At 70.1% G+C, this 115,343-nt stretch carries 88 protein-coding genes, 1 tRNA gene and 4 pseudogenes (1 of these 93 running past the window's edge); 59 read left to right on the top strand and 34 right to left on the bottom strand.

What is annotated here, in order from left to right; translation table 11 throughout:
• From AB0924_RS11960 to AB0924_RS11940, 5 genes are all read right to left on the bottom strand, one after another.
• A protein-coding gene (locus AB0924_RS11960) for an OFA family MFS transporter (RefSeq protein WP_358927921.1) crosses the window boundary here: on the bottom strand, positions 1-927 show its 5' portion. The gene continues 492 nt to the left of window position 1, outside the view; the window shows 927 of its 1,419 coding nt (coding positions 1-927); it begins with the start codon at positions 925-927; the stop codon falls past the left edge of the window.
• A 1-nt stretch (position 928) separates the two neighbouring features.
• Complete coding sequence (locus tag AB0924_RS11955) at positions 929-2,299, bottom strand: MFS transporter (protein WP_366911295.1); 1,371 nt, start codon at positions 2,297-2,299, stop codon at positions 929-931.
• Between the two features lie 161 nt (positions 2,300-2,460).
• Complete coding sequence (locus AB0924_RS11950; protein WP_366911293.1) at positions 2,461-4,593, bottom strand: acetate--CoA ligase family protein; 2,133 nt, start codon at positions 4,591-4,593, stop codon at positions 2,461-2,463.
• A gap of 4 nt (positions 4,594-4,597) precedes the next feature.
• The gene (frc, locus tag AB0924_RS11945) at positions 4,598-5,830 is read right to left on the bottom strand and encodes a formyl-CoA transferase (RefSeq protein WP_358927928.1); all 1,233 of its coding nucleotides are present in this window, start codon (positions 5,828-5,830) and stop codon (positions 4,598-4,600) included.
• A 10-nt stretch (positions 5,831-5,840) separates the two neighbouring features.
• Positions 5,841-7,523, bottom strand: coding sequence for a thiamine pyrophosphate-binding protein (locus AB0924_RS11940; protein WP_366911292.1), 1,683 nt, complete (start codon positions 7,521-7,523; stop codon positions 5,841-5,843).
• Between the two features lie 180 nt (positions 7,524-7,703).
• Between AB0924_RS11940 and sucC the strand changes: the two genes are divergently transcribed.
• The 4 genes from sucC (at position 7,704) to AB0924_RS11920 (ending at position 11,789) form a co-directional block, all read left to right on the top strand.
• On the top strand, positions 7,704-8,834 hold the full coding sequence (gene sucC / locus AB0924_RS11935; RefSeq protein WP_358927932.1) for an ADP-forming succinate--CoA ligase subunit beta: 1,131 nt from the start codon (positions 7,704-7,706) through the stop codon (positions 8,832-8,834).
• A gap of 11 nt (positions 8,835-8,845) precedes the next feature.
• Positions 8,846-9,730: a succinate--CoA ligase subunit alpha gene (gene sucD, locus AB0924_RS11930; protein WP_366911291.1), complete on the top strand. Its 885-nt coding sequence runs from the start codon at positions 8,846-8,848 to the stop codon at positions 9,728-9,730.
• Between the two features lie 257 nt (positions 9,731-9,987).
• Positions 9,988-11,529, top strand: a complete 1,542-nt coding sequence (locus AB0924_RS11925) for an aldehyde dehydrogenase family protein (RefSeq protein WP_366911290.1) — start codon at positions 9,988-9,990, stop codon at positions 11,527-11,529.
• A gap of 175 nt (positions 11,530-11,704) precedes the next feature.
• Positions 11,705-11,789: transfer RNA gene (locus AB0924_RS11920), tRNA-Leu, on the top strand.
• Between the two features lie 498 nt (positions 11,790-12,287).
• On the opposite strand, the gene AB0924_RS11915 is transcribed toward AB0924_RS11920, so the two are convergent.
• The gene (locus AB0924_RS11915) at positions 12,288-14,213 is read right to left on the bottom strand and encodes an MFS transporter (RefSeq protein ID WP_366911289.1); all 1,926 of its coding nucleotides are present in this window, start codon (positions 14,211-14,213) and stop codon (positions 12,288-12,290) included.
• An 860-nt stretch (positions 14,214-15,073) separates the two neighbouring features.
• Between AB0924_RS11915 and AB0924_RS11910 the strand changes: the two genes are divergently transcribed.
• Together AB0924_RS11910 and AB0924_RS11905 are read left to right on the top strand one after the other, a co-directional pair.
• Entirely contained in the window at positions 15,074-15,391 is a 318-nt protein-coding gene (locus tag AB0924_RS11910; RefSeq protein ID WP_366911288.1) for a hypothetical protein, read from the top strand.
• Positions 15,392-15,978: 587 nt separating this feature from the next.
• Positions 15,979-16,677, top strand: a complete 699-nt coding sequence (locus AB0924_RS11905) for an HAD family hydrolase (protein ID WP_358927938.1) — start codon at positions 15,979-15,981, stop codon at positions 16,675-16,677.
• Positions 16,678-16,738: 61 nt separating this feature from the next.
• Here AB0924_RS11905 and AB0924_RS11900 read toward each other — a convergent pair whose 3' ends face one another.
• A complete protein-coding gene (locus tag AB0924_RS11900; protein WP_366911287.1) occupies positions 16,739-17,305 on the bottom strand; it encodes a hypothetical protein in 567 nt (188 codons plus the stop codon).
• Positions 17,306-17,726: 421 nt separating this feature from the next.
• Between AB0924_RS11900 and AB0924_RS11895 the strand changes: the two genes are divergently transcribed.
• Together AB0924_RS11895 and AB0924_RS11890 are read left to right on the top strand one after the other, a co-directional pair.
• The gene (locus tag AB0924_RS11895) at positions 17,727-17,948 is read left to right on the top strand and encodes a hypothetical protein (protein ID WP_366911286.1); all 222 of its coding nucleotides are present in this window, start codon (positions 17,727-17,729) and stop codon (positions 17,946-17,948) included.
• Between the two features lie 226 nt (positions 17,949-18,174).
• Entirely contained in the window at positions 18,175-18,765 is a 591-nt protein-coding gene (locus AB0924_RS11890) for a DsbA family protein (RefSeq protein ID WP_358927945.1), read from the top strand.
• Between the two features lie 851 nt (positions 18,766-19,616).
• Here the strand turns inward: AB0924_RS11890 and AB0924_RS11885 are convergent.
• Complete coding sequence (locus AB0924_RS11885) at positions 19,617-20,369, bottom strand: helix-turn-helix domain-containing protein (protein WP_366911285.1); 753 nt, start codon at positions 20,367-20,369, stop codon at positions 19,617-19,619.
• A gap of 244 nt (positions 20,370-20,613) precedes the next feature.
• Here AB0924_RS11885 and AB0924_RS11880 point away from each other — a divergent pair, with 244 nt between their 5' ends.
• The 7 genes from AB0924_RS11880 (at position 20,614) to AB0924_RS11850 (ending at position 28,297) form a co-directional block, all read left to right on the top strand.
• On the top strand, positions 20,614-21,285 hold the full coding sequence (locus tag AB0924_RS11880) for a DUF4097 family beta strand repeat-containing protein (protein ID WP_366911284.1): 672 nt from the start codon (positions 20,614-20,616) through the stop codon (positions 21,283-21,285).
• A 32-nt stretch (positions 21,286-21,317) separates the two neighbouring features.
• Entirely contained in the window at positions 21,318-22,280 is a 963-nt protein-coding gene (locus tag AB0924_RS11875) for an ATP-binding cassette domain-containing protein (RefSeq protein ID WP_366911283.1), read from the top strand.
• Positions 22,277-23,068 (top strand): ABC transporter permease, encoded by a 792-nt coding sequence (locus AB0924_RS11870; protein ID WP_366911282.1) that lies wholly within the window; start codon positions 22,277-22,279, stop codon positions 23,066-23,068. Before AB0924_RS11875 ends, AB0924_RS11870 begins: the two co-directional genes overlap by 4 nt.
• Positions 23,069-23,211: 143 nt before the next feature.
• A complete protein-coding gene (locus tag AB0924_RS11865) occupies positions 23,212-24,042 on the top strand; it encodes an SAM-dependent methyltransferase (RefSeq protein ID WP_366911281.1) in 831 nt (276 codons plus the stop codon).
• Positions 24,043-24,142: 100 nt separating this feature from the next.
• Entirely contained in the window at positions 24,143-24,472 is a 330-nt protein-coding gene (locus tag AB0924_RS11860; protein ID WP_366911280.1) for a deoxyxylulose-5-phosphate synthase, read from the top strand.
• 494 nt (positions 24,473-24,966) lie between these two features.
• Positions 24,967-27,024: an elongation factor G gene (gene fusA / locus AB0924_RS11855; protein WP_366911279.1), complete on the top strand. Its 2,058-nt coding sequence runs from the start codon at positions 24,967-24,969 to the stop codon at positions 27,022-27,024.
• A gap of 439 nt (positions 27,025-27,463) precedes the next feature.
• Positions 27,464-28,297, top strand: coding sequence for a class II glutamine amidotransferase (locus AB0924_RS11850; RefSeq protein WP_358927961.1), 834 nt, complete (start codon positions 27,464-27,466; stop codon positions 28,295-28,297).
• Positions 28,298-28,413: 116 nt separating this feature from the next.
• Here the strand turns inward: AB0924_RS11850 and AB0924_RS11845 are convergent, their stop codons facing one another.
• On the bottom strand, positions 28,414-29,703 hold the full coding sequence (locus AB0924_RS11845) for an ROK family protein (protein WP_358927963.1): 1,290 nt from the start codon (positions 29,701-29,703) through the stop codon (positions 28,414-28,416).
• 195 nt (positions 29,704-29,898) lie between these two features.
• Here AB0924_RS11845 and AB0924_RS11840 point away from each other — a divergent pair, with 195 nt between their 5' ends.
• The 12 genes from AB0924_RS11840 to AB0924_RS11785 all read left to right on the top strand — a co-directional run bounded on the left by AB0924_RS11840 (position 29,899) and on the right by AB0924_RS11785 (position 45,141).
• On the top strand, positions 29,899-31,215 hold the full coding sequence (locus AB0924_RS11840; protein ID WP_358927965.1) for a sugar ABC transporter substrate-binding protein: 1,317 nt from the start codon (positions 29,899-29,901) through the stop codon (positions 31,213-31,215).
• Between the two features lie 6 nt (positions 31,216-31,221).
• Positions 31,222-32,208: a sugar ABC transporter permease gene (locus tag AB0924_RS11835; RefSeq protein ID WP_358927967.1), complete on the top strand. Its 987-nt coding sequence runs from the start codon at positions 31,222-31,224 to the stop codon at positions 32,206-32,208.
• A gap of 28 nt (positions 32,209-32,236) precedes the next feature.
• On the top strand, positions 32,237-33,076 hold the full coding sequence (locus tag AB0924_RS11830; RefSeq protein WP_358927969.1) for a carbohydrate ABC transporter permease: 840 nt from the start codon (positions 32,237-32,239) through the stop codon (positions 33,074-33,076).
• Entirely contained in the window at positions 33,073-34,470 is a 1,398-nt protein-coding gene (locus AB0924_RS11825) for a GH1 family beta-glucosidase (protein WP_366911278.1), read from the top strand. Before AB0924_RS11830 ends, AB0924_RS11825 begins: the two co-directional genes overlap by 4 nt.
• Positions 34,471-34,660: 190 nt before the next feature.
• The gene (locus AB0924_RS11820) at positions 34,661-36,538 is read left to right on the top strand and encodes a discoidin domain-containing protein (RefSeq protein ID WP_366911277.1); all 1,878 of its coding nucleotides are present in this window, start codon (positions 34,661-34,663) and stop codon (positions 36,536-36,538) included.
• A gap of 229 nt (positions 36,539-36,767) precedes the next feature.
• Positions 36,768-38,102: an Ig-like domain-containing protein gene (locus AB0924_RS11815; protein ID WP_366911372.1), complete on the top strand. Its 1,335-nt coding sequence runs from the start codon at positions 36,768-36,770 to the stop codon at positions 38,100-38,102.
• A gap of 473 nt (positions 38,103-38,575) precedes the next feature.
• Complete coding sequence (locus tag AB0924_RS11810) at positions 38,576-38,794, top strand: hypothetical protein (RefSeq protein ID WP_366911276.1); 219 nt, start codon at positions 38,576-38,578, stop codon at positions 38,792-38,794.
• Positions 38,795-39,025: 231 nt separating this feature from the next.
• Complete coding sequence (locus AB0924_RS11805) at positions 39,026-39,484, top strand: hypothetical protein (protein ID WP_358927979.1); 459 nt, start codon at positions 39,026-39,028, stop codon at positions 39,482-39,484.
• 11 nt (positions 39,485-39,495) lie between these two features.
• Positions 39,496-41,805, top strand: a complete 2,310-nt coding sequence (locus AB0924_RS11800; protein WP_366911275.1) for a DUF6571 family protein — start codon at positions 39,496-39,498, stop codon at positions 41,803-41,805.
• Positions 41,802-42,338 (top strand): hypothetical protein, encoded by a 537-nt coding sequence (locus tag AB0924_RS11795; RefSeq protein WP_366911274.1) that lies wholly within the window; start codon positions 41,802-41,804, stop codon positions 42,336-42,338. The genes AB0924_RS11800 and AB0924_RS11795 overlap by 4 nt, the downstream gene beginning before the upstream one ends.
• Positions 42,339-42,430: 92 nt before the next feature.
• Complete coding sequence (locus AB0924_RS11790; protein WP_366911273.1) at positions 42,431-42,982, top strand: hypothetical protein; 552 nt, start codon at positions 42,431-42,433, stop codon at positions 42,980-42,982.
• Positions 42,983-43,254: 272 nt separating this feature from the next.
• On the top strand, positions 43,255-45,141 hold the full coding sequence (locus AB0924_RS11785; protein ID WP_366911272.1) for a DUF2075 domain-containing protein: 1,887 nt from the start codon (positions 43,255-43,257) through the stop codon (positions 45,139-45,141).
• A gap of 37 nt (positions 45,142-45,178) precedes the next feature.
• Here the strand turns inward: AB0924_RS11785 and AB0924_RS11780 are convergent, their stop codons facing one another.
• A complete protein-coding gene (locus tag AB0924_RS11780; RefSeq protein WP_366911271.1) occupies positions 45,179-45,421 on the bottom strand; it encodes a hypothetical protein in 243 nt (80 codons plus the stop codon).
• Positions 45,422-45,442: 21 nt separating this feature from the next.
• Positions 45,443-45,646 (bottom strand): hypothetical protein, encoded by a 204-nt coding sequence (locus AB0924_RS11775; RefSeq protein WP_366911270.1) that lies wholly within the window; start codon positions 45,644-45,646, stop codon positions 45,443-45,445.
• Between the two features lie 306 nt (positions 45,647-45,952).
• On the opposite strand from AB0924_RS11775, the gene AB0924_RS11770 reads away from it, so the two are divergent.
• The 4 genes from AB0924_RS11770 (at position 45,953) to pglX (ending at position 55,960) form a co-directional block, all read left to right on the top strand.
• A complete protein-coding gene (locus AB0924_RS11770) occupies positions 45,953-46,792 on the top strand; it encodes a hypothetical protein (RefSeq protein WP_366911269.1) in 840 nt (279 codons plus the stop codon).
• 63 nt (positions 46,793-46,855) lie between these two features.
• Positions 46,856-47,443, top strand: coding sequence for a hypothetical protein (locus AB0924_RS11765; protein ID WP_366911268.1), 588 nt, complete (start codon positions 46,856-46,858; stop codon positions 47,441-47,443).
• A gap of 226 nt (positions 47,444-47,669) precedes the next feature.
• Complete coding sequence (pglW, locus tag AB0924_RS11760; protein ID WP_366911267.1) at positions 47,670-52,343, top strand: BREX system serine/threonine kinase PglW; 4,674 nt, start codon at positions 47,670-47,672, stop codon at positions 52,341-52,343.
• Positions 52,340-55,960, top strand: coding sequence for a BREX-2 system adenine-specific DNA-methyltransferase PglX (gene pglX / locus AB0924_RS11755; RefSeq protein WP_366911266.1), 3,621 nt, complete (start codon positions 52,340-52,342; stop codon positions 55,958-55,960). Before pglW ends, pglX begins: the two co-directional genes overlap by 4 nt.
• Here the strand turns inward: pglX and AB0924_RS11750 are convergent.
• Positions 55,887-56,477: an ATP-binding protein gene (locus AB0924_RS11750; RefSeq protein ID WP_366911265.1), complete on the bottom strand. Its 591-nt coding sequence runs from the start codon at positions 56,475-56,477 to the stop codon at positions 55,887-55,889. The genes pglX and AB0924_RS11750 overlap by 74 nt on opposite strands.
• A gap of 176 nt (positions 56,478-56,653) precedes the next feature.
• On the opposite strand from AB0924_RS11750, the gene AB0924_RS11745 reads away from it, so the two are divergent.
• From AB0924_RS11745 to AB0924_RS11715, 7 genes and pseudogenes are all read left to right on the top strand, one after another.
• Positions 56,654-57,484 (top strand): helix-turn-helix transcriptional regulator, encoded by an 831-nt coding sequence (locus AB0924_RS11745; protein ID WP_366911264.1) that lies wholly within the window; start codon positions 56,654-56,656, stop codon positions 57,482-57,484.
• Positions 57,481-57,675: a DUF397 domain-containing protein gene (locus AB0924_RS11740; RefSeq protein ID WP_366911263.1), complete on the top strand. Its 195-nt coding sequence runs from the start codon at positions 57,481-57,483 to the stop codon at positions 57,673-57,675. The genes AB0924_RS11745 and AB0924_RS11740 overlap by 4 nt, the downstream gene beginning before the upstream one ends.
• Positions 57,676-57,901: 226 nt before the next feature.
• Positions 57,902-58,777, top strand: a complete 876-nt coding sequence (locus AB0924_RS11735; RefSeq protein WP_366911262.1) for a hypothetical protein — start codon at positions 57,902-57,904, stop codon at positions 58,775-58,777.
• A 75-nt stretch (positions 58,778-58,852) separates the two neighbouring features.
• Positions 58,853-59,032, top strand: a pseudogene (locus AB0924_RS11730) (class I SAM-dependent methyltransferase); the annotation flags it as partial.
• A 125-nt stretch (positions 59,033-59,157) separates the two neighbouring features.
• Positions 59,158-59,520, top strand: a complete 363-nt coding sequence (locus AB0924_RS11725; protein WP_366911261.1) for a hypothetical protein — start codon at positions 59,158-59,160, stop codon at positions 59,518-59,520.
• Positions 59,517-60,809, top strand: a complete 1,293-nt coding sequence (locus tag AB0924_RS11720; RefSeq protein ID WP_366911260.1) for a hypothetical protein — start codon at positions 59,517-59,519, stop codon at positions 60,807-60,809. The genes AB0924_RS11725 and AB0924_RS11720 overlap by 4 nt, the downstream gene beginning before the upstream one ends.
• A 22-nt stretch (positions 60,810-60,831) precedes the next feature.
• A complete protein-coding gene (locus AB0924_RS11715; protein WP_366911258.1) occupies positions 60,832-61,821 on the top strand; it encodes a hypothetical protein in 990 nt (329 codons plus the stop codon).
• A gap of 231 nt (positions 61,822-62,052) precedes the next feature.
• On the opposite strand, the gene AB0924_RS11710 is transcribed toward AB0924_RS11715, so the two are convergent.
• Entirely contained in the window at positions 62,053-62,259 is a 207-nt protein-coding gene (locus AB0924_RS11710; RefSeq protein ID WP_366911257.1) for a hypothetical protein, read from the bottom strand.
• Between the two features lie 591 nt (positions 62,260-62,850).
• Between AB0924_RS11710 and AB0924_RS11705 the strand changes: the two genes are divergently transcribed.
• From AB0924_RS11705 to AB0924_RS11695, 3 genes are all read left to right on the top strand, one after another.
• Positions 62,851-66,738: a phage resistance protein gene (locus AB0924_RS11705; RefSeq protein ID WP_366911256.1), complete on the top strand. Its 3,888-nt coding sequence runs from the start codon at positions 62,851-62,853 to the stop codon at positions 66,736-66,738.
• Complete coding sequence (gene pglZ / locus AB0924_RS11700) at positions 66,735-69,650, top strand: BREX-2 system phosphatase PglZ (RefSeq protein ID WP_366911255.1); 2,916 nt, start codon at positions 66,735-66,737, stop codon at positions 69,648-69,650. The genes AB0924_RS11705 and pglZ overlap by 4 nt, the downstream gene beginning before the upstream one ends.
• 72 nt (positions 69,651-69,722) lie before the next feature.
• Positions 69,723-70,073: an ATP-binding protein gene (locus AB0924_RS11695; protein WP_366911254.1), complete on the top strand. Its 351-nt coding sequence runs from the start codon at positions 69,723-69,725 to the stop codon at positions 70,071-70,073.
• A 27-nt stretch (positions 70,074-70,100) separates the two neighbouring features.
• On the opposite strand, the gene AB0924_RS11690 is transcribed toward AB0924_RS11695, so the two are convergent.
• The 5 genes from AB0924_RS11690 to AB0924_RS11670 form a co-directional block, all read right to left on the bottom strand.
• Positions 70,101-71,144, bottom strand: a complete 1,044-nt coding sequence (locus AB0924_RS11690; protein WP_366911253.1) for a CBS domain-containing protein — start codon at positions 71,142-71,144, stop codon at positions 70,101-70,103.
• Positions 71,141-72,958 carry a DUF262 domain-containing protein gene (locus AB0924_RS11685; protein WP_366911252.1) on the bottom strand — a complete coding sequence of 606 codons (1,818 nt, stop codon included), beginning with the start codon at positions 72,956-72,958 and terminating at the stop codon, positions 71,141-71,143. The genes AB0924_RS11690 and AB0924_RS11685 overlap by 4 nt, the downstream gene beginning before the upstream one ends.
• Before the next feature lie 221 nt (positions 72,959-73,179).
• Positions 73,180-73,395, bottom strand: a complete 216-nt coding sequence (locus AB0924_RS11680; protein WP_366911251.1) for a hypothetical protein — start codon at positions 73,393-73,395, stop codon at positions 73,180-73,182.
• Positions 73,396-74,204: 809 nt separating this feature from the next.
• A complete protein-coding gene (locus AB0924_RS11675; protein ID WP_366911250.1) occupies positions 74,205-74,336 on the bottom strand; it encodes a hypothetical protein in 132 nt (43 codons plus the stop codon).
• Between the two features lie 150 nt (positions 74,337-74,486).
• Positions 74,487-76,604 (bottom strand): RNA-directed DNA polymerase, encoded by a 2,118-nt coding sequence (locus AB0924_RS11670; RefSeq protein WP_366911249.1) that lies wholly within the window; start codon positions 76,602-76,604, stop codon positions 74,487-74,489.
• Between the two features lie 460 nt (positions 76,605-77,064).
• Between AB0924_RS11670 and brxD the strand changes: the two genes are divergently transcribed.
• The 5 genes and pseudogenes from brxD (at position 77,065) to AB0924_RS11645 (ending at position 86,011) form a co-directional block, all read left to right on the top strand.
• Positions 77,065-78,414, top strand: coding sequence for a BREX system ATP-binding protein BrxD (gene brxD, locus AB0924_RS11665; RefSeq protein WP_366911248.1), 1,350 nt, complete (start codon positions 77,065-77,067; stop codon positions 78,412-78,414).
• The gene (locus AB0924_RS11660; protein ID WP_366911247.1) at positions 78,414-80,612 is read left to right on the top strand and encodes a DEAD/DEAH box helicase; all 2,199 of its coding nucleotides are present in this window, start codon (positions 78,414-78,416) and stop codon (positions 80,610-80,612) included. The genes brxD and AB0924_RS11660 overlap by 1 nt, the downstream gene beginning before the upstream one ends.
• A gap of 189 nt (positions 80,613-80,801) precedes the next feature.
• Entirely contained in the window at positions 80,802-83,588 is a 2,787-nt protein-coding gene (locus tag AB0924_RS11655; protein WP_366911246.1) for a competence protein CoiA family protein, read from the top strand.
• A 610-nt stretch (positions 83,589-84,198) separates the two neighbouring features.
• Positions 84,199-85,712, top strand: a pseudogene (locus AB0924_RS11650) (RHS repeat-associated core domain-containing protein); the annotation flags it as partial.
• Between the two features lie 80 nt (positions 85,713-85,792).
• The gene (locus AB0924_RS11645; RefSeq protein WP_366911245.1) at positions 85,793-86,011 is read left to right on the top strand and encodes a hypothetical protein; all 219 of its coding nucleotides are present in this window, start codon (positions 85,793-85,795) and stop codon (positions 86,009-86,011) included.
• Positions 86,012-86,810: 799 nt separating this feature from the next.
• Here AB0924_RS11645 and AB0924_RS11640 read toward each other — a convergent pair.
• Together AB0924_RS11640 and AB0924_RS11635 are read right to left on the bottom strand one after the other, a co-directional pair.
• Positions 86,811-87,188 carry a hypothetical protein gene (locus AB0924_RS11640; RefSeq protein WP_366911244.1) on the bottom strand — a complete coding sequence of 126 codons (378 nt, stop codon included), beginning with the start codon at positions 87,186-87,188 and terminating at the stop codon, positions 86,811-86,813.
• Positions 87,189-87,716: 528 nt separating this feature from the next.
• A complete protein-coding gene (locus AB0924_RS11635; protein ID WP_366911243.1) occupies positions 87,717-88,631 on the bottom strand; it encodes a YceI family protein in 915 nt (304 codons plus the stop codon).
• A gap of 458 nt (positions 88,632-89,089) precedes the next feature.
• Here AB0924_RS11635 and AB0924_RS11630 point away from each other — a divergent pair, with 458 nt between their 5' ends.
• A complete protein-coding gene (locus tag AB0924_RS11630; protein WP_366911371.1) occupies positions 89,090-89,869 on the top strand; it encodes a YcnI family protein in 780 nt (259 codons plus the stop codon).
• An 11-nt stretch (positions 89,870-89,880) separates the two neighbouring features.
• Here AB0924_RS11630 and AB0924_RS11625 read toward each other — a convergent pair whose 3' ends face one another.
• Positions 89,881-90,612: a response regulator transcription factor gene (locus AB0924_RS11625; RefSeq protein WP_358928030.1), complete on the bottom strand. Its 732-nt coding sequence runs from the start codon at positions 90,610-90,612 to the stop codon at positions 89,881-89,883.
• Positions 90,609-91,850, bottom strand: coding sequence for a sensor histidine kinase (locus tag AB0924_RS11620; protein WP_366911242.1), 1,242 nt, complete (start codon positions 91,848-91,850; stop codon positions 90,609-90,611). Before AB0924_RS11620 ends, AB0924_RS11625 begins: the two co-directional genes overlap by 4 nt.
• A gap of 182 nt (positions 91,851-92,032) precedes the next feature.
• On the opposite strand from AB0924_RS11620, the gene AB0924_RS11615 reads away from it, so the two are divergent.
• Positions 92,033-93,121, top strand: coding sequence for an ABC transporter permease (locus AB0924_RS11615; RefSeq protein WP_358928034.1), 1,089 nt, complete (start codon positions 92,033-92,035; stop codon positions 93,119-93,121).
• The gene (locus AB0924_RS11610; RefSeq protein ID WP_358928036.1) at positions 93,118-93,801 is read left to right on the top strand and encodes an ABC transporter ATP-binding protein; all 684 of its coding nucleotides are present in this window, start codon (positions 93,118-93,120) and stop codon (positions 93,799-93,801) included. The genes AB0924_RS11615 and AB0924_RS11610 overlap by 4 nt, the downstream gene beginning before the upstream one ends.
• Positions 93,802-93,844: 43 nt before the next feature.
• Here the strand turns inward: AB0924_RS11610 and AB0924_RS11605 are convergent, their stop codons facing one another.
• A complete protein-coding gene (locus AB0924_RS11605) occupies positions 93,845-94,645 on the bottom strand; it encodes a CDP-alcohol phosphatidyltransferase family protein (RefSeq protein WP_366911241.1) in 801 nt (266 codons plus the stop codon).
• 107 nt (positions 94,646-94,752) lie between these two features.
• Here AB0924_RS11605 and AB0924_RS11600 point away from each other — a divergent pair, with 107 nt between their 5' ends.
• From AB0924_RS11600 to AB0924_RS11580, 5 genes and pseudogenes are all read left to right on the top strand, one after another.
• Positions 94,753-95,766 (top strand): zinc-binding alcohol dehydrogenase, encoded by a 1,014-nt coding sequence (locus tag AB0924_RS11600; protein ID WP_366911240.1) that lies wholly within the window; start codon positions 94,753-94,755, stop codon positions 95,764-95,766.
• Positions 95,767-95,879: 113 nt separating this feature from the next.
• Positions 95,880-96,278: a 6-carboxytetrahydropterin synthase gene (locus tag AB0924_RS11595; RefSeq protein WP_358928042.1), complete on the top strand. Its 399-nt coding sequence runs from the start codon at positions 95,880-95,882 to the stop codon at positions 96,276-96,278.
• Between the two features lie 74 nt (positions 96,279-96,352).
• Positions 96,353-97,549 (top strand): glycosyltransferase family 4 protein, encoded by a 1,197-nt coding sequence (locus tag AB0924_RS11590; protein WP_366911370.1) that lies wholly within the window; start codon positions 96,353-96,355, stop codon positions 97,547-97,549.
• Complete coding sequence (locus AB0924_RS11585; protein WP_366911239.1) at positions 97,546-98,583, top strand: class I SAM-dependent methyltransferase; 1,038 nt, start codon at positions 97,546-97,548, stop codon at positions 98,581-98,583. The genes AB0924_RS11590 and AB0924_RS11585 overlap by 4 nt, the downstream gene beginning before the upstream one ends.
• Positions 98,580-99,653: pseudogene (locus AB0924_RS11580) on the top strand (lysylphosphatidylglycerol synthase transmembrane domain-containing protein); the annotation flags it as partial. The gene AB0924_RS11585 and the pseudogene AB0924_RS11580, both read left to right, overlap by 4 nt.
• Positions 99,654-99,706: 53 nt before the next feature.
• On the opposite strand, the gene AB0924_RS11575 reads toward AB0924_RS11580, so the two are convergent.
• Positions 99,707-100,483 carry a creatininase family protein gene (locus AB0924_RS11575; protein WP_366911238.1) on the bottom strand — a complete coding sequence of 259 codons (777 nt, stop codon included), beginning with the start codon at positions 100,481-100,483 and terminating at the stop codon, positions 99,707-99,709.
• Between the two features lie 37 nt (positions 100,484-100,520).
• Here AB0924_RS11575 and ribA point away from each other — a divergent pair, with 37 nt between their 5' ends.
• Entirely contained in the window at positions 100,521-101,180 is a 660-nt protein-coding gene (gene ribA, locus AB0924_RS11570) for a GTP cyclohydrolase II (RefSeq protein ID WP_358928048.1), read from the top strand.
• A 68-nt stretch (positions 101,181-101,248) separates the two neighbouring features.
• Here the strand turns inward: ribA and AB0924_RS11565 are convergent, their stop codons facing one another.
• The 5 genes from AB0924_RS11565 to AB0924_RS11545 form a co-directional block, all read right to left on the bottom strand.
• Positions 101,249-102,187: a CU044_5270 family protein gene (locus AB0924_RS11565; RefSeq protein WP_366911237.1), complete on the bottom strand. Its 939-nt coding sequence runs from the start codon at positions 102,185-102,187 to the stop codon at positions 101,249-101,251.
• A complete protein-coding gene (locus AB0924_RS11560) occupies positions 102,180-102,821 on the bottom strand; it encodes an RNA polymerase sigma factor (RefSeq protein WP_366911236.1) in 642 nt (213 codons plus the stop codon). Before AB0924_RS11560 ends, AB0924_RS11565 begins: the two co-directional genes overlap by 8 nt.
• Positions 102,822-103,008: 187 nt before the next feature.
• Positions 103,009-104,232 (bottom strand): serine hydrolase domain-containing protein, encoded by a 1,224-nt coding sequence (locus tag AB0924_RS11555; protein WP_366911235.1) that lies wholly within the window; start codon positions 104,230-104,232, stop codon positions 103,009-103,011.
• 68 nt (positions 104,233-104,300) lie between these two features.
• A complete protein-coding gene (locus AB0924_RS11550) occupies positions 104,301-105,662 on the bottom strand; it encodes an MFS transporter (RefSeq protein ID WP_366911234.1) in 1,362 nt (453 codons plus the stop codon).
• Positions 105,659-106,243, bottom strand: a complete 585-nt coding sequence (locus AB0924_RS11545) for a TetR/AcrR family transcriptional regulator (protein ID WP_366911233.1) — start codon at positions 106,241-106,243, stop codon at positions 105,659-105,661. Before AB0924_RS11545 ends, AB0924_RS11550 begins: the two co-directional genes overlap by 4 nt.
• Before the next feature lie 99 nt (positions 106,244-106,342).
• Here AB0924_RS11545 and AB0924_RS11540 point away from each other — a divergent pair, with 99 nt between their 5' ends.
• Positions 106,343-106,783: a PPOX class F420-dependent oxidoreductase gene (locus AB0924_RS11540; RefSeq protein ID WP_358928060.1), complete on the top strand. Its 441-nt coding sequence runs from the start codon at positions 106,343-106,345 to the stop codon at positions 106,781-106,783.
• 1 nt (position 106,784) lies between these two features.
• Here AB0924_RS11540 and AB0924_RS11535 read toward each other — a convergent pair whose 3' ends face one another.
• Positions 106,785-107,720, bottom strand: coding sequence for an NAD(P)-dependent oxidoreductase (locus tag AB0924_RS11535; protein ID WP_358928107.1), 936 nt, complete (start codon positions 107,718-107,720; stop codon positions 106,785-106,787).
• A 79-nt stretch (positions 107,721-107,799) separates the two neighbouring features.
• On the opposite strand from AB0924_RS11535, the gene AB0924_RS11530 reads away from it, so the two are divergent.
• Positions 107,800-108,396 (top strand): TetR/AcrR family transcriptional regulator, encoded by a 597-nt coding sequence (locus AB0924_RS11530; protein WP_366911232.1) that lies wholly within the window; start codon positions 107,800-107,802, stop codon positions 108,394-108,396.
• 463 nt (positions 108,397-108,859) lie between these two features.
• Here AB0924_RS11530 and AB0924_RS11525 read toward each other — a convergent pair whose 3' ends face one another.
• Entirely contained in the window at positions 108,860-110,215 is a 1,356-nt protein-coding gene (locus AB0924_RS11525; protein ID WP_366911231.1) for an MFS transporter, read from the bottom strand.
• 219 nt (positions 110,216-110,434) lie between these two features.
• Positions 110,435-111,100 carry a TetR/AcrR family transcriptional regulator gene (locus AB0924_RS11520; protein WP_358928066.1) on the bottom strand — a complete coding sequence of 222 codons (666 nt, stop codon included), beginning with the start codon at positions 111,098-111,100 and terminating at the stop codon, positions 110,435-110,437.
• 142 nt (positions 111,101-111,242) lie between these two features.
• Here AB0924_RS11520 and AB0924_RS11515 point away from each other — a divergent pair, with 142 nt between their 5' ends.
• Together AB0924_RS11515 and AB0924_RS11510 are read left to right on the top strand one after the other, a co-directional pair.
• A complete protein-coding gene (locus tag AB0924_RS11515) occupies positions 111,243-112,121 on the top strand; it encodes a shikimate dehydrogenase (protein WP_358928068.1) in 879 nt (292 codons plus the stop codon).
• 67 nt (positions 112,122-112,188) lie between these two features.
• A complete protein-coding gene (locus tag AB0924_RS11510; protein ID WP_366911230.1) occupies positions 112,189-113,982 on the top strand; it encodes a TIM barrel protein in 1,794 nt (597 codons plus the stop codon).
• Between the two features lie 73 nt (positions 113,983-114,055).
• On the opposite strand, the gene gnd is transcribed toward AB0924_RS11510, so the two are convergent.
• Together gnd and AB0924_RS11500 are read right to left on the bottom strand one after the other, a co-directional pair.
• Complete coding sequence (gnd, locus tag AB0924_RS11505; protein ID WP_366911229.1) at positions 114,056-114,940, bottom strand: phosphogluconate dehydrogenase (NAD(+)-dependent, decarboxylating); 885 nt, start codon at positions 114,938-114,940, stop codon at positions 114,056-114,058.
• Between the two features lie 7 nt (positions 114,941-114,947).
• Positions 114,948-115,343: pseudogene (locus tag AB0924_RS11500) on the bottom strand (glucose-6-phosphate isomerase); the annotation flags it as partial.

The following is a 115,343-nucleotide window of genomic DNA, read 5'->3' as shown; positions in this document are numbered from 1 at the left end:
CGCGACCAGCGGGCCGAAGCCGATCTCCTTGGCGAAGTCGACCTGGAAGGAGATACCGAAGATCGAGACGCCACCGGTCATCACGATCGTGATCCACATCAGCGGCAGCATGCCGGTCCTGATGGCCTCCTTCGGCGTGAACTGCCGTACCGCCGGCGGATTCTTGGCCAGGCTCGCGGCGCTTCTGCCGTTACCGGAGTGCGACAGCGGGTCGACGTCGGCCGGCCACCAGTTCTTCGGCGGGTCCTTGAAGAAGAACGCGCAGACCGCCACCACGATCAGTACATAGACGCCGATCAGGTCGAGCACCTCGTCGAAGTTCCCGGTGTCGAAGGCGTAGTTGAAGATGAAGATGAACGGCAGCGAGCCGTAGGCGAAGCCGCCGTTGACGAAACCGGTCTTCGCTCCGCGTCGTTCCGGGAACCACTTGCCGACCATGTTGATACAGGTCGCGTAGATCAGCCCCGAGCCGAGACCGCCCACGACGCCGAAGCCGGTGATGGCGAGGGCCACGTCGTCGAAGTGGGAGAGCGCCAGGAAGCCGAGCAGGCACATCGCCGCCCCGGTGTACATCGCCCGGCGCGCGGTGAGGATCCCCCGCTCGCGCAGCCACCCGGCCGGGAACGCGATGCCCGCCTGGAAGAACACCCAGACGCTGAGGATCCAGAACGTGTTGCTCTGCGTCCAGCCGTGCGCCGCGGACAGGGTGTCCTCGGCGGAGCCGTAGGCGTACTCCGAGACGCTGATGGCCATCATCGATATCCACGGCAGGTACACCATCAGCCTGCGCGAGTGGCCGAGTATGTCGCGGTCCGTCTCGCCGACGCGGTAGACCCGCCCCCGGGAGTCGGTGACTTCACGGTACGAGCGGTGCGCCGCGCCGGGATCGGCCGGCGTGTTCCTTGTTGCCATCGGATCAGCCGTCATCTCAGGCCATCTCCTCGCCGAGAGGGTGGGGATTGGGGACGATGCGCCGGGCACTGGGACGGCCCGGAGCCTTGAGGAACAGCGCCAGTACGGCGCAGGCGAGCGCGGTGCAGCCCGCCACGAGGAAGGCCCCTCGGGGGTCCCGGGCGGCGGCCGCGGCGGCACTCGTGCCGAAGCCGGCCAGAACCGGGAGGAGCCAGGAGACGGCGAGCAGTCCATGGACGCCCGCACTGTGGTTCTCACCGAAGTGGTCCGCGGCCAGCGCGGTGACCAGCGCCAGGGCCGCCCCGCCGGCCAGCCCGGTGGCCGCCGCGCAGCCGAGGAGCAGCGGACCGCTGCCCGTCCGGCCCGCGAGCGCCGCCCCGAACTGCGCGAGGCCCAGCAGCAGACAGACCGCGCTCAGGGTGGTGCGCCGTCCCAGACGGTCGGACAGCGCCCCGGCGCCCGCCGACACCACACCGCCGGCGACGACCGCGCACCAGGTCCCGTCGTCCTGCCCCAGCACCCGGCCGTACGACGTGAGCAGGCGCAGGCCGAGCACGGTCACCCCGGCCGCGCCCAGCAGGCACAGCCACATCAGCCACCACACCGGGGTACGGGCGGCCTCTTGGGGCGAGTACTGACGTACGGCGGGCGGGTTCTTCTCCCGTACGCGCCGGGCGACCGGATCGGCGGGCACCGTGAGCGGGTCGGCGTGCGGCGGCCACCAGTCACGCGGCGGGTCCCGGAGGAGCCGGCCGGCCGCCGCCACGACCAGGCACACCGCGGCGCCCGTCAGGGCCGGTACGGCAGGCCGGTCCGCCCCTGCGCCGAGCGCCCCGAGGCCGGGGAGAAGCGGTACGGCGCCGAACGCGAGCCCACTGGCCACGAAGCCGGTCGGACCGCCCCGGCGCTCCGGGTACCACTTGCCCGGCAGCGTCAGACAGGTCGCGTGCACCAGCCCGGCACCGGCGCCGCCGAGCACGGCGGACGCGAGCCGCGCGGCCGTCGGGCCCGGCGCGAGGGCGAGCGTGAGACACCCGGCCGACGCGCCGAACGCTCCCGCCGTCACGGCCGCTCGGGCGGAGAGCCGGCCGCTCTCCCGCAGCCGTCCGGCCGGGAGGGCGACGGCCATCTGGGACAACGCCCACAGGGCCGCCGGCCACAGGAAGCCGGCGTCCCAACGGCGGCTTCCGGCCAGGGAGTTCTGTGCCGCGACGAACACGTACGCGGCGCAGGCGATGCCCGTCGTGCCCACCCAGGGCAGGACGGCCATCCAGATCCGGCCGCGGCCCGTCAGCTCGGCGGCGCTCTCGCCGACCCGGTACACGCGGCCCCTGCGGTCCCTCACCTCCCTGTACAGGAGGGAGGCGGGTGGATCGGTGGTTTCCATGCTGCGGCTGCACCCCTTGCGTCGAAAGTTCTGGCCAGCGCCCCCTGTCCAATGCCTTTCGTGCGCGCACGGGTCCCGGGGCCGGCCGACGCGCACCGCCGGCCGGCCCCACATCACTCACCTCATGAGCCGCCCCCCGACCGCCACTTGGCCCCGCGCTCTCACAGCAGCCCCGCGGCCCGCGCCCACTTGTACTTCGCGCCGAGGACGGCCACCGGGCGCTCGGTGGTGTACGGGTACGCCACCACCCCCCGCTCGTACAGGTACTGGCAGGCCTCCTCGACCTCCACGTCACCCGCGAGGGACGCCACGACCGGCTTCTCGATGCCGCGCTCCCGGGCCTCGGCGACCACGCGCGCGGTCAGCTCGGCGAACACCATCGGCGGGGTGACGATCGTGTGCCAGTAGCCGAGCACCAGCGCGTGGACGCGCGGGTCCTCCAGGCCCAGCCGGATCGTCGCCTCGTACGTGGACGGCGGTTCACCGCCCGTGATGTCGACCGGGTTGCCCGCCGCGCCGAACGGCGGGATGAACCGGCGGAACGCCTCGTCCAGGTCGGGCGGGATCTCCATGAGGGACAGGCCGTTGTCCGTCACCGCGTCCGACAGCAGCACCCCGCTGCCGCCCGCGCCGGTGATGATCACGACGTTGTCGCCCTTGGGGGCGGGCAGGACCGGCAGGGCCCGGGCGTACTCCAGCATGTCGTTCAGGCCGGGCGCCCGGATCACCCCCGCCTGCCGCAGGATGTCGTCGTACACCGCGTCGTCGCCGGCGAGCGCGCCGGTGTGCGAACCGGCCGCCCGGGCGCCCGCCGCCGTACGCCCGGCCTTGAGCACCACCACCGGCTTCCTCGGCACGGTGGCGCGGGCCGCCTCCACGAACGCCCGCCCGTCCTTGAGGTCCTCCAGGTGCATGGCGATGCACTCGGTGTGCGGGTCCTCACCGAACCAGGTGAGCAGGTCGTCCTCGTCCAGGTCGGACTTGTTGCCGAGGCCGACGATCGCCGACACACCCGTCCTGGTGGTGCGGGCGAAGCCCAGGACGGCCATGCCGATGCCCCCGGACTGCGAGGTCAGCGCCACGCCGCCCTTGACGTCGTACGGCGTGCAGAACGTGGCGCACAGGTCCTGCCAGGTGGAGTAGTAGCCGTAGATGTTGGGGCCCAGCAGGCGGACGCCGTGCCGCTCGGCGATCGCCACGATCTCCGCCTGGAGTTCGTGCTCGCCGGTCTCCGCGAATCCGGAGGGGATGAGGACGGCGTTGGGGATCCTCTTCCGTCCCACCTCCTCCAGGGCCGCGGCCACGAACTTGGCGGGAATGGCGAAGACGGCCACATCCACCTCACCGGGAACGTCCGTGACACTCTTGTACGCCTTGCGGCCGAGGATGTCATCGGCCCTGGGGTTCACCGGATGGATCTCCCCGGCGAAGCCGCCGTCCACGAGGTTGCGCATCACCGAATTGCCGATCTTGCCCTGCTCGTTGGAGGCGCCGATGACGGCGACGGAGGAGGGCTGCATCAGCCGGCGCATCGAGGCCAGGATCTCGTCGCGGGTGTACCGCCGGCGCGGCGGCGCCGGTGACTCGGCGAGGATCACCCGGATGTCGGCCGCCGTCGCGCCGTCCGGGGTCGCGATCACCGGGTTGAGGTCGACCTCGGCGATCTCCGGGAAGTCCGCGACCAGTTCGGACACCCGACGGATCTGCTCGGCGACCGCCCACCGGTCCACTGCGGCCCGGCCGCGCACCCCGCGCAGGATCTCCGCCGACCGGATGGAGTCCAGCATCGACAGCGCCTCGCCGGCGTCCACGGGAGCCAGCCGGAAGGTCACGTCCTTCAGCACCTCGACCAGCACCCCGCCGAGCCCGAACGCCACCACCTTCCCGAACGTGGGATCGGTGACCGCGCCGACGATGACCTCCTGCCCCTCGGGCACCAGCTCCTGCACCTGCACGCCGTCGATCCGCGCCCCCGCGTCGTAGGCCCGTGCGTTCTGGATGATCCGGCAGAACGCGGCCCGCACGTCCGCCGCGCCCTCCACCCCGACGACGACACCACCGGCGTCGGTCTTGTGCAGGATGTCCGGCGAGACGATCTTCAGCACCACCGGCCCGCCGAATCGCGCGGCGGCGGCCACCGCCTCGTCCACGTCCGTGGCCAGCGCCTCGCGCGGTACGGCGATCCCGTACGCGTCGGCGACCACCTTGCCCTCGGGCGCCGTCAGCGCCGTACGGCCCTCCGCCCGCACGGAGTCGAGCAGCGACCGCACCCGCAGCTTCCGGTCCTCCGCCATCACGTCAGATCACCCCGTTCGACTTCAGCAGGCGCAACTCCGCGTCACCGAGACCGAGTTCGCCGACGTACACCTCTTCGTTGTGCTCACCGAGCAGCGGTGACGCGCTCACCTCGACGGGGGAGTCGGAGAGCTTCAGCGGGCTGCCGACCGTGACGAACTCGCCGCGCTCGGGGTGCGGGACGCGCACCACCATCTCGTTGGCGGCGAGCGAGTCGTCCTCGATGATCTCCTTGGTGGACAGGATCGGCCCGCACGGGATGTTGTGCGCGTTCAGCCGCTCCAGCACCTCCCACTTGGGCAGCGTCGAGGACCACTCCTCGATGAGCTGGAACATCTTGTTCAGCTTCGGCAGCCGGGCCTCCGGCGTCGCCCACTCGGGGTCGTCGGCCAGTTCCGGCCGGCCGATGAGGGTGCTGAGCGGCTGCCAGCCGACGGGCTGCACGATGACGTACACGTAGTCGTTCGGCCCGCCCGGCGCGCACTTGACCGCCCAGCCGGGCTGGCCGCCGCCGGAGGCGTTGCCCGAGCGGGGCACCTCGTCGCCGAAGTCCTCGTTGGGGTACTCGGCGAGCGGTCCGTGCGCCAGGCGCTGCTGGTCGCGCAGCTTCACCCGGCACAGGTTGAGCACGGCGTGCTGCATGGCCACGTTGACCCGCTGGCCGCGTCCGGTGCTCTCCCGCTGGAACAGCGCCGCGAGTATCCCCGCGACGGCGTGCACACCCGTCCCCGAGTCGCCGATCTGGGCGCCGGTCGCGAGCGGGGGCCCGTCCTCGAAGCCGGTGGTCGACATCGACCCGCCCATCGCCTGCGCGACGACCTCGTACGCCTTGAAGGCGGTGTACGGGCCCTCCCCGAAGCCCTTGATCGAGGCGTAGACGATCCGCGGGTTGATCTCCTGGATGCGGTCCCAGGTGAACCCCATCCGGTCGATCGCGCCCGGCCCGAAGTTCTCGACCATGACGTCCGAGCGGCGGATCAGCTCGGTCAGGATCTCCTTGCCGCGCTCGGACTTGGTGTTGAGGGTGATGCTCCGCTTGTTGCAGTTGAGCATCGTGAAGTAGAGGGAGTCGACGTCCGGCAGGTCCCGCAGCTGCTTGCGGGTGATGTCCCCGGACGGCGCCTCCAGCTTGACGACATCGGCGCCGAGCCAGGCCAGCAACTGCGTGGCGGAGGGACCGGACTGCACATGGGTCATGTCGAGGACGCGGATGCCGGTCAGTGCCTTGGTGGTCACCGCAGTCACCTCACTTGTACATCGTCTGGTTCATGGTTCCGGGGGCGTACGCGTCCGGGTCGACCCAGACGTTGACCAGCGACGGCTTGCCCGACTCGCGGGCCCGGCGCAGGGCGGGGCCGATGTCGGCGGGGTCGCGGACCTCCTCGCCGTGGCCGCCGAGCATCCGCGCGAACTGGTCGTAGGGCACGTCGCCGAGGGTGTTGCCGACCCGCTCGCGCTCCTTGCCGTACTTGGCGGCCTGGCCGTAACGGATCTGGTTCATCGAGGAGTTGTTGCCGACGATGCCGACGAACGGCAGGTCGTAGCGGACCAGCGTCTCGAAGTCCCAGCCGGTGAGCGAGAACGCGCCGTCGCCGAAGAGGGCCACCACCTCCTTGTCGGGCCGGGCCTGCTTGGCGGCGAGCACGAAGGGGACGCCGACGCCGAGGGTGCCGAGCGGGCCCGGATCCATCCAGTGACCGGGCGACTTGGGCTGCACGACCTGGCCGGAGAAGGTGACGATGTCACCGCCGTCGCCGATGTAGACGGAGTCCTCGGTGAGGAAGTCGTTGATCTCGCTGACCAGTCGGTAGGGGTGGATGGGGGAGGCGTCCGAGCGCAGTTGCGGCAGCCGCTTCCCGATCGCCGCCTGCTCGGCCGCCCGCAGCTCGTCCAGCCACTCCTTGCGCCGGGACGCACCGCCGTTGAGACGGCCGGAGGCGGCCTCGGTGACGCACTTCAGCACGAGTCCCGCGTCGCCGACGATGCCGAGGTCGATGTCCCGGTTCTTGCCGACGGTGCGGTAGTCCAGGTCGATCTGCACGACGGTGGCGTCGGGGGAGAGGCGCTTGCCGTAGCCCATGCGGAAGTCGAACGGGGTGCCGACGATCACGATCACATCGGCGTTCGAGAACGCGTACCGGCGCGAGAGCTGGAAGTGGTGCGGGTCGCCGGGCGGCAGCGTGCCGCGGCCTGCGCCGTTCATGTAGGCGGGGATGTCGAGCGCCCGTACGAGATCGACGGCGGCCGCGGTGCCGCGGGTGGTCCACACCTGACTGCCGAGCAGGATCGCCGGCTTCTCCGCGTGCACCAGCAGGTCGGCGAGCTTCTCGACGGCCTCCGGGTCGCCGGCCGACCGGGTCGAGGCGCGGTAGGCGCCGGGCCTCGGCACGCGCGCCTTCGCCGCCGGCACCTTCGCGTCGAGGACGTCCCTCGGGATCTCCAGGAAGGACGGGCCGGGCGCGCCGTGGTAGCACTCGCGGAACGCCATCGACACCATGTCCGCCGCCCGCGCGGTGTCCGGCACCGTGGCCGCGAACTTGGTGATGGGGGTCATCATGTCGACGTGCGGCAGGTCCTGCAATGACCCCATCTTGTGCTGAGTGTGCGCGCCCTGGCCGCCGATCAGCAGCATCGGCGACTCCGCGCGGAAGGCGTTGGCCACTCCAGTGACGGCGTCCGTCGTGCCCGGTCCCGCGGTGACCACCGCGCAGCCGGGTTTGCCGGTGATCCGGGCGTAGCCGTCGGCGGCGTGCGCGGCGACCTGTTCGTGCCGGACGTCGACGACTTCTATGCCCTCGTCGACGCAGCCGTCGTAGATGTCGATGATGTGGCCGCCGCAGAGGGTGTAGATGCGGTCGACCCCTTCCGCCTTCAGCGCCTTGGCAACGAGATGACCACCGGAGATGACGTCCTGGGTGTCGTCGGGCATGGCGAAGTCCTGTCCCTTCGGGAGGGGAGGGGACGCGCGGATGTGGCACGTCCACGTGGCTCGCTGCATACGGTCGACTGTCGATTGCATACAGTCGACGAATACTGTATGAACCTTGTTATCCCGCATCCGATGGGTGGTGTCCAGGGGGCGTGCGGCACTTTCGAGACAGGAGCCGGAATGGACCTGTACGAGCACCAGGCAAGGGAACTCTTCGAGCAACACGGCATCGTGGTGCCGAAGGCGGAGGTCACCGGCTCGCCCAAGCAGGCCCGGGAGATCGCCCGCAGGCTCGGCGGACGGGTCGTCGTCAAGGCGCAGGTGAAGACCGGCGGGCGCGGGAAGGCGGGCGGCGTCAGACTCGCCGCGGACCCCGCAGCCGCGGAACTCACGGCACGCCAGATCCTCGGCATGGACATCAAGGGGCACCGGGTCGGCAAGGTCATGGTGACCGAACCCGTCGACATCGACAGGGAGTTCTACGTCTCCTACGTCCTCGACCGCGCGGCGGGAGGCTTCCTCGCGATCGCCTCCGCGGAGGGCGGCACCGAGATCGAGGAGACCGCCGCGACCAGGCCGCAGGCGGTGGCCCGTATCCCCGTCGATCCCGCACGGGGCGTCACCTCCGCGAAGGCGGCCGAGATCGCCGACGCGGCCGGCCTGCCCCCGCGAACCGCGGACGTACTCGTCCGGCTCTGGCAGGTACTGACCCGCCAGGACGCGCTCCTCGTCGAGGTCAACCCGCTCGTGACGACCACCGACGGCCGTGTCCTCGCCCTCGACGGCAAGGTCACCCTCGACGACAACGCCCGCTTCAGGCAGACCCGTTGGGGAGCCGAGCCGGAGGAGCACCATGACCCGCTGGAGGCGGCGGCCGCCGCCCGCGGCCTCGACTACGTCAGGCTCGACGGCGAGGTCGGCGTCATCGGCAACGGCGCGGGCCTGGTCATGTCGACCCTGGACGTGGTCGCCGGCAGCGGCGCACGTCCCGCGAACTTCCTGGACATCGGCGGCGGCGCCTCCGCCCGCGTCATGGCCGACGGGCTGTCGGTGATCCTCTCCGACCCGGCCGTGAAGTCCGTCCTCGTCAACGTCTTCGGCGGGATCACCGCCTGCGACGCCGTCGCCGAGGGCATCGTCGCCGCCGTGGACGGCATCCGGCTCACCAGGCCGCTGGTGGTCCGGCTCGACGGCAACAACGCGGCCCGGGGCCGGGCGATCCTCGAGGCGCGCGCCCACCCGCTGGTCGAGCAGGCCACCACCATGGACGGCGCCGCCCGCCGGGCCGCCGAACTCGCCCGCACCGCCTGAGGAGAGGGAACATGGCCATCTACCTCACCAAGGAGAGCAAGGTCCTCGTCCAGGGCATGACCGGTGGCGAGGGCATGAAGCACACCCGGCGCATGCTCGCCGCCGGCACGAACGTCGTCGGCGGGGTCAACCCGCGCAAGGCGGGCCGCTCCGCCGACTTCGACGGACAGGTGGTCCCCGTCTTCGGATCGGTCACCGACGGCATCCGGGCCACCGGAGCCGACGTCACCGTCGTCTTCGTCCCACCTGCCTTCGTCAGGGCGGCCGTCACCGAGGCCGCCGACGCCCGCATCCCGCTCGCCGTCGTCATCACCGAGGGCGTCCCGGTCCACGACACCGTCACCTTCACCACCTACGCCGCACAGCGCGGCACCCGCGTCATCGGCCCCAACTGCCCCGGCCTGATCACCCCCGGCCAGTGCGACGCGGGCATCATCCCCGCCGACATCACCAAGCCCGGCCCCATCGGCCTGGTCTCCAAGTCGGGCACCCTCACCTACCAGCTGATGCACGAACTGCGCGACACCGGCTTCTCCACCTGCGTAGGCATCGGCGGCGACCCCGTCGTCGGCACCAGCCACATCGACTGCCTGGCCGCCTTCCAGGACGACCCCGACACCGAACTCGTCGTGCTCATCGGGGAGATCGGCGGCGACGCGGAGGAACGCGCCGCCACGTACATCCGCGACCACGTCACCAAGCCCGTCGTCGGCTACATCGCCGGTTTCACCGCCCCCGAGGGCCGCACCATGGGCCACGCGGGCGCCATCGTCACCGGCTCGGCCGGCACGGCCCAGGCGAAGAAGGCGGCGCTGGAGGCGGCCGGCGTCCGCGTGGCCACCACCCCGACCGAGACGGCCCGGCTCGCCCTCACCCTGCTGCGCGACGGCACGTGAGGTCACTCATAGTGGAGACGCGGTCACTGTCGCACACGTTGCCGCGGCAGTAACTTCCTTGCGGCGCCCCGGCCCGCGCGGTGTTCCGCCGGACGCCCCGGCGCCGTACCACGTCCTGCCCGCACGGCGGCGCGAGCCGTGCGGCCCGACCGTCCGGGCGTCCGCCGGGGCGCGGCCCTCACCGGCCGCGCCCCGGCGGATCCGGACCAGCCACGCACCTCCCGCCCCCGACCGTGCACCGGAAGCGGAGCAACCGAATGGCACCCACCCTCACCCTCAAGAACGGCACCTCCTGGACCGAGGCCTGGCGGCGCTGCCTCACCGGCGCCCCCGAAGCCTTCCGGGACGACCGCGTCCTCAACCTCTGGAACGCCGCCTGGCACGCCGACGGCCGGACGCTGCCCGCCATCAGCCCGGTCGACGGCAGCCCCATCGCCGGCCCGCCCCGGCTGGACCGGGCCACCGCCCGCCAGGCCGTGGCCGCCTCCCTCGACCAGCACCGCGCCTGGCGGCACATCCCCCTGGCCGAACGCCGGGCGCGGGTCGCCGCCACCCTCGACGCGCTCGCCGAGCACCGCGAACTCCTCGCCCTCCTCCTCGTCTGGGAGATCGGCAAGCCCTGGCGGCTCGCCCTGGCGGACGTGGACCGCGCCATCGACGGGGTCCGCTGGTACGTCGACGGCATCGAGCCGATGCTCGCCGGCCGGGCCCCGCTGGACGGCCCGGTCTCCAACATCGCGAGCTGGAACTACCCGATGAGCGTCCTCGTGCACGCCCTGCTCGTCCAGGCGCTCGCGGGCAACGCCGTCATCGCCAAGACCCCCACCGACGGCGGGGTCGCCTGCCTCACCCTGGCCTGCGCGCTCGCCACCCGCGAAGGGCTCCCCGTCACCCTGGTCAGCGGCAGCGGGGGAGAACTCTCCCAGGCCCTCGTCCGGGCGCCCGAGATCGGCTGCGTCTCCTTCGTCGGCGGCCGCGACACCGGAGCCGCCGTCGCCACGGCCGTAGCCGACCTCGGCAAACGGCACATCCTCGAACAGGAGGGCCTGAACACCTGGGGCATCTGGAACTTCTCGGACTGGGACGCGCTCGCGGCCGTCGTCCCGAAACTCTTCGACTACGGCAAACAGCGCTGCACGGCCTACCCGCGCTTCGTGGTCCAGCGCGACTCCTTCGACACCTTCCTCGCGGCGTACCTGCCGGCCGTCCGCAGGGTGCGGGTGGGCCATCCCCTGGCGGTGGAGCGGGAAGACGACGCCTGCCCGGACCTCGACTTCGGCCCGCTGATCAACGCGGCCAAGGCGAAGGAACTGCGCGACCAGGTCGCGGAGGCCGTCGACCGCGGCGCCGTCCCCCTGTACCGCGGCAGCGAGGCCGACGCCCGCCTCCTCCCCGGCCAGGACACCTCGGCCTACGTCCACCCGGTCACCCTGCTCAACCCGCCCCGCTCCTCCCCGCTCCACCACGCCGAACCCTTCGGCCCGGTCGACACGATCGTCTTGGTCGACACCGAGGCGGAGCTGCTGGCCGCGATGAACGCGTCCAACGGCGCCCTCGTCGCCACCCTCGCCACGGACGACAGGGCCACTTTCGAACGGCTGGCCCCGCAGATCCGCGCCTTCAAGACCGGCCACGGCATACCCCGCTCCCGCGGCGACCGCGACGAACTCTTCGGCGGCTTCGGCGCCTCCTGGCGCGGTGCCTTCGTCGGCGGGGAACTATTGGTCCGCGCCGTGACCCAGGGACCCGCGGGTGAGCGGCCGCCCGGCAACTTCCCGGAGTACCAACTCATGCCCTGACGCCGCGGCTCGCGTACCCGTACGGTCACTGTCCGTACGGGGCGGCGGGCGGATCCCGCAAGGCCCCCCGCCCGCCGCCCATCACACGGATACGCAGGTGAAACGCACTCCGAAGTCTTGGTATTGTTGTCCATGTCGCCGCGGGGAACACCCCCGGCCGGGCGGCAGACACCTTGTCCGGGTGGCGGAATGGCAGACGCGCTAGCTTGAGGTGCTAGTGCCCTTTATCGGGCGTGGGGGTTCAAGTCCCCCCTCGGACACTGCTTATAGCGATACGGAATCGAGGGCCTCGACCTAACGGTCGCGGTCCTCGTTGCGTTGTCATACGTGATCGTGATCCCCAGGGCCTCGTAGAGGGGCTCCTTCTTCGGTGTCGGCGGTCTGGAGAGCCGCTCCGGGGCGAAGGCGCGGGCGATCCACGTGTCCAGTGCCCGGCACAGGATGTCTTCGCGCAGGTTGACGGTCCGCGGGTGGTCGAGTCCGGGTGAAGGGCGGCTTCCTGTTCCTTGAGGCGCGGTGCCAGAGCCCGCGACCCCGGACCGAGGGTCAAGGTCGCGTACAGCGTGACCTGCACGACGAGCACGGCCGTCACCGGAGCCGGCAGGGGCTGCGCATTGCCGGACCGCCACAGACCGGCGAGGTGGGCGAGGACCGCGGCGGGCGGTCGACCGCAGCGTCCGGACGCCGACGGGTTCCCTGCGCCGCCTGACCAGGTCCACCACCGGGGCCGGGGAAGTGAGCACCGTACCGGCCAGAGCTCACGCGCTGCGGTTCCGTGGGGAGCCGGATGCTCCGCCCGGCTTGTCCGGCGGAGCGTAACGGTCGTCCGGCAGGTGGCGGGCGCGGGACTCCCCGACGGCCTCCCGCAAGGCGCCTGCGAAGCGGCCGGGTCCCCACGACCGGCCGTGGACGGCCTGCTCGAGCCCTTCGCGGGTGGCGGGCCCGCTCTCTTCGAGGGCCCGGACCAGTTCTTCGATCTCCTCGTCGAGGCGCTGCTCGGCCATGGCGGTGGTGCGGCTCACGGCGCCTGTGGTTCCGGCCATCCCCGGCGAGTAGAAAGAACTGCCCGCGCCGGCACCCGGACGGTACCGCCGCGCCCCGGTGCCTTCTCGCACCCGGCGGCCGGCCGTGCGGTCGGCGATCCGCTGGTCCCGCTCGCGTGCGGCCTGCCGTACGTCCGCGGGGCGGAGGCGGTCCCGTTCGTCCTGGGGCGCCCGCTCACCGCGCCAGGCCGCGTCGGCTTCCTCGGCGGTCAGCGGCCTGGCGATGTTCTCCAGGGACTGCTGTTCGGCCTTCACTCCGAAGGCGACCTCGGCCAGCCCGCCGAGGGCCATGGCCGCCGCTCCGATGAAGAAGCCGGTGGCCACGAGGGTGGTGTTGCCGCTGTGAATGAAGTGTCCGAACAGCAGCGGCCCGGTGATGCCGCCCACGGCGGTGCCGACGGCGAAGAACAGGGAGATGGACAGGGCTCGGGTCTCCATGGGGAAGACCTCGCTGACGGTCAGGTAGGCGGAGCTCGCTCCGGCGGACGCGACGAAGAAGGCCAACGAGACCAGCAGGAAGAACGACCAGGCCGTCAGCGAGCCGTTGACCAGCAGGACGGCGAGGACCACCGCCACGGCGGCCGAGCCGAAGTAGGTGCCCGCGATCATCGGCTTGCGGCCCACGGTGTCGAACAGCCGACCGAGCGACAGCGGGCCGAGGAAGTTGGCGATCGCGAAGATGGTGAGGAAGTACGGCACCGAGCCGGAGCCCACGCCGAAGAACCCGCTCAGGAGCGTGCCCAGGTCGAAGACGATCGCGTTGTACAGGAAGGCCTGGCCGACGAAGAGGGCAAGGCCGAGGAGGGCGCGTCGCGGGTACCGCTGCAGGGCCACTCGGGCGATCTCGGTGAACGGGATCACGTCACGTTGCCGGACGGTGACGGCCTCGGCCGGCTCGGGCAGGTCCTGACCGGTCTCCCGGCGTACCTCGGCCTCGATCTGGTCGACAATGCGTTCGGCCTCGTCCTCGTGACCGTGAATGAACAGCCAGCGCGGGCTCTCCGGTACATGGCGGCGGACCATCATGATGCCGAGACCGAGGATGCCGCCGAGGCCGAAGGCCAGCCGCCAGCCGAGGCCGGCCGGGAGCAGGTTCTCGTCGAGGAGCACCAGGGCGGCCAGGCTGCCGAGGGCGGCTCCCACCCAGTAGCTGCCGTTGATAGCCAGATCCACCTGCCCCCGGTTGCGGGCGGGGATCAGCTCGTCGATGGCCGAGTTGATCGCCGCGTACTCCCCGCCGATGCCCATGCCGGTGAAGAACCGGGCGAGATAGAGGTACCAGGCGTCGTGGGCGAAGGCGGTCGCGACCGTGGCCAGGATGTAGATGCCGAGCGTCAGCATGAACAGCTTCTTGCGCCCGTAGCGGTCGGTGAGCCGGCCGAAGAGCAGGGCACCGACGCATGCGCCCGCCACGTAGATCGCGGCGGCCGTGCCGATGTCGGCGCTGGTGAGGTGGATGCCGCTGTTCGGTTCGGTCATGCGTGAGGCGACCGCGCCGACGATGGTCACTTCGAGCCCGTCGAGAATCCAGACGGTGCCGAGGCCGATGACGATCCGCCAGTGGAACCGGGACCACGGCAGCCGGTCGAGGCGGGCGGGGACCTTCGTGGTGATGACACGGAGCTCGGTAGTGGTGGTCATGCCGCCGCCCCTTCCGCCTCGGGACACGGCCGATCCGCCGTACGGGCGAGGGACCGGGCTCGCGCCCCGTGTCCGGCGTAACGTCCCTCCTTGTGCTGCGCTGCCGTCTTGTCGGACACCGGTTCCGCTTCCAGAGCGAGGGCGCCACCATGCGCTGGCGGTGCGAGCGCGGTTGCGGGGCGCGTGGCAGCAAGCGGTATCCGAGCGCCGAGGACGCGGAGCGTTATGCGCGGGCGTTCGACCACGAGGACGCCGAGGACCTCGGGAGACGGGCACCGCTGGTGGGGCTCTTCCCCTTGCGCCTGTTGCGTGCCGTGCGGCTGGCACGGGCCAGGAGAGCAGGTTCGGCACCCGATGACAGACCCCCGGCGCCTTGAGACGATGGCCTGTGCAACGGTGTTCATGGCGTCACCTCGATCTCTGGTCAAACGGTGCACGGGGTGACGGCATCTTCCATTTTATTGGCATTTTGCGCGGCTCGGTGGACATTCCGCTGCCGGTATCTCCCTTCGTCCGTCCAGTACAAGAGGCGAAGTCGCCATTTGATCCTGCAGGCGGAAGCGTCCGGACGAAATGCTCGACACCGTGAACACACGACACAACACGCGTCCGCCTGTCCGCACGTCGTCGGCACGGTGACGGCGAGCGGTCCGTGCCCTGACGCACGGACCAACCGCTGACGACCGAAGGAATGCGAGCGCCCCCCGCGGCACGGGACCCGAGCCGCGCCACGGCACTCGGCGCCTTTCTGGACAGTGGCGCTGCGCTCGGTCGGTCCGCAGACCGTTCTCATGTGCGGTTGACTCCGGTCGGCCGGAGCGGAGTTCGTGCCGTCCGGCTGTGGCGGTTGGGGAAGGTGGTTGTGGCCCGGGCGCAAGGGCACCCGGCGCAGCCGGACCGTCTCCGCGCGCTCGTCCCGCAACGAGGCGGCGTGGGCCAGCGCGGCACCGGTCTGCCGTGCCACCATCGCGGCCAGGGAGGAGTCCTGCGCCGACGGCAGTACCACCGAGCGGATGGTGCGGTACCCCAGGCAGCAGTCACGGTGGCGCAGCGCGAACGCCCAGGTACTGCCCCCGCCGGGCAGGCTCAGCCTGCCGTCGCGGCCCTGCAGCGCCAGCATCCCGGCGGCCACGGCGCTGTCGTCGGGACGGGCGCCGTGGGCGGGGAACCGCGACTGACCAGGCCTCCGTCGCGCAGCAGATATGCGGCAACGGCCAGGCGGCAGCCCGTTGACAGCAGGCAGGGCGCGCCGAGGGCGACGACGTAGTCCTCCCCGGCCGACTCGAACATCAAAGTGGCGAGCGTCGACAGCTCGAACACCTCACCCAACTGCTCCGGTGCCGTTCTCGCGAGAGGCCGCATTCCTGACCCATGCGCCGTGCATTGCCGACCTGTGAGAACCGCCCACTCGTCCGCGATGTCTCAGCCCGCTGGATCGATTCCGACCGCGCGATTTGGTCACCGTGGACCGATGCCGACTGCATACCCGGCGCGCAGCATGACGGTGGTCCGACCAGCCGCACCGCCGCCATGGCCGGCCGGTCGCACAATGAGGAGATCGACGACGAGGAGGCGGCGGCACTCGAACGATATGGGCCGCTCGGCCGGCAGACGCTTGAACAGGCCGTCAGGGGCGCTCCTGGGGGCCTGGCCGCTTCCGCACCGCCCTGAAGGACGCGGTCGAGGAGTCCCGGGCCCAGCGGCTGTCCTCCAGTGCCTATGCCCCGCCGGCCCGGGCCGGCCGCTGACGGGAGGGGTGTGGAAGATGTCCGGCGGTACGTCCACCCGACCCGCGGCGTTCGTCTTCGACCTGGACGGGACACTCGTCGACAGCGTCTACCAGCACGTCATCGCCTGGCAGCAGGCGTTGAGCGAGATGGGCATCGGCCTGGCGATCTGGCGGATCCACCGGAGGATCGGGATGAGCGGCGGCCTGCTCGTGCACTCCCTGCTGCGCGAGACCGGCGTACGGCTGACGCCGAAGGAGGCCGAGGAACTGCAGAACGCCCATCACCGCCACTTCGAAGGCTGGACGAACGCCATCCGGCCGCTGCCCGGAGCCGCCGAGCTTCTCCGGACGCTGACGGACTGCGGCGTCCCCTGGACGATCGCCACCAGCGCCCGCCGGGACGACGCCGCACCCATGCTCGCCAGACTCGCCGTGCCGTCTGACGTGCCGACGGTCACCCGCGAGGAAGTCAGCCGCGCCAAACCCGACCCGGATCTGTTCCTGGCGGGCGCGGCGCGGCTCGGCATCCCCGCCCGCGACTGTGTCGTCGTCGGAGACAGTGTGTGGGATCTGCTGGCTGCGCGGCGGGCGGAAGCACTCGGAGTGGGGCTGCTGTCCGGAGGGTATGGGCAGGACGAACTGGAGCGGGCCCAGGCGTTCCGGGTGTACGCCGACCCCCTCGACCTGCTGGGGCACATCGACGAACTTGGCGTACGGGACGCGCACGGCGCCTGAGCGCGACATATCCGTCCCCGGGCGGTCCGGCACCCGGGGACGGTGAGGATGGCGGCACTGCTCAGGAGGCCTGTGCGGTTCCGCCGCCGGCCTCGCTGGTCTTGACGCGGACCACCACGTCCGCCGCCTCTTCCAGGCTGTGGTCCAGGTTGTTGAGGAACCGCTCGTCGTCGATGCGGATGCCCCGGAGCATGTCGGCGTCGAGGCTGTCGCCGATCTCATCGGCGAAACGCTCTGCGGCGCGGGCGGCCGCGGCCGCCTTGGCCGCGACGGCGAACTCCTCCTCGATGTCCTTCAGGAGGCGTTGCGGAGTGTGACCGTCGTGCCCGGCCCGCACGGCTGACGGCAGCCCCGACATCATCCGCCACAGCACGCGGCCGGTGCTCACGGCCTGACCGCCCAGGGTGATGAAGGCCTCGGACAACGGTCCTTGGGTGGTCAGCTGCTCCAGGCGGCGATTGAGCTCGTGGATGTGGTCATCGACCTCCTGGATGTGGTCCTCCAGGGTCTGCCGGTGGTCCCTCGCGGGTTCGGCGGCCAGATCCGCCCGCAACTGGCCGGCGACCGCCTCCTCGGCATCGCGGACGTCGCGCAGCAGCGGGATGACCGCTTCAACGGTGACTGCCATCAGAACTCACCTCCACGATTTACACATCCGTATTTTGGACATATCGGTGTACCCGGTGGGAGGTTGCTTACACACCTCCGGCTGGGGCGGTCGGGCGGCGGCGAATGTTTGTTCAATTCACTGTCCGTCGGGCGTTCTGGTGTCCGCATGCCGTGTGGGGCGGATCAGGACTGGTCGAGTTCGTCCTGGACCGGTGGCTTGGGGAGGTCACGCAAGGTGCGGCGACTGGCCGCCGGGGCGGCCGTCCCAGGCCGCCGAGAATGCATGCCGGAGAGGCGCTTCGCGCCATTCGACCAGTTCCTCTTTGCCCGCAGGGAAGTCGAGTCCTGCGGCGCGTCCAGCACGTCCCGTACGCTTGAGGAAGACATGCCTCCTCCTCTCGGCTGTTGTCCCGGGGCACTTCGTACGGGCCGTGCTACCCGTGGCGTTCCCGGCAAAACCGGCTGATGCGGACGTCGAAGCATTCCGGGGAATCCTGTACCCGGCGGCGGAATCCAAGGGAGATCACATGCCCGGCAATATCGATGAGACCGTGGCGCGCAGGGGCGTTGCGGCGGTTTCCATGACTCTGGGAGAGGCCGTCCCCGGCACGGAGTTCCAGGATCTGATGTCGCAACTGCCGAACGAGTTCCAGAACATCTAGCGTCGGACATCCAGGCGCCCGGAACACGGCTGCGCGCACACCATGAGAATCGCTCGCAAGCGCTTGTTTGACATCCACCGGGCCGGTGGGAGGCTGGAAGAAGCGGTGGCGCGGCATGTGCGCCTTTCCGGTGCCGCATTCGAGGTCCCGGCGCACGTGGCCGGCTTGCCACGCCTGTCGCGTGTTATGACGCGAACTCCATCGGCTTCACGACAGGGGACCCGGCATGAGTACTCAGACGCCCCACATCAGCTCGCCCTCCCGGGTTCCGGCCAGTGCCTCGCCGACCGGGGACGGCATCGTCGTCGGAGCCGGCCCGGTACAGGTGGATGCCTTCATCGACTTTCTGTGCCCGTTCTGCAAGCAGTTCGAAGGGAAGAGCGGGCCACTCCTTGACGAGCTGGTGGCCGACGAGGCGATCAGTCTCGTCTACCACCCGATGGGCTTTCTCGACGACTTGTCCACCACCCGGTACTCCTCCCGTGCCTCGGCGGCCTCGGGCTGCGCGTCCGATGGCGGCCACTTCATGGAGTACCTGTACGCGCTGTTCGCCAACCAGCCCCCCGAGGGCGGGCCGGGCCTGTCCGATGACGAACTGGTCGAGCTCGGCCGCGCGGTCGGACTGGCGGACAGCTCGTTCGCCGCGTGCGTCCGGCAGGGCGTCTACCTGGACTGGAGCTCCTACGTGACGGCGATGGCCGTCCAGCGGGGCGTGGGCGGAACGCCGACCGTGGCGGTCCAGGGGGTCCCGGTACCGGCCAACCCCCGGACCATCCTCGCCGCGGTCCGTGCCGCCCTCGCCGGTGTCGGAGGATGAGGCACCCGGTCAGCCGTGGACCGTGTCCTGCGTGAAAACCCTGGTTCGGGCTGCTGATCAGGCCGTTTGTCTGCCTGCCGTCAGGCTGCTCGCTGGTACTCGTGCTGAGGCCGCCGAGTAGTTGAGTGCGGCGGACGCGGCCTCCGAAGGGGATGACAGGTGCCGTCTGGCAGTGGTGCTGAGCCTTGCCGGCCGCGCCGCATTCCTTTTCCTTGGCCTTCTTGGCCGGCGTGATCTTGGCGAAGGGCATGGAGATATCCTTCCTGGCACGTCGTCAACCGACGTTGATCGCCGCTTACTTCTTCCTGCGTTGCATCTGTGGGTACGGATGCGGCTGATGCCGCATTCAAGAAGCAAGGTGAGCGTTGGCCTATGTTTTCTTACTGCGTCCACGCTCGCCAATGCGACCGATGCACTTGCCGGATCGCCTGCCCGTTACCGGGGGAAGTTCGGCCTGTTTCGCAATTCGTCGAGGAAACCGCCGTACTGGTGCTACCGGAGGCGGCGTCCGGGAGCCCGGCCTGCGGTCCCCGCGCCCACCTCACCGGCGGCGCCGCAGCCGCTGTGCCAGGCGCCGGCAGCGGTCCCGCCAGGACGGCCGGGGCGACCTGTAATCCGGTGACGGATGACGAAAGACCAGCAGGATCGGCGCTCGCCAAGAACTGTGACGAAATGACGGGCAAGATTTACGTCTGGATCCCAAGGCTGGGCCGCCCTTGCGTCACCACGACCGTATCGTCAACGGTCAACTCACCCCTCGGACACTCACCGTGAGAACACGGACAAGAGGGCCACGACCTTTACGGTAGAGGCCCTCGTTTTCGTATGCGTACGCGGCCCGCGTCAGCCGCTCAGTGGTCCTTGTCCGGCCTGGCGGTGCCGGCCTCGGGGGTTTCGGGTTGCGCGTACAGGATGTCGCGGGCCTGTTCCGCGGCACGGGCGAGGCTCTCGCCGACGAAGTCGACGAAGCGGGCGATGTTTTCCAGGCGGGCGGCGGCCGGGGTGTCGGGGCCGAGGAGGGCGACGCCCTGCCGTGCGGTCTCGGCGAGCTCGGCGTTGGACCGGGCGGCGGCGATCATTCCCTGGTACCAGACGTCGTTGTCGACTATGTAGCGCTCGCGGCGGCGTTCGTCGCGTTCCCGGCGGATGAGGCCCTGGCTCTCGAGCTGGGTGATGGCCTTGGAGATCGACGCCGGGCTGACCTGGAGGTGGCGGGCGAGTTCCGACGCGGTGAGGCTGCCCGTGTCGTCGGTGTAGAGGCAGGTCAGCACCCGGGACATCATCTTCGGCAGGCCCTGCCGCATCAGGAGGGTGGTGAACGCCTCCTCGTACTCGCGCACGGCCTCGGCGTCGCGGCCGTGGGCCTGCGGGGCTGCCTTCGTGTCGCGGGGCGTGGTCTGTCTGCGGCGGTGGGCGCGCTGTTCGGTCGCGCGGTGGGCGAGGTCGGCGCGGTAGGCGGTGGGGCCGCCGTTGCGCATCACCTCGCGGGTGATGGTCGAGGTCGGACGGTCGAGACGCCTGGCGATCTCCGCGTAGGCGAGGCCGTCGGCCAGTCCCAGCGAGATCTGCTGGCGTTCCTGCTGGGTGAGTCGGCCTCCCGGCATCGCGGTCTCCTTCGTGGTGCGTGGTGGGTCCCACTATAGCGTTCACTCTCACTTCATTGCAACGCACTCTGCTGGGGTTGTTGCGTTACCGCGTCGATCGTTGCAACGAAATATGCGCTTCACCTGCACTTATTCTTCAGCAACGCAACAAGCATGTTGCCGAAGTCGTGAACGCAACGTAGCTTTTCCCTTGTCAGAAACGACGGGCCGCTCGGGCCCGACGACACAGAAGAGGGAGCACACCATGCAGAAGTTCGACACCCCCGCCCCGGTCTCCGTCGTCCTGGACGTCCCGGCGGGGCACATCCGCTTCATCGCCGCCGACCGGGGCGACACCACGGTCGAGGTACTGCCCGCCGACGCCTCCAAGGGCCGCGACGTGGAGGCGGCGGAGAAGACCGAGGTCACCTACGCCGAGGGCGTCCTGCGGATCGAGGCCCCCGCGGCGAAGAACCGGATCCTCGGCTCGTCCGGATCCGTCGAGGTGACCGTCCAGTTGCCCGCCGGCTCCCGGGTCGAGGCGAAGGCGGCCCTCGCCGAACTCCGGGGCGTCGGACGCCTCGGCGACGTCACCTTCGAGGGCGCGCAGGGCTCGGTCAAGCTCGACGAGACCGCCGCCGCCCACCTCACCCTCCAGGCCGGCGACGTCACGGTCGGCCGCCTGGGCGGCCCCGCCGAGATCAGCACCCAGAAGGGCGACATCAGCGTCGCCGAGGCCCAGCGCGGCGAGGTCACCCTGCGCACCCAGCACGGCGAGATCACCGTCGGAGCCGCCCACGGAGTCTCCGCCTCACTGGACGCCGGTACCGGCTACGGCCGGATCCACAACGCGCTGCGGAACACCGACGGTGCCGCCGCCGACCTGACCATCCACGCCACCACCGCCTACGGCGACATCACCGCCCGCAGCCTCTGAATCCGCAGACAGCAAACAAGGGGGCACCTCTCATGACCGACCTGGCCATCGCGGCGAACGGACTGCGCAAGTCCTACGGCGACAAGACCGTCCTGGACGGCGTCGACCTGGCCGTACCGGAGGGAACGATCTTCTCCCTGCTCGGCCCGAACGGCGCCGGCAAGACCACGGCCGTCAACATCCTCTCCACCCTCATCTCGCCCGACCCCGACAGCGGTTCCGTCCGCGTCGACGGTCACGACCTCGGCACCGAAGGGCAGGCCGTGCGCGCCGCGATCGGCGTCACCGGGCAGTTCTCCGCCGTCGACGGCCTGATCACCGGTGAGGAGAACATGCTCCTCATGGCCGACCTCAACCACCTCACCCGGCGCGAGGGACGCCGGGTGACCGCCGAACTGCTGGAGCGCTTCGACCTCACCGACGCCGCGAAGAAGCCGGCGTCCACCTACTCCGGCGGCATGAAACGCCGCCTCGACATCGCCATGACCCTGGTCGGCAGCCCCCGCATCATCTTCCTCGACGAGCCGACCACCGGCCTCGACCCGCGCTCCCGGCACAACATGTGGCAGATCATCCGCGAACTCGTCACCGGCGGCGTCACCGTCTTCCTCACCACCCAGTACCTGGAGGAGGCCGACGAACTCGCCGACCGCATCGCCGTCCTCCACGGCGGGAAGATCGCCGCCCAGGGCACCGTCGACGAGCTCAAGCGCATCGTCCCCGGCGGACACGTCCGCCTCCGCTTCACCGACCCCGCCGCCTACCAGAGCGCCGCCACCGCCCTGCACGAGGTCACCCGGGACGACACGGCCCTCGCCCTGCACATCCCCAGCGACGGCAGCCAGCGCGAACTGCGCCTCATCCTCGACCGGTTGGACACGGCCGGCATCGAGGCCGACGAACTGACCGTGCACACCCCCGACCTCGACGACGTCTTCTTCGCCCTCACCGGCGGGGCCGGCATCCCGAACCAGCCCAAGGAGAACGCCCGATGAGCACCCTCGCCCTCGCCCTGCGCGACTCCTCCACCATGCTGCGCCGCAACCTCCTGCACGCCCGGCGCTACCCCTCCCTCACCCTCAACCTCCTGCTCACCCCGATCATGCTGCTGCTCCTGTTCGTCTACATCTTCGGCGACACCATGAGCGCCGGCATCGGCGGCGGCAGACCGGACCGCGCCGCCTACATCGCCTTCGTCGTCCCCGGCCTGCTGCTGATGACCATCGGCAGCACCGTGGTCGGCACCGCGGTCTCCGTCTGCAACGACATGACCGAGGGCATCATCGCCCGCTTCCGCACCATGGCGATCCACCGCGGCTCGGTGATCATCGGTCACGTCATCGGCAGCGTCCTGCAGTCCGTCATCAGCGTCGTCCTCGTCGGCGCCGTCGCCGTGGCCATCGGCTTCCGCTCCACCGACGCCACCCTCTGGGAGTGGCTCGCGGCGTTCGGGCTGCTCGTGCTCTTCTCCACCGCGCTCACCTGGATCGCCGTCGGCATGGGCCTGATCAGCCCGAACGCCGAGGCCGCCGGCAACAACGCCATGCCCCTGATCCTGCTGCCGCTGCTGTCCAGCACCTTTGTCCCCATCGACGCCATGCCCGGCTGGTTCCAGCCCATCGCCCAGTACCAGCCGTTCACCCCCGCCATCGAAACCCTGCGCGGACTCCTCCTGGGCACCGGGATCGGCAACAACGGCTGGCTCGCCGTCGCCTGGTGCCTGGCCCTCGCCGTCCTCGGCTACCTCTGGTCCGCCTCCAAGTTCAACCAGGACCCCAGGTAACCGCCATGACCACGCGGGCCGTCCCCGCGACCCCTCCCACCCAGGGCGGCGTACACCGACAACCGTCGGGGTACGCCGCCCCGTTCGTCTGCGCCCCGGACACTTCCGCCTTCTCGCACACGCGACTTCGCGGAGGAGGGAGGATGGCCGCCATGACGGATGAAGGCCTCTCCATCGACCGCACAAGGCCGAGCATCGCCCGCGTCTACGACTACCTGCTCGGCGGCACGGACAACTACGCCGTGGACCGGGAGGTCGGTGACGTGTTCAAGCGTGACCTCCCCGGTTCGGTGGCGATCGCCTTCGCCAACCGCGCGGCGCTGATCCGGGCCGTCGCGGAGATCGTGACGACGACCGGCGTGCGGCAGTTCATCGACCTCGGCAGTGGTCTGCCGACCGCCGACAACGTCCACCAGATCGCACAACGGCACGCTCCGGAGTCCCGGGTCGTGTATGCCGACATCGACCCCCAAGTACTGGTTCACGGACGCGCGTTGCTGGAGGAAAACGACCGGACCCGGGTCGTGGCGGGCGATGTACGCAACCCCGAGGACGTCCGCACCCACCCGGAGACCCTGGAACTGATCGACTTCGACCGCCCCGTCGCCGTCATCCTCAGCGCCGTCCTCCACCACGTGAACGACGAGGAGGACCCGGCCGGCATCGTCCGCTACTGGCGCGACCAGGTGCCCCCGGGCAGCTACTTCTTCCTCAGCCACTTCCGTTCCGGCGACAACCCGGAGACCGCGGAGGCCGAACGGGTCCTCCAGCAGACCTTCGGTCGTGGCCGGTGGCGCACCGAGGAGGAGATCGAAGCCCTGCTGGACGGCTTGGAGATCCTCGACCCCGGGATCGTTCCGGCGCCCTTGTGGCGTCCGGAGGCGGCAGGCAGCCCTGGGCAGAGCGGCGGCGAAAAGGAACTCACCGTCTGGGAGCGACTCATCGCCGCCGGGCTGGCGCGGAAGTCCGCTTAGGCGCGGCAGGCTGGACCCCGGGCCTCGGGCGGCCGACCGGTCGACGGGCACGCCAGGAAATGATCGAGACGCCTCTTCGGCGGCCACCTACCCTGGCCGCATGGCCCACGCGAAGACCTCCTACGTCTGCCTGCCCTGCCGAGCCTCCTACAAGCAGTCCTACGGCCCGGACAGGCGGCGGATCTGCCCCCGCTGCGCCCAGCCGCTGATCCACGTCGGCTCCGCCTTCGCCGCACCCCGTCGCCGGGACACCGCCGCCTGGCGGACGCTGTCGGTGCTGCTGCACGCCGGCGTCCGGTTCCACAAGAGCTGCTGCGGCGGCCCTGGTTACCGTCCCCGCAGCCTGAGCGAGGTCCGCGAGCGGATGACCTACGCCCGGCGCAGCGGCGAGCCGTTCGCCAAGGCGCTCGTCCGGTACGAAGTGCTGTGACGTCGACGCGGCTCAAGGCCGGCGGCCGTGGTCGAGGACCGACACGGCCGCCGCTCGGAGCCGCTCAGGCGGGGCAGCCCGGCAAGGTCGTCGGCGTGCCCCACCCGGCGTCGCCCCGCCTCGACCGCGCCCGCCGCACCGCTCCGAATATTCGCTACTCGCCGCCCGGTCTCTTTCCTAGACTCGGCATGCACCGCACGCCCCACCCGAACATCGGCGGCGTGCTCGGTGCGTCCACCGAACCGTTATCACCGAGGGGAGCCCGGCCGTGCGTGACCGTACCGCCGTCGTCGTTCCCCCGTCGCGGTCCGAGGTGATCCTGGTGTCCTCGTCCGTCCGGTGCCCGCTGCGCGGCCGGTACCGGATGCCCGTGACGACCCACTGACCCGGCTCACCAACTCGTAGGCCGGCAAGGCCGTTTCAGAGTTCCCCGTGTCTTCTCGTCCGGGAAATCGCGCTGCCCCTTTTCCTGATCCGCAGAAAGGCCACGGGCCGTGCGCACCAACCTCAGCACCCTCGCCGTCGTCCGCAACCTCGGCATCCTCGCCCACGTCGACGCCGGCAAGACCACCGTCACCGAGCGCGTCCTGTATGCGACGGGCACCACGCACAAGCGTGGCGAGGTGCACGACGGCACCACCGTCACCGACTTCGACCCGCAGGAACGCGACCGTGGCATCACCATCTTCGCCGCCGCCGTGAGCTGTGCCTGGGGCGGTCACCGCATCAACCTCATCGACACCCCGGGCCACGTCGACTTCGCCGACGAGGTCGAGCGTTCGCTGCGCGTCCTCGACGGGGCGATCGCCGTGTTCGACGCCGTCGCCGGGGTCGAGCCGCAGAGCGAGTCGGTGTGGCGGCAGGCCGACCGGCACGGCGTTCCCAGGATCGCCTTCGTCAACAAGCTCGACCGCGCGGGCGCCGACCTCGACCGGGCCGTCGACTCGATCCGGGAACGGCTGCATCCGGCCCCGCTGGTCGTCCAGTTGCCGATCGGTGCCGAGGACGGCTTCACCGGCGTGGTGGACCTGGTGCGGATGCGCTCCCTGGTCTGGGCCGACGGCGAGGGTACGGCCGTGGAAGGGCCGGTGCCGGAAGCGCTGCGCGAGGAGGCGCTGCGACGGCGCCGGGCGCTGGAGGAGGCGGTCGCGGAACTGCACCCCGCCGCCCTGGAGGAGTTCTGCGACCACGAGACCCTCTCCGCCGGCACCCTCGCCGCCACGCTGCGCGACCTCACCCGCACCGGCGACGGCGTGGTCGTCCTGTGCGGCTCCGCCTACCGCAACCGCGGCATCGAACCGCTGCTGGACGCGGTGGTGGCCTACCTGCCGTCGCCGCTGGACGTGCCCGCCGTACGCGGTGTGCACGAGGACACCGAGCAGCGGCGGGCCGCCGACCCCGAAGCGCCGTTCGCCGCCCTCGCGTTCAAGGTGAACGCGGGCAGCACCGGACGCCTCACCTACGTACGCGTCTACTCGGGCGCCGTCGAGAAGGGAGACACCGTGTGGGACCCGGGCACCGGCCGCACCGAGCGGGTGGCACGGATCCTCAGGGTCATGGCGGACCGGCACGCCCAGCTGGACCGGGCGGTCGCCGGTGACATCGTCGCGCTGGCGGGCCTGAAGTCGGCGCGGCCCGGCTCGACCCTGTGCGATCCCGGCGCCCCGCTGCTGCTGGAACCGCCCGTGGCCGCCGAGCCCGTGGTCTCCGTGGCCGTGGAGGCGCGGCGCGCCACGGACACCGGGAAGCTGGCTACGGCGCTGGCGCGGCTGGCGGAGGAGGATCCCTCCCTGGTGGTGCGCACCGACGGCGAGACCGGGCAGACGGTGCTGTCCGGGATGGGGGAACTGCACCTGGAGGTGGCGGTGGAGAAGATCCGGCGTGACGGCGGACCCGAGGTCGCGGTGGGCCGTCCGAGGGTCGCGCACCGGGAGACCGTGGTGCGCGGCGTGAGCGGTCATGTCCACCGGCACGTCAAACAGGACGGCGGCGCGGGCCAGTTCGCCCATGTCGTCCTGGACGTCGAGCCCGTCGGAGCCGAAGTCGGCCCCGCCGGCTTCGAGTTCAGGTCCGTCGTCGTCGGCGGGCGGGTGCCGCAGGAGTACGTGCGCGCGGTGGAGGCCGGCTGCCGGGACGCCCTGACCGAGGGGCCGCTCGGCGGTCACCCGGTGACGGGTCTGCGAGTCACGCTGACCGACGGCTCCACGCATGTGAAGGACTCCTCCGACATGGCGTTCCGCACCGCAGGCCGGCTGGGACTGCGCGCGGCGCTGAGCGTGTGCGCGATGACCCTGCTGGAGCCGGTCGCCGAGGTCACCGTAACCGTGCCGGAGGACGCGGTCGGCGGTGTCCTCGGTGACCTCGCCGCCCGGCGCGGCCGGGTCACCGGCTCCGGGACGCGGGGCGGCGCGGCGGTGCTGACGGCCACCGTGCCGCTGGCCGAGCTGTTCGGCTACGCGACCCGCCTGCGCAGCCGTACCCAGGGGCGGGGCACCTTCACCACGCGGGCGGCCGGTTACGCGCCGGCACCGGTGAAGACCCTGGTCCGGTAGGGGGCCAGGGCGGTCGGGTGCCGAGCCGGACGCGGGCCGCACGCGAACCGTACGCGGGGCGCGCGCGGATCGTACGCGGGGCGCGCGCGGATCGGACGTAGACCACAAGCGGGCCGCATCACGCATGACCTCAAGGCGTGGTGTGGCCCGCACACGTCCGGGGACCCGGAAGACGGCCTGTTCAGGGAGCCGGCGGAACACAAAATCACCCTTGCCGGGCGATGCGGTCGCCCGCCGAGTCGGATGAGGTGGACGACGGACACCCCTGGCCCGGCTGCCCGGAAGGGAAGACGTGAGACGAGGATGACCGAGGACTCGAACCGAGGCACGACACGAGACGCGGCACGACGCACGACACGAAGCACGACACAACGCACGTCACGAGGCCGGACACGAACCATGACGCGTCATGGCCGCGACGCCGTACGGAGGGCGTGACATGTGCCGCTGGCTTGCCTATTCGGGAACGCCCCTGGCCCTCGAAGAGGTCCTGTACCGGCCGAAGCACTCGCTGATCGACCAGAGCCTGCACGCCAAGATGGGTGTCGAGACGACCAACGGCGACGGCTTCGGAATCGGCTGGTACGAGGAGCACGCGCGTACTCCGGCCGTGTTCCACGACGTCGGCCCGGCCTGGAGCAACCGGAACCTGAGGGAGATCGCGGGGCATGTCCGCGCCCCCCTGTTCTTCGCCCACGTCCGGGCCTCCACCGGCACGCCCGTCCAGCAGACCAACTGCCACCCGTTCCGTTACGACCGCTGGATCTGGATGCACAACGGCTCCATCGCCGGCTTCCACCTGCTGCGCCGGGACCTCCTCCTCGCCGTCGACCCGGCGCTCTTCCCGTCGATCGAGGGCAACACGGACTCGGAGGTGATGTTCTACCTGGCCCTCACGTTCGGTCTGGCCGACGACCCGGCCGGTGGTGTCGCCCGTATGGCCGGCTTCGTGGAACAGCTCGCCCGGAAACACGAGCTGGCGCCGCCACTGCAGATGACGATCGCGGTCGCCGACGGAGAACAGCTCCTGGCCTTCAGATACGCCAGCGCCGGCACACCCAGGTCGCTCTACTACAGCAGCAGGGTGGAGGACATCCGGGCGCTGCACCCGGACACCGACTTCCTGCGAGGCGTGTCCGACGAGACCCGTCTGGTGGTGTCGGAGCCCCTGGGCGATCTGCCCGGTGCCTGGAACGAGGTACCGGCGAACAGTTACGGAGTCGTCCAGGAGGGCCACGACCGCCTCCGGGACTTCCAGCCCGCGCCTCCCTGACGGCCGGCCGCGGCGACGACCCCGCACCGCCACCCGCCCGGCCGCGCGCCCCTTTCCTCCTCGCACCAGCGCGCACCCTTCCCCACCTCTCACCAGCGCGTACACCCCTCCTCCCCTCACACCAGCCGCCCGTCCAGCGCCACCCGCCAAGCCGGCGACGGCACAGGCCGGGCGACGGGCCGCGGCCGGTGGCCGCCGCGGGTGAAGAACGCGGCCAGCGGCAGGACCGCGGCGCCCACGGTGACCGCGTCCGGGCCGAGCAGGCCCAGTTCGATGCCGACCCGGCCCGCCGGAAACCGCAGGGCTTGCGCGAGGGCGTGCTCGCGGACCTGGTCCAGGAACGCGCCCCCCAGTTGGAGCCCCGCCCAGCCGCCGATCAGCAGCCGCTCCGGCTGGAAGAGGTTGATCAGATCGGAGAGGCCCGCACCCAGGTACTCGGCGGTCTCGGCGAGCACGGCCGCGGCGACCGGGTCGGGTGCGCGGCCGCCGGCGGGGCGGGCCGCGGCGAGCAGTTCGGTCAGCGCGGTCTCCTCGTCCGCCCCGGCCGAGGGGCGTCCGCCCGCCTCCCGCCACCGCGCCACCAGCGCCTCCGCGCCCGCGTACGCCTCCAGGCAGCCCCGGGCGCCGCACCGGCACCGGCGTCCGCCGACCCGTACCGTCAGATGCCCCCACTCCACCGCCCGTCCCTGGGCCGCCTCCTCCGTGACGACGCACGCGCCGACGCCCGAGCCGAACAGCACCACCACGGCGTTGCGGGCCCCGCGCCCGGCGCCGAACCACATCTCGGCCTGCCCGAGGGTCTTCGCCCCGTTGTCGATGAAGTAGGGCACCTCCGGTGGGAGTTGACCGGCGCCGGACCGCCGGAGCAGCCGCTCCAGCGGGACGGCGTCCCAGCCGATCGTCTGCCCGTGGACGACCGCTCCTTCCGCCTCCTCGATGATGCCGGGCACGCCGATGCCCACGCCGAGCAGATCACCGGCGGGCGGCCGGCCCGCGCCGAGCACCTCGGCGATGCCTTCGTGGACATGGCCGACGACGGCGTCGACGTCGTAGCCGCGTGGTCCCAACGGCCGCTCGGCCCGAGCCAGTTCGCGCAGTGCCAGGTCGAACAGCTCCACCCGTACCCGGGTCTCGCCGACGTCGACCCCGATCAGGCACCCGCTGTCCGGCCGTATCCGCAGCAGCCGGCGCGGCCGGCCCGCGTCGGAGCCGACGCTGCCCGCCTCCTCGACCAGCCCGTCGGCCAGCAGCTCGGCCACGACGTTGCTGACGGAGCCCGAACTCAGTCCGGTCGCCGGGACCAGCGCCTGCCGGCTCGTCGGCCCATCGAAATACAACCGTTGCAGAACGGCACCCCGGCTCTCCCGCCGCAGGTCACGCACCGTACGGCCGCTCAGTCCTGCCACCCGACCTCCCTGGTTCGCGCGCAATTCCGGCCCGCCGGACCGGATATCGCTGCCGGATCCCTTGACGAGCGTTTCTCTTGAGGTTTAACTCACATCCTAAATTAAGCCATGAGGGGCTTCGGAAGCCGAACGGGGTGTCGGCCTTCGCGATCGGCCCCGAGGGGTATCGACTCCCGGAAAGGGACACCAGGAGCCATGCGCAGCATCCGAGCCGCGGCCGTAGGCGCCGTCACCATGTCTCTCGCCCTCGCGGCTACGGCCTGCGGAGGGGGTTCGTCGAGCGGCGGCGGGTCCAACGACTCGCCGAAGACGCTCACTTACTGGGCCTCCAACCAGGGCGCCAGCATCGCGATCGACAAGAAGGTCCTGCAGCCCGAACTCGACAAGTTCCAGAAGCAGACCGGCATCAAGGTGAAGCTGGAGGTCGTGCCCTGGTCCGACCTGCTCAACCGGATCCTCACCGCCACCACCTCCGGCCAGGGCCCGGACGTGCTGAACATCGGCAACACCTGGAGTGCCTCCCTGCAGGCGACCGGCGCGCTGCTGCCGTGGGACGCGGAGAACTTCGACAAGATCGGCGGCAAGGACCGGTTCGTCGACTCCGCGCTCGGCTCGACCGGCGTCCAGGGCAAGGACCCGGCCGCGGTGCCGCTGTACTCGATGGCGTACGCCCTCTACTACAACAAGGAGATATTCGCCGACGCCGGCATCTCCAAGCCGCCGGCCACCTGGGACGAGCTGGTCGCAGACGGTAAGAAGATCAAGGCGAAGGGCAAGTCGCCGCTCGGCGCCGAGGGCGCCAACGTCTCGGAGAACATCCACCACGTCTTCGTCCTCGCCAAGCAGCACGGCGCCGACTTCTTCACCGCCGACGGCAAGCCCGACTTCACCAACCCCAAGGTGGTCGCGGCGGTCAAGCAGTATGTCGACCTGATGGCCAGGGACAAGGTCATCCCCACCGGTGACGCCGAGTACGCGCAGAACCAGTCCGTCAGCGACTTCGCCAAGGGCAAGCAGGCCATGCTGCTGTGGCAGTCCGCCGCCTCGAACCTCAAGTCACAGGGCATGAGCGAGGACGCCTACGGCATCGCCCCGGTCCCCGTCCAGTCCGGCACCCCCGGCACCGGCACGCAGACCAACTCCATGGTCGCCGGCATCAACATGGCCGTCTTCAAGAACAGCCACAACCTCGACGGCGCCACGAAGTTCGTGAAGTTCATGACCAGCGACGCCGAGCAGAAGATCCTCAACACGGCCTACACCACCATCCCGCCGGTCAAGGGCGCCCAGGCGGACGCCGCCTTCAACTCGCCGTCCAACGCGGTGCTCAAGAGCACCCTCGGCACCAGCGCGGCCGCACTGCCGCAGGTCGCCTCGGAGTCGCAGTTCGAGACGGCGGTCGGCACGGCCGTCAAGGACCTGTTCGCCGACGCCGCCGCCGGCCGCGCGGTGACCACCGACTCCGTCAAGGCCAAGCTGGAGAAGGCCCAGCAGCAGATGCCGGCTGCGTGACCCGATATGACCTCCACCGCTCTGAAGGAGCCGGTGCGCCAGACGTCCCCCGGTGCGGCGCGCGGACCCCGCCGCCGCACCGGGCGGATCCGCCGCATCGGACTGCCGTACCTGCTGCTCCTGCCCGCCCTGCTGCTCGAACTCCTCGTCCACCTGGTGCCGATGGTCATCGGCATCGTGATGAGCTTCAAGGAACTCACCCAGTTCTACATCCGCGACTGGGGCAGCGCCCCCTGGTCCGGCCTCGGCAACTACAAGGTGTCGGTCGACTTCGACGCGCCCGTCGGCGAGGCGCTGCTGCACTCGTTCTTCGTCACCCTCGCCTTCACCCTGCTCTCGGTCGGCCTGTGCTGGCTGATCGGCACCGCCGCCGCGGTCTTCATGCAGGACACCTTCCGCGGCCGCGGACTGCTGCGCGCCCTGTTCCTGGTGCCGTACGCGCTGCCCGTCTACGCGGCCGTCATCACCTGGGTGTTCATGTTCCAGCACGACAACGGCCTGGTGAACCACCTGCTGCACGACCAGCTCCACCTCACCGACAAGCCGTCGTTCTGGCTCATCGGCGACAACAGCTTCTACGCCCTGCTCACCGTCTCGGTCTGGAGGGGCTGGCCGTTCGCCTTCCTCATCGTGATGGCCGGCCTGCAGAACATCCCCAAGGAGCTGTACGAGGCGGCCGCGCTGGACGGCGCCGGGATGTGGCAGCAGATCCGCCGCATCACCCTGCCGTCGCTGCGACCGGTCAACCAGGTGCTGGTCCTGGTGCTGTTCCTGTGGACGTTCAACGACTTCAACACGCCGTACGTGCTGTTCGGCAAGGGCGCCCCGGAGGCCGCCGACTTGATCTCCGTCCACATCTACCAGGCCTCGTTCGTCACCTGGAACTTCGGCACCGGCTCCGCCATGTCGGTCCTGCTGCTGCTCTTCCTGCTGGTCGTGACCGGCGCGTACCTGCTGTTCACCTCACGCGGACGGAGGGCCGCCGATGCCTAGCCCCGGCACTGTGATGCCCAACTCGCCGATGGAGCCGCCTCGTTCCTTCCTCTGGGCGCGGCGGATCTTCCTCACCCTGCTCACCGGCTTCGTGCTGGTGCCGGTGTACGTGATGGTCTCCAGCTCGCTGAAGCCGCTCGCCGACGTGACCGGCAAGTTCCGCTGGCTGCCCAGCGGGCTGACCGTCCGCCCGTACATCGACATCTGGTCCACGGTCCCGCTCGCGAAGTACTTCGTGAACTCCCTCATCGTGGCGGGCACGGCGACCGTCTGCTCGGTGGTCATCGCGGTGTTCGCGGCCTACGCGGTCAGCCGCTACGAATTCCGCGGCAAGCGCGTCTTCACGGTCACCGTCCTGTCGACGCAGATGTTCCCCGGCATCCTCTTCCTCCTCCCGCTGTTCCTGATCTACGTCAACATCGGCAACGCCACCGGCATCGCCCTGTTCGGCTCGCGCGGCGGCCTGATCCTGACGTACCTCACCTTCTCCCTGCCGTTCTCCATCTGGATGCTGATCGGGTACTTCGACTCGGTGCCGCGCGACCTGGACGAGGCCGCGCTGGTCGACGGCTGCGGCCCGCTGAAGGCGCTGCTCAGGATCGTGGTGCCGGCCGCCATCCCCGGCATCGTCGCGGTAGCCGTCTACGCGTTCATGACCGCATGGGGAGAGGTCCTCTTCGCCTCCGTCATGACCAACGACACCACCCGCACCCTCGCCGTCGGCCTCCAGGGCTACTCCACCCTCAACGACGTCTACTGGAACCAGATCATGGCCGCCTCGCTGGTCGTCAGCGTGCCCGTGGTGGCCGGCTTCCTCCTCCTGCAGCGCTATCTCGTCACCGGTCTGACGGCGGGCGCCGTCAAATGACCACCTTCCCGTATCACGAAGGGACTTCCGTGTCCGAACGCATCGACCTCGCCGCACTCCCACAGGACTTCCTGTGGGGCACGGCCACTGCGGCGTACCAGATCGAGGGGGCCGTCGACGAGGACGGCCGTTCGCCCTCCATCTGGGACACCTTCTCGCACACCCCCGGGAAGATCGCGAACGACGACAACGGCGACGTCGCCTGCGACCACTACCACCGCTGGCGCGAGGACATCGGCCTGATGCGGCAACTGGGCACCAACGCCTACCGGTTGTCGATCGCCTGGCCACGGGTGATCCCCGACGGGACGGGCGCCGTGAACCCCAAGGGCCTCGCCTTCTACGACGAGTTGGTGGACGCCCTGCTGGAAGCGGGCATCACCCCGGCCGTCACCCTCTACCACTGGGACCTGCCCCAGGCGCTCCAGGACCGCGGCGGCTGGCCGGAGCGCGCGACCGCCCTGGCGTTCGCCGAGTACGCCTCCACCGTCGCCGAGCGCCTCGGCGACCGCGTCAAGCTCTGGGCGACCCTCAACGAGCCCTCCTGCTCGGCCTGGATCGGACACCTGGAGGGCACCATGGCCCCCGGCTGGACCGACCTGACCGCAGCCGTCCGCGCCTCCTACCACCTGCTCCTCGGCCACGGCCTCGCCACCCGCGCGATCCGCGCCGCAGTCCCCGACGCACAGGTCGGCATCGTCAACAACCTCTCCACCGTCTTCCCCGCGACCGACCGCCCCGAGGACCTTGCTGCCGCCCGCCGGCACGACGGCCACGTCAACCGCTGGTGGCTCGACCCGCTGCACGGCCGCGGCTTCCCCGTCGACATGCTCGAGACGTACGGCGTCGAACTCCCCGAGCAGCCGGGCGACATGGAGACCATCGCGGCCCCGCTGGACTGGCTGGGCCTGAACTACTACTTCCCGGCCTACGTCGCCGACGACCCCGACGGCCCGGCGCCGTACGTCCGGTCGGTCCGCCGGCCCGACGTCCCGCGCACCGGCATGGACTGGGAGATCGACGCGAGCGGCATCGAGACCCTGCTGCTGCGCCTCACCGAGGAGTACGGCGCCCGCAAGATCTACGTCACCGAGAACGGCTCGGCCTACCCGGACGTGGTCCGCCCCGACGGCACCGTGGACGATCCGGAGCGCCAGGAGTACCTGGAGCGGCACCTCGCCGCCTGCGCCTCCGCCGCCCGCAAGGGCGCCCCGCTGGCCGGCTACTTCGCCTGGTCGCTGCTGGACAACTTCGAGTGGGCGTACGGCTACGACAAGCGCTTCGGCCTGGTCCACGTCGACTACCGCACCCAGGTGCGCACGATCAAGGGCAGCGGGCACCGGTACGCGGACATCGTCCGCGTACACCGCGGCCAGAACCGCCGGGCCGCCTGAGGCCGCTCGCCGCTCCGGGCCGGCTCGGGGCCCCTTGATGCGCCGGGCCGCCTGAGTCCGGCCCGGACGACCGGTGGGCGCGGGTGCGGGAACCCGCGCCCACCGGATCCGCCCCGCCCGTCCCTCCGGACTGTCATGCACGCGTCATTACTCGCACCGCCGGATCCCCACCCCCACTGAGGAGAGCCGCATGCCATCCCGCGTCCCCCACACCCTGCTCGCCGCCGCCCTGTCCACCATGGCCCTGCTGACCTCCGGCCCGCTCCTGGCCGCCCCAGCGCACGCCGCCCCGGCCGCCGCCGCCTGGGACACCGACCGCGCGGCCGCCGCGTACGCCCTGAACCCCGCCGCGGTCACCGCCTCCGGCAGCGAGAACGCCGGCGCCGCCCCCGGACTCGCCTTCGACGGCAACGGCGCCACCCGCTGGTCCAGCGACTTCGCCGACGACGCCTGGATCCGCGTCGACCTCGGTACCACCATCCGCGTCGACCGCGTGGTCCTGGACTGGGAGGCCGCCTACGGCAAGCGCTACGTCCTGGAGGTCTCCGGGAACGGCACGGACTGGACGCCCTTCTACACGGAGACCGAGGGCACGGGAGGCTCCGTCACGGCCCACACCTACCCGCAGGAGGTCACCGGCCGCTATGTCCGCCTGCGCGGCCTCCAGCGTGCCACGCCCTACGGCTACTCACTCTGGAACTTCAGGATCTACGGCGGCGAACCGGCCCCCGCTTCGACGACCCGTACCAACCTCGCCCTGAATCACCCGGCCTACTCCAACTACTACCAGCACGCGGGCAACTCACCGGCGTTCGTCACGGACGGCGGCTGGCCCGCCGACCTGAAGTCCGACAGCACCCGCTGGTCCAGCGACTGGAACGCGGACCGCTGGGTGTCGGTGGACCTCGGCGCCCAATCGACGATCGACACGGTGGACCTGTACTGGGAGTCCGCGTACGCGGTCGACTACCTGCTCCAGGTCTCCGACGACAACCGCACCTGGCGCACGGTCCACGAGCCGACCGCCGCGGACATCGCCGCCCGCCGGGCCGACGTGAAGTCCCCGTCCGACGCGACGGGCCTGCACGACACGGTGAGACTGCCGTCCCCGGTCACCGGCCGATACGTCCGCATGCTCGGCAAGGAACGCCGCTCCTTCTACAACCCGGCTCCCGCGACGGCGCAGTTCGGCTACTCCCTCTACGAGTTCCAGGTCTGGGGCACCGGCGGCTCCGCATCCGCCGCGTACCCGGCACTCCCGGCCGACCAGCCGGGCAGCTACCGCACCACCTTCTTCGACGACTTCACCGGCGCCGCGCTCGACCGCTCCAAGTGGCGCGTCGTGCGTACGGGCACCGAAATGGGTCCGGTGAACGGAGAGTCCCAGGCCTACGTCGACTCCGCGGACAACATCCAGACCCGCGACGGCAGCCTGATCCTGAAGGCCAAGTACTGCAAGGGCTGCACCAAGGCGGGCGGCGGCACCTACGACTTCACCTCGGGCCGCATCGACACCAACACCCACTTCGACTTCACGTACGGCAAGGTCAGCGCCCGAATGAAGCTGCCGGTCGGCGACGGCTTCTGGCCGGCCTTCTGGCTGCTCGGCAGCAACGTCGACAATCCGTCCGTCTCGTGGCCGGCCTCCGGCGAGACCGACATCATGGAGAACATCGGCTACGGCGACTGGACCAGCTCGGCCCTGCACGGCCCCGGCTACTCGGCGGACGGCAACATCGGCGCCCGCCAGACCTACCCGAACGGCGGCACCGCCGACCAGTGGCACACCTACGCCGTCGAATGGACCCCGACAGCCATGCGCTTCTACGTCGACGACCGCCTGGTCCAGGAAACGACCCGCAACAAGCTGGAGTCGACCCGGGGCCAGTGGGTCTACGACCACAACCAGTACATCATCCTCAACCTCGCCCTGGGCGGCGCCTACCCGGCCGGCTGGAACAAGGTGACCAGCCCCTACTGGGGCCTGCCGCAGTCCAGCGTGGACCGGATCGCGGGCGGGGGAGTGCAGGCCGAGGTGGACTGGGTGCGGGTGGAACAGAAGGGGTGACACGGGCCACCCCCCGGTGCGGCGGCCGGGCACCCCACCGGTTGCCGCCTCGGGCCCGGGTCCCGGGTGCTGTGCCCCCGTCCGACGATGGGTGGCCTTCAGCACAATTTGCCCGATTAGGTCGGGCGAATGTGTATAAGTGGATCGAAGGGCGGTTGTGACCCTTGGGCAACCAGTCCCGGAAAATCCGAGATCAACGGCATGGGAGAAGAGTTTGACCGCGGTACGAATACGACGCACCAGGCTGGTGGCTGCGGCCGGCGTACTCGGCGGTGTGCTCGCAGTCACGGCTCTGGGTGGTATCAGCCACGCCGCCACCGGCGGCAACGGCACCGGTGACCAGCAGCAGACTCAGGCTCCGGCGACCCCGGCGGCCTATGTGACCCAGGCCACCCCGGAGGCTTCGGCGACCCCGGCCGCTCCGGAGGGCTCGGCGACCCCCGCGAGCCCGACGGCATCCGCGCCTTCGGCGGGCCCGGCCACCGCTCAGGACGCCTCTGACGCCCGAATAAAGATCACGCCCGGACAGGGCGCCCACAACGTCGGGGTCGACGACCCCGTAGAGGTGACCGTCAGTGACGGAAAGCTCACGAAGGTCACCATGACCGCCGTGGCGACCGGTGCCGAGGTCCCCGGCACCCTTGCCGCGGACGGCACGTCCTGGCAGCCGGACAGCGCGCTGAAGCCGGCCACGAGGTACCAGATCGCCGCGGAGGCCCAGGACACCCAGGGCCGCTCCGCCGCCGAGAACGCCACGATCGCCACGGTCTCCCCGGCCAACGACTTCATCGGGCATCTCTCCCCCCTGAACGGCTCGACCGTCGGCGTGGGCATGCCGGTGACGGTCACCTTCGACAAGGCGATCACCGACAAGGCCGCCGTGCAGTCGGAGATCCAGGTCCGCTCCAGCAGCGGCCAGCAGGTCGTCGGCCACTGGCTCAACGACGGCCGTCTGGACTTCCGCCCCGAGACGTACTGGAAGCCCGGCTCGACCGTCACCGTCGACATGAACGTCGGCGGCGTCCAGAAGACGGCCACGTTCAAGATCGGCCGGAGCCAGATCAGCACGGTCGACGCCAAGACCAAGCAGATGACCGTCGTGCGGGACGGCAAGAAGATCAAGACCATCCCGATCTCGTCCGGCAGCACCGAGCACCCGACGTACAACGGTCAGATGGTCATCTCCGAGAAGTTCCGGCACATCCGTATGAACGCCGCGAGCGTCAACCTCACGGAGAAGGACGGCAAGCCCTCGTACGACATCGCGGCCGTGCCGCACGCCATGCGCCTGTCCGACTCGGGCACGTTCATCCACGGCAACTACTGGGGTGCCGACTCGGTCTTCGGCAAGGTCAACACCAGCCACGGCTGCGTGGGCCTGAAGGACGTCAAGGGCGGCGGCGACAGCACGAAGCCCGCAGCCTGGTTCTTCGACCACTCGCTGATCGGTGACGTCGTGATCGTCAAGAACTCCGACGACAAGACCACGCTGGCCCCGGACAACGGCCTCAGCGACTGGAACGTGCCGTGGAGCGAGTGGACCGCGGGCAGCGCGACCAACTGACGCCAGACCCGATGCCATGCCCCTGAGCGTGCGTCTCTTCCGCCAAGCGGCGGCCGACACCATGTCGGCCGCCGCTTGGCGCTCGCCATGGCAAGGGTCGATACGGCAATGGTGATCTGCTCGTGCGGCACCACCGCGCGCGTCCGGCCCATGGGGACCTTACGTTTTCGGCCCTTGTGAGCCGGCCGTCGAATGTGCCCTTCGGCGGGCAGAGGTCGACGACAACGACGCGAAATCACCTGACTCACCCTGTTCGCGTCACTGACGCGGAGGGGCCGATTCCCGCCCGCGTGTGAAGGGAATCGACGGGAACGGCGTCGATCTCCGCCGGTTGTCTCTGACAACTTGTGCGGGGCCGGCGGCCGTCGGGGCGGCCGGCGCTTGCCTTCTTGTGGGGCAAAGCCATGCGCACACGTGCCTGCTCGCCCCATGACGGGGCGGGCACAGGCGCTGTCCAGGAACAGGAGGCTTGGATGAGGGTGTTCCTGTCCGTTTTCGCCATTCTCGCCGGGCTGGGTCTCATTCTTTACAGCAAGAGGTTCGCGCGCGCAGCGGTGAGCCAGGACAACCTGTTCGGCAGGGCGAATGCGTCTGCGGGAAAGACTGGCGTGCGAATGGGTCCGGTGATCATCGGAAGCTTCATGATCATCGTCGGTGTCCTCGCAGCCACGGGCCTTGTCGCTGTCGAATGACAGTCGGAGGAGGTTGCCCTCGTGTGGCCAGGCCCGACGCTGTTCACGGTAGAAGTCCCGGCGACTCAGGCGAGCTGAGTTTTGCCGTGTGCCCCTGAGTGCGGCCGCGTCTGCCGGAAATTTTCACAGCCGACATGTGCGGCACAACGGACCTGGCGCAGATCTGCCTCGGTTGGGGTTGCTACTTTGACCGGGCACCGGATCGTCCGCAAGGGGGAAGGGGATCCTGCCATGGCATGGGACGAGTGGGAGCAGCTCAAGGCTCAGTCGGCCGGCCGGGGTCAGACCCACATGCGGCTCAACCACGTGCCGCCGGACGGGGGCGGCGGAGGCGCCGGGGACCTGGTGGTGTACCAGGACGACCTGGGCGCGGTGGGCCACGAGGCCGACATCCTCTACGACGACGTGAAGAGCCAGGCAGACATCGCCGGGACTGGCAACGGCTCGACGGCGCAGGCCGCCGCCACCCTGAAGTCGCACGGGTTCCAGACCGGCGGCGCTCTGGAGACGACCGTCGAGATGTGGACCTCGCAGGTCAAGGCCGTACTGCAGGCTTGCGCGCACATCTCCGACCACTTGGACTACACCAAGAAGCGGCACGCGGAGGACGACGCCAAGATCGGTACCGTGCTGCGCGGCAATGACGGTTCGGCCACGTCCGTGTCCCAGCTCAACGAGTACTTCAAGTAGGGAGACCGCTGATGGCTCTCACCTTCACCGACCTCGTCGAGGTCGACCTCGGCAAGCTCGCGAACGCGGTGACGGACTGGAAGAAGGCCGTCGACGGCCTGAAGAAGTCGGCGGAGAATGCTCGTACGGGGATGCAGGGCAAGTCGGACTCCGCGCGGTGGGCCGGCGTGAACGCCACGGTGACGAGGGAGTTCGTGGCCAAGACGGCCAAGGAGATCTCCGACCTGCACACCGAGGCCAACAGCATCTACCAGGTTCTCGAGGACGGCCACACCGAGCTCGAGTCGCTGCAGAAGCAGATGAAGACCGCCGTCCACGACGACGCCGCGAAGCTCGGGATCCGGGTCGAGGACATCGACGGCGGCAGGGTCCGCTGTTTCTTCCCGCACGTGCGAGGGGACACCGACGAGCGCACCCAGGACCAACTCGACCAGCGGCAGGAACTGGAGGACCGGATCAACCGGATCCTCGCCCATGCCGCCGAGATCGATGCCTCGGTCGCTCGCGCTCTCGCCAGGAGCCACGGCAACGACCCGTACAACGCGGGCCACAGCAAGTACGAGTCCCTCAACGACGCCGAGGTCGAGCGCGCCGTCGAACTGGCCCGCAAGGGCGACAAGATGTCCGACGCGGAACTGCGCGAGCTCAACGAGCTCCTGCGCTTCAACTCCGCGGAGAAGGACGGTGAGTTCGCCACCGAGTTCTACGAGGGACTCGGCGGACCGGAGAAGACCCTCCAGTTCTACGCCGCGATGTCGATCGACGGTACCGGCGGCGACGCGAGCAAGACCCGGCTCGACGCGGTACAGGACCTGCAGAAGGTCATGGGGTACACGCTCGCCAACGCCACGGACCCCGACCACAAGCAACACCTGTCCGGCGACTGGGGCGCGCAGTTCCGGCGCCTGGGCACCCAGCAGATCGCCTGGGAACGCGGCCAGTGGAACAAGCCGTACGGCTACCAGGTCCTCGGCGGCCTGCTGCGCTACGGCAACTACGACTCCCGCTTCATCAACCCCATCGCGGAGCACATCACCCAGCTCCACAAGAAGGACCCGCACTTCTTCCTCTCCAGCAGGCCGACAGGCAGCCCGGACACGTACGGATTCAATCCCTCCGGGAAGCTGGGCTCGGGTAACGACCCGCTGAACAGTGTCCTGGAGTCGCTGGGCCACAGTCCGGAGGCCGCGGAGAAGTTCTTCACCGGAACGCCGACTGCGTACAACGAAGACGGGACGGTGAAGAAGGGCGGCGAACCCGGCTTCACCTCGTACCTGGACCTCTTCACCGACAAGGACTTCGAGTGGACGGTCGATACGAACGCGAGGAACGTCCTGGCCGACGAGGACAAGACCAAGGCGGCCCTGACCTTCGGTCCTGAGGCCCTCGGCCACGCACTGGAGGCGGCGACCACCGGTCGGCCGTACAACAGCGACGCCTCCGCCGCTGCAGTTCAGCACACGGAGGCGCAAGCGCATCTGGTCAGCGACATCGTCAACAAGTTCGGAGGCGACCCGGAACTCATCCGGCACAACGAGAACGGGGATCTGGACGGAGAGGAGACCGGTCCGCTGTACGGGATGCGCGGAAGCCTCGGCGACATCACGGCCGAGTACATGGGCGACTTCCAGCGAGCCATGTACGACGAGGACCCCAGCAGCGATCTCTTCCCCTCGTTCGGTGCCTCGGCCGACCTCGATGCGAACAACGTCGCCCGCTTCCTGGGCGAGGTGGGTCAGGACCCCGACGCCTATTCCGCCATCACCACCGCACAGCAGACGTACACGACCGATGTCGTGGACCACGTCATCAACGACCCCACCCACTCGACAGCGTCGCTGGACGGGCGCGTGGGTGCCGCGGTCGCCCCCGGTTCGGCGATCGCCGGCATCATGAGCGACGCCCGGGCTCATGCGATCTACGAGTATCACACTGCTTCCGACACGGACTTCAACGAGGCTGCGGCCGAGAAGCAGAAGTGGGTGAACCGCATCCTGGGCATGGGTCTGGAAAAGGTCGGTGAGCGCGTCCCCATTGCCGGCGCTCCTCTCGAATGGGCCTCGGAGGACATCCAGGAATCCATCATGAAGAGCATCGAGCAGGACACTTCGAGCGATGCGGAGACGGAGGCCGGCGCGGAGTACACCAACGGCCGTGAGGCAGCTCTGGATTCCGCCCGGTCCGCCGTCGATCACGCTCTGCTGAACAACAACACCATCGACCCCGACACCGCCGACGATCTCAGGAGAGCGGCGCGCACTTCGGCCGGTCACAGCCACTCCGACGGCGCCCAGTGGAAATCGGAGAGTAGCAAGCATTGAGATCCTCATCGCATGTCCCGCTCGGCGGCCTGCTCCTCATCGCCGCGGTCACGGTGGTCGGCTGTGTTTCGGAGGCGCCCGAGCAGGGGTTCGCCGTTCCGGAAACCCTCTGCGGGGTATCGGTCCCGACCCATGCGCTTGCACGGCTCCTGCCCGAGTCGGGTGAGCGGCTCACAGTGGAGCGTCGTGGAAGTCTCGACGACGGCTCGGCGCTGTGCGGTGTCAAGGTCGACGAGGACACGGTGCTGCAAGTGAGCGGAGAACGTATCGACGCTGGTGACTCGGCGCGGCGCATCCTGCGGAGCCGACTCGCGGTCCAGGAACAGAAGTCAGCGGAGGGCAACACGATCGCGTACGCCGATCACGCCGCTGTGTCGCTGATCAAGTGCACTGGCGCGGATGTCCAGGAGGACGTCAGCACCCTCGTCAAGGTGCTGAAGCCCGCCCGCCCGAATGAATCAGCGATGAAGGAGCTGATCCAGGGATACACGGCTTCGCTGAACAAGCAGCAAGTGTGCGAACGGGCCTCTTGAACGGCGACCGCGGCGGCCGGGCGGGAGGTCCGGGAAGGCGGGGCCGCCGGTTCGGATTCCGGACAGCTCTGGCCGTCGTCGGAGTGCTCCTCGTGACCGGGATGGTGGCGTGGCAGGTGTGGCCGTCCGAGAAGCCCGACGTCGCGGTGCCGGCGCGCGTCTGCGACGACGCCCTTCCCGGAGCAGATATCGCGGCCCTGCTGCCGGAAAAGGGTAAGCCGTTTACGCAGTGGCACGCCGGTGTCCTCAACCCGGAGCATCCCTACACCAGGAAGGCGCCCGGTACCTGCAAGGTGTACGGCGGCGGCAAGTCCGTGCGGATCGAACACAGCCTCTACGCCAAGGCGGACTACACCATGAAGGAAGTGGCCCGCGACGCGAGTGCGACAGGCGCCACCCGGATCACACTCGGCGAGGCCGAGGGATTCCACAAGGGGGACACCACCTCCCTCTTCACCGACTGCTCCTCGGACCAGGGCAGGGCCGTGATGGAGGTCGACGTCACGTACCAGATGACGTCCGGCCGGGCGGTGATCCAGAAAATGGCCGCGCTCGCCGCCGACACCTTGCGGCTGGAGGCCCGGAAACTGTGGGCTTGCGACGGGGCAGATCAACTTCCGAACGGCACTCCGCGCATCGGCTGAGTGTCAGGAAGCACCTCCGGCGCGCCCCGTGCACCCTGTCAGAATCGCGTCGGCTTCTACCAGCCTCTCTTGCCGGTTACGGTGACGGTGCAGTCTCACCTGGGCGGTGGACCGCCCGATCGCCCCGGCCCCCCAACATCATTGTCGGCACCAGCGGGTAATCTCTGCTTCGTCGTCATTGCGGCCCGACGGGCTTCCGCTCCACTGAGGTGGAGTCTCGAAGGACATGCCCCCACCCGCACGAGTCATTTCGTGCTGCCTGGGGGAAGCCCTTGCTGTTCCGCGAGTCCGCGCAAACGATCGCCGAGAGGGCACTCGACAGTTCGCTCTACCTCCACCTCACCGAGCAGTTCGCGCACATGCATGGCTACCGGCCCAGCGCCGCTGAGGTCCGCTCCTGGGAGCGGAGCATCCCCGCACTCGCCGCCGCACTCAACGACGCCGGTCTCGGCGAAGTCGAGATCATGCTGGAATACGCCCTTCCGCTGAACAGCAAGCGCGCCGACGCAGTCCTCGCCGGAGTGCATCCCGTTACGGGGGAGTCGTCGTACGTCGTCGTAGAACTGAAGCAGTGGAGTCAGGCGGAACCCGACGAGGACGACCCGGCACTGTGCCGGATAGATGCCTACGCTCACCCCGTCCTCAACCCCATAGAGCAGGTACGCCGCTACTGCGAGTACCTCGTCAACTTCAACGGGGCCGTGGCCGAGCACCCGGACCGAGTCAGTGGTGTGGCGTACCTGCACAACGCCACCGAGTTCGGCGTGGCCGGCCTCCGCGTCATCGAAGTCGACGACCGTGGGCAGTTGTTCACCGGCGAACGACGCGGCGAGTTCATCGACCACCTCCGCGCCAGGCTCAGCGACAAGGTTCCCGGCGCCCGCGCGGCCGACGAACTGCGGGCAGGCAAGACGGTGCCGTCGAAGCAACTGATGTCTGTCGCGGCCCAGGAGGTGCGTGAGCGCGAGCAGTTCGTGCTCTTGGACGAGCAGCAGGTGGCTTACCGCATGGTGCTCAACGCGGTACGCAAGGCCAAGCAGTCCGATCACAAGGAGGTAGTGGTCATCACCGGTGGTCCCGGCACCGGCAAAAGCGTCATCGCGCTCTCCTTGCTCGGCGAGCTGTACAGGCAGGGCGTTCCCGCCCTGCACGCGACCGGTTCCCAGTCCTTCACGAAGACGATGCGCAAGGTCGCCGGCACCCGCAAGCGCGAGGTGCAGGACCTCTTCAAGTACTTCAACAGCTTCATGACCGCCGATAAGAACACTCTCGACGTGCTGATCTGCGACGAAGCCCACCGCATCCGCGAGACCTCCGCCAACCGCTTCACCTCGGCGGCCCACCGTACCGGCAAGCGGCAGATCGACGAACTCATCGACGTCGCCCGTGTCCCCGTCTTCCTTCTCGACGAACACCAGGTGGTGCGCCCCGGTGAGATGGGTACGGTCGAGGACATCAAGGCGGCCGCTGCGGCCAGGGGCGTCGACTGCCATGTCGTGCCGCTGGAGAGCCAGTTTCGCTGTGGCGGCAGCGATGCGTACCTGCGCTGGGTGGTTCGCCTCCTCGGGCTCCAGCCTGGCGGTCCGGTCGTCTGGGAGCCCGACGACCGTATGCAGTTGCTGGTCGCCGACAGCCCCGGAGAACTGGAGGCGTTCCTCGAGAGTCGTAGGGCCCAGGGCTACGGCGCCCGTATGTCCGCGGGTTACTGCTGGCGCTGGTCCCCGGAGCCCAAGCCCGGTGCTCCACTCCCCGCCGACGTCGTCATAGGCGAGTGGGCCAGGCCCTGGAACCTCCGAGGCGACCGTTCCGTCTCCGGTGCGCCGCCGTCCGCGCTCTGGGCCACCGACCCGGCCGGCTTCGGCCAGGTCGGCTGCGTCTACACCGCCCAGGGCTTCGAGTACGACTGGTCCGGCGTGATCATCGGCCCCGACCTGGTCTGGCGCGGCGACCGCTGGATCACGGACCGCACGCAGTCCAAAGACCCGGTCTTCAAAAAGTCGACCTCTGACGCCGACGTCGACCGCCTCATCCGCAATACCTACAAGGTGCTACTGACTCGCGGGATGATCGGCACGATCGTGTACGCGACGGACCCGGAGACCCGAGAGAAGCTGCGGGAGTTGGCGGGCGGGGTGGCGAGGGAATCGGTGTCCGCCTGACGGCCTGACCGTGAGGCGATCAGTGGCCGCGCTAGGGTCAGGCATCACCCAAGCGTTGTATCGCTGCCTTAATCTCGCTGAGTTCGTCCATCAGTCGGTCGATGGCGCTGTCCAGGACGAGTACCGGGTCGTGGAGAGACCAGAAGCTGGCGACACCTTTCAGTTCCTCCTCCCAGTACGTGTCCGGATTGCTCACCGGGAGTCCCAGGTGCCGGGCCAACTCGACGAATCCCGGGCCCGGTACCCGGGTGTCCTGCGCCACCACCAGTGCGGAGAGCATGGGTCTCCCGTGCTGCACTTCCTATTTACTGACGTTCCCGAGTGCCGGGAACAACGTGCGGAAGGGCGGTCGGCTCATTCCCGGGTTCTGTCCCTCCGGGTCGAGCAGCAGCCCCAGTTCCTTGTAGGTCAGACACGCCTCACGCGGCTTCGTCGGATCGGCCTGCCGCGCGCGATTGCTCAGGACACGGTGGATGTCGCGTTCCGCCGGCGTCAGGGTGACCACGTCGAACTCCCAGCATAGGAACGGCCTCTGGAGGCCACGGCTTGGTCTACGGAGGCCCGCAGGCAGCGGCAACTTTAGGGCACCTCGTATGTCTGTGGAAGCGGACCAGGCAAGGAGGCGTTCCCGGACTTGTCAGTGCCTGTTCTCGGTTCGGACGGCGTCGACGTTTGGCCCTCGTGCGGCTCGTGCGCATCCCGGTCGGCCAACGAGCCGATCGGGGCTGCGTACCTGTCGCAATCGACGTGATCCCATGACCAGGCCGCCCCTCAACCGTCAGACTGAACTGAAACGTTGATGGAGGTGCGGGTGACAGGTCGGACATGTGACGGATGGGTTCACAGCCTGAAGGCAGAAACTCTGTGCTTCACCGGCAAGATCGTCGTAGACGGCCAGTGGATGGTTCGCACGGAGTGCGCCCGAAAAGCCAAGCAGCGCGGTGCAACGACCAAAACCGACTTCTCCAGCGGGATCACCCTCGTCGTCCACGGCGATCTCGCAGGCAAGCAGGTCTCCGATACCCGGAGGAACTACAGCGGCACGTTGGTCACGGCCGAGCGTGAGCGTGAACAGGGTCATCATGTGCATGTGGTGGATGGAGACGGCTTTGGCGAGCTCATTCATGGCTTCTCCGCACCGTGCCTGGAGTTGCGGCGCTCCCCGCAGGGCGGCGGCCCCATGGTCGTCCCCGCGCATGCCGCCTACGGCGTACTGGGCGCCCCTCTTCGGGCCCGCAATAGCGGTCGGCACCAGCCGACAGAGCTCACCGTGGATCTCAGTTCGCTGGACGAAGGAACCGCGGCCCACGAGTCCACCGTGGAAGCGCTCATCAGGCACTTGGCCGGCAGGGGCATCGAGGTGCATTCTGACGCCCGCAACAGCCCGAGGTTCGACGCAGGCTGGGCAATCGGGCAGGACATTTTCGTCGCCGAGGTGAAGAGTCTGACCGGTACGAGTCAGGATCAGCAGATTCGCTTGGGCATCGGTCAGGTGCTCGACTACGCGCATCAGCTTCGGCTCACGGTCTCCGGCCGGTCCATGCGGCCAGTCCTCGTACTGGAGAAGGCACCGGCAGACGACAGGTGGATCTCGCTGGCCCAGGAGTTGGGCATCCAGTTGACTTGGGCGCCGGCCTTCCACGGAGTTTGAGCCGCGTCGAGCAGACCAGCGTCCGATTGCCGACAGAGTCGGCGCGACACGTGAGGGGGACCCATGAAGCTCACCTATTTCTGCTTCGAAGGCACGCCGGAGGAACTCGATGCCTCCGAGCTGGTTCACAAGCTCGTTCACCAGCAGTCCGCCCCAGCCCACGCAGCTCGGCAGGCACCCACGGTGGCTGCTCATCCCGACAACGACGAAGAGGTGGACTTCCGGTGGCTCATCGAGGGCGACGTGCCGGGAGTCGCGGAGGAGGGGCAGGAAACCGTGAAGGCGCAGCTCGCTTTCAACCCCGCTGCCCAGCAGTTCATCCACTTCTTGGCGGAGGCCGGCTCCTGGAAGAGCGTCGGGGTCCATGGCATCAAGCGCAAGACATGGCGGGAAGGCGATTCGCTCGACTACTCCGGCTACCTCCGGCTACGCCGGAAGGGAAGCCAGTACGGAGGCTTCGCCTACGCCTTCGCGTCGACAGGTGTGATCAACTTTCGCTTGCGGCACAGTGACGAGATCAAGGAGCTGGCCCCGGACGCCTATGCCCTCACCACCGGCCACCGTCAGTACAGGGTGAGCATTCAGGTCCGCGACGAAGAAACACTGAGACAGGCGCTTGCCTTGGCCGAACTCGCCTACAGCGCTACATGACAGTCGACTGAGCAGCCGTGCTACGGCGGCTCGCTTCAGGGTCAACGTACCGCTTTGTGGCGATATGTTCGCATCGTGTGGCACCTCAGTCCGGTCGTGCAAGGTATGTCCTATAGTCCTGTCCTTCACGAAGTCTTCCCATGTAGCAGGCAACCATTAGGATCTCCGAGAGGTCCGGATCTGGGGATACGGCGGGCTTCAAGGGAACGAACGAGTGGGGACAGGCATGCGGGAAGGCCGGTGGGTCACGGTCACCGAGTCCGAGTTCGATCACGAACGCCGCGGCCTGGAGGCGATCCGGGAGAAGCTGCCGGACTCCGACCCCTGGCGTGCCTGGTCGAACTTCACCTTCACCGCGAACACCGGCCACGTCCGCGAGGTCGACCTGCTGGTCGTCGCCCCCGGCGGCCTCTGCATGATCGAGCTCAAGGACTGGCACGGGTCGGTCACCTCCGAGAACGGCACCTGGGTGCAGACCACGCCCAGTGGTCACCGCCGTACGCACGGCAACCCGCTGCACCTCGTCAACCGCAAGGCCAAGGAGCTGGCCGGCCTGCTCGCCCAGACCGGCGCCAAGCGGGTCTGGGTCGCCGAGGCCGTCTGCTTCACCGACAACAGCCTCCGCGTACGGCTGCCCGCCCACGACCAGAACGGCGTGTACACCGTCGACGAGCTGGTCGACATGCTCAAGCAGCCTCCCGCCGACGAACGGCGCCGCGTCACAGCGATCAGCTCGCGCGAGGTCGCGGCGGCCCTGAAGAGCATCGGCATCCGCAAGAGCGACGCCCAGTACAAGGTCGGCCCGTACGAGCTGGAGCGGAAGTCCTTCGACTCCGGGCCCACCTGGGCGGACTACCTCGCCCGCCACAGTGACCTGCCCGAGGCCGCACGTGTCCGGATCTACCTCAGCGAGCGCGGCTCCGACGCCTCTCTGCGCCAGTCCGTCGAGAACGCCGCCCGGCGCGAGGCCGCGGTGCTCGGCCGGTTCAAGCACCCGGGCGTCGTCCAGCTCAAGCAGTACTTCCCCTCCGGCCACGCCGCCGGACCCGCGCTGATCTTCGACTACCACCCGGACACCCTGAAGCTGGACGAGTACGTGGTCCAGTACGGCGAGAAGCTGGACATCCTCGGCCGGATGGCGCTGGTGCGCCAGCTCGCCGAGACGATGCGCTCCGCGCACGCCAGCCGCATCCACCACCGCGCGCTCGCCGCCCGCTCCGTCCATGTCGTCCCCCGGCCGCGCGGCCGGAAGGGGCAGGCCGTCGGGGAGGAGGCCGCCTGGCTCACCCCGCAGCTCCAGATCTCCGACTGGCAGATCGCCACCCAGCGCAGCGGCGACTCCTCACAGGGCCAGGGCATGACCCGGTTCGCGCCGACCGCCCTGTCGGCCATGCACCTGTCCGACGACGCCGACGCCTACCTCGCGCCGGAACTCACCGCTCTCCACCCCGACCCGGTCTACCTCGATGTGTACGGGCTCGGCGTCCTCACCTACCTGCTGGTCACCGGCAAGGCCCCGGCCGCCAGCCAGGCCGAACTGCTGGCCCGCCTCGAAGCGGGGGAGGGCCTGCGCCCCAGCTCCCTGGTGGACGGCCTATCCGAGGACGTGGACGAGCTGGTGCAGGCCGCCACCGCCTACCGCCCCGGGCAGCGCCTCTCCAGCGTGGACGAGTTCCTGGAGCTGCTGGAGGTCGTCGAGGACTCCCTCACCGCCCCCGCCGCGGCCCTCGACGCGCACGCCGAGGACGAGACCGGTGCGACGGCCGACAAGGACCCGCTGGAGGCCGTCGCCGGTGACGTGCTCGCCGGCCGGTGGGAGGTCCGCCGACGCCTCGGCACCGGCTCCACCAGCCGCGCCTTCCTCGTCCGCGACCTGGAGGCGGAGACCCGCAGGACGCGCCCCCTGGCCGTGCTGAAGGTCGCCCTCTCCGACAGCCGCGGCGAGATCCTCGTCCGCGAGGCCGAGGCCATGCGCCGCCTGCGTCCCCACTCCGGCATCATCCGTCTCGTCGAGCCCGAGCCGCTGCAGATCGGCGGCCGCAGCGTCCTGGCGCTGGAGTACGTCGGCGACGAGCGCGAAGACGGCGGCCAGGGCACGGAGGGCGCGGCCCGCCCGCGCCGCCGCGAGGAGACCGTCGCCCGCCAGCTCCGCGAGCACGGCCGCCTCCAGGTCGACCAGCTCGAGGCGTACGGCGACTACCTCTTCGGCGCCGTCGACTTCCTCGAGGGCGAGGGCGTCTGGCACCGCGACATCAAGCCCGACAACATCGCCGTCCGCATCCGCCCCAACCGCACCCGCGAGCTGGTCCTCATCGACTTCTCGCTGGCCGGCTACCCGGCGAAGAACACCGACGCGGGCACCGACGGCTACCTCGACCCCTTCGTCGACGTCATCACGCGCGGCTCGTACGACTCGCACGCCGAGCGGTACGCCGTCGCCGTCACCCTGCACCAGATGGCCTCCGGCGAGCTGCCCAAGTGGGGCGACGGCAGTGTCCTGCCACGCATGACCGACCAGAAGGAGTGGCCGCACCCGACCATCGCGGCCGAGGCATTCGACCCGGCTGTACGGGACGGCCTCGTCGCTTTTTTCCAGAAGGCTCTGCACCGCGACGCGAGCAAGCGGTTCCCCGAGCTCAAGCCGATGCGGGACGCCTGGCGCAAGGTCTTCCTCGACGCCTCGCAGACCGTCCCCTCCAGCCACCGCACCCGCCCCGCGGCCCCCGCCGAGGGGACCGCACCCGCCGAGGGCGCCGCCGCGGCCATCGCGGACGCCGAGCCGGAGACCGCCGAGCAGCAGCGCGACCGCCTCGCCGCCGAGGTCACGCGCGACACCCCGCTCACCGTCTCCGGCCTCACGCCCGCCGCCCAGTCCTTCCTCTACGGCCTCGGTCTCACAACGGTCGGCGAACTCCTCGACTACAGCCGCCGCAAGCTCGTCAACGCCCCCGGCCTCGGCGCCAAGACCCGCAACGAGGTCCAGCAGCGCCAGCGCGAGTGGGGCGTGAGGCTGAGCGAGGTACCCGTCTCGCCGCTCACGCCCAAGGGCCGTGCGGAGGCGAAGGAGGAGCTGGAGCAGCTCACCGCCGCCGAGTCGGCCCTCGTCGGCCGGCTCGCGACGGGCGAGTCGGCGGGCGCGCTGTCCGCCCGCACCCTGCGCTCCGTCAGCCTCGACACCCTCGCCACCCTCTTCGTACCGGCCGTCAACAACAACGGCTCCAACCGCAGCAAGGCGGAGATGGTGCGCCTGCTGCTGCGCCTGCCCGACGAGCACGGCGTCCTGCCCGGCATCGGCGTCTGGCCGAAGCAGAAGGACGTCGCGGACGCGCTCGGCCTGAGCCACGGCCGCATCCCGCAGATGCTCAAGGACGAGCGCAAGCGCTGGAAGGCGGAGGCCGCCGTCCAGGCACTGCGGGACGAGATCATCGACCTGCTCGTGAGCATGGGGCGCGTCGCCTCCGCCGTGGAGATAGCCGACGCCCTCGCCGTCCGGCGCGGCACGCACCTCGCCGGGCGTGAACAGCGGCGTGCGATGGCCCTGGCGGCGGTACGAGCCGTCGTCGAGGTCGAGCAACTGGTTCCGCAGGAAGCCGAGTTCCAGCACCAGCCGAACCGCAAGGCGACCGACGAGTCGCTGGGCGCCGGCCTGCTCGCCCTCGACGTCCGCGAGAACGACGCCCCGGACACCCCGACCGCGCCCGGCCTGCTCGACTACGCGACCCGGCTCGGCAAGACGGCCGACCGGCTCGCCCGGCTGGACACCCTGCCGACGGCCGCGACCGTCCTGGCCGAACTGGGCGCGCTCACGGTCCCGCCCGGCGCCGTCGACTGGGACGAGCGGCGCATGGTGGAGCTGGCCGCAGCGGCGTCCGTCAACGCCGCCGCCACCCCGCGTCTGGAGATCTACCCGCGCGACCTGCCGCTCGTCCGGGCGCTGCGCCTCACCCAGGCCGGACTCGTCCGCTGGATCCCGGGCCAGTCCGAGGGCCGGCAGCCCGGCCTGACCGGCGAGGACGTGCACGAGCGGGTCCGCGCCCGCTTCCCCGAGTTGGGAGTCCCGGACGGGCGCGGCGGCACGACGCACGAACTTCCGACCGGTGGCCCGCTCACCAAGGCGCTGCGCGACGCCGGCTTCGAGCTGTCGCTGAGTATGCGCGAGGACACGGGCACCCTGCGCTACCTGCCGACGCGGGTGGACGACGCGTCCAGCTACCTCACAACGGGGGCGTGGCGGCAGTCGACGCGTACGGGCGCGGTGACGCGGTACGCGGACGACCCGCAGCTCGCGGGCGCGGTGCGCGCGGAGGAACGGCTGCTCGCCTCGGCCCGGCGGGACGGGTACCGGGTGCTGACCGTACGGCAGCAGCTCGTGCGGGACGCGGTGCGGGAACTGGGCGCCGAACGGCTGGGCGCACAGGCCCTGTCGGTGACCGAGCTGTTCCTGGAGGCCTTGCACGGGCAGGTCACTCCAGGCACCAAGCCGACCTGGGAGACGCTGCTCAAGGCGGACGCCGCCGAGCCGGGCTCGAAGGGCGCGGTGCGGTTCGCGGAGTACGCGCGGACGGCTTGGGGCTCGGTCGAGCCCCGGATCGTGGAGCTGCTGGGCAACGGTGGCGGTGGTGCGGGTCCGGTCCTGCTGACGGAGGCCGGGGTGTTCGCCCGGTACGACGCGATGGGCGTCCTCGATCGGCTGGCGTCGGCGGCCCGGCGGGGCGGGCGGGGGCTGTGGCTCCTAGTCCCGCAGAGCGACCCCTCGCGCGAGCCGAGGCTCGGGCAGGTGGCCGTGCCGTACCAGGCCGGCCTGGGGGAGTGGATCCAGCTTCCGGACACGTGGGTGGGCAACGCCCACCGCGGGTCCGGTCAGGTTGTGGCAAGTGGTGTCGAGGGAGACGCGAAGTGATCGACCGCAAGGCTCTGTTGAACGACCTGAAGCAGCAGGTCAAGGCGGTCGAGGCCGACCTCGGCAAGCAGGTGAAGGCGCTCGGTGAGGTCGGCGCGAGGCTGCGTTCCGAGTACGACCAGGCGCGCAAGCTGGGGCGTACGGCGGCGACGTGGAACTCGTGGCTGGACGAGCGGGTCACGCAGGTCGCGGTGGCGTGGGTGCTGGGGTCCGTCTTGGTGCGGTTCTGCGAGGACAACCGGCTGATCCCGGAGCCGTACCTGACGGGGACGGACGGGGACCGGCGCGAGCTGGCGGAGTCGCGGTACGACGAGTATGTGGAGGAGGACGAGAACCCGACATACCGTGGGTGGCTGCGACGAGCCTTTGCGGAGTTGGGTGACGGGAAGGCCGGGCGGCTGCTGTTCGATAGCGACCATAACCCGCTGTATCAGATTCCACTGTCGCATGACGGTGCGTGTGAGCTGGTCGAGTTCTGGCGGCAGAGGGACGAGGCCGGCCTTCTCGTTCACGACTTCACCGACCCCCTGAACGAGGACGGCACGGAGGGCTGGGACACGCGGTTCCTGGGCGACCTGTACCAGGATCTGAGCGAGGCCGCCCGGAAAACGTACGCGCTGCTCCAGACGCCCGAGTTCGTGGAGGAGTTCATCCTCGACCGGACGATGAATCCAGCGGTGCGGGAGTTCGGGTACGAGAAACTGAAGATGATCGACCCTACGTGTGGGTCGGGACACTTCGTGTTGGGGGCGTTTCGGCGGCTCGTGCGGCTGTGGGCTGAGGGGCAGCCGGGGAAGGACGTGCACGAGCGAGTGGCTGCCGCACTGAAGTCCGTACATGGCGTAGATGTCAATCCGTTCGCGGTGGCCATCGCTCGATTCCGGCTGCTGGTTGCGGCGATGGCAGCGGGCGGTGTGCGGACACTAGCTGAAGCGGCGAAGTATGACTGGCCTGTGTATCTGGCTGTAGGAGACTCGCTGATCAAGTCCCGCCGCTCTCAGCAGGGGAATTTGTTCGGCGGCATGGAACAAAACCTCGTTGATAAGCTGGCCGAGTTTAAGTACGCCACGGAAGACGTGCACGAGTACACGGATATCCTACAGCCGGGTCGGTACCACGTGGTGGTGGGGAATCCGCCGTACATCACGGTCAAAGACAAGACGCTCAACGCTTTGTATCGAGAGCTGTATCCGGCGTGCGCGGGCAAGTACGCACTGTCGGTGCCCTTCGCTCAGAGGTTCTTCGAGTTGGCTAAGCGCGGAGACGCCGAGGGGCGTGGCTATGGCATGGTCGGCCAGATCACCGCCAATTCGTTCATGAAGCGGGAGTTTGGGGCAAAGCTTATCGAGGGGTACTTCGGACACGCCGTGGAATTGACCGAGGTCATCGACACCTCGGGGGCTTACATCCCGGGGCACGGAACACCGACGGTCATTCTGGTAGGCAGGCAGCGAGGAGGGGACAGCCGCTCACCGGTCGTCCGAACCGTCCGCAGTGTGCAGGGAGAGCCTGGCGCGCCGGAGAACCCCGAGGAGGGCTTGGTGTGGCGGGCGATTGTAGAGCAGATTGACAAGCCCGGTTCGATCAGCCAGTGGGTGTCCGTGGATGACCTGGATCGCGAGAAATGCTTCAGTAAACAGCCATGGGTCCTCGCCGATGGTGGCCAGGAGATGCTGGAGCAGATCGATACGGCGCGGCAGGGGATTCTGAAGCGCCATCTGCACCGGATCGGGTTCTACGGGATCATGGGGGCGGACGATGCCATGAGTGCCGCTCCGCGCGTGTTCAAGCGTGTCAGCGCCGAGTCCGCGTACGTCCGGCGCCTTGTCGTGGGGGACGAAGTACGGGACTTCCAATTCGCCGACGGAGATGACGCCTTCCACCCATACGACGACCGCGGTGAGTTGGTTAACCCGGAAACCTTTCCGAACCTCGGCATGTGGCTGTGGCCGTATCGGACCGAACTCGGAAACCGTGCCACGTTCTCAGGGAAAACGTACTTTACGGATGGCCGGTCATGGTGGGAATGGCATCAGCGTCCCAAGGACCAAGGGGCGCACCGGTGGGCCATTCCGTTCGCGGAGGTGGCGACGCACAATCATTTCGTACTGGACCGGCATGGGCACGTTTTCAGGCAGACTGCTCCAGTAATCAAGCTGCGAGAGGGAGCGAGCGAGGAGGAGCACTTGCGACTCTTTGGTCTACTCAACAGCTCCACCGCTGCATTCTGGCTCAAGATGGTCTGCCACAACAAGGGCAGCACGGTCGACTCCAAGGGGGCTCGGCAGTCCACACTACCCTTCGAGGACTTCTATCAGTTCAACGGTACCAACGTGGCGCAGTTCCCCCTTCCCGCTGACTCCCCCATCGAGCTGGCCACCGCGATCGACACCCTCGCTCAGCAGCTTTCCGCCGTCTCGGCCTCGGCTGTGGCCAAAAGTAAAATGCCCACTGCCCTTGTTCTTCGCGAGGTCAAATCCCGCTGGACGTCTCTTCGCGCCCGCATGATCGCTCTGCAGGAGGAACTGGACTGGCAGGTCTACTCTCTCTACGCCCTACACAGCCAAGATCTACGCGCTCCTGAGGACTCCGTCCCTGAACTCGCCCTAGGAGAGCGGGCCTTCGAAATCGTGCTTGCGCGGCGGGTGGCCGCCGAAGAGGCATCCGACGACTGGTTCCGGCGTCATGGAACGACTCTGGTTGAGGAGATCCCCCCCCACTGGCCGACGCCTTACCGGGAGATCGTTCAGAAGCGCATCGACGCTATTGAGTCCTCCCGTGCCATCGGCATGATCGAGCGCCCCGAGTACAAGCGTCGCTGGGCTACCGAGGGCTGGGACGCGATCCAGGAAAGGGCTCTCCGCTCCTGGCTGCTGGACCGTATGGAGAATCGCAACCTGTGGTTCGACGAGAACGGTCAGCCAACCATCCTCACCCTGGCTCGCCTGACTGACGTGCTCTCGCGCGACGAGGACTTTGTCTCCGTGGCCAAGCTGTACGCGCCCCGCAGGGAGCTGGCAAAGGTCGTCGCCGAGCTGATCACCGATGAGCACGTGCCGTTCCTCTCCGCCCTGCGCTACAAGCCGTCCGGCCTGAAGAAGCGTGCCGACTGGGAGGAGGTGTGGGACCTGCAGCGCCAGGAGGACGCCGCGCCCGACGAGCAGGCCAAGCGGAAGATCAGGGACTCCATCCCCGTGCCGCCGAAGTACACCTCGGCCGACTTCCTCCGGTCGTCCTACTGGAAGGCGCGGGGCAAGCTGGACGTGCCGAAGGAGCGGTTCATCTCCTACGGGCAGACCAATGCCGCCACCCCGGAGCTGTATGGGTGGGCCGGCTGGGACCACAAGGAGCAGGCGCAGGCGCTGGCGACCTACTTCACCAACACCGCGCTGACCACCGAGGAGATCACACCGTTCCTCGCTGGCCTGCTGGAACTCCAACCCTGGCTATACCAGTGGCACAACGAGTTCGACATGCTCTACAGCGGCTCCCCGGCCGACTTCTTCGCCGGTTACCGCCAGCAGAAGCAGGGCGAGCACGGACTCACGGACGACGACCTCCGTGGCTGGCGTCCTCCGGCCGCGACCCGAGGTCGTCGCGCAGCAGTGAAGCAGTAACCAGGAGTAGATCGACATCCGTCGGTTCAGGGGCCACCCGGTGCGTGAGCGGGTGGCCCTTTGCCTGCACGTGCAGCTCCGCCCACACCGTCTTGCCCGGGGCTGCTGCTCGAGTGCTGACGCCCCAGTCGTCCGCGAGGGCGGCGACCAGGAGCATGCCCCGGCCGGACTCCGAAAGTGAGTCGGTCACCGGGTTGCTGGCCGGAGGCCGTTTCTCAGTGCGGGTGTCGGTCACCGCGATACGGAAGGTGCCCTCGGCCAGGGTGAGTTGAACGTGGAAGTCCCGGCCGGGGACGTGGCCGTGGCGGACGGCGTTGGCGGTGAGTTCCGACGTGATGAGGGTGAGCGTCTCGTTGACCGGGGTCGAGTAGGGATGACCCCAGTCGTTCAGGCGGTGCGAGACGAGTCGGCGGGCGAGGCGGGCGCCGCGCGGCGTCGAGGTGAAGCGCATGGTGAACTCAGGTTCGGGTGCGGAGTGCTGTGCCATGTGCCCGTTCGGGGGAGTTGCGGACTTCATGCGGTCAACGGTCGCGGACTCTGCGTAGCGTTGACCAGGAGCAACGCGCTGACGGGTACGGGCTGTACCTGCAGGTGATGCGCTTGTCCGTGATGCGAGGCGTGACCGGTTCCCGGGCTGCACGTTGGGCGGGCGGAGGCCGGTGACTGCGAGGGGTGTAGGGGAGGAGCTACGGCGTGGATGACGAGGTTCAGCAGCCGGAGTACGAGGTTGGGGCAGGCATTCTTTGCTTGTTCGGAAGGCAGTTGAAGCTGTTCCGGGAGCGGGCGGGGATGGACCGTGCGGGGTTCGGATCGCTGACCGGATACTCGGCCTCGACGATCGCGTCGTTTGAGCAGGGCAGGCGTGTTCCACCGGCGAGGTTCATCGACCAGGCGGACGAAGCGCTCGGGGCCGGTGGAGTGTTGAACGCGAGCAAGGAAGAGGTGGCTCGGGCTCAGTATCCGGCGTTCTTCCGGGACGCGGCCAAGTTGGAGGCCGAGGCGGTTGAGCTTCACGTGTATGCCAACCAGGCGGTGCCCGGACTGTTGCAGACGGAGGAATACGCGCGGGCGGTGTTCATCAACTGGCGGCCTCTGCTGCATGAGGACGTGGTCGAACAGAGGGTGACGGCGCGCTTGGCTCGGCAGGAGATTTTCTGCCGCACGCAGTTGCCTACCCTCAGCTTCGTCATCGAGGAGTCGGTACTGCGTAGGCCACTGGCCGGGTGGGGGGTCATGCGAGGGCAGTTGGAGCAGATCCTGCTCCAGGGACAACGGCGTAACGTGGAAATCCAGGTGATGCCGACTGAGCGGGACGAGCACGCCGGACTGGCTGGTCCGTTCACCTTGATCGAGACGAAGGAAGGGCGGAGGATCGCGTACGTGGAGGCTCAGCAGGACAGCCGCCTCTACACGGCGCGGAAGCCAGTCCGGGAGATCGAGGAGCAGTACGGACTCCTTCGGGCCCAAGCACTCACTCCGCGCGAGTCGCTGGCCTTCGTCGAGAAGTTGCTTGGAGAGAGATGAACGTCGAACAGCCTGTACCTGAGTCGGCCTGGTTCAAGAGCAGCTACAGCAGCGGGGCTGGCGGCGAATGCGTAGAGGTCGCCGCCGCCCCCAGCAGGGTCCACGTCCGCGACTCGAAGGACACCACCCGTGCCGCACTCGCCGTGGAACCCACGGCCTGGGCCGCCTTCGTACAGTTCGCGGCACGCTGACAGAGGTGGCGCCGACCGCAGGGCCCTTCGGCGGGCATGTGCTTGCCGAGGGTCCTGCGCATGTCCACCCCGGGCGAGCTCGGTTCGCGACGGCGGTCGCCTTCCCAGGAGCGCGGTCGGCATGCTGGCGAACCCGGCCCGCACCACACCGTCACTTGCATAACGAGGTCTCAACGAAGCTGATGCATGCGGCACTTGAAGTACGGAGCGACTGTAAGTTCCTGCCATGAAACAGGGTAAAGAGGTCGAGAATCCCGAGTCGCGCTTCTTCGCGGTGCTCCTGGCGGCGGCCAAGCTCCCCGGTGTGCGTATCCACCGAGAGGCATACCTCCGGACGGCGCTGCGGCGCCACTGCACCGAGGATGAGATCCGCAGAGCGATCGAAGAGTCTCCCGCCGCGGCGGGCATCACCGTCGCCGTTCTGGAGAAAGCGGCGAACGACTCGATCCGCTACGAGACAGCCAAGGTCAGTGCCCTCTCCGCCGCAGCCGGGATACCCGGCATCCTCGCCCTTCCCGCCACGGTGCCCGCCGACGTTGCACAGTACGTCGGCCACATGCTGCGTATCGCGCAGAAGCTCGCCTATCTCTACAGTTGGCCCGAACTGTTCTCCGACGAGGGTGACGACGTCGATGACGCCACCATGGGGGTGCTCACGCTGTTCTTCGGCGTGATGTTCGGCACCCAGTCGGCGAACGCCGCTGTGGGGAAGGTCGCGGGGATGATGTCGGAGCAGGTGGCCAAGAAGCTGCCTCAGAAGGCGCTCACCAAGGGCGTCGTCTATCCCATAGTGAAGAAGGTCGCGGCCTACATCGGCGTCAAGATGACGAAGGACTCGTTCGCGAAGGCCGTCTCGAAGGCGATCCCTCTCGTAGGGGCTGCCGTCTCCGGCGGGTTCACCTTCGCGACCTACCTTCCGATGGCCAAGAGGCTCAAGAAGCACCTCGCCGGCCTGCCGCTGGCGGACCCGTCGCACCGAGTGATGGAGGGGGAAGTCGTGGACGGTGAAGTCGTCGAAGAGTACGAATCCTTCGTCCCGGCACAGGCTGAACCGCACGGCGTCGACTCCGCTGCCGTCAAGCTGGAGGAACCCGGGTCCTGACCCCGCGAGTGGCCTCCTGGCTGCCGAAGGGGCCCGCCTTCCGCCTTCGACGGAGGTGCGGGCCCGGGTTCGCAGCTGTCAGACACCTTCGCCGCCACCGCGTTCAAGGACGACGCGGAGCCGGGCTTCTGCTGGACCCAGTACGCCGGTCACGGGCCCGGCCCAGAGTGGATGGGTGACCCACGCTCCGTGCTGGAGATCGGCTGCGGCACCGGCCGTGCTCTCGTCCACCTTGCTCGGCGAGGCATCACCGCCCTCATCCTTTGCCCACCTTGATCGGAACTTTGCCGCCCCTTTGTCAGGCCCGCGAAAGCAAGCCGGCTCGGTGAACTACCGTCTTCGGGCCGGTCAGCCGACTCAGGGGGAGCAGAAGACACACCATGGGCGACCACAGCGACGGCAAGATACTCGACATCAAGATCGCCGATCTGAAGGCGACGGCCCCGCGTTTCCACACGCACAGCTCCGACCTGGCCAAGGCGCTGACCAAGCTCAAGACCGCTCTGGCGGCGGCCGGTTCGCCGTGGGGTGACGACGAACAGGGACGGAAGTTCCACGAGTCCTACGGCCCGCACGTCAAGAGGATGGAGACCGCCGCCGGGATTCTCGCGCTCGGCCTGGCCAGCATCGAAGCGGCCATGACCGACATGGCCGACAGTCACATCGACAATGAACTGCTGATCCGCTCGATGTTCAGCAAGATCCAGACCGCCCCGCACGACGGCCACGGGAACGCGCGGTGAGCGCGGCCGACAAGGCCAAAGAGATCGTCCAGGACCTGACCGGCATGTGGTGGCCGGATGCCGACGAAGGGGGGCTGCGGGACGCGGCCAAAGCCTGGCGGGACTTCGCCGACGACCTGGAAGACGTGACGGCCGCCGCGAACAAGTCGGCGCACGGCATCATCGAGCACAACAAGGGCGAGGCGATATCCGCCTTCGACGACCCGTTCTGGCGCCGCTACTACCACGACGGCCACGGCTGGCTCCAGGACATGATCGATGGCGCCCGCGACATGGCCAAGGCCCTCGACCAGTACGCCGACGTCGTCCACAAGGCCGTCAAGCATCTGGAACACGAGCTGGAGATCGTCGGCGCCACCATCGTCGCCGGCACCGCCCTCGCGGTCTTCACGCTCGGCATCTCCGAAGGCGCCGCGGCAGCAGCCACCGCCTCGATCCTGGAGCTGTCCGCCACGCTCGGCGTCACCGTGTCCACCGAGATCGCCACCATCGCCGGCACCACCCTGGCCACGGCCGCCATCGGCGGACTCGAGTCGATCACCGTCGACCTCGCCGTCACCCAGCCCGTCGCCATCGCCACCGGTGAGAGCCAGGGCTTCAGCCTCGACGAGGTGAGCGACTCCGCCCGCTACGGCATGGAGTTCGGCGGCGCGTTCGGAGCAGGCGGAAGCACAGCCCGCATCGTCGCCGAGAACGGCGGGACGGTGGGCCTGTTCAACGGCTTCCGGCTGAACAGCGCGGCCCTCGACGAGATGGGCAAGTCCCGTACGTGGAAGCTGATCCAGTCCCCCGACTCGAAGATTCCCGCCGCACCGGCGCGGGCCGGCGACTACGAGCTGGTCTCGGGCGATCCGGTCTACTTCGGCAAGAACACCACCACGGTCGGTTACGACGAGCGCACCCTGAACAACCTGCAACGGGTCGCCCGTGTCCCCGGCGTACACGACGTGGTCGTCCACGGCACGGACGAGGGGGTTTTCGTCCCCGGCCGCATCAACGCCGCGGGGAAGACCCTTACAGACTTCGAAGTGCATCCCAACCACATCGCGGACGCGATCCGCAGCAACCCCAACTACCACGGTGAACCGGTGCGCCTCATCTCCTGCTACTCCGGCGCCGACGCGAGACCGCCCGAGCTGCCCCTCGCGCAGTCCGTCGCCAACGAGCTCGGCGTGCCCGTGACGGCGCCCACGAGCAAGGTGGGAACGTCCCCCCAGCTCGGCCTCAACCAGACCCCCACCATCGGCAACAATGGCTACTGGCGCACCTACCTGCCCATGGCCCACTAGCGGCAGGCTCACAGGAGTGGAAATGATCAAGCGAGCGGGCTTCTACCGGGAGATCGGCGGCCGGGCCACCACGGCAGACGATGCGCCGTCGCTGCGAGATGCCGTACAGGACAGTGGGCCCTGGGACGAGGACCGTATCCTCGCCTACCTGGAATCGGCCCTGGAGATCTACTCCACGATGGGCGCCGAGCGCGACGTCCTCACCGGCGAAGAGTGGATCGTGGGCTCCGGATCCCTGATGACGGATGGCACCTGGCTCTGGCCCGTCGATCTCACGCACTACGTACGTCGTCACCACGCTGCCCTGCCACAGGAGTTCCTGGACCACATCCGGACCAACAACTACACGGTTCCTGTCGTGCCCGACGAACGGGCCAGGCACATTTTCCAGGAGGAGTTCCCGGACCACGCCCCCGCTGCGGCCCGGTCCAAGGCTGCGGGCTTCTTCACCTGGTACGTGCCGAAACTGGACAGCGCGCGCGCCCATCAGCTCCTCACGCATCTGGAGGACGCCGGGCTCTCCGCCGTGCACCCGCTGGCCCATGCTCTCTTCGGGTTCCGTGAGACGCCGGTCGGAAACCGTGAGCCGCTGATGGGTGATGGCGCGGCCCTGGCCGCCGCCTTGGCCGACGATCGATACTCGAAGGCCGAGTTCACCTGCTGGAAGGGCTACGACCAGTCCCTGACCGGCATCGCACGACGCACGGACGAGACGACGCAGAGCATCACGCTGCGCCTCACCGACGTCCCCGTGTCCGACCGCGAGGAGGTGGTCGCGGCACTGGTGCGCACGCTCGATCAGGATGCGGCCGACTGCCGCGGGTTCGTCATCGACCGCGCCGGCGTTTCGGCTTCCCAGGACTGGGACCGCATCCTCGTCGGCGACGGAGGGCACTTCACCGTGTGGCCCGACACCGTCGGCATCCTCCGGGACCGCGTGGGCCACCACCCTGAGCTGGCCGACAGCAAGCCGACTGCTTACGGCCCACTCGACGTCTTCCACCGCGCGTGAACCTTCGGCTGCCCTACCGTCCCCGGCACTGGTCCGACGGTCCTGATCGGGGTTCCGGCCGTTCAGGGTGCGGACGCCGTCGGTTGATCGATCCTTACCGAGGGGGTATACAGCGGAAGGGGCAGCGGGCGCCCGTCCGGCGGCTGGACGTTCCGGGCACGGAAGGCGGCCTGTCGTCGCCGTCCGGAGGCGGTGACCAGGGCAGACAGTGAGAGGGGGGCCGTGTCCGGCTCAGAACACGACGACCACGCCGTCGGCGCACAGCTTGCGCATGCCGGCCTCGTCCGACGTGAACACGGTGATCGGGCCGGGCTGCCGCACGGCGACGGAGGCGAGGGCCGCGTCGATGGCGTACTCGTGCCCGTGCAGGCCCGTCTCCTTGAGAAGGCTGGTCGTCTCCTCGGCGATCTCCTCGGTCACCGGCGCGGTACGGGGCAAGGAGGGCCATCAGTGCCAGGCCGGCGGGCAGCGCGTCGGACGGTATGCCTCGATGAGGGTCATCGGCGCGGTCATGATCCGGGTTGGGGACGCTTTGGCCACCTTGAGGCGCCTCTTCATGTCGGCCTCCCCTCGGACCGTCCGGGAGAGGCCCTCGCTGCCGAGCGGGTATGCCCCCTCGCCCGTCACACAGCCTCGCGAGGCCGCTCAGGCGCGTTCTCGGCGGCGGCCCGGTGGGCGCGGGTGAGCTCGACGTGCTCGCGCTCGATCTCCCGGCGCCCGGCTTCGGCCTGCGCCGGCTACTCCTCGGTGACGGGGCCGTATCCGGCCTCCAGCCAGTCGGCGAGTTCCCCCGGACGATCCTGCTCCCGCCGGCGCTCCATGGCGTGCGGCACGTAACGGCTGAAGCCGCCGGGGCGGCCTCGGCCCGGACGGCCTCGGTGGGCTCCTCGGGAAGCGTCACGGTGTACTTCCTGGTTGCCATACCGTTGACCACCGAGGGGCCGATCGGGCAGTCAAGCGACAACCAGGCACCCGAACGATCAAGTACAGGCGGTGGCGGAGGCCACCAGATGGAGAGCGTGACCGGTAATGGCCCAGCAGCCGCCCCTTCTCCGCGATGTCATCGAGATCAAGGAGTCCATCTCCACCTCGGACTTCGTGCTGTCCCTCGCCGAGGCGACGACACCCGAGGGCGCCGAGCACGCGCTCAAGGACTACGTCGTCACCGAGCGGCTGCTGGAGAACTTCGACGAGGCGCTGAAGCTCATCAAGTCCTCGCTCGACGGGCACCGCTCCAAGGCCGCGTACCTGCACGGCTCGTTCGGTTCCGGTAAGTCGCACTTCATGGCCGTGCTGTACGCGCTGCTCAGCGGCAACCCGGCCGCCCGTGCCCGGACCGAGTTCGACCCGGTGCTGACCAGGCACGAATGGCTGAGCACGGACGGCAAGAAGTTCCTGCTCGTGCCGTACCACATGCTCGGCGCGAAGGCCCTCGAGCAGCGGGTGCTCGGCGGGTACGTCACGCACGTCAAGAAGCTGCACCCGGACGCCCCGACCCCGCAGGTGTACCGGACCGACTCCCTCTTCGCCGACATCCGCGCCATGCGCGCCAACATGGGCGACGAGGCCGTCATCCGCGGCCTGGGCACCACCGGCGCGGACGACGGCGAGGAGGACGAGTGGGGCGAGGGCTTCGCCTGGACCCCGCAGCTCCTCGACACCGCGCTCGCCGCCGAGGAGAACCACGAGGCGGGCGTATCGCTGAATCTCCTCAACCCCTCCACCCCGTCCGAGCTGCGGGCCAAGCTGGTCAACGACGCCGGCACCAACCTCCTCCCCGGCTTCACCAAGAACGCCGCCGAGGACGAGCACGGCTTCGTCTCCCTGGACGCCGGTCTGTCCGTCATCGCCGAGCACGCCAAGTCGCTCGGCTACGACGGCCTGATCCTGTTCATGGACGAGCTGATCCTGTGGCTGGCCACCCTCATCCACGACCAGAAGTTCGTGGCGCGCGAGGCCAGCAAGATCACGAATTTCGTGGAGGGCGGCGACGCCCGCCGCGCCATCCCCGTCGTGTCGTTCATCGCCCGCCAGCGCGACCTGCGCGAGCTGGTCGGCGAGGAGGTGTCCGGCGCCGCGGAGTCGTCCATCCAGGACACCCTGAACCTGGCCTCCGGCCGGTTCGACAAGATCACTCTGGAGGACCGCAACCTCCCGCAGATCGCCCACGCCCGTCTCCTCAAGCCCAAGGACGCCGAGGCGGCCAAGCAGGTCGACGCGGCCTTCGAGCAGACCAAGCGGGTCGGCCCGCAGGTGTGGGACACCCTGCTCGGCTCGGAGAAGGGCACGACCGGCGCGGACGCGGAGTCGTTCCGGCTGACGTACCCGTTCTCGCCGGCGTTCATGGACACCCTCGTCCACATCTCGTCCGCGCTGCAGCGCTCCCGTACCGGTCTGAAGCTGATGGGCCAGCTCCTCGCCGACCACCGCGACGAGCTCCGCCTCGGCCAGCTCGTCCCCGTCGGCGATCTCTACCCGGTGATCACGGCGGGTGGCGACAAGCCGTTCACCGACAGCCTGAAGGTCGTCTTCGAGGCCGCCGACAAGCTCTACAAGACCAAGCTGCGGCCCTACCTGCTCAGCGCGTACGACATCACCGAGGACGACGTCGAGCAGTACCGCAACCGGCCCGAGTCCCTCACCGACCCGAAGCGGCTGGGCGGCTGCCGCATGTTCGTCGGCGACAACCGGCTCGTGTGCACCCTGCTGCTGTCCGCACTCGCGCCTAGCGTGCCCGCGCTGTCCGAGCTGACCATCCGGCGGCTCGGCGCGCTCAACCACGGGTCGGTCCTCGCGCCGATCCCGGGCGCCGAGGTCGGCATCATCAAGAACAAGGTCGCCGAGTGGGCGGCGAGGTTCCCCGAGATCAAGGAGACGGGCACCGACGCCAATCCCGGCGTGCGGCTGGAGCTGTCCGGCGTCGACGTGGACTCCGTCATCGCCAACGCCCAGGTCAACGACAACCCCGGCAACCGCGTCGCGCTCGCCCGCCGCCTGCTGTCCGAGGAACTGGGCGTCGAGCACGGCCAGTTGAACGACCAGCTCAGCTTCACCTGGCGCGGCACCGCCCGCACCGCCGAGATCGTCTTCGGCAACGTCGCCGACGAGGACGAGCTTCCCGACCACGACCTGATGCCGCAGGAGGAGGGCCGCTGGCGCATCGCCATAGACCTCCCCTTCGACGAGGGCGAGTGGGGCCCGGTCGAGGACGTCAACCGCATCCAGCGGCTGCGCGAGCGCCAGCAGGGCGAGCGGTCCCGCACCGTCGCCTGGCTTCCCGCGCACCTGTCCGCGCAGCGCTTCCAGGACTTCCGGCGCCTCGTCGTCATCGACAAGGCCCTCGCCGACGAGCACCGCTTCGACACCCAGTACGCCGGCCACCTCAACGCCGACAACCGAAGCCGCGCCAAGGGCCTCCTCGAAACCCAGCGCGAGGCCCTGCTCAAGCAGGTCAAGGGTGCCTTCAAGCAGGCGTACGGCCTCGCCCAGAAGCAGCCCGCCGACGTCGTGCCCGACTTCGACGACCACCTCGTCGCACTGCCCGACGTCGACAGCCTCACCCTGTCCTTCGGCCAGAGCCTGCACGACGGCATCCGGCACGTCGCGGGCAGGCTGCTCGCCCACCAGTACCCGGCCCACCCCGACCTCGACCCCGACGCCACCGGCACCGCCGTCAAGCCCGCCGACACCAAGAAGGTGTTCACCCACGTCCGGGCCGCCGCCGAGGCCCGTGACGGGCGGGTGGAGGTCCCGGCCGCCGACCGCAAGCTCATGCAGCGGATCGCAGGCCCCCTGCGCCTCGGACAGCAGAAGGAGGCGTACTTCGAGCTGTCCCGCTACTGGGCCGACCACTTCCGGCAGCTCGCCCGCTCCCAGGGTGTCACCGGGGACCTGTCCCTGATCACGCTCACCGACTGGACCGACAAGCCCGACCCGCGCGGCCTGCCCGACTTCCTCGCCCGGCTCGTCGTCGCCGCCTTCGCGGAGATGGACGACCGGGTGTGGGTGCGCGGTGGGACCGTCCTCGACCCCGCGCCCGAACTGACCGCGATCAAGGACCATGACGCCCTGCGCAGCCAGCCGCTGCCCGCCGAGTCCGACTGGGAAACCGCACGACAGCGCTTCGAGACGATTTTCGGGGCGAAGCCGCCCGCGCTGCGGCGCGGCCGTATGGTCAACCAGTTCGCCCGCCAGATCATCGAGGCCGCCCGCGCCCACCGGGACCACGTGGCCGACCTCGTGCACCAGCTGGAGGCCCACGCCTCCTTCCTCGGCCTCGACCAGACCGCCGACACCGGACGGCTCGCCCTCGCCCGCCGCTCCCTGCAACTGCTGGACGCGGTCACGGCGGAGGCCGGCAAGGGCGCTGCCGGAGCGAAGAAGACCGTGGAGGCCCTCGCCTCCTTCGACCTGGGCGAGAGCAGCGCCGACCGGTACGGCACCTCCATCAAGAAGGCCCGCGTGGTCGCGGAGGCCATCGCCTCCGCCCCCTGGTCCACCCTGGATCTCGCCGCCGGACTCGGCCCCGAGGGCGAGGCGCTGCTCGACTCGCTGCGCAACGTGGCCCGCGACGACCAGCGCACCGCCGACCTGCGCGACGCCCTCGCCCGCACCCAACGCGAGGTCGTCGCCCTGATCAAGCGCAGCCAGCCCGCGATCACTCCGCCGCCCGCGTCCGTCACGCCCCGGGACAGGGCCGACGACCACTCCCTGAACACGGTGACGAGCGACCCGCGGATCCCCTACGACCCGCAGGAGATGCCTTCCCCGGCGAGCGGTGGCGGCACCGCGCGGAAGTCCGGACGCCGCAGCACGACCGTGTCCCGGGCCGCGGCCGATCTCCAGGCCGAGCTGGCCGAGCTGGCCGCCCGGCACCCGAACGCAACCATCGAGATCACCTGGCAGGTCATCGAATGACGGACACCGCCACCGCCGCTCCGGGCGCGGTCCGGCTGAACACCGCGACCGTCACCCAGTACCTGTCCTCGCAGTCCTCCCTCGCCGCCTCCCTGACGGGGGACGGCGGGGGCAGGCGCCGGGCCGTCCTGCTGCGGTCCGCACCCCAGTGGGACGGGCCCGCTGAACTTGCCTGGGGCGACGGCCGTACGGCCGGTGTCGCGGTGGCGCCGTCCCCGCTCGCCGTCCACGAACTCGTCCTCGACCACCTGGCGGGCCGCCGCCCCGGCCCCGCCGTCCTGGTCGTCCTCACCGACCGCGAGCAGCACGAACTCGACCCGGCGATCCTCGCCCGCGTGCACAAGCTGCGCATCGACACGGTCGACAGCTGGGACGTCGTCCGCGAGGCTTTCGGCGCCCGGCAGATAGACCCCCGGCTCAAGGACGTCAACTGGGCCGCCGAGGCACTGCTCGACGCCACCCCGCCCGGCGGCTGGTCGGCCGTGCCCGGCGGCTGGCTGTCCCGCCAGTACGCCCTCACCGCGCTCGCCCAGCGCCGCCTGCGCCTGGGCCGCTACGACACCGACAGCGCGGTCGCCCCCGCGCAGCGGCCCGGTGACGAACGGCTCGACGCGCAGGCCCTGCTGGACTGGTCCACGCGCGCGGGCGGCCCCGAACGGCTCCTCGGGCTGCGTGGCCCCGAACGGACCGGGCTCGCCGCCTTCCTCGCCGAGGACGACCAGGCCGGACTCGCCGGGCGCGCCCTGCTCGCACTCGTCGACGCCGAACGCGGAGCCGACGCGGTCGCCTTCGGCCTGGTGTGCGCGGCCCTGTGGGAGCACGCCGAGCCCGCCCCCGAGACATATCAGGCCCGCGGCCGGGCCGAGCGCTACTTCGGAGACCGGCCGCCGGCCATCGGTGACCAGCTCGACACGCTGGTGTCCGTCTTCGGCCGGGCCGCCGAGAAGTACGTCGTCGCCCTGCTCGCCACCGGCCACCGGACCGTCGGCACGACGGATCCGGACCGGGCGCGCGAGGCCCGCCGCCTGACCGGCATCGTCCTCGACCGGGCGGCGGCCCTGGCCCGGCAGTTCGGCGCGGAGAAGGCCGTCGAGTCCAGCCCGGTGATGACCGGTGGGCTGGAGGCGCGGTTCACCGCCGTAGGACATGCTCTCGCCGTTGCCACCGACACGGACACGGGCGTGGTGGCGGACGCCGTGCGGCACCTGGCGAATCATGAACTCGCCGGTGACCCGGGGGAGTCCGCCCGTATCGAACGGGCCCGGATGGGCCAGCGGCTCGCCCGCTGGCTGGCCACCGAACCGCCCGTCGAGTCACGCACCGTGGGCGACGCCATAAAACGGCACGTCGCCGAGACCGGCTGGGTCGACCTGGCCCTCGAACACATCGAGGCCGGCGGCGACCCCGACCTGGTGCTCAAGGCGGCCTACGACGCTCTCGGCACGCGGGTCCGTGAGCGGCGCCGCGCGATCGACGCCTCCTTCGCCCGTGCACTCGCCGTCTGGACCGAGTCCGGCACCCAGCCCGGCTCGATGCTGGCCGTGGAGACCTTCCTCGACCAGGTCGTGAAGCCCGTCGTCCACCACGGCGAGGGACGGCGCGTGCTGCTCCTCGTCCTCGACGGCATGAGCGCCGCCATCGGCAACGAACTCGCCGAGGAACTGCGCCGTACCTGGGCCGAGTTCGACCCGCTGCCCCATGGCGGGCCGCAGCGTCGCGCCATGGCTGCCGCACTGCCCACCCTGACCGCCGTCTCCCGCACCTCCCTGTTCGCGGGTCGGCTGATGAAGGGCACCCAGGCCGACGAGAAGCGGTTGTTCCCCGCACACAAGCTGTGGGGCGGTGCTCCGGCCGCCGTTTTCCACAAGGACGACCTGCGCGCCGAGCAGGCCGGGGACACCTTCGGTCCCGCACTGACTGAGGCGCTCACCGACGGCAAGACGCACGTCGCGGTCGTCCTCAACACCATCGACGACCGGCTCGCCAAGGAGCAGAAGCTCGGCGACGGCGCCTGGCACGTCGATCATGTCGCCGGGCTTCGTGACTTGTTGCGGGTGGCTGCCGCCCAGGGCATGGCGGTCGTCCTCACCAGCGATCACGGGCACGTGGTCGACCGGCATGGCGTGAGGGTGGAGGTGGCGGAACCGCCGTCCGCCCGGCATCGCCTGCCCGGCGGCGGTCCGCTCGCCGAGCAGGAGATCACGCTGTCCGGTCACCGGGTCGTCTGGCCCGAGCCCGGCGCGACGATCGTCGCCCTGTGGGACGCGGACTCCCGCTACACCGCCCTCAAGGCCGGCTACCACGGCGGCGCGTCGCTCGCCGAGTTCACCATTCCGGTGCTCGCGTTCCTGCCGTTCGGTGCGGAACCGCCCGAGGGATGGCGGGAGTTGGGGGAGCAGCGGCCGGAGTGGTGGTCCACCGTCACGCGGACCGCTGATCCTGTCGCGGCCCGTCCGGTGGCCCCGGCCGCTGTCCCGGCGAAGAGGACGGCGGCCAAGCCGAAGAAGGAACAGGCCGAGCTCGCGAAGACCCACGACGCCCTCTTCGACGTGGCCGTCACGGCGGGGGGCGACGACACGCTCGTCACTGCCACGCTGGTCTCCCCGGACGAGACCCTGGTCAACGGCCTCCTCGCCTCGGAGACCTACCAGGCCCAGCTCGGACTCCTGGCCCGCAAGCCGCCGCAGGAACAGATCAGGAAGGCGCTCGCGACCCTCGTCGACACGGGCACCCTCCCGGTCACCGCCCTTGCCCAGCGCGTCGGCCTGCCACCCACACGGGGCGACGGCTTCGCGGCCGTCCTACGGCAACTTCTCAACTACGACGGGGTCCAGGTCCTGGAAACCCTCCCCGACGGCCGCACACTTCGGCTGCACACGGCCCTGCTGAAGGACCAGTTCGAGCTGAGGTAGAGGTGGGGCGGTTCGCTCGCTTATGCCTGCCTGACATAGGCGGCGAAGGCGCTCCACTGCTCTGCGGAGAAGGTGAGTGCGGCACTCGCCGCCCGGGGAATCCCGTACGGCTCGGAGGCATCGCACGCCGCCGTGGCCGTCACGGCGGAACTGGCGGCGAACGCGGTCACGCACGGCCGGCTGCCCGGCCGGGACTTCAGGCTGTCACTGGTACGACTCCCGGACGGCGTTCGTACCGAGGTCACGGACACCCGCCCGGACCGCCTCCCGAAGACGGCAGCCACGCCCACCGCCCCCGACGCACTGAAGTCGGAGACGAGTCGGGGCCTGCTCCTCGTCGCCGCGTACGCCGACACGTGGGGCTGCCAGACGCGAGACGCCCACACGGAAACCGTGTGGGCGGAGATCACGCATTCATCGTGACCGGACGGTCCGGCGGGCACCGCGCGATCAGGAGACGAACGCCCGCAGCAGCGCGGCGAAGGCGGTCAGCTCCTCGATCATCTGCTTCGGGAGCGGCTTCTCGTCGAAGTGGGCGATCCGGTTACGGATGTCCTTCACCCGCTCCAAGCGGCCGATGAACTGCTCCCGGGGCATGTTCGGCCACTTCAGGGCCTCCCAGTTGAGATCGGCCCGCTCGGCGAGCGACTGCTTCGTCTGGTCTCCGTCCAGGAGCCTCAGGTAGTCGCCGAACATCAGGTCCGACACCTGGCCGGTGCGGTGCTCGGGCTTCTTGTTCGTCTGGACGGCTTTGACGGACTCCTCGTCCAGGGCCGCGCCCAGACAGCGGCGCAGCAGGGACTCGATCTCCCCGACGATGAAGAAGGGCCGCGCCGACCCTTCGAAGCGCTCCGTGACGTCCGCGGCGGTGACGATGCCCGACAGACAGCCGTCGTCGCCGCGCACGAGCAGGTAACCGTGCTCCTTGACCACCGGGAGGGCCGCGAAGAGCTCCTGGCGCGCGTCCGCGACCGGCAGGGAGTCCTTCTCCATGGCGTTCTCCAGCGTGGCGGGCTTGCCCGCCTCGTACATCCTGGCCACCGAACCCCAGGTGATCACGCCGTGGATCTGCGCCAGGCCGGTGGTCACCGGCACCTGGGAGAAACTCTCGGTACGCATCAGGAAGGTGGCGTGAGCCAGGGAGTTCCCGAGGGTGACGCCGCGCACGCCCCGCTTGGCCGACGGGATGTCACCGAGCAGCAGCCGCTGGGGAAGCGAGGGGAGCGCCTCGTCCGCCTCATCCCCGGCGTCGCTCCCGACGGGCCCTGCCTGCGCGGGGACGGAGGCGATGGGGACCACGTCGACACTGCTGCGCAGTCCGCAGACCGCGAAGTCCGGCAGTGTCGTCAGTCCCGAGTCCGCCAGCGCCTGCGAGATCAGGTGCACCGTACGGTGGTCGCGGACCCGTACCTGGAACAGGTCGAGGATCCCCTGCACGGGCACGGTGCTGCCCTTGAGCGCTGCGAGTTCCTTCTCGCTGGGCCTGGTGGTCATCGGGCGTCGCCCTCCGAGGAGTCGCGGAGCATGGTGCGCTTGCCCATGGCGGACTGCACCAGGTCCTGCAACTGCCGGGAGCGGTCGGTGTAGAAGCGCTTGTAGTCGCTCTCGCGCAGCGCCTCCGGATCGACCAGGTGGGTGGCGATCACGTCGTCGAACCACTCGGGGCGCATGTCGGAGGCGGCGATCAGAGTGGAGAGGTAGGACGACGGTGCCCCCAGCATGTCCATCGTGGCGCGGTAGGACAGCGGGGTCTTGTTCACGATCGAGCTCGTCGGCAGGCCCTGGCTGTTGCCCCGGCGGAACCAGGCCTTGGGGAAGATCTGCCGGACGTCCACGCTGTACTCGTCGAGCCGACCTGGGCTGAGCGGGGCGTCGGTGTAGTGCCAGTCGACCGCACCCTGTTTGATCAGCAGGGCGTAGATCCCCTTGTAGGCGGCGCTGTTGCGGGTGGTCAGGGTGTCGAGCCGCTCGGTGAAGAAGAAGGCGTCCGTGACCGTGTCGGGTGCGTGGTCCTCCTGCCGGATCCAGCCGACGAGCTGCTCGACGTCCCGGGTGAAGCGCGTCTCGGTCGACCCGCCGTACATCTCACCCAGTACTCCGCACCAGTACCACTGCTCGATCTTCTCCTCCGGGCCCAGGCCCTCCGTTTTGTCGCCGAGAATGGCGCGGACGGCCGCGAGCGGGACAAGCTGCGTCTTGTACGGAAGGTCGTTGTGCCGGACGATGCACTGCCGCTCCAGGAAGTCACCCACCCAGGCGAAGGCCTCGGCCAGTTCGGGCGCCAGGCGGACGAAGTCGGCCAGCGGAAGGTCCAGCAGGTCGCGCCGCTTGCATGAGACCGCGGCCCCGACACCCGCCTCCTTGCGCTCCCAGGTGCGTACCAGGGCGATGGCCTGCAGGAAGTCGATGCTGCTCAGGCCATTCTCGAGCCCGCTCTCCAGCCGGCCGAAGACCGGGTACTTCGACGCCAGCGTCTGCTTGATGTCCCGCCACACCTCGGGAAGTTGGTAGTAATCCCCGGTCCGTTCCACGTACTCGGGGTCGCCCGCGTAGGTGGCGGTGAGCAGTTCGAAGACGTTCAGGGGCACGCCGCCGGTGTTGACGCGCTCGAACACCGCGCAGACGGCGTCCATGGAGGTGGAGGCGCCCAGCCGGATCATCGGGACCTGGAAGGCGCGGACCTGCTGGAGGACCAGCTCGTCGAACTGGCCCCAGCGGTCCCAGTTCCGGTCCTCGTCCGCCTTGATGTAGCCCTTCTTCCACTGGTTGACGCGCTGGGCATCGAAGACGAGGTGCAGCGGGAAGAGGCCCGCCGCGCACTCGGCCTCCTCGGTTCGCAGATCCAGTACCACCGTGCGGTTGAAGTCGGTGCGCAACACCTTGTCCGCCGGGACGGACAGGATCGCCTCGTCGCGGTCGGCGGACGGTCCGACGGCCTTCTCGATGTCGACGTAGTACCAGCGCTCGATGGGCTTGCCGCGGGAGTCGGACGTCTCCACCGGGGCGTCCAGCCACAGTGCCTGGAAGAGGGAGGTGAGGCGCTGCTGTCCGTCCAGCAGCAGGAGATCCGCCTTCGGATCGCCCTCGGGGCGGGCCCCCGTGAGCGTGCGGGAACGGAAGCGGGTGGCACCACCGGTCTGCAGCGTCATCACCACACCGAGCGGGTAGTCCAGCGTCACTGTTGCGATGATCGCCCTGATCCGGTCGTCGTCCCACTTCCAGTTCCGCTGGAAGTCGGGCAGTTGTAACGCCCCGGAGGCGACATCCGCGAGTACGTCCCTGAGCTTTAGATTGTCCAGTGCCGCCATGTGTCTCTCTTCTCACCCTGCCGCACGTACGGAGAGTGATTCCAGCAGCGCTCTGCGGTGACCGTCAACCTGTTCGCCGAAGAACGAGATCATCGCGAGCACCGTCCAGCTGAGGTTTCGAGCTCAGGGCTTCGAAGAGAGCGGCAGCGGGCTCGCTGCAGCCAGTGGCGAATGCTGCGAAGAGGGGCGGCCCGCTTTCCAGCAGGCCGCCCTTGAAGGCGCTACGCGTTGCGCTTCACGTGGTTGAGCACGTTCATCCCCGCGCTGAGGACGGCGATGAACGCACCACCGCTGCTCGTGAGAGTCGCCAACGGGCTGACATCGAACGCCATCGTCGTGACGGCAGTGCCGAGAGAGACCACACCGGAGACGAGAGTGACGATGGTGATGTCACGCGCCGGGTGGTGGCACGCCTGATGGGTCGAGTTGGTCGACACCGTTCCTCCATTGACTTGTTGGCTCGCTTGCGGGAAGAGGGCACGACTCACCGAGGTGAGTGGTCCTTCCCAGCGATGCGCGTACGAGCTCTACGGAGCCCGCAACCAGCAGGTTGCTGATATGTGCGCGCATGAAGAGCGAGTCAATGAGTCCCCCGGGAACGCGGTGTCGGTCTGCGGAGCAATTGTGCCGCCCCCAGTGTTACTGCGCGGACAGTTCCGGAGGTATGGCCGAATACCACCGGTGTGTTGTCCGACTGCGGCCTCCACTTGAGCGGTGACTCGGCCGCGGAAACTCGTAGGTCTGTATCCGGCACCGTACGGCAGCGCTCAAAGCAGAGTGTCGGCGTAGCCCGGCCCTGCCTTTTTGGATCATGCGAGGCAGGGGGGCGGGGGGTTGGCTGTGAGCGGGGCGGCGGCGCCGTGTAGGCAGGCGGCGCTGAAGACTCGGCCGGTCGCCGGAGACGACTGCGCAGGCGCAGATCAGCAGCAAGCCGACCAGGGGTTACCACCGCCCGCGACGCGAACGCGGGTCGGTACGCGCTGGAGGTGGACATGCAGACGGCCGTCATCCTGCTGGTCGGGGGCCAGTTTCACCAGGACGGCAGGGATCCGGGGGATCGGAGTGGTAGGCACGGGACCGCAATGTGACTAGTTGACGTAGACACCCTGGTGATCACTGGGCTCGCGCCTGCGCCTTGCCGCACCAACTCCTACTGAACACAGGCAATCTACGCGGTCCCGAGACTTGCAACCGCCCTGCCGTCGGCCACGGTGCTGACACCACGTGAGTGCGAGCACGCCTGCACCTACGCGGGCAGCGCGGGGAACAAGACCACCGAGCCGTCCTTGTCGCGGGCGATCTCGATCGCCACGTCCGTCGTGGAGCCGTTGGCCATCACGCCGTCGCCCAGCCTGTGGAGCCGGTTCGCCGCGCGCATCAGGCGGTCGACTTCACCGGTCGTGAAGACGGGCCGCAGATCTTGCGTCCGCTCGCGCTCGGCTCACCGGATCATCGGCGGGCGTCGACGAGAATCAGGACGCTGATCGGCCAGTCTTCCCGCGCCGTCGTGCAAGGACGAGGGCCCTGATCACTTCTTGGACTTCTGGAGTCTGGCGGCGGGGATGCGCTTCTTGCCCATCTCGATGATCAAGCCGGCGGCCTTGAACGTGAGGTTGAGGGCGACTGTCTCGGGGACCTGCTGGTCGGGGCCGAGATGTCCGGTGATGTAGTCGCCCATCCGGACATCCGGGTCCAGGCGTTTGAGGACCATGTAGGCGATGGACTCGGCCTCGACCTCGTTGCGTGCACGGACCTTCACGGCATCCTCGTCCAAGAGAGGCCGCACGTACCGGTCGGGCCAGGTTTCCCCGGGGCCTGCGCCGAGGTGTCCGCAGAACAGATGGCCGAGCTCGTGGGCGAGCGTGGCGTAGCGGTCCAGCAGAGGCAGGTTCCGGTTGACCTCGATCTCGAACAACGTCGGGTATGTCTCCGGTCGGTCCCCAGTCCTGCTGCCGGGACGCTCGACGGAACTGCCGGACCTGCTGCGGTACGTGCGTCCGCATGAGGAGGCCCCGTGGTCGACCAGGGTGAGCCGGATCCCCAGGGGTGCGAGGTTCGTCTCGGTGTGGTGCCAGACCTCGGCGACTTCCTTTTCCCCGGCTCTGGAGGACACCGATACCGGGGCGGTGATCCTCTTGGGCAGAGGCAGGGCCCCGGGCAGGGCTTCGGTGTCCCCGACGTCGTACACGAGCACGTAGGGCCCACGGGGCTGGAAGATCAGCAGAGGCTGGGCACCGGGCTTGAGCACCCTCCGGTACTTCGACAACCACTCCGAGGAGGACAGGACGTAGCGTGCCCCCGGCTTCTGGATATGGACCACCATCGCGTTGAACGGCGCGTACCGCTTGAACCGACCGACGAATTCCAGCATCTGCAGGTAGTCCGAGGACGAGCGATAGCGCTGGGCGCCGCGGACGAGGTCGTCGATCGAGGCCTTGGCCAGGTCTGCCTGGAAGACCTCGACCTCCTCGTCCCAGGGCAGATCGAGTCCATGCTGCACACTCACCGGTTCCTCGGGGTCGAGGGGAATCTCGCGCAGCCGCTTCCAGTCCGCGAGTTGTCCATCGGCCCAGCCGGGCTCGACCATGTGCGCGAACGACAGCAGCCCGGTCACATGGGCGTCCAGCTCGGCCAAATCCTTGAACTTCTGGTGACGGCGGTGCTGCTCGATACCGAACGCCGCGGCCCCTCGCACATGCTTGGTGATGCGGCGCTTGTGCTCGCGTGTCAGGCGAGGAGCTGAACCTTCGACGAGGATGCCCAGCACGCTGCGGCGCGCACCGGGACGGGCCACATAGGTCTTCTTCGTGTTGAGCTTCATGCCGAGCGGTTCCAGGGCCTTCTTCACCCCGGCCACGAGACGGTCGACGTCGTCGTGGTGAACGAGCGCACGGCTCGAGAAGTACAGGTCGTCGCTGTATCGGGTGTAGCGGAACCCCAAGGACTCAGCTTGGTGGGTGACGACCTCGTCGACGTCGCGCATGACGATGTTCGACAGGTACCCGCTTGTGGGGGCGCCCTGTGGAAGGAACCCCTCGCGGGTGTGCTTGTGGATTAGGTTGGGCCGGCGGACGGAGAAGTTCTGTCCGGTGGCCTCCAGGCGCACGATGCGATGCCCCGTGCCACGGTTCGTCCAGGTGTGGTTCGGCTCAGGCGGCGACACGGTGACCAGCCGGGCCGTAGTGTACGTGCCCAGGGTGCGGCCGGTACGACGCAGGACGATTTCCCGGTGGCCCTCGTCGTTCTCCGCAAGATCGATCCGGTATCCGCGCTCCGTCGGGTGAGCCCAGGCGTCCTTCAGAGCGGCGTGGACGTGCCGTTCTCGGATACTCGCGAAGAAGTCGGCGATGTCCAGGCGGATCACGGTGTGGGCTCGCAGATGGACGGCGGCGCAGTCCACGACCGAGCGGCCGCGTCGGTAGGCGAACGCTGCAGGGTGCGGCTGAAAGCCGGCTGGCAGAGTCTCCAGGCGGGCCAGGATTTCCTGCTGCATCTCGGACAACCGCGGGACCGGAGCGTGCAGGGTCCGCAGTCCGCCGCGGCGCTTGGGTATTCGGTGCTCGGTGTAGGGGTAGATCGAGCCGCGTACCACCGCCTCAAGGAACTGGTCCGGGGTGAGATCCGCGAAGTCGTCTGTCGTCGTCACCGAACCGTCTCGTCCCTGCCTGTGAGACGCAGTCGGCGAGCCTCACCTTGAGTGTGGTTTTTCCAAGCCCGACAGGCGGGCGGTCCGCTGTATCCCTCCGCCGCCCTGTGCAAGCACAGGGACCGATCCCCAGCACCCGGTGTGATCAGCACCAGGTGCCCCAGACCGGAGGGCCCATCGCAAGGGATGGGTTCCTGAGACCCGCCGACTGCGTTGAGCCGGATCGTAACCTCCCTGCAGGTCGAACTCACAGGCAGGTCGCCTGATGGCACGCCGTACTACGGTGCTCCGCACGCTGCTTGGCAGCACGACACGGCTGCGGCGTCGGCCTGCACGTGATCGTCCCGAACGGTGAGGGTGGCAGCGCGGACGGCAACACACTCTGACTTATGATCATTAACCGGACATCATGATTCCTCGCCGAGGCCCTGATGTGCAGGGAGATGGAACACTGGTCCCCGTGAGCACCACCGGATCAAGGCGCCCCGCCCAGGTCAGCGCCGCCCGCCGCCGTACCGTCATCGACGCCCTGCGCCGTGGCGCCGTACCCGAGAGCGGGCTGGACCTGCTCGCCACCGGGCTGGACCGGTTCGAGACGGCGCTCGACGGGGAACTGGACGCGGTCGCCTCCGGCGGGTCTGTATTCAAGGCAGTGCGCGGTGAGTATGGGTCCGGCAAGACGTTCTTGACCCGGTGGCTGGGGGAGCGGGCCAAGCGGCGCAACTTCGCCGTGGCCGAGATCCAGATCTCCGAGAACGAGACCCCGCTGCACAAGCTGGAGACCGTCTACCGGCGGCTCACCGAGCGGCTCACCACGCCCAGCTTCCCGCCCAGCGCGCTGCGGCCGGTCGTGGACGCCTGGTTCTACGCGCTGGAGGAGGACACCCTCGCCGCCGGCGCGACCGAGGAGGAGCTGCCGGAAGAGGTCGAGAAGCTCCTCGTCGCCCGGCTCGCCGAGGTGTCCCGGCACGCGCCGTCCTTCGCCACCGCGCTGCGCGGCTACCGGGCGGCGCTCGCCGAGGGAGACGAGGCCACCGCCGCCGCCGTGCTCGCCTGGCTGGGCGGCCAGCCGCACGTGGCCGCCGCGGCACGCCGGTCGGCGGGAGTGCGCGGCGACCTCGACCACTTCGGCGCGCTCGGCTTCCTGCAGGGCCTACTCACCGTGCTCCGCGACTCCGGGCACACCGGCCTCTTCGTCGTCCTCGACGAGGTGGAGACCCTCCAGAGGGTCCGCTCCGACGCCCGCGACAAGGCGCTCAACGCGCTGCGGCAACTCATCGACGAGGTTCACTCCGGGCGCTTCCCCGGTCTGTACCTCGTCATCACCGGCACGCCGGCCTTCTACGACGGCCAGCAGGGCGTCCAGCGCCTGGCCCCGCTCGCCCAGCGGCTCGCCACCGACTTCACCACCGACACTCGTTTCGACAACCCCCGCGCGGTACAGATCCGGCTGCCCGGCTTCACTCAGGAGTCCCTGGTCGGCCTCGGCGTCACCATCAGGGACCTGTACACGGACGCCGCATCGTCGTCCGAGCGTGTGCGGACCGTCGTCGACGACTCCTACGTCGCGGACCTCGCGCGGGCCGTCGGGGGAGCGCTGGGCGGGAAGGTCGGAGTGGCGCCCAGGCTGTTCCTGAAGAAGCTCGTCGGGGATGTCCTCGACCGCGTGGACCAGTTCGACGACTTCGACCCCCGAAAGCATTACAAGCTGACCGTCGCGAGCAGCGAGCTCACCGACGTGGAGCGGAACCTGGCCGCCACGGTCACCGGCGGTTCCGCGTCCGCCGATGACATCGATCTGGAGTTGTGATGGCGGACGCCGATAGCTCGACCGGGGCAGACTCGGCCGAAGGAGGGGCCGACGTATTGGACCGGCTCGACCCCGTCGTCCTGCACCACATCGTCAACACCCTCGGCTGGCGCGACCTGCGCCCTCTCCAGCGGGCGGCGATCACTCCGCTCATGGAGGGCGAGGACACTGTTCTCCTGGCACCGACGGCCGGCGGCAAGACCGAGGCGGCCTGCTTCCCGCTGCTGTCCGCGATGGCCGAACAGCGGTGGACCGGCACCTCGGTGCTGTACCTGTGCCCCCTCAAGGCGCTCCTCAACAACCTGGTCGGTCGCGTCGACACCTACGCCCAGTGGCTGGGGCGGCGCGCAGCGCTCTGGCACGGTGACACCAAGGAGTCGCAGCGGCAGCGCATCCGCACTGAGGCGCCGGACATCCTGCTGACCACGCCCGAGTCGCTCGAGGCGATGCTGATCGGCGTCAAGACCGACCACGCACGGCTGCTGGGCAGTGTGCGGGCCGTCGTCGTCGACGAGGTGCACGCCTTCGCCGGCGACGACCGCGGCTGGCATCTGCTGGCCGTACTGGAACGGCTCGAACGGGTCACCGGCCGACCCATCCAGCGCATCGGCCTGTCCGCGACGGTCGGCAACCCGGAGCAGTTGCTGCGCTGGCTGCAGGGAGCCAGCGCGGGAAGCCGAACCGGACGCGTCGTCGCCCCGGGGGTGATGCTGCCCGCTTCAGGTGGGATGGGCGACGCCCAGAAGACCGCTGCTGAGCAGCTTCCCCGTCCCGCGGGCGAGGTGGAGCTGGACTACGTGGGCTCCCTCGACAACGCCGCCAAGCTCATCGCCGCCCTGCACCGGGGCGAGAAACGCCTCGTCTTCTGCGACTCGCGCCGCCAGGTCGAGGAACTGGGCGCTGCGCTGCGGGCCCGCGAGGTGAGCGTCTTCCTGTCCCACGCCTCCCTCTCCGTCGACGAACGCACCCGCTCCGAGCAGGCGTTCGCCGAAGCGCGCGACTGCGTCATCGTCTCCACGTCCACCCTTGAACTCGGCATCGACGTAGGCGACCTGGACCGCGTCATCCAAATCGACTCACCGTCCTCCGTTGCCTCCTTCCTGCAGCGCATCGGGCGCACCGGCAGGCGCGCCGGCACCGTACGCAACTGCCTGTTCCTCACCACCCGCAAGGACACCCTGCTCCAAGCGGCCGGGCTGCTGTTGCTGTGGTCACGCGGTTGGGTCGAACCGGTCGTCCCACCGCCTGAGCCTCGCCACCTCGTGGCGCAGCAGCTCCTCGCCGTCACCCTGCAACAGCACAAGCTCGGCGACCAGATGTGGGACCGGCAGTGGAACGGCCTTCCTCCCTTCGACCGGTCCGCCGCCCCGATACTGCGCTTCCTCACCGAAAAGGGCTTCCTCGACAGCGACGGCGGCCTGCTGTTCGTTGGACCAGAGGCAGAACGCCGTTTCGGTAAGCGGCACTTCATCGAGCTCACGGCGTCGTTCACGGCACCTCCGCAGTTCACCGTGCTATCCGGACGAACCGAGATCGGTCGCACTGACCCGAGCGTGCTGACTGAAGAACGCCCCGGACCGCGGCGCCTACTGCTCGGCGGACGCAGCTGGCAGGTCACCTACATCGACTGGCTGCGCAAACGGGTCTTCGTCGAACCCGCAGACGGCGGCGGCATCGCGAAGTGGATGAACGGTGGCATCGCTGGGCTTACCTACACCCTCACACGCGCCATGCGCGAGGTCCTGCTCGGTGAGGACCCACCCGTGTCGCTCACCCGCCGCGCCGAGACATGCCTCGCCGAACAGCGCGAGAATGACGGACCCGACACCGTGCACCCGGGCGGCACACTGATCACGCGCGTCGGCAGAGACGTGCGCTGGTGGACCTGGGCCGGCTACCGCGCCAACGCCACCCTCGCCGCCACCCTCGAGTCGGTCGTCGACCCGTTGCAGCGCCCCGCCGACTGCTGGCTGCGCCTACGCGAGGACCTCACTCCGGCCGACTGGCGCACGGCCCGCGAGAACGCAGGCGAGAGCCTGGTCCTGCCCGACGTGGACCCTCGGGCGGTACGCGGCCTGAAATTCTCCGCTGCCCTCCCGGAACGCCTCGCCGTCGCAACGGTCGCGGCCCGGCTCGCGGACTTCGCAGGAACCCGCTTGGTGCTCGGCGAACCTGTACGTTTTCAGCACGGCGGCTGAACCGGACGATACCGTGTGAACAGGGGGCAGCGTCGTGCTTCCCTTGTACGCTGCCAATTCACGGACAAGTCGTCCCTGACGGACCATCGACATGATCCCCAGGCAGGTGCGACACCGCGCCTCGAGTGGCCTCAGGCGGCATCGCCGCAGGTGAGAGGCTTCGCGCGCGTAGCAAGGAGACGGTCTTCGATGACCCCGGCCACCTTTGGGTTCGACGAAGAGGACACCCGCAAGGTTCAGACCGCCGTACGGGGCGGTCCTGACAGCGGGATCCCTCAGTTCCTCCCCTACGAGAAACAAGCCGCAAGCCGGCTGCGCGAAGAGTACGGCTCCAACGCCTTCAGCTGCGGTGTCCTCCTCGGAGGGTGCGGCAAACTGCTGACCCTGCGTGCCTGTGACGACAAGAAGTCACACTTCGCGCACCGTCCGCCCGTGCGCTGCAACCGCACCGCGCGGGGCGAGAGCAGCGCCGACCACCTCTATATCGGTGAGGCCATCAGCAGGTGGCTCCGCAAACAGGGCCAGCCGAACGTCAGCGTGCAGTACGTCAAGCAGGGGAACGCCCGCAGCGACGCGATCGAGATCCGCTTCGGATCGAAGAAGAAGCGCCGTCTGATTCATGTCCAGATGGCCCGGCGCGCGTTCAAGGAGTGGCAGAGCGACGGGGAACTGCTCGCCGCTCCGGCCGGTAAACCGCCCACCGTCCGCATGTACGGGCCGGACAGCCAGCTCGCCCCGTACGAACTCGAGGCCACTGGGCATGCCCTGCGCTTCCGGTGCGAGACCGCGAACGGCACCCGCGTCGTGCACATCGGGACGCACCTTCCCGGCCACCGGGTCGAATGGACGACTCTTGACCAGTGCCGGCTCGTCCACGCCGGGATCGTCACTCCGTGGCTGAAGGAGAGCCCGTACGGGGTGCAACCCAAGGACGTGGCGGCGCCGGGCACTGCCACGGGACCCGGCACTGGAGAGCGGAAACCGGTCCCGAGCGTCACAGCAGCCGCCCCGGCCGGTCCGGTTCTTCCTCTCATGCCGGGAAAGGTCGCCTTCACAGGCGCCGCGCTGGTGTCCGAGGAAAACGGCCGCCGTATCTACGACGCGGACGCACAGCCCATCGGATCAGCCATGTTCCGTGCCCGGATCTCTTTGCCGACCTCGGCCATGGCTCCGAGGCCCGACCACGTGTATGCGTTGACCGAACGAGCGGCCGTGCTCAGCGGGCCGCAGGGCACCGGTCCCGCGTCGCCGTGGGCCCTGCGTGCCGAGGGGTTCGTTCGCATCCCCGCCACGAAGGCGGCGGAATGGGAGCTGCTCGATCCATCCAGTCACATCGCCGCACAGGACGCTTCCCCCGCCGGGGCGGCGACCGCTGTCCCGAAGCGGAATGCCGCACCGGCGCCGGAGGCGGCCACCGACGAGGCACCGGCAGCACCCGTTGCCGCACCCATGGCGCCCGTCTCCTCCCCGGACGGCCGTCTCGTCGGCGGGCTGAGCCGCGCCCTGCTGAAGACGGCCCGCGAAGGCTCCACCATCACCTGGCACGAACTGCTCGAGCAGGCCGGGGTGAACGCCCAAAGTGTCAGTCAGGCACGTCAGATGCGCCTCCTCACCGCAGTCGACGCGCCGCACGCCAAAGCGCGCAGGCCGTTGCTGTCCAGTCTGATCACCTTCTCCAGACAGGCACAGCCGAATGATGTGCCGCCTCCCTTCTTCCGCCAGGTACTCCTGGCTCTCGGCTGGCCTCACTGGACCGACGCGGCACGAGCGGCCGACATCTGGAGGGAGCACCGGCAACGTCTTCATCGCGCACACCGCGCGCTCCCCGGACGGCACGCGGCGTCGGAGGGCAGGCCCGAGTCCTCCGGCCTGCCAACGGCACGAGAAGGAGAGAGACCCCAGGCACGTCTCCTCGCCATCCTCCGGCACCTCGACGCGGTAGGCGACGAACTCTCGTTCGTGGACCTCTACCGGCTTCTGGAAGAGGCGGACCGCCTGGTGTCGCGGATCGGGGAGCCCTTCCTGCCGGGCACGAGCAAGGAGCGACTGCACCACTGGCGCACCGTCTTCCGCGGGCGCAGAGGAGCACCGTCCGATCGGAGCCGGGAGAACCAGGAAGGGGCGGAACCGGCCAAGGCTTCCGACATAGCGGCGCGTGTGGTCTTCGATCGGATGGCCGACGAGTTCCGTGCCGCCCGCGAGGCCGGTGATCTCATGCGGGCGAAGCAGGTCCGCAGCGACATGGGACCCGTCTACGCCCTGCGTCTCTCACTCAAAGACCGCGAGGCGGTCACGGGCCTGATGCGTGACTTCAAGCAATGGGTGCGCGACCAGGAGCGGAAGTCTCCGGCTGATCCCTCGCTGCAGGCCATCCGGGCCATCATCCAGGACCTCGGAACGCGCAGACGTGCACTGACCACGGCCGAACTCGCGTCTGCCCTTGAGGAGATTGACCGACTGCGTCGCCGCCGCTCCAAAGACCTGCCGAAGTCGGAAAGGCAAGCGCTGGTTCGCTGGCATAACAACCTCCGGCATCGGCGGCAGGTGGAGGGGAGCGGTGATGCCGGCTTGCCGATCGACAGGGTGACGCACCCCGCCGATGGCGGAGACAGAGCGCCTGGAAAACTACCCATGGACGTCCTTCGTCCTCTCGCCGTCCGGGTACGCGCCGTTCTTCAGGACGTGGCACGTGCCGGAACCACCGTCACTTGGGGAGACTTGCGCCGTCGCCTGGGCGGGGAGCTGCCCCACCTTCATCCGGACGACCAGGGAGAGATCCTCGTGATGGTCGACGGTGACACACCCGCGAACGAGCCGTTGCTGTCCGCGCTGGTCGCCGGCGCCGATCTGTCGCCGCACGGCCTCTACCGGCACCTCCGCCACAGTCTGGGCCGAGAGCGCGTACCGGACGTGTCCCTCGAGATGCACTGGCGCATGGACGTCTTCCGGCTCCACCAGCTCTGGCGCCACCGCTGATCATGTGATGGCCACGCCAGCCGGACCGGTTGCGGCTCAAGGCTTGAGACTCGTAGGCGCGCGTCGGCCCGGACCGTGTGCCGGACGGCTGGCCGCCTTCGGGCTGTGCGGCCGGGGCCAACAGGTGCCACTGAGCTCCTCGTCGCGTCCTGCCCGCTATATGGGCTCTCTCACAAGCTGCGTGCCTCTGGCGAACGGTTCACTGCGTGGATGTGGTCTGCTCGGCGTCACGTACGCGGGAGTAGTCGTTTTCCGCCATTGGTGTCGGGAGCCGAATGCACTGTCGGATTCCACGGGTCACCGGCGTGATGTGGTTCTACCCGGTTCGCCCTATTTGGGTAGCTGAACCGGAGAGGCTAATTCCTGCCCGCATGTGAAGGAAATCGACGGGAACCGTGTCGATCTTTGCCCGCTTGCTCTGACAACTTGTGCGAGCCCCGTGGCCGTTGGGGCTCCCGGCGCTTGTCTTCTTGTGGGGGAAAGCCATGCGCACACGTGCCTTCGGCACGTCTCTTCGCCATGCCGGGAAGAGATCAGGATCGGCTGCCGCGGTGGCGGCGGTGACGGTGGCGGCCCTAGCGGCGGCCGTTCTGCCGGCCGCGACGGCGGGTTCGACCCGCTGCAGCGAGAGACGGTTCGCCACCTCCAGGACGGCTCCCAGACCCTGCTCGCCTACACGGCGGCCGGCAACGTGGACTACTACCAGGACCCGGCAGGGACGATCGACTACACCTGGAACGAGGTCAACAAGCTCACCGAGCTGAAGGACCCGCAGGGCGCGGTGACCAAGTACGGGTACAACAACAACGACGTCCGCACCTCCACCACCTACCCCGGCGGCACGGTGCAGAAGGTCGACGTCGACGACTCCAGCCGCCCGAAGTCCATCAAGGTGACCTCCGACCAGGGCACCCTGGTTGACCTCGGCTACACCTACGGCTACGGCACGAACGCTGCCACCGACGGCGCCAAGGTCCGCACCAGCACGGACGGCGTCACCGGGCTGAAGCGCACCTACTCCTACGACGGCGCGGGCCGCTTTTCCTACGCCAAGGAGGAGAAGAACGGCACGATCGCCGACTCCTGGCAGTACTGCTACGACCTGGCCGGCAACCTCACCTCCCAGGGCACCGACCAGGGCTGCCCGCGCGGCACCACCTACACCTACAACGACGCCCAGGAGCCCACCGCCAAGTCCAGCACGAGTGGCAGTTGGTCCTACGACGCCATCGGCAACGAGACCGCCGGCGCCTCCACCGACGACTACACCCGCACCGGCGAGACCTGGACCGACTACTCCCAGACGTCGTCGATCACGGTGAACGGCAAGACGTACGCCGGGCAGTACGGTTCCACCGACCAGAGCGAACGCATCCGCCTCGGTGCACCTACTTCCACAACGGCCCCCTGGGCCTGTCCGCCAAGTCGACCGCCGGTGTGGACATGGGCTTCAACCGCGAGCCCAGGGGCACCCTGAACTCCATGACCGCCGGGGGCAAGAGCTACTACTACCTCACCGACGCCATCGGTTCGGTGACCGGTCTGGCGGACGTCGACGGCAACAAGGTCGACACCTACACCTACAGCCCCCGCGGCGTGCGCATCCTGGCCCAGTCCTCCGAACCGGTCGCCCAGCCCTACCGGTTCGCCGGCAACTACCAGGACCCCACCGGTCTTTACCACCTGAAGGCCCGCTACTACGACGCCAACGTCGGCCGCTTCACCCAGACCGACCCCTCCGGCCAGGAGCAGAACCCCTACCTCTACGCCGAGGGCGACCCCGTCAACCACATCGACCCCAACGGGCTGTGGAGTTGGTCGGTCGGTGGAGACGTGTGCTTCTGGGTCTGCCTGGGTGGTGGATATTCCAAGGACGACTCAGGAAACAGCGGGCCCTATCTGAAGATCGGAGTGGGACTTCCAGGTGTAGGAGGAGGCTTCGAAGGGTTCACAGGCGGAGCGGACGCCGGGCCGTCCGCCTATGGAGGCTGCGCCGCTGGATACGGGACGGTAGGAGCCCAGATCGGGGGACAGGGTGGATCTCCCACGCTCAGCGGCAGTGGTGGGCTGGGAACGTACGCCTCGACTCCCACATGCAGTGGCGGGTTGCAGATCCAATTCTGACGTCCGGCCCGAGTACCCGCGGCCTGTGCTCGCCCCATGACGGGGCGGGCACAGGCGCTGTCCAGAAACAGGAGGCTTAGATGAGGATGTTCCTGTCCGTTTTCGCTATTCTTGCCGGGCTGGGTCTCATTCTTTACAGCAAGAGGTTTGCGCGCGCAGCGGTGAGCCAGGACAACGTGTTCGGCAGGGCGAATGCGTCTGCGGGAAAGGCGGGCGTGCGAATGGGCCCAATGATCATCGGAGTCTTCATGATCATCGTCGGCGTCCTCGCAGCCACAGGCCTTGTCGCTGTCGAATGACGGTCAGACGAGGAATGCAGTAATGACCTGCGTGCTCTCCGCCGTTCTCCTACTCCTTGGCACCATGATGGTCTTGAGAGGCATCGCAAAAAGGTTGGATCTGCGTAGGGCTGGCTGTGGTGTACACCGCATTCGTTTTCGTGGCGATGCGAATCAAGGCGAGCGGGCAACAGTGGAATGCCGCACGGCATTCGAGGAAGTCGTGATCGCGCGAGTGGAGGCACAAGGTAGGTGTGGACAGAATCCGGCTTGACCGTACCCTCGCTGAATGCGCCTACGGGCGTCATTATCACGGCATTTTTCGTGGCGGTCGCCGTCGTCTGTGCCGTCTACTTCCTTCAGCGGAAGTAGACGGTCACTTACACCAAGTATCTTCCTGGCCGCGCAATCTCGGACCGATAATCTCTCGCACCGCCACGTGAGGATGACGCCAAGATGCTGACGATACTGATCGTGGCCGGCGTCGTAGGGGCCCTGTGCGGCGTGGTCGGCGTGGTCCTCACTCAGCGTAAACGAGGCACCTCCGAACCCCCGTGATCAGCGGCGTGAACGCGGGCCATGACGGGGCCAATTGAGGGAAACAGGAGGCACTCACGTGCAGGAACTTCTCCAACTCGCCAATGACCGGCCCGACGGACCTTCCTGGTCCCCGTATCTGGCCGTTGGCCTTTTCGTCCTGGCCGGAATTGTCATGTTCGGCCTGTACGCTCGCAGTCGGCGACGCGGCAAGTAGACAAGCGGCGCAGGTTAGCCATGGCGCGGGCAGGCACCGACGGGGCGGGGTCCGGGCGTTGGCTTCTCAGCCGGGCAGATCAGCGCAGAGGGCGCTCACCTTGTCATGGGCCGCCCCTGCCCCGGCGCCCTTCACGTCGAAGGTCTGCAGACGCCTGGTGATGTCCTGAAAGGCCTTGTCCAGAGCCTCGTAACGGTGGTCCAGTTGGGCCGCGGACTGGGCCGGAGCGGCAGCACCGCCGGCGCGGGCGAAGTAGGCCCTGGAGGTGTCGTCGTCGCTGTACACCTTGCTCAACGCCGGAACCCGTTCCCACGCCTGGCAGGCGGCCGCCGCATCCGCCGCCGCGCTGTCAACGCCGGTCCCGGACGCCGCGCTGTCCGGGCCGGCCCACACGAGCCAGCCGATGCCGATGCCCGCACCGGCGGCGACGACGGCGGCAGCCAACGGCGCGATCCACTGGGAGGGAGCACGACGGCCTGTGACTGGAGTCGGCGAGGTAGAGGGAGGAGGTGGTATCGGAGCAGAGGCAGTCGTCGAAACAACTTCCGTCGATATACGCAGAGACAACGCCAACTCGGTAACCGGCAGTAAGTGAACCACTTCTTTCGCCGAACCATGCTGCCGCTACGACGGCCACTGATCGTGCGCACGCTCATCTCTTCCCCCGGATCGCGCGAATGATCTCCGCGACGGCGGACAGGGCCGCCGCGCGGTGTTCCGAGGCCGTGCCGTCACGGCGACTCGCGCCACGAGCACTGCGGTGACAGCGACAACGGTCATCCCCCGATGGCGGGGTGCTGCCGTGGGGTGAGGATCGGCTTCGCCGGTGCCGGCTGCCTGACGGCCGTTCGTTCCTGTTGGTCGGCGGCCTCCGAGAGCCTGATCGACTGGGTCCGTGCGTCGTCGCCCGCTGTCATCTCGTCGATGAGGGGCGCACGCCCCGCCCAGCATCGAACGGCGACCCGCGCCTTTCTACTCCGGTGGCGTAGGCGTCTCGGCCGTGCGGTACATCGCCTGGACGTCCAGCTCCAGTTGTACGGTCGGGCCGACGACCGCGATGCCGCGGGCCAGCATGGAGCGCCAGTTGAGGGTGAAGTCCTCGCGGTGCAGCTCCGCCTTCGCCAGGGCCGCGCAGCGCAGCTCCTGCTCGTAACCGCCGTTCACCGTACCGAGGTACGTCGTGTCCAGGCCCACGGAGCGGCTGGTGCCGTGCATGGTGAGCGTGCCGTTCAGCGTCCACCTGGAGCCGCCCCGGTAGACGAACCGGTTGCTGGTGAAGTCGATGTACGGGTAGCGCTCGACGTCCAGGAAGTCGGCGGAGCGCAGGTGGTTGTCGCGTGTCTTGTTGCCCGTGGCGATGCTGGATGCGTCGATGCGTACCGAGACCTGGGAGTCGGTCACGTCCGGGGTGACGCGGATGCCGCCGGTGAAGCGGGTGAAGCGGCCGTGGACGTGGGCCATGCCCACGTGCTTGGCGATGAACCGGATCGCGGTGTGCGGCGGGTCGAACAACCAGGTGCCGGGCGGTGGGAGTTCCAGCTGACGGGCGGGCAGCAGCGCGATGCGGACCAGGGGAAGGGTGGCGTCGGCGACTATGTCGACGTTGCTGCGGGCCGGGGTGAGGCCCTCGGCCGAAGCCATCACGCTGTAGGTGCCGGGCGGCAGCGCCGCCATGAAGAGGCCGTACGGGTCGGTGGTGCCGCGGGCGACGACGCGGTGGCTGTCCAGCGCGGTCACCGTGATCTCGGCGCCGGGCATGGGCTGCCCCATGGGATCTACGACCTCGCAGCCGTACGCGCCCGCGCCGGCCGGCAGGGGCACCGCCAGGCCCGGCGCGGCGCCGGAAGCGTCGCGGGAACGCCGACGCCGGAGCAGTCCGAGGGCCATGCTGTTCACCTTTCCTCGCACGTGTCACGACCGGGAGCCCCGCGCCTGAGCCGGCGCCCCGCGGTCGCCAAGATGCGCCTGGGGATGGTTGCAGGCGCGACGATGTCAACTATTCAACGATCATAGGCAGATGGTGTGAGGTCGCTCGTCATCGAGGCCGATGCATGGAGTGGTTGCCTGGTGCGCTGGATCGCCGGGAAGTGCCGTGATCATGGGCCGTACGGTCGTTGCTGACTTCCTTCGCTTTGCATCGGTGCTGTGGTGAACGCCACCCGAAATGGTGCCGTGTTCACGCGCGGTTCGCCGTTCCGTCACGAGGTCCACACGCCCGACGGGCTTCCGGCAGCCGTGTCGCCGGCCGTCCGCCGACTGAACCGGATTCCGATGCCGCGCGTACCTCCGGCGTGGAAGGATCGCTCACTGTGAGCGCTACGGAGATTCATCCAGTCATGTCCGCCATGTCCGCGAGCCGCCCTGTCCGGCGTCCGGCCGTCCTGCACCGGGCCGGCCTACGCCGGACCGCCCTGCGTCGGGCCGGAGCCCTCGTCGCCCTCAGCGCTGTCGGTGTTCTGGCCGCAACCGGTGTCGCGTCCGCGCACGTCACCGTCCACCCTGAGAGCTACGCCAAGGGAGCCACGGACGGTGTGCTGACGTTCCGGGTGCCCAATGAGGAGGACGGCGCCTCCACCAGCAAGGTGCAGGTTTTTCTGCCGACCGACCATCCTGTCCTCGGGGTCCTCGTTCGTCCGCGGGACGGGTGGACGCCGAAGGTGACCACCACCAAGCTGAAAACACCGGTGAAGACCGACGACGGGACCATCACCGAGGCCGTCTCCCAGATCACCTGGACGGGCGGGAAGATCGGGGCGGGGGAGTACGAGGACTTCGACGTCGCCTTCGGGGAACTGCCGCACGACACGGGGCAGTTGACTTTCAAGACGCTGCAGACCTACTCCGACGGCAAGGTGGTCCGGTGGATCGAGGCGCCCAGTGGTGGGGAGGAGGCGGACGATCCGGCGCCCACGCTCAAGCTGACGGAGGGTGGCACGGAGGGCGGCGGAGAGGCCGCCGCCCCCGCGGCTGCGAAGAGCGGGGACAGCGGCAGTGTGAAGGCGGCCGATGGGAGTGATGGCACCGCTCGGGGGCTGGGCATCGGTGGACTCGTCGTAGGAGTGCTGGGGCTGGCCGCTGCCGCCTTCGCCATCGTGCGGGGGCGGTCTGCGAAGACGGACGCGTAGCCCGGACAGGCTCAGCGGCGGATCAGGCCCAGGTCCGTCGCCGTGGCCACCGCGGCCGTGCGGGAGTCGACGCCGAGTTTGGTGTAGGTGCGGGCCAGGTGGGACTTGACGGTGCCTTCGGTGAGGTGGAGCCGCCCGCCGATCGCCTGGTTGGAGAGGCCCTGCGCGACCAGGGTCAGGACCTCCGTCTCGCGCCGGGTCAGGGCTACGGCGGGGGCGCGGAGGCGGTTCATCAGGCGGTCGGCGACGGCCGGGGCCAGCGCGGTGCGCCCGGCGGCGGCCGTGCGTACCGCCGCCGTCAGTTCCTCGGGGTGGGCGTCCTTGAGGAGGTAGCCGGTGGCGCCGGCCTCGATGGCGGGCAGCGTGTCCGCGTCGGAGTCGTAGGTGGTGACGATCAGGACCCGCGGTGCGCCGGGGCGGGCGGTGATGAGGGCGGTGGCCTCGGCGCCGCCCATGCCCCCGCCGAACTGCAGGTCCATCAGGACGACGTCGATGTCGCCCTCGGCGGCACGAGTGACCGCGTCCTCGGCGGTGGCCGCCTCGGCCTTGACGGCGATGCCGGGCTCGGTCTCCAGCACGGCGCGCAGCCCCGCCCGTACCACCGGGTGGTCGTCGGCCAGCAGCAGGCGGATGGGGCCGCCGGACCTGGCGCGGGTGGGGGCGCCGGTTACGTCTGAGCGGGGCGTGCCGGGTACGTCTCGGCCAGGATCGCGGGGTGCGGCCGGGCTGGGGCTGTCGGTCATGAGTGGGCCTCGGGTTCGCCGGCTTCGGGCGCGTGCGCGCGTGGGTTCAGAGGGAGCCGGGCGGACAGGGATGTGCCTTGGCCGGGGGAGGAGCCGATGGTGAGGGTGCCGCCCAGCGCGCGCATGCGGGCCCGCATCGCGGCGAGGCCGAAGCCGCCGTCGTCCGGGTCGGGCGGCGGCAGCAGCGCGGGGGCGAATCCGGTGCCGTCGTCGGCGATGTCCACGGCCACATGGTCGTCGAGGTGGGTGAGGGTGACGTCCGCCGTACCGGCGCCGGCGTGGCGGACGGTGTTGCCGAGTGCGGACTGGGTGAGCCGCAGGAGGGCGACCTCGTGTGCCGTGGGCAGGGCGACTGGGGTGCCGGTGAGGTGGAAGCTGACGGTGAGGGGGTGGCGGGCGGAGGTCGTGGCGCACAGGCGCTCCAGCGCGTCGGCCAGTGTGGTGCCCTCCAGGGCCGGCGGGGTGAGGGCGGCGACGAATCGGCGGGCCTCGGCGAGGTTGTCCACGGCCGCCTGACGAGCCTGGTCCACATGTCGGGCGGCGGCCTCGGGCCGTTCCGGCAGCGCGCGTTCCGCGGCGCGCAGCAGGAGCTGGATGCTGGACAGGCCCTGGGCGAGGGTGTCGTGGATCTCGCGGGCCAGGCGTTCGCGTTCGGCGAGCACCCCGGCGGTGTGCTGGGCCCGGGCCAGGTCGGCGCGCGTGGCGGTCAGTTCCTCGATCAGCCGGCGGCGCTGCTCGCTCTCCCGGTACAGGGCCTGGTACCCCCACACCACGGCGACGGCCACGGCGGCGCCCAGAGCCGGGCCGATCGCCATGGCGACGCTGAAGGCGTGCTGGTGGGCGGCGAAGGCCGTGATCGCCGCGAACGCGGTCGCCACGACCGCGGCCAGCGCCCTCCGGCGCGGCAGCAGGTGGAGCTGGAGGAAGTACAGGGGGAAGGCCAGCCAGACGCCGTCGGCGGACAGGGCCAGCAGTACCAGCCAGACGGCGCCCAGGCAGGCCAGCCATACCGTCGCCGACCGGCGTGACGCGCGTACGCCGGGCAACAGCGGGCCGGCCGCGTACACCAGACCGCAGGCGAGGGCGGCGGCGACGGTCGCCCCGGGGTGCGGCCCGCCGTCGGTCAGCGCCCGCCCGGCGGCCAGCGCGAGCAGGCCGGCGATCAGCAGGTGCAGGCACCAGGCCAGGACCCGGCTGGTCGGGACCGGGGTGGCGGTGGCGGCGGCGGAAGAGTTCACAGTGCGTCCAGGCTACGGAGGCGGACCCCCGAGGGGCCTCCATCGAAAGTTACAACCCGGACGCCGCCTTTCCGGCGGGTGAAGTGCGGTCCCTTGCCAGAAGCCCGGGGCGGGGGGCTTCGGAGACGGTGGGGTCGTATCGATTCGACCACCACTTCCGACTTCGAGAGGACAGGCCACCCGTGTTCGTCGCCTGGAGAGACCTGAGGTTCGCCAAGGGGCGGTTCGCCCTGATGGGAACCGTCATCGTGCTGATCACCCTGCTGGTCGGGCTGCTGTCCGGGCTGACGGCCGGGCTCGGCAGGCAGAACGTCTCCGCGATCACCGGGCTGCCGGCGGACCGGATCGCCTTCCAGGCCCCCACCGGCGGACAGGGTCTGTCCTACTCCGGCTCCACCGTCACCGCGCGCCAATGGCGGCAGTGGGCCGAGGCGCCCGGCGTCGAGCGTGCCGAACCGCTGGGGATCACCACGACCAGGGCCACCGCCGGGGACCGGAGCACCGCGGTCTCCGCGTTCGGCGTCGAGCCCGGCTCCTCGCTCGCCCCGGACGGCGGACGGATCGACGACCGGTCCGCGGTACTGTCCACCACGGCCGCGGGCGACCTCGGTCTCGCTCCCGGCGGCTCCCTCGTCCTGGCCGGGCACCGGCTGACCGTCGCCGCCGTCCGGGGCGACGCCTCCTTCAGCCACACCCCGGTGATCTGGACCAGTCTGGACACCTGGCGGCGGGCCGCGCCGCCCACGGACACGGCCCACGGTCCCACCGCCACCGTCATCGCGCTGCGCACCACCTCGGAGGCCGAGATCACGGCCACCGACCGGCGAACCGGCACCAGGACGGTCGCCACCGGGGAATCGCTCTCCGCGATCGGCTCCTACACCTCGGAGAACGGCTCCCTGCAGCTCATGCGCGGATTCCTCTTCGCCATCTCGGCGCTGGTCATCGGCGCCTTCTTCACCGTGTGGACCATCCAGCGCGGCGGCGACGTCGCCGTCCTCAAGGCGCTCGGCGCCTCCACGGCCGGCCTGCTCAAGGACGCCCTCGGCCAGGCCGTCGTCCTGCTCGTCGGCGGCACCCTGGCGGGCACCGGCATCGCCGCCGCCGTCGGTGCCCTCGTGGCCGGGTCGGACGTGCCGTTCCTGCTCAGCCCCGGCACCGTGCTGCTGCCCGCCGCGGTGATGGTCCTGCTCGGCACCCTCGGCGCCGGTCTGTCCATCCGCCGCATCACCTCCGTCGACCCGCTGACCGCCCTGGGGAGCGCCCGATGAGCCTCGAGCTGACCGACATCACCCTCACCTACGCGGACGGCGACACCCGGCTGACCGCCCTCGACCGAGTCACGCTCCAGGTCCCCAAGGGGAGGCTCACCGCGGTCGTCGGCCCCTCGGGCTCCGGCAAGTCCAGCCTGCTGGCCGTCGCCGCCACCCTGATCACCCCCGACGCCGGGACCGTCACCATCGACGGCACCGCCACCACCGGTCTGAGCCGGGGCGAGCTCACCGAGCTGCGCCGCCACCGGATCGGCATCGTCTTCCAGCAGCCCAACCTGCTGCCCTCCCTCACCGCCGCCGAACAGCTCCAGGTCATGGCCCGGATCGACGGCCGGCGCCCCGGCCGGGCCCGCGGCCGTGCCCTCGAACTCCTCGACGGGGTCGGCCTCGCGGACCAGGCCCACCGACGGCCCCACCAGCTCTCCGGCGGCCAGCGCCAGCGCGTCAACATCGCGCGCGCCCTGATGAACGACCCCACCGTCCTGCTGGTCGACGAACCCACCAGCGCCCTCGACCACGAACGCGGCGCCGCCGTCATCGAGCTGATCACCCGGCTCACCCACGAGCGGGCCACCGCCACGGTCCTTGTCACCCACGACCGCACCCACCTGACCGCCGCCGACCGGATCGCCGAGGTCCACGACGGGCGCCTCCGCCGCCCCGCACCGACCGGCTGACGGCGCCGCGAAACGACGGAGGCGCGATGGCGTCACGGCGCCCTCAGCGCGTCGCCAGCTCCAGCTCCCGTACCAGCGGCTTGCCGACCGCGCCCTCGCCGACCGCGCCTTCGGTGAAGGCCCGCCCGTCGTCCGTACGGGAGTCGCGCCACAGCCACAGCACGTCCCGGCCGAACGACCACACCAGCGAGCCCAGTGACAGCACCACGATCGCCAGGTTCGCCGGGTGCGGCAGCAACTCGGCGCCGGCCAGCAGCAGGCAGATGCCCTGGAGCGCGGCGACCGTCTTGCGGGCGAAGGACGCCGGCAGCGGGGCGTTCAGCCAGGGGGCGACGCGGGCCGCCGCGACGAACGCGTACCGCATGCCGCCGATCAGCAGGACCCAAGGCCCCTGCTGCGTCGCCACGTACACGCTCAGCACCAGGATCAGGAACGCGTCGACCTCCATGTCGAAGCGGGCGCCGAGCGCGGTGGAGGTGCCGGTGCGGCGGGCCACCTTGCCGTCCACGCCGTCCAGCAGCAGCGCCACGGCGGTCAGGCCGACCAGCAGCGTCACCGGCGGCGCGCTCTCGAAGGAGTCCGCGACCAGCGCGGTCACCCCGCCGACCAGGGTGGCCCGGCCGAGGGTCACCCGGTTGGCGGGGCCGAACGAGCTGAGCCGGGAGCGGTGCAGGGCGCGGGAGAGGACCGCCCAGGTGGCGAACGCGAAGACCAGCCCCGTCAGCCAGCCGGCGGGCCCCATGCCGATCGCCGAGCCGAGCAGGGCGAGCAGCAGGAGCTGTATGCCCGCTCCGACAGCGGTCTCCTGCTGGAGCCTCGCGTCATACGTGTTGTTCAGGGCCACCGCACATCCTCCGGCCGAGTGACAGAGTCGATCAACGCCGCGTACTGTGCGCGGCCTGTGCACATCTCGGTACGTGAACAACTTCCCGATCGTTCAGGAGGATGCCGATGAACCGGTCGGCCCGCGCGTTCTGGCTGAGCTCCCCGGGCACCGGCGAGCTGCGCGACGTCGCCCTCACGGAGCCGGGCGAGGGCGAGGTCCTGGTCCGCACGCTGTACTCCGGAGTGAGCCGCGGCACGGAGACACTGGTCTTCCGCGGCGGGGTGCCGGAGTCCCAACACGCCGTCATGCGGGCGCCGTTCCAGGAGGGCGACTTCCCCGCGCCGGTGAAGTACGGCTACCTGAACGTCGGCGTCGTCGAGGAGGGCCCGCGGGAGCTGACCGGCCGTACGGTCTTCTGTCTGTATCCGCACCAGTCCCGTTACGTCGTTCCGGTGAACGCCGTGACCGTGGTGCCCGACCGGGTGCCTGCCGAGCGGGCCGTGCTCGCCGGGACCGTGGAGACCGCCGTGAACGCCCTGTGGGACGCGGCGCCCCTGATCGGCGACCGGATCGCGGTGGTCGGCGGCGGCATGGTCGGCTGCTCGGTCGCCGCGCTGCTCGCCCGCTTCCCCGGCGTGCGGCTGCAGCTCGTCGACGCCGACCCGGCCCGCGCCAGGACCGCCGAGGCGCTCGGCGCCGAGTTCGCCACCCCCGACACCGCCCTCGGCGACTGCGACCTCGTGGTGCACGCCAGCGCCACCGAACAGGGCCTCACCCGTTCCCTGGAACTCCTCGCCCCCGAGGGCACGGTCGTCGAACTGAGCTGGTACGGCGACCGGCGCGTCGCCCTGCCGCTGGGCGAGGCCTTCCACTCCCGCCGGCTCACCGTGCGCAGCAGCCAGGTCGGCACCGTCTCGCCGGCCGCCCGCGCGGGCCGCGGCTACGCCGAACGGCTGGCGCTCGCCCTCGACCTGCTCGCCGACCCGGCCCTCGACGCCCTCATCACCGGCGAGAGCGCCTTCGAGGAACTGCCGGAGCTGATGCCCCGGCTCGCCTCCGGGGAGATCCCGGCCCTGTGCCACCGCATCACCTACCCCGGCAGCGGGCGGCCCGATCAGGACAGCAGCGGCCTGACCTGAGAAAAGAGTGAGAGGAGGCTGAACACGGGGAAGCGAGGAGCCGTACTACTCGGCAATCCCCCGGCAGGTGACCGCCGGGGGCATCAGACGCGCCGCACCTGGAGGGTCGTCCGTTGTTCAGCATCACCGTCCGCGATCACATCATGATCGCCCACAGCTTCCGCGGCGAGGTGTTCGGGCCCGCGCAGCGCCTGCACGGCGCCACGTTCCTGGTGGACGCCACGTTCCGCCGTGAACAGCTGGACGAGGACAACATCGTTGTCGACATCGGTCTGGCCACCCAGGAACTGGGCGCCGTCGTCGCCGAGCTGAACTACCGCAACCTCGACAACGAGCCGGAGTTCGCCGGGATCAACACGTCCACCGAGTTCCTGGCCAAGGTCATCGCCGACCGGCTCGCCGAACGCGTCCACAAGGGCGCCCTCGGCGAAGGGGCCAAGGGCCTGGCGGGACTCACCGTCACCCTGCACGAGTCGCACATCGCCTGGGCGAGTTACGAGCGTGCCCTGTGACGGAGACGACCGTGGAGACCACCCGGACGACCGTGGAGACCGCCGGTACGGCGGTGAAAACCAACGGGACAACCGTGAAGACCAACGCGACGACCGTGGAGACCACGCGGAAGGCGCGGCTCGCCTACGTGCCCGCGCAGCCCACCGCCCTCGAGAACGTCGGGATCATCCCCATGTCCCTGCGCACCGTGCACTTCGTCATGCCGGGCGGTGTCGACGACCCGGCCGCGCCGAGCGGCGGCAACGCCTACGACCGCCGGGTCTGCCTGGACCTGCCGGGCTTCGGCTGGCAGGCCGTGCGGCACGCCGTGCCCGGCAGCTGGCCGCGCCCCGGCCGCGCCGACCGTGACGTGCTCGCCCGCACCCTGCGGGAACTCCCGGACGACACCGTCGTCCTGCTCGACGGCCTGGTCGCCTGCGGTGTGCCGGAGATCGTCGTCCCCGAGGCGGAGCGGCTGCGCCTCGCGGTGCTGGTGCACCTGCCGCTCGGCGACGAGACCGGCCTGGACCCGGCCGTGGCCGCTGCCCTGGACGCCCGCGAACGCGTGGTGCTGCGGGCGGCGGGCGCGGTGATCGCGACCAGCGACTGGGCCGTCCGCCGCATCGTCTCCCACCACGGCCTCGCCCCGCAGCGGGTGCACGTCGCCGCCCCCGGCGCCGACATCGCCCCCCTCGCCCCCGGCACCGACGGCGTCTCCCGGCTGCTCTGCGTCGCCGCCGTCACCCCGCGCAAGGGCCAGCACCGGCTGGTGGAGGCGCTCGCCGCGGTGACCGATCTGCCGTGGAGCTGTGTGTGCGTCGGCGGGCTCACCCAGGACCCGGAGTACGTCGACCGGTTGCGCGGCCTGATCCGCGAACGGGGCCTCGACGACCGGCTGCTGCTCGCCGGGCCCCGGGCCGGCGCCGAACTCGACGCGGCGTACGCGTCGGCCGACCTGATGGTCCTCACCTCGTACGCGGAGACCTACGGCATGGCCATCACCGAGGCGCTCGCCCGCGGGGTCCCGGTGCTGGCGACCGACGTCGGCGGGGTGTCCGAGGCGGTCGGCCGCGCCCCCGACGGCGGCGTCCCCGGCATCCTCGTCCCCCCGGAGGACCCGGCGGCGCTCGCCGCCGAACTGCGTGGCTGGTTCGGGGAACCCGACGTGCGCCGCCGGCTGAAGGCCGCGGCCCGCGGCCGCCGTGCGGCACTCGGCGGCTGGGCGACGACCGCCCGCAGCCTGGCCGGAGTCCTCGGCCGGCTCCCCGAGGCACCGAGGAGGGCGGCATGACGGACACACGGACGGTGACCGGGGGCATCCCGGCCCAACCAGGTCCTGAGGCAACGGAGTTCGTGCCGGACGGTGAGGAGGCCGCGATGGGTACCGGTGCACGCGAGAGCGACCCGGCCGGTGTGATCGCCGGTGCCGGGCCCGTCACCGGCCCCGGCGAACGGGCCACCGTACGGCTGCGGGACGGTGAGCCGCAGGAGCCGCCGCGGTACGCGCCCGAGTGGCTGCGGCTGCGGGAACCGGCCGACGCGGCGGCGCGCGCCCAGGAGTTGCTGGACCCGGTGCGGATCCGACTGGCCGACCGGTCCGGCAGGGAGGGCGGTTCGGCCGTGCACGACCTGGGTTGCGGCACGGGCTCGATGGGCCGTTGGCTGGCGCCGCGGCTGGACGGCGCCCAGCACTGGGTCCTGCACGACCGCGACCCGTACCTGCTGCACTTCGCGGCCGTGGGCTCCCCGCGCGCCGCCGCCGACGGCAGCCGGGTCACGGTCGAGACCCGGCGCGGTGACGTGGGCCGGCTCACCCCGGACGCGCTGAACGGGGCCGGACTGGTGACCGCCTCCGCGCTGCTGGACGTCCTCACCCGCGAGGAGATCGACACCCTCGCCACGGCCTGCGCCGGTGCCGGCTGCCCGGCGTTGCTCACCCTGTCCGTCGCGGGCCGGGTCGAACTCACCCCGTCGGACCCGCTGGACGCCGAGATCGCCGAGGCGTTCAACGCCCACCAGCGGCGTGACGGGCTGCTCGGGCCGGACGCGGTCACCGTGGCCTGCGAGGCGTTCGCCGAACGCGGGGCGACCGTACGGGTGCACTCGAGCCCGTGGCGGCTGGGCCCCGAGGAGTCCGCGCTGACCGCCGAGTGGCTGCGGGGCTGGGTGGGCGCGGCCGTCGAGCAGCGGCCCGAGCTGTCCGAGCGCGCCGAGCGCTATCTGCGCGAGCGGCTGGCCGCCTGCGAGGCCGGTGAGTTGCGGGTCGTGGTCCACCACAGCGATCTGCTCGCGCTGCCCGAGCCGGCGGGCGGGGCGTCGTCATGAGCGGACAGGCGGTGGAGACCGGCGCGAGGCCGCGCCGGGAAAGGGCGGTGAAACCCCGCCTGGAGCGGGTGATCCCGCACGCGCGGATCCGGGCGGTGCGGGGCGGTGCCACGGCTCACGCGGTGAGCGCGGTGCCGGCACCGCGGCAGCCGCCCGCCCCCGGGACCGCGCGGCGCGACGCCCGCCACCGCCTGTTCCGCAGGCTCGACTCCCGTGTTGTCCGCACCCACTTCGGCACGGTCGCCGGTGTGGCCATTGTCGCCGGGCTGCTGTGGCGGCTCGGCACCGGTGTGCTCCTCGACGGGCTGCGGCGGATCGACTCGGTGTCGCTGCTGCTGGCCCTGGGAATCGGGGTGGTCACCACCGTGTTCAGCGCATGGCGCTGGCAGTTGGTGGCCCGGGGCCTGCGCATCCGGCTGCCGTTCGGACCGGCCGTGGCCGACTACTACCGGGCGCTGTTCCTCAACGCGGCCCTGCCCGGCGGGGTGCTGGGCGATGTGCACCGGGCGGTCCGGCACGGGCAGAGCGCCGGTGACATCCGGCGCGGGGTGAAGGCGGTCGTGCTCGAGCGGGTCGCGGGGCAGGTCGCGCTGGCCGTGTTCGGCGCGGTCGTCCTGGTGGTCCTGCCGTCGCCGGTCCGGGACGAAGTACGGGCGCTCGCGGCGCCGGTGGCGCTGGCCGGGGTCGGCGCGCTCGCCGTCGTACTGGCCGTCCGGCTGAACCGCCCGCCCGCCCGCCGTGGCGGGGCGCTGCGCTCCGCGCTCGGCGGGGCCCGCCGGGGGCTGCTGTCGCGCGAGGCCGGTCCCGGGGTCGCGCTGTCCTCCGCCGTCGTACTGGCCGGGCACGTGGCGATGTTCGTCGTCGCGGCCCGGATCGCCGGATCGGCCGCGTCCGTACCGGTGCTGCTGCCGATCGCGGTGCTCGCCCTGGTCGCGATGGGACTCCCGCTGAACGTCGGCGGTTTCGGCCCGCGCGAAGGCGTCACCGCCTGGGCGTTCGGTGCCGCCGGGCTCGGCGCGAGCAGCGGGGTGGCGGTCGCCGTGGTGTACGGAGTGCTGAGCTTCGTCGCGAGCCTGCCCGGCGCGGCCGTACTCGTCGCCCGCTGGTACGCCGGGCTGCGCGGCTACCCCCGTACCGGCGCCGGGCCGGAGTCCGAGGTGAGCAGCTCGAAAAGCGCGCCGAACGACTCCACCAGCCCGGCCAGCAGTTCCTTTCCCTTCTCCGCGGAACCCAGGGAAGGGCGGCCGATGACGCCCGATTCGGTGTAGGCGGACATTCCCACGGTGAGGAGATGACGACGGTCGTCAGCGGTGAAATCGGCGGACTCGTAACCAGGGCGGACGAATTCGGGATGAGCGTGCAGCAGAATGGACGTCTCGATCTCGCCCGCGTGCATGTCGGTGAGCAGGGAGGTGAGCACTCCGGAGCGCTGCCGCGCCGCCTCCCAGTCCTCGGCGGCCGGGAACAGCGCCATCCGCTCCCCGCGCGCCGAGGCCTCCTGGACGACGTTGCCCAGAACGTAGTTGCCGCCGTGGCCGTTCACCACGACCAGCGTCTCGACACCCGAGCGGCGCAGCGAGTCGGCGATGTCCCGGACCACCGCGTGCAGGGTCACCGAGGAGATGCTGACGGTTCCGGGCCAGTCCGCGTGCTCGTGCGAACAGCCGATCGTCACGGGCGGAAGGAGATGCACCGGATACGCGCCGGCGATCTCCCGGGCCACGGCACAGGCGACGAGTGTGTCGGTCGCCAGCGGAAGGAAGGGGCCATGCTGTTCGAAGCTGCCGACGGGAAGGACGGCGACCTGTGTTGAAACGCCCGCCCCCCGCATCCGTACGTCTTCCGTAGTGTCCGCCGGTACCACCCCGAAGCCGGCCGTACGCGCGCCCGAACCACTCATCTTTCCCGGCCCTTCGTCTCTGCTTAGGAATCAGATCATGACAGAAAACCTCGGTGTCCTCGGCGAGAAGTCCTCGCGGCGCTCGGGCGCGGAACGCGTCGTCAGCGCGCCGCTGCCCACCGTGTACGGGCAGTTCCAGGCGATCGGCTACCTGGACCACGACCGCGGTGACGAACAGGTCGCCCTCGTGTACGGGGAGATCGGGACCGAGAACGTGCTGACCCGGCTGCACTCGGAGTGCCTCACCGGGGACGCGTTCGGCTCCCGGCACTGCGAGTGCGGCGACCAGCTGGCCTCGGCGCTGCGCGCGGTGGTCGCCGAAGGCAGCGGCATCGTCGTCTACTTGAGGGGACACGAGGGCCGGGGCATCGGCCTGCTGGGCAAGCTGCGCGCGATGGCGCTGCAGGCGGAGGGCCTGGACACGGTCGAGGCGAACCTGGCGCTCGGCCTGCCCGTCGACGCCCGGGACTACGGCGTCGCCGCCGAGATCCTGCGCGACCTCGGGGTGCGGTCGGTCCGGCTGATGTCCAACAACCCGCGCAAGCGGGAGGCGCTGGTACGGCACGGCATCCAGGTCGCCGAGCAGGTGCCGCTGCTGATCGAGCCGTGCGAGAGCAACATCACCTACCTGCGGACCAAGCGCGAGCGCCTGGACCACATCCTGCCCCACCTGGACGCGGTCGCCCACGGGTCCTGAGCCGCCGGGACGGGGGCGGGCAGCCGGTGACGACGACCCGCCCCCCAGCCTTGTCCGGGTCCCGCTGGTCAGCCGTGCTGCCCGATGCGGTCGACCACCTGGATGTCCTTCAGGGTCCTGGTCTCGTAGTAGTAGTTGACCTGCTTCCACTCGCCGTGGATCTTCTTCGGCGAACTCCCCTTGGTGCGCAGGCCCAGATAGTCGTACGTCCTGCGGTCGAACAGGAAGGTGAACGACGCCTTCGGGTGCGAGACTCCGACGGCTTTGCGGCCGGCGACGTCCGCGTCGTCGTAGTCGAGCCGGATGTGCGGAAGCTTCGACAGTGCCTCGAAGGCGCCAGCCTGAAGACCGGGGGGCATGACACGCGGTCCCATCAGCAGCATGCATCCCTCGAAGAAGGCCATCACGTCGGTGCCGGGCGCGCCTTCATTGCCCCCGAACAGGGCCAGCAGCTTGTCGGGGTCCGTCGGCATCTTCTGGAGCTCGGAGTAGACGGTCGGAGGCCACCGCACCTCGTGCTTGCCGAGCGGAGGGTCGTGGTGAACCTTTCCGTGCTCCTGGCGCAGAGACGGCTTCGAGCCGTCCACCGACATCCAGCTCTCGTCGGTCCACGTCCTGGTCCGCCCGCCCTTCACCGGTACCCGGGTGACGAAGGTCCGGGTGTAGAAGTACTGGTCGTCGCGCGGCACGGGCAGGTCGCCGCCCGCTGCGCGTGATCTGTCGGCGGCCCTGCGCAGCACGTCCGCCGCACTGACCGGGTCCAGCCGCGGCGGGCGGTCGTCTCCGCCTTCGAGCGCCACGACGACGGCGCCCGCGGCGGCCGCCGTCGCACCGGCGAACGCGGTGCGGAGCACGATCCGCCGGCTCAGCCGGTTCGCAAGGGGCGGGGCGCCGTTCAACTCCTTTGCCATGGCCGCCTCCAGGCGGGCCCGGGCGGCGCTACGGGCCTGGTCGGACGGCCCCTGCCGGCCGGTGTCCCACGCGCGCACCGTCGTCAGTTCATCCATGATCGGTCCCCTTCTGAGGTGCGGTAGAGATGGTCGGCTCCGGGCCGCCCAGCGCCCGGCGCAGCTTGGCGCGGGCCCTGTGGAGGCGGGAGCGCACCGTGCCGACGGGCAGGCCCAACGCCTGTGCGGCCTCCGCGTAGTCGAGCTCTCCCCAGGCGATGACCAGGAGCACGTCCCGGTACCGGGCGGGCAGTTCGGCTAGGGCGCCGGCCAGGGGGCCGTGTGTCTCCGCGGCGCCGGTGACCTCGTCCTCCGGGCCGGCCTGCTTCTCTCGCTCCTCCGGGAGCGACGCCATCCGCGACAGCGCCCGCAGCCGGCGGGCCTCGTCCCGGCGGTGACGGCCGATCAGGTTGGTGGCGATTCCGTACAGCCAGGGCCGTGCGTGCGGGCGGGAGAGGTCGTAGCGCCGCCGGCGCTGGAAGGCGATCACGAAGGTCTCCGCCATCAGGTCGTCGGCGATGTCGGAGCCCAGGCGCCGCGCGATGTAGCGGTGGATGTCGTCGGCGTACCGGTCGAAGATCACGGCGAACGCGTCGGGTGTCTCCCACGACCGTTCGATGACCGAGCCGTCGGAGGTGCCGCTCGCGTTCGCCGCCAGGGCGAACGCGGCACCGGTGGCGGGCAGGAGGGTCACGTTCCACCTCTGTGGTTCATGTCGCGTCCTTCGGGCTCGGAGTAGGGTCACCCGCTGTTCGCCGATGGCCGTTTACGAGTTCCAAGCTTGAAAGTGACCTGCGTCACAGAAATCTGGTCAGGGCGGCAGTGCGCCCGGTGGGGATCCGACGACATGGAAGAGCATGGCGCAGGGCCGCGGCAGGGTGTCAGTCGAGCAGGGCCTCGTGCACCAGGCGGCGCAGGTCCGGGAAGACCTTCAGGTTCTTCGGGCGGACCTGGGTCATGAACTGGACGGTCAGGTCGTGGGCCGGGGCGATCCAGAAGGCGGTGGTGGCGACGCCGGTCCAGCCGTAGGTGCCCTGGCTGGTCGGGGCGAGGGTGCGGGTCGGGTCGACGACGACGGAGACGTTGAAGCCGAAGCCGAGGCCCGCGTTGGAGCGCTCCTGGTGGACGGGGGCGCCGAAGGAGTCGAGTTGGGCGCCGCCGGGCAGTTGGTTGGCGGTCATGCGGGCGACCGACTCGGGCGACAGCAGGCGGATGCCGTCCAGCTCGCCGCCCCGGCGCAGCATCTCCATGAACCGGTGGAAGTCCCCGGCGGACGCGACCAGGCCGCCGCTGCCGGACAGGAACAGCGGCCGGCCCCGTACCGGCAGCCCCGGGACCGGTGTGATGCCGCCGTCCTCCGTCTCGCCGTACAACTCGGCCAGTCTGCCGGACTGTTCGTCGGTGATGTGGAACCCGGTGTCCGTCATGCCGAGCGGACGGAGGATCCGCTCGGCGAAGAACTCGTCCAGCGGCTGCCCGGAGACGACCTCGATCACCCGGCCCAGCACATTGGAGGCGACGGAGTAGTTCCACCGGGTGCCCGGCTCGAACTGCAGCGGCATGCGCGCGTACACCTCGACGGTCTCGGCGAGGTCCTTGCCCGGCGGCACCGAGTACTCCAGGCCCGCCTCGCGGTACAGCGCGTCGACGGGGTGCTTGTAGTAGAACCCGAAGGTCAGGCCCGCCGTGTGGGTGAGCAGATGCCGGATCAGGATGGGGCCACCGGCCGGGCGGGTGCGCAGGTCCGCGCCCGAGCCGCCCTCGTGGACCCGAGGGGCCGCGAACGCGGGCAGATGCCGTTCGAGCGGGTCGTCGAGGGACAGACGGCCCTCCTCGACCAGCAGCAGCACCGCGACGGCGGTGACCGGCTTGGTCATGGAGTAGATCCGCCACAGGGTGTCCGCCCCGACCGGGAGCCCGGCGGCGCGGTCCCGGTGGCCGTAGACGGTGAGGTGGGCGACGCGGCCGCCGCGCGCCACGGAGACCAGGTAACCGGGCAGCCGCCCCTCGTCGACGAGGCGGGCGAAGTGCCGGTCCAGGCGGTCGAGCGCCTCCGGGTCCAGACCGGCCTCACCCGGGTCGGCTTCCTGCCGCAGCTCTGCCATCGCTCTCCTCCGGTCGCGTCGTACCCGCGCGGCACGACCGGCATTCCCGCCGGACCGGCCGCACGGTCTCATCGTCGCGCAGGAACGCCGGGAGGGACCCCGTCCGCCGTGGTGGGTGTGATCGACACGACGTCCCGCCCCGGCAACGCGCGGGCCATCGGCACGGCGGCCGCGGCCATCCCGGCGAGCGCCAGCAGCGCGGTCCCCGCTCCCGCGTCCATCAGCGCGGTGCCCGCCGCCACCCCCACCACGGGCCCGACGTTCAGCGCCGTCTGCTGCAGCCCGCCCGCCACCCCGGCCACCGCCACGTCCGCACGCCGTACGACGACATGGGTGGCCGCCACCATCACCGTGCCGAACCCGGCGCCCAGCAGCGCGAAGGCGACCCCCTGGGCGAGCGCTCCGGTGGCCCGGGACAGGACGAGCACGCCCACCGCGAGCACCGCCGTCGCCGTCGCCACCGCGCACCGCGCGCCCACCCGGCGCAGCAGCGGCGGGCACAGCGGTGCGGACACCACCATCAGCACCGCCAGCGGTACACCGCGCAGCGCGCTGTCGAACGGATCGAGACCGAGCCGGCGCTGCAGGACGTACGTCTCGACGAACAGGGTGCCGAACATGGAGGCCGACACGGCGACGAGAACACCGAGCGCAGCGCCGGCCGCCGGCGAGCTGATCACCTGGGGCGGCATCAGCGGACCCGCCGCCCGCCGTTCGTGCCGGACGAACGCGGCACCGGCGAGCACGGCGCCCCCCAGCCCGGCCGCCGTGGCGGTCGTCGTGGCGGGCAGCGCGACCAGGGTGTGCACGAGACAGGCCAGGGACACGGCCAGGAGCAGGGCGCCCGGTACGTCGAGCGGGGCCCGGCTCACCGGCGGCCGTTCCGGTCCCGTCCGGACCAGGGCCGTCAGCCCGAAGCCCACCGCCGGCAGCACGCCCAGGAAGAACACCGCCCGCCAGCCGAGGCCGCTCACCAGCGCCCCGCCCAGCAGCGGGCCGACGGCTGCCGCCAGTCCGATCGCGCTGGTGCGCACGGCGAGCGGCATCGCGAGCCGGTCCGGCGGGAAGGCGGCGCGCAGCATGCCGAGCGTGGCGGGCTGCAGCAGCGCCCCGAACATCCCCTGCGCGGCGCGCAGTCCGATCACCCAGCCGATCCCGGGCGCAAGTCCGATGCCCGCCGACACCCCGCCGAACCCCAGCATGCCGACGGCGAACATCCGCCGCTGTCCGTACCGGTCACCGAGCCGCCCCGCGAACACCAGCAGGCTCGCCACCGCCACGAGATACGCGGTACTGGTCCACTGCACCTGCGTGTACGACGCGTGCAGCGCCCGCTGCAGGGAGGGCTGTGCGACGGTGAGGACCGTGCCGTCCAGGGCGACGAGCACGGCGCCCGCCACACTGCTCGCCAGCGTCGTCCGGCGGTTCACCGGGCGGCCGCCGGGCCCAGATGGGCGAGCACGGCCGCGTCCAGCAGGGGAGCGAAGTCGTCGGCGCCCGTGGCGAGTTGCAGACTTCCCCAGCGCCACAGCTGGGCGATGCCGTGCAGGTTCGCCCAAAGGGCACCGGCCACCCGCCGGGCGTCGGCATCCGGCCTGATCAGGCCGGTCAGCTCCGTGAGCAGCCCGAAGAGGGGCAGGCTGGTGTCCCGAAGACCCAAGTGGCCGCTCTCCAGCAGATCGTGACGGAACATCAGCTCGTACATGGCGGCGTTGTCCAGGGCGAACGCCAGATAGGTCCGGGCGAGTGCCGTCGCCCGCTCGCGCGGATCGGGCCCGGCTCCGTCGAGGGCCGCCCGTACCCGGTCGGCCAGGTCGGCGAAGCCGCGGCGGGCGATCGCCGACAGCAGTTCGAGATGAGTGGGGAAGTAGCGCCGGGGCGCCCCGTGCGACACCCCGGCCCGGCGGGCGATCTCCCGCAGCGTCAGTGCCTGTGCCCCTTCGGCGGCCACCAGCGCCACGCCGGCGTCGACCAGGCGGGCCCGCAGGCCCGAGTCGGGATCAGCTGTCATAGACACTGTCTACCAGGTGCTCGTAGACAGTGTCTACTCGTCTTCCGTTCCGTGCCGCGAGCGGGAATGCGCGGCCCGCCCCGGTGAGTTGACCCAGGTATGACTCAGGACGCCACGCAGGACGACGCACTGCTCAAGCTGCTCGGTGAGGGACACGGCGGGGTGCTGGTCACCCTCAAGAAGGACGGCCGGCCCCAGCTGTCCAACGTCACCCACGTCTACCGTCCGGACGAGCGGATCATCCGGGTCTCGCTCACCGACGACCGCGCCAAGACCCGCAACCTGCGGCGCGACCCCCGCGCGTCCTACCACGTCACCACCGCCGACCGGTGGGCCTACGCGGTCGCCGAGGGCACCGCCGAGCTCTCGCCGGTCGCCCGGGACCCGCACGACGAGACCGTCGAGGAACTGGTCCGGCTGTACCGGGACGTCTCCGGTGAGCATCCGGACTGGGACGACTACCGGGCCGCCATGGTCCGCGACCGCCGGCTCGTGCTGCGGCTGCGCGTCGAGCGGGTGTACGGCATCCCGAAGCGCTGAGCTACGGCGTCGCCGCGGCGGTCCGCGCCTCGATCGCCCGCAGCACCGCCACCATGTCCTCGCCGCCGTGTCCCAGTGACACCGTCTCCTCGAACAGGGCGTGACAGGCGTCCAGCAGCGGCGAGGCCAGGTGTGCCCCGCGGGCCGCCTCGGCGATGAGCCGGTTGTTCTTCAGCACGTCCAGGGCGGCCGCCTGCACCGCGAAGTCCCGCTCGCGCAGCTTCGGTGCCTTCATTCGCGACACCCCGCTGGCCATGGGGCCGGCGTCCACCACGTCCAGGAACAGGCCCGGGTCGAGCCCCTGCCGCTCGGCGAAATGGAACGCCTCGGTCAGCCCCGTCGCCAGAGTGATCAGGAAGAGGTTCACGGACAGCTTCATCACCAGCGCGTTCGGTGCCGCACCGCACACGAACGTCTCCCGGCACAGGGGTGCGAGCAACGGTCGTACGGCGTCGACGGCGGACTCCTCGCCCGCCAGCATGGCCACCAGCCGGCCCTGTTCCGCCGGGACGCGGGACCCCGAGACGGGCGCCTCGACATACCGGCCGCCGGCCGCCCGGACGTCGGTCTCCAGGGTGTGGGAGTACTCGGGAGAGGTCGTGCCCATGTGGACGACGACGCGCCCGGCGACCCGCGTGGCGAAGCCGGGGGTGCCGCGGCCGAGGACGGCGTCGGTCGCGACCTCGTCGGCGAGCATCAGCAGCACCACCTCGGCCCGCGCGAACACCCCGGCGGCGTTCACCGCGACCTCGGCGCCCGCCGCACGCAGCGGCTCGGCTCGCCCCGGCGTCCGGTTCCACACCACCAGCGGCGTGCCGGATGCCGCCAGCCGCAGCGCCATGGGCCGGCCCATCACTCCGAGACCGATGAAACCGACGTTCGCGACGTTCACGGGGCGCCCCTCACTCCGGCGGAGTTCCGCGCGGGACCTCCGGATCGGCTATGACCGTCGTCATAGTAGCGGCCGTTATGACGCCGGTCATAGAGTGAGGGGTGAGGGTGATCGGAGGTCCGTCATGGCGGAGTCGCGGTACGGACCGCGCGAGCGGATGGTGTTCAGCGCGGCCCAGCTGATCCGGCGGGACGGGGTCGCCGCGACCGGTATGCGGGACGTCGCCGCCCTCGCCGGGGCACCGCGCGGCTCGCTCCAGCACTACTTCCCGGGTGGCAAGGAGCAACTGGTCAACGAGGCCGTGGCATGGGCCGGCCGGTACGCCGGCAAACGTGTCGCCCGCTTCGTCGCGGCCCTCGAAGAGCCCGCGCCCAGCGCGCTGTTCACGGCGATGGCCGCGCAGTGGACGGAGGAGTACCGGGTGGACGGCTTCGCCGCCGGCTGCCCGGTCGCCGCCGCGACCGTGGACCGCGCCTCGTCGGGCAGCTCCATTCGTGAGGCGGCGGCGAGCGCGTTCGCGGCCTGGCGCGGCCCGGTGGCCGAGGCGCTGACCGGCATGGGCGTCCCGGCGGCACGCGCGGACTCCCTGGCCACCTTGATGATCAGCACCCTGGAGGGCGCGATCCTGATCGCTCGGGCCGAGCGGGACGTCCGTCCGCTGGAGACGGCGGTGCGCGAACTGGGCCCCCTGCTCGACGCGGCGGCGAGCCGCTCTCAGTGAGGCCACGGCCCCCGGTCGTCATGGGGCATCAGCCCTTCGCCCTCGCGAGCGCTGCGGGCTCTCGCTCTGGTGAGTCCGGGTGCTCGCAGTCGTGGGGCGCCGGGCCTTCGCCTTGTTGGGGCCATGAGGTCCTTCGCCCCGGCGAGTCGGCGTGCCCGCAGTCGTAAGGCCTTGCGGTCCTTCGCCTTCGTAAGGCCTTGCGGTCCTTCGCCCTGGTGAGTCTGATTGCTCGCGCTCGTGGCGCGTCAGCACTCCGCTCTCGCGAGGCCATGAGCTCTTTCGTCCCGGCGAGTCCGCCCGCCCGCAGTCCGCCCGCCCGCACGTGTGGGGCGCCAGCCCTCCGCCTTCGCGAAGCGGCGGCCCTCCGCTCTCATAAGCCCGCCCCCCTTCCTCGTGACAGCGGGGTGCAGCGCGCCGCAGGGCCCCGGAGCCCGTCGGCGTCCGGAGCCCTGGCCGGCGGGACTCAGGCCGACACCGTCTCCGGGTGCGGCTCCTTGCGGGCCGTTCGCTCGCCCAGCAGGTCCGACGGGACCTTGTGGGTCTCGCGGGCGGAAAGCGCCGCGAGGGTCGGCGGGACGCACAGCAGCGCGGTGAACAGGGCCACCGCCGACCAGTCGTCACCGCCCGGACCGGCGATCTCCGCGGCGAAGGTGACCGCGAAACCGGCCACCGCGAAGCCGATCTGGGTGCCGATGGCCATGCCGGAGAGCCGGACCCGGGTCGCGAACATCTCGCCGTAGAAAGCGGGCCACACCCCGTTCGCGGCGCTGTAGACGATGCCGAACGCGACGATCCCGAGGACGAGGGTCAGCGGATAGGAGCCGGTGGAGATCGCCCACAGGTAGCCGGTCATCGCCGCCGCGCTGCCCACCGTGCCGATCAGGTACACCGGACGGCGTCCGATCCGGTCGGACAGCGTCGCCCACAGCGGGATCGCGGCCAGGGCCACGACGTTGGCCAGCGCCCCCACCCACAGCATCGACGTACGGGACATGCCGACCGCGTCGCTGGTCGCGTACGCCAGCGCCCACACCGTGAAGATCGTGCTCACCGAGGCGACCAGCGCGCCCGCGATCACCCGCAGCACGTCCGCCCAGTGCTCGCGCAGCAGCACCGCCAGCGGCAGCCGGACCACGCCCTCGGTCGCCGCCTGCCGGGCGAAGGCCGGGGTCTCCTCCAGCCGGCGCCGGATGCCGTAGCCGACGACCGCGACCGCCACGCTCAGCCAGAACGGAACCCGCCAGCCCCAGGACAGCAGCTGGTCCTCGGGGAGCTGGGCGACCGGGATGAAGACCAGGGTGGCGATGAGCTGGCCGCCCTGCGTGCCGCTGAGCGTGAAACTGGTGAAGAAGCCCCGCCTGCCCGGCGGCGCGTGTTCGAGGCTCATGGAACTGGCGCTGGCCTGTTCGCCCGCCGCCGAGATCCCCTGCAGGATCCGGCACAGCACCAGCAGGATCGGGGCGAGTCCGCCGGCCTGGGCGCGGGTGGGCAGACAGCCGATCAGGAACGTCGACAGGCCCATCAGGAGCAGCGTGAAGACCATGATCTTCTTGCGGCCGAGGCGGTCGCCGAAGTGCCCGAGGAACAGCGCGCCGACGGGCCGAGCGGCGTAGGCGACGCCGAACGTGGCCAGCGACAGCAGGGTCGCGGTGGCCGGGTCGGAGGCGTCGAAGAACACCTTCGGGAAGATCAGCGCGGCGGCGCTGCCGTAGATGAAGAAGTCGTAGTACTCGAGCGCGCTGCCGATCCAGGCGGCCAGGGCGGCCTTCCTGGGCTGGCCGGGCGGGGCCTCGGCCGGGACTGGGGCGGGCACGGACACGGCGGTGCTCCTTCGGGAGGACTCCACCCTCCGGACGGCAGGGGGAGTGAGCGGCGGGGCGAAGGGCCGGATCACGGCTGCTAATTAACCCACTGGATAGTTAGTCGTGGTGGGTGGGATGTTGCGCCCGCGTATCCCTGCTGTCAAGGGCCCGTGCGCGGCTCCGGCCGGCGCGGCCGGGGGCGGGCGCGACTCGCGGTCGCCGCCCGGGGCCGCGGCTCAGTCCGCGGCCCGCTCCGCCGTGAGGTAGGCGATCACCATGTCGCCGAGCATGGCGCGGTAGTGCTCGCGCTGTGCCGGGTCGACGAGGTCGCGGCCGAACAGCGCGCCGAAGGTGTGCCTGTTGGCGACCCGGAAGAAGCAGAACGAGCTGATCATCGCGTGCAGGTCGACGGCGTCCACATCGGCCGTGAACAACCCCGACTCCTGCCCGGCGGCCAGGATCCGGCGGATCACCTCGAGGGCCGGGGAGCCGATCCGTCCGAGCTTCTCCGAGGCGGCGATGTGCTCGGCGCCGTGGATGTTCTCGATGCTGACCAGACGGATGAAGTCCGGGTGCAGTTCGTGGTGGTCGAAGGTCACCTCGGCCAGCCGCCGGATCGCCGCGACCGGGTCCAGGTGCTCGACGTCGAGTTGCTGCTCGGCCTCGCGGATCACGCCGTAGGCCCGTTCCAGCACGGCCGTGAAGAGCTGTTCCTTGCCGCCGAAGTAGTAGTAGATCATCCGCTTCGTGGTGCGGGTGCGGGCCGCGATCTCGTCCACCCGGGCGCCGTCGTAGCCGGCCCGGGCGAACTCCTGGGTCGCCACGTCGAGGATCTCGGCCTGGGTGCGGGCGGCGTCCCGTGTCCGCCCGCCGGGTCGTACCGGTTCGTCGACGCTGGTCATCGGGTTCCTTCGGGCGTAGGGCCAGTGCCGGTGATTGTAGAAGCAGGGGTGGGGCGGGCCGTAGGGGTCTTCCCGAAGACGGCCACTGCTGATATAGCTAACGTACTAGTTCGTACATTAGTGAGCGTGCCGGGAGGGCTTCGTGGCCAAGGACTCGTATCTCGTCGGGCTGATCGGTTCCGGCATCGGCCCGTCGCTCAGTCCGGCCCTGCACGAACGGGAGGCCGACCGCCAGGGGCTGCGCTACCTCTACCGGACCATCGGCATCGACACCCTCGGCGTCCCGCCGGAGGCGGTGGGCGACCTCGTCCGGGCCGCCCGCGACCTGGGGTACGACGGGCTCAACATCACCCACCCGTGCAAGCAGCTCGTCGTCCCGCACCTGGACGGGCTCGCCCCGCAGGCCCGGGCCCTCGGCGCGGTCAACACGGTCGTCTTCGGCGAGGACGGGCGCGCGGTCGGCCACAACACCGACGTCACCGGGTTCGCCGCCGCCTTCGCGCGCGGCCTCCCGGACGTGTCGCTGGAGCGCGTCGTGCAGCTCGGCGCGGGCGGCGCGGGCGCGGCGGTCGCCCATGCCACCCTCACCCTCGGCGCCGGGCGGGTCACCGTCGTCGACGCCCTGCCGGAGCGGGCCGCCGCCCTCGCCGGCTCCCTGAACCGGCACTTCGGCGACGGCCGGGCGGCCCCGGCCACCCCCGACCGCCTGGCACACCTGCTGACCGGCGCCGACGGCATCGTGCACGCCACCCCCACCGGCATGGCCGCCCACCCGGGCCTGCCGCTCCCCGCCGAGCTGCTGCGTCCGCGGCTGTGGGTCGCGGAGGTCGTCTACCGCCCGCTGGAGACCGAGCTGCTGCGTGCCGCCCGGGCGGCGGGCTGCGCCACCCTCGACGGCGGTGGCATGGCCGCCTTCCAGGCCGCCGACGCGTTCCGGCTCTTCACCGGCCGGGAACCCGACAGAGCGCGGATGCTCGCGGACCTCACCGAGCTGGCCGGCGCCGTGACCACGCCGAAGTAGCGCCGAACGATCCCGTCGCCGCCCGGCGCGGCGCCCGAACGCAGCTCCGACGCAGAGAGGCACCCGGATGCGTACGTCCATCGCCACCGTCTCACTGAGCGGCTCGCTCACCGAGAAGCTCACCGCCGCCGCCCGGGCCGGTTTCGACGGGGTGGAGATCTTCGAGAACGACCTGCTCGCCAGCCCGCTCAGCCCCGAGGAGATCCGGGCCCGCTGCGCCGACCTCGGCCTCACCATCGACCTCTACCAGCCGATGCGCGACGTCGAGGCGGTGCCGGAGGCCGAGTTCGGCCGGAACCTGCGCCGTGCCCGGCACAAGTTCGAGCTGATGAACCGGCTCGGCGCGGACACCGTCCTGGTCTGCTCCAGCGTCTCCCCGCACGCCGTGGACGACGACTCACACGCCGCCGGTCAGCTCAGCCGGCTCGCCGACCTGGCGCGGGAGTTCGGCATCCGGGTCGCCTACGAGGCGCTGGCCTGGGGGCGGCACGTCAACACCTACGAGCACGCGTGGCGCATCGTCGAGACGGCCGGACACCCGGCGCTCGGCACCTGCCTGGACAGCTTCCATATCCTCTCCCGCGGCTCCGGCCCCAAGAGCCTCGAAGGCATCGCGGACATCCCCGGCGAGAAGATCTTCTTCCTCCAGCTGGCCGACGCCCCGCTGCTCGCCATGGACGTCCTGCAGTGGAGCCGGCACTACCGGTGTTTCCCCGGTCAGGGCGGCTTCGACCTGGCGAACCTGCTCGGGCACGTGTTGCGCACCGGATACGCCGGACCGCTCTCGCTGGAGGTCTTCAACGACGTCTTCCGGCAGGCCGACGCCGGCCCGACCGCCGTGGACGCCCACCGTTCCCTGCTGCTCCTGCAGGAGGCCGCCGGCGTGGCGGAGCTGCCCGCGCCCGTGGTACCCACCGGGGTCGCCTTCACCGAACTGCTCACCGCGGACGCCGAACCGGTCACCGCCGTCCTCGCCGCCCTCGGCTTCACCCGCGTCGCCCGTCACCGCGGCAAGCCCGTCGACTTGTGGCAGTCGGGCCGGGCCCGGGTCCTCGTCAACACCGGCCCGGCCGCCCGCCGGGACGGCACCCGGCTCGCCGCGATCGGCCTGGAGTCCCCGGACCCGGCCGCCGCCGCGCGCCGCGCCGAGACCCTGCTCGCGCCCGTCCTGCCCCGCCGCCGCGATCCCGGGGACGCCCCGCTGGAAGCGGTGTCCGCCCCCGACGGCACCGAGTTGTTCTTCTGTGCCACCGGAGGGGATCAACTCCCCGACTGGCGGGCCGACTTCGAGGACCTGCCGGACCACGGATCCCCCGCGCCCAGCGCCATCCGGGTCGACCATCTCGCCCTCACCCAGCCCTGGCACCACTTCGACGAGGCGGCCCTCTTCCACCGCAGCGTCCTCGGTCTCGACGCCGAGCGGAGCGTCGACCTCGCCGACCCCTACGGCCTGCTCCGCAGCCGCGCCGTCAGCAACGCCGACGGCAGTGTGCGGATCGCCCTGTCCGTCGGCGCGGCGCCCACCGACGACACCGCGCACGCCCAGCACATCGCGCTCGCCACCGACGACGTGGTGGCCGCGGCCCGCGCCTTCCGCGCGGCGGGCGGTCGGCTGCTGCCCGTGCCCGCCAACTACCACGACGACCTGGCCGCGCGGTACGAGTTCGAGGCCGGCGAGCTGGAGACGTACCGGGACCTCGGCATCCTCTACGACCGGGACGCGGGCGGCGCGTTCCGGCACTGCTACACCGTGACCGTCGGCCGGGTCTTCTTCGAGCTGGTCCAGCGCGACGCGGGCTACCAGGGCTACGGCGCCGCGAACGCCCCGGTGCGGCTGGCCGCGCAGCACACCCCGCACTGAACGCACCGCGGTCCGGGTCGCCATGGACGACCCGGGCCGCTCACGGGGGACGGCGCCGCCGTCGCCCCCGAGGTCAGTCCTTCTTCGCCGCCTCCACGGCGTGGCCGCCGAACTGGTTGCGCAGCGCGGCGATCATCTTCATCTGCGGCGAGTCCTCCTGCCGGGAGGCGAACCGCGCGAACAGCGAGGCGGTGATCGCCGGCAGCGGCACCGCGTTGTCGATGGCGGCCTCGACGGTCCAGCGGCCCTCGCCGGAGTCCTCCGCGTATCCGCGCAGCTTGCCCAGGTGCTCGTCCTCGTCCAGGGCGTTCACCGCGAGGTCCAGCAGCCAGGAGCGGATGACGGTGCCCTCCTGCCAGGAGCGGAACACCTCGCGGACGTTGTCCACCGACTTGACCTTCTCCAGCAGCTCCCAGCCCTCGGCATAGGCCTGCATCATGGCGTACTCGATGCCGTTGTGGACCATCTTGGAGAAGTGCCCGGCGCCGACCCGGCCCGCGTGGACGTAGCCGTAGGGGCCCTCGGGCTTGAGCGCCTCGAAGATCGGCCCGAGCCGTTCCACGTGCTCCTTGTCGCCGCCGACCATCAGGGCGTAGCCGTTCTCCAGGCCCCACACACCGCCGGAGACACCGGCGTCGACGAAGCCGATGCCCCTGACGCCCAGTTCGGCCGCGTGCTTCTCGTCGTCCGTCCAGCGGGAGTTGCCGCCGTCGACCACCGTGTCGCCCTCGGACAGCAGGTCCTTGAGTTCGTCGACGACGCCCTGGGTGGCGGTGCCGGCCGGGACCATCACCCAGACCGTGCGCGGCGCGTCCAGCTTCTCGACCAGCTCTTCGAGGCTCTTCACGTCGGAGACTTCGGGGTTGCGGTCGTAGCCGATGACGGTGTGGCCTGCGCGGCGGATCCGCTCGCGCATGTTGCCGCCCATCTTGCCGAGACCGATGAGACCGAGCTGCATGATCTATTCACTTCCTGAGAGAACGGTAGGCGGCGACGAGGGCCGTGGTGGACGGGTCCAGACCGGGCACGGCGGCGCCCTCGGTCAGGGCGGGCTCGATGCGCTTGGCGAGGACCTTGCCCAGCTCCACGCCCCACTGGTCGAAGGAGTCGATGTTCCACACCGCGCCCTGCACGAACACCTTGTGCTCGTAGAGGGCGACGAGCTGGCCGAGCACGGACGGGGTCAGCTCGCGCGCGAGGATGGTGGTCGTCGGCCGGTCGCCGGGGAAGGTCTTGTGCGGGACGAGTTCGTCCGGCACGCCCTCGGCGCGGACCTCGTCGGCGGTCTTGCCGAAGGCGAGGGCCTGGGTCTGGGCGAAGAAGTTCGCCATCAACAGGTCGTGCTGGGCCGCGAGCTCACC

The organism is Streptomyces sp. NPDC047869, from assembly GCF_040704065.1.
Classification (GTDB): Bacteria; Actinomycetota; Actinomycetes; order Streptomycetales; family Streptomycetaceae; genus Streptomyces.
The sequence above is the reverse complement of the archived record's forward strand: the minus strand, read 5'-3'. Positions and strand labels throughout refer to the sequence as shown.

What these genes read in the sequence shown, in the direction of transcription:
- AB0924_RS11725 (WP_366911261.1), top strand. Translation starts at nt 59,158, where the DNA reads ATGGGCGACCACAGCGACGGCAAGATACTCGACATCAAGATCGCCGAT.
- AB0924_RS11875 (WP_366911283.1), top strand. Translation starts at nt 21,318, where the DNA reads ATGACCGACCTGGCCATCGCGGCGAACGGACTGCGCAAGTCCTACGGC.
- AB0924_RS11880 (WP_366911284.1), top strand. Translation starts at nt 20,614, where the DNA reads ATGCAGAAGTTCGACACCCCCGCCCCGGTCTCCGTCGTCCTGGACGTC.
- AB0924_RS11780 (WP_366911271.1), bottom strand. Translation starts at nt 45,421, where the DNA reads ATGCTCTCCGCACTGGTGGTGGCGCAGGACACCCGGGTACCGGGCCCG.
- sucD (WP_366911291.1), top strand. Translation starts at nt 8,846, where the DNA reads ATGGCCATCTACCTCACCAAGGAGAGCAAGGTCCTCGTCCAGGGCATG.
- AB0924_RS11750 (WP_366911265.1), bottom strand. Translation starts at nt 56,477, where the DNA reads ATGAAGTCCGCAACTCCCCCGAACGGGCACATGGCACAGCACTCCGCA.
- AB0924_RS11820 (WP_366911277.1), top strand. Translation starts at nt 34,661, where the DNA reads ATGCCATCCCGCGTCCCCCACACCCTGCTCGCCGCCGCCCTGTCCACC.
- gnd (WP_366911229.1), bottom strand. Translation starts at nt 114,940, where the DNA reads ATGCAGCTCGGTCTCATCGGTCTCGGCAAGATGGGCGGCAACATGCGC.
- AB0924_RS11835 (WP_358927967.1), top strand. Translation starts at nt 31,222, where the DNA reads ATGACCTCCACCGCTCTGAAGGAGCCGGTGCGCCAGACGTCCCCCGGT.
- AB0924_RS11940 (WP_366911292.1), bottom strand. Translation starts at nt 7,523, where the DNA reads ATGCCCGACGACACCCAGGACGTCATCTCCGGTGGTCATCTCGTTGCC.
- AB0924_RS11865 (WP_366911281.1), top strand. Translation starts at nt 23,212, where the DNA reads ATGGCCGCCATGACGGATGAAGGCCTCTCCATCGACCGCACAAGGCCG.
- AB0924_RS11600 (WP_366911240.1), top strand. Translation starts at nt 94,753, where the DNA reads ATGAACCGGTCGGCCCGCGCGTTCTGGCTGAGCTCCCCGGGCACCGGC.
- AB0924_RS11685 (WP_366911252.1), bottom strand. Translation starts at nt 72,958, where the DNA reads ATGGCGGCACTGGACAATCTAAAGCTCAGGGACGTACTCGCGGATGTC.
- AB0924_RS11555 (WP_366911235.1), bottom strand. Translation starts at nt 104,232, where the DNA reads ATGGCAGAGCTGCGGCAGGAAGCCGACCCGGGTGAGGCCGGTCTGGAC.
- AB0924_RS11950 (WP_366911293.1), bottom strand. Translation starts at nt 4,593, where the DNA reads ATGGCGGAGGACCGGAAGCTGCGGGTGCGGTCGCTGCTCGACTCCGTG.
- AB0924_RS11660 (WP_366911247.1), top strand. Translation starts at nt 78,414, where the DNA reads ATGGCGGACGCCGATAGCTCGACCGGGGCAGACTCGGCCGAAGGAGGG.
- AB0924_RS11735 (WP_366911262.1), top strand. Translation starts at nt 57,902, where the DNA reads ATGAAACAGGGTAAAGAGGTCGAGAATCCCGAGTCGCGCTTCTTCGCG.
- AB0924_RS11870 (WP_366911282.1), top strand. Translation starts at nt 22,277, where the DNA reads ATGAGCACCCTCGCCCTCGCCCTGCGCGACTCCTCCACCATGCTGCGC.
- AB0924_RS11885 (WP_366911285.1), bottom strand. Translation starts at nt 20,369, where the DNA reads ATGCCGGGAGGCCGACTCACCCAGCAGGAACGCCAGCAGATCTCGCTG.
- AB0924_RS11585 (WP_366911239.1), top strand. Translation starts at nt 97,546, where the DNA reads ATGACGGACACACGGACGGTGACCGGGGGCATCCCGGCCCAACCAGGT.
- AB0924_RS11890 (WP_358927945.1), top strand. Translation starts at nt 18,175, where the DNA reads ATGAGTACTCAGACGCCCCACATCAGCTCGCCCTCCCGGGTTCCGGCC.
- AB0924_RS11955 (WP_366911295.1), bottom strand. Translation starts at nt 2,299, where the DNA reads ATGGAAACCACCGATCCACCCGCCTCCCTCCTGTACAGGGAGGTGAGG.
- ribA (WP_358928048.1), top strand. Translation starts at nt 100,521, where the DNA reads ATGACAGAAAACCTCGGTGTCCTCGGCGAGAAGTCCTCGCGGCGCTCG.
- sucC (WP_358927932.1), top strand. Translation starts at nt 7,704, where the DNA reads ATGGACCTGTACGAGCACCAGGCAAGGGAACTCTTCGAGCAACACGGC.
- AB0924_RS11915 (WP_366911289.1), bottom strand. Translation starts at nt 14,213, where the DNA reads ATGACCACCACTACCGAGCTCCGTGTCATCACCACGAAGGTCCCCGCC.
- AB0924_RS11925 (WP_366911290.1), top strand. Translation starts at nt 9,988, where the DNA reads ATGGCACCCACCCTCACCCTCAAGAACGGCACCTCCTGGACCGAGGCC.
- pglW (WP_366911267.1), top strand. Translation starts at nt 47,670, where the DNA reads ATGCGGGAAGGCCGGTGGGTCACGGTCACCGAGTCCGAGTTCGATCAC.
- AB0924_RS11510 (WP_366911230.1), top strand. Translation starts at nt 112,189, where the DNA reads ATGCGTACGTCCATCGCCACCGTCTCACTGAGCGGCTCGCTCACCGAG.
- AB0924_RS11900 (WP_366911287.1), bottom strand. Translation starts at nt 17,305, where the DNA reads ATGGCAGTCACCGTTGAAGCGGTCATCCCGCTGCTGCGCGACGTCCGC.
- AB0924_RS11805 (WP_358927979.1), top strand. Translation starts at nt 39,026, where the DNA reads ATGGCATGGGACGAGTGGGAGCAGCTCAAGGCTCAGTCGGCCGGCCGG.
- AB0924_RS11690 (WP_366911253.1), bottom strand. Translation starts at nt 71,144, where the DNA reads ATGACCACCAGGCCCAGCGAGAAGGAACTCGCAGCGCTCAAGGGCAGC.
- AB0924_RS11740 (WP_366911263.1), top strand. Translation starts at nt 57,481, where the DNA reads ATGAACGTCGAACAGCCTGTACCTGAGTCGGCCTGGTTCAAGAGCAGC.
- AB0924_RS11830 (WP_358927969.1), top strand. Translation starts at nt 32,237, where the DNA reads ATGGAGCCGCCTCGTTCCTTCCTCTGGGCGCGGCGGATCTTCCTCACC.
- AB0924_RS11825 (WP_366911278.1), top strand. Translation starts at nt 33,073, where the DNA reads ATGACCACCTTCCCGTATCACGAAGGGACTTCCGTGTCCGAACGCATC.
- AB0924_RS11810 (WP_366911276.1), top strand. Translation starts at nt 38,576, where the DNA reads ATGAGGGTGTTCCTGTCCGTTTTCGCCATTCTCGCCGGGCTGGGTCTC.
- AB0924_RS11645 (WP_366911245.1), top strand. Translation starts at nt 85,793, where the DNA reads ATGAGGATGTTCCTGTCCGTTTTCGCTATTCTTGCCGGGCTGGGTCTC.
- AB0924_RS11625 (WP_358928030.1), bottom strand. Translation starts at nt 90,612, where the DNA reads ATGACCGACAGCCCCAGCCCGGCCGCACCCCGCGATCCTGGCCGAGAC.
- pglZ (WP_366911255.1), top strand. Translation starts at nt 66,735, where the DNA reads ATGACGGACACCGCCACCGCCGCTCCGGGCGCGGTCCGGCTGAACACC.
- AB0924_RS11520 (WP_358928066.1), bottom strand. Translation starts at nt 111,100, where the DNA reads ATGACCAGCGTCGACGAACCGGTACGACCCGGCGGGCGGACACGGGAC.
- AB0924_RS11860 (WP_366911280.1), top strand. Translation starts at nt 24,143, where the DNA reads ATGGCCCACGCGAAGACCTCCTACGTCTGCCTGCCCTGCCGAGCCTCC.
- AB0924_RS11635 (WP_366911243.1), bottom strand. Translation starts at nt 88,631, where the DNA reads ATGGCCCTCGGACTGCTCCGGCGTCGGCGTTCCCGCGACGCTTCCGGC.
- AB0924_RS11705 (WP_366911256.1), top strand. Translation starts at nt 62,851, where the DNA reads ATGGCCCAGCAGCCGCCCCTTCTCCGCGATGTCATCGAGATCAAGGAG.
- AB0924_RS11765 (WP_366911268.1), top strand. Translation starts at nt 46,856, where the DNA reads ATGAAGCTCACCTATTTCTGCTTCGAAGGCACGCCGGAGGAACTCGAT.
- AB0924_RS11575 (WP_366911238.1), bottom strand. Translation starts at nt 100,483, where the DNA reads ATGAGTGGTTCGGGCGCGCGTACGGCCGGCTTCGGGGTGGTACCGGCG.
- AB0924_RS11905 (WP_358927938.1), top strand. Translation starts at nt 15,979, where the DNA reads ATGTCCGGCGGTACGTCCACCCGACCCGCGGCGTTCGTCTTCGACCTG.
- AB0924_RS11840 (WP_358927965.1), top strand. Translation starts at nt 29,899, where the DNA reads ATGCGCAGCATCCGAGCCGCGGCCGTAGGCGCCGTCACCATGTCTCTC.
- AB0924_RS11565 (WP_366911237.1), bottom strand. Translation starts at nt 102,187, where the DNA reads ATGGATGAACTGACGACGGTGCGCGCGTGGGACACCGGCCGGCAGGGG.
- AB0924_RS11715 (WP_366911258.1), top strand. Translation starts at nt 60,832, where the DNA reads ATGATCAAGCGAGCGGGCTTCTACCGGGAGATCGGCGGCCGGGCCACC.
- AB0924_RS11655 (WP_366911246.1), top strand. Translation starts at nt 80,802, where the DNA reads ATGACCCCGGCCACCTTTGGGTTCGACGAAGAGGACACCCGCAAGGTT.
- AB0924_RS11630 (WP_366911371.1), top strand. Translation starts at nt 89,090, where the DNA reads ATGTCCGCGAGCCGCCCTGTCCGGCGTCCGGCCGTCCTGCACCGGGCC.
- AB0924_RS11800 (WP_366911275.1), top strand. Translation starts at nt 39,496, where the DNA reads ATGGCTCTCACCTTCACCGACCTCGTCGAGGTCGACCTCGGCAAGCTC.
- AB0924_RS11610 (WP_358928036.1), top strand. Translation starts at nt 93,118, where the DNA reads ATGAGCCTCGAGCTGACCGACATCACCCTCACCTACGCGGACGGCGAC.
- AB0924_RS11540 (WP_358928060.1), top strand. Translation starts at nt 106,343, where the DNA reads ATGACTCAGGACGCCACGCAGGACGACGCACTGCTCAAGCTGCTCGGT.
- AB0924_RS11530 (WP_366911232.1), top strand. Translation starts at nt 107,800, where the DNA reads ATGGCGGAGTCGCGGTACGGACCGCGCGAGCGGATGGTGTTCAGCGCG.
- AB0924_RS11545 (WP_366911233.1), bottom strand. Translation starts at nt 106,243, where the DNA reads ATGACAGCTGATCCCGACTCGGGCCTGCGGGCCCGCCTGGTCGACGCC.
- AB0924_RS11850 (WP_358927961.1), top strand. Translation starts at nt 27,464, where the DNA reads ATGTGCCGCTGGCTTGCCTATTCGGGAACGCCCCTGGCCCTCGAAGAG.
- AB0924_RS11675 (WP_366911250.1), bottom strand. Translation starts at nt 74,336, where the DNA reads ATGCGCGCGGCGAACCGGCTCCACAGGCTGGGCGACGGCGTGATGGCC.